Here is a 115,343-nt window from a genome sequence, read left to right as displayed (position 1 = left end):
GTAAAGATACAACAGAACCAATCACAAAACCAACAGCGGCGCAATTATACCAAAACTGAGTTGCCCTGTAATCCCATCAACCGCATTAAAATTATTTTCGGCGTAAGCAGAATAATTACATTTTTTAGCCACATAACCTACGTAAAACTTCATATTAAAATCTGTAAAAGGAGAATATTCGACCGTCGGGATAATACCGTAGGAAGTTAACAAATGACTGTCTTTATTGATATCTGAATTGCCATTCCAATAAGAATTGTCATTCATGAGCGTAAGCAATAAATTTACTTTTGGACGAATCTGATATTCTGCTCTTATCCAATTCTCGACATAGGAAACATCTTGCGCTGCATAAGGATTCTTACTTTTGATAATATTTGAGACCACTCCCTTTTGATCCAAATCCTCTTTACTGTATTGAAAATCATAATACAGTACCAGCTTATTATTTTTATATTTATTCCCTAGAGAAATAAAATTCCTGTTGGTATTTTCGGCATCGATAAAATAACTGTAACTATATGTAGTTTCCAATTTACCGTCAAAAAAACTGCCTTTCCAATTACCTACTGCAGCCAAAGGTGTTTTGGTAGCGGTAATCCCTGGAGGTACCGTTGTTCCAAATTGCTCTTGAAAGGTTTTAGTTCTAGAATTTAACAGCTGTAGATTGAACTTATTTTTATGATCGTTTAATGCATACGAAAGAGCAGCCCCAACCATAAAATTTTCTGCGGCATTGTTAATCGTATTATAGGATAAAATTTCAATTGGATTCGTCAAGAGTTCATAACCTCCCCAATCGCCAATCATTTTCCCGAAAGACAATTTCGTTTGCGGGGCCACATCAACAGTTAAATAAGCCATATCCACCGAACGACTTATATTGTCCACAGTGTTGAGGTCAGCTATTTTGGTGTATCGGTTTCTGAATCGAAAAAACACTTTATCATGAATTTTCCCTTTCACTTCAAATCGGAATTGATTGACCGAAAAAAGAGAATTTACATGATTACCATCAACAAAATAATTATCAAAAGCCATACGGGTATTAAAAATAACATCGACATCTTTTAACAGGGACAGCTTCGAAGTTGATATTAAAGGTATAGGAGCAACTTTTCCGTCGTTAGTCTGTTTTTGTCCAAAAGAAATAATAGGCAATAAAATAAATATCCAATAAATAAAGTACTTTTTCATTCTAATGTATTTTATTTTTTAAAAGTTACTATGCCGGTTTCGATATCATACAAAGCTCCGGTAATAGTAATTTTATTTTGGACAAAACGTTCTTTTAAAATTGGTTCTGCAGATTTTAAAAAATTTATGCCATGAGCAATATTGGCATCAATAGCTTTATCAACAGATAATTTATCGGTACTGGTTAGCTTTTTTTCTTCGTTCTCGCTTTCGATGTAATTAATTATATTTTTAATATGATCCGCATGGTTATATTGCCCTTTAGAATTGATAAATGCTTTAATAGCGCCGCAATCTTTGTGCCCCATGACAACGATCAGCTTACAGTCCAAATGCTCAACGGCGTATTCAATGCTTCCCAATTCGTAGTCCCCAATAACATTTCCTGCAGTTCTAATCGAGAATATATCCCCGAGGCCTTGGTCAAAAACAAGCTCGGCTGGCACTCTGGAATCCGAACAGCTTATAACAACTGCAAATGGGTGTTGTCCTTTTTTAAGTTCCCGCAATCTTTCGAGGGTTTCATCAGGATGTACTGGTTTTCCCGAAGCAAATCTTCTGTTCCCTTCTTCCAGTTTTTGTAGTGGAGATAAATTGGTGTTTTCAGTGTGGTTGCAAGCAGATAATGCGCTTATAAAAAGTAGATAAAGTAGTCCTCTTTTAATCATGATAGTTTCCCTAAATTGCAACAACCTAAGTCTATCCGAAAAATTTAGACAAACTTATACTTGTCAATGAGACAACAAATTTAGGAGTATAAAACCTCGTAAATATTGATATTTATCATGTTTGACGGATTAATTACATGAAAAACCACCTCGTTTTAAAACTTTTAAACGAGGTGGTTTTGTGTTTAGCAATTTCTTACTTAAAAAAAAATCTTATTTGATGGCTAATCAATCTTCTATCAATACATTTCCGGTGTCAATGTAACTATAAACAGATTTTTTCCGTTGATATCCATATAATGATAAATAACAGTAGAACCATTATCCCTGAAAGCTTCAAGGCTCGGATTCGTTTTGGAACTTACCAATATTTCTTTTTCCACAGACTTTTTTAAAGCTTCGACATCAATGTTTTCTTTTTGAACATGCACCAATACAAAGTCATACTGAATAGTATTATCTGGCAATGTATTTACACTCTCCATTCGAATATCATTACTAATCATCATCGGGCAAGCATTGTTATAATTAGTTACCAATGCCGTTAATTCTTTCCCCACCGACTTATTTCTCGAATAATAATACGGTATAACACTCACCAAAGCCACAATCATAATAATTTTGATCACTTTCCGAATGAGTAGTTTCTTTTTTGTTTGTTTTTCTTCCATTACGAATTGGGAGTTTATGTTTATTTACAAATTTTAGTATTAACCAAAATTCGTTTCGAATTTTTCACTTTTTCAAATATACCTAATATCTCTTACATTTTTTAAAAGAGCATTTATTTTCATATCATTAAGATCTTATGGAAAACAAAATCTCGCGTTTTCCTTAAAGCTGTCTCGCGTGAGGGATTACCTCACTATACATTTATTTTCATAGGAGTTCAGTGAATTTCATTTGAAGCAAGCTACCGAAGTAGCGTGGATAGCCCGACCCCGTTGAGCGAAGGGGGCTGCATAATCGATACTATAAGTAAGCCCCTTTGCTCAATGGGGTCACGCCCACACGAGCTTTTGCGAACTGACGAAGTAAAAGATTTTGAAAACTAATTTTGAATCCAAACTACCTCCCTCTTGAAAAAAAGAAAAAATAACACTAGAAAACAGTCTTTTGAATTGAAATTTTCTTTTTTATTACAAAAATAGATTGATTTGTTAAAAATTTGACTTTTACAAAAAATTTAGCATTTGGTTTGAAAAATATATGTACTTTTGCACCAATGAAAAATACAGAAACATATAAAACAATTATCTCTCGGATAATTACACCTACGACTTCTCCCGAAGTACGGATGCTATAACTATAGCCTCCATAGTGTAATCGTATTATATTATTCATTTCTTATTTTTATCGTTTTGAAATTATTTCCATTTTTATTTGGATTAATACATCCTAAAAAAATTACCAAACAAATTTTATCTATCTGTAATTCAATTATTTGGATTGTTCTTTGCTTCATTTATTCTATATTTGATAGTGCAAAATCAGAACATTTCAAACTTCATTACAGTACATTATTTAACCTAAAATATAACTCTTGAAATGAACATTTCTATTGTAGTAACTCAGGAAGAACATTATAAGTATGCGCAGGAAATATGCGATACGATAGAATCATCTGCCCTGTTGAGAGGTACTGGAATTGCCAAAAGAACACCGGAATACATCCAAAAAAAGATGGAGAAGGGAGATGCTGTGATTGCACTTAACAACGGAATTTTTGCCGGTTTTTGCTATATCGAAAGTTGGCAACATGGCCAGTTTGTAGCGCACTCGGGATTAATTGTACATCCTGATTATAGAAACTTGGGATTGGCCAAACAAATAAAATCGTTTGTTTTTGACTATTCTTTACAAAAATATCCGGAAGCCAAAGTATTTGGAATCACAACTGGTTTGGCTGTAATGAAAATCAATTCGGATTTGGGGTACAAACCTGTTCCTTTTTCGGAACTTACAAATGATCCTAGTTTTTGGAAAGGGTGTCAAACCTGTACCAATTTTGAAATCCTAAAAAGCAAAGATTATAAAATGTGTTTGTGTACCGGAATGCTTTTTGACCCGAAAGAGAAACCGAAAGACCCGCCAAAACATCCTTTTAATGTGAGAGTTCTCAATAGATTAATAGCCATTAAAAAATCTTTATTTTTAAAAAAGTAATTAACCAAGAAATATAATGCCCGAAGCAAATGGACTTGCCAATGCCTAAAGCAAAAAAAAAAAAAATTATGAAATCGGAGATTCACGACCTCCACAAAACAATAAAAAATGGGAAGTAAAAAAGTAGTATTAGCATACAGCGGAGGATTAGACACTTCATATTGTCTTAAATATTTGAAAAATGAAAAAGGGTATGAAGTTCATACAGTACTAATCAACACTGGTGGTTTTGACGATGCCGAACTAAAAGCAATCGAAGAAAGAGCTTATGAATTGGGAAGTGCCAAACACGCTAATCTTACCATTCTAGATAAATATTACGACAAAGCAATTAAATATTTAATTTACGGAAACGTATTGAAAAACAACACTTACCCTTTATCTGTAAGCGCTGAGCGTGTTTTTCAAGCTATCGAAGCGATAAAATACGCTAAATCTGTTGGTGCCGAAGCGATTGCTCACGGAAGTACCGGTGCTGGAAATGACCAAATTCGTTTTGATTTAATTTTCCAAACGATTGCTCCTGAAATCGAAATCATTACTCCTATCAGAGATTTAAAATTATCCCGTCAGGAAGAAGTAGCCTATTTGCAAGCAAATGGAGTTGAATATTCTTGGGAAAAAGCACAATATTCCATCAACAAAGGTTTATGGGGAACAAGTGTTGGAGGAAAAGAAACTTTGACTTCTGGACTTCCATTGCCTAGTGAAGCATATCCTTCGCAATTACAAAAAACAGGTGAAGAAAAAGTAACTTTAGAATTCAAAAAAGGAGAATTAGTTGCTGTAAATGGAAAAGCTGACAAACCTTCAAACAATATTGTAGTTTTAGAAAAACTGGCAAATGCTTATGCAATTGGTAGAGATATTCACGTAGGTGACACCATTATCGGAATCAAAGGAAGAGTTGGCTTTGAAGCCGCTGCTCCTTTAATCATTATAAAAGCGCACCATTTACTAGAGAAACACACTCTTGGAAAATGGCAGCAATATTGGAAAGAACAACTAGGAAACTGGTACGGGATGTTATTCCACGAGGGCCAATTCCTAGATCCAGTTATGCGTAACATCGAAACATTCTTGGAAGACACTCAAAAAACGGTAAACGGAACGGTAACTGTTTCTTTGAAACCATACCACTTCTCATTGGACGGAATTGAGTCTGCAAATGATTTGATGAATACTGGTTTTGGCCAATACGGAGAAATGAACAATGCTTGGACATCTGACGATGCGAAAGGATTTATTAAAATTTTAGGGAATGCCCAAAACATATTTTCATCTGTAAACAACGAAACTTACGAGTAATATTTTTTTAAAGGAGCAGAAATATTTTGCTTTTTCAGAAACATTGTTCCCGCTTTCCGTTACAATCTTTTGTGCCGAACACCGGCACAAAAGGATTTTCACTTCAATCGGGGCTAAACAGGAAATATAAGTGATTTTATCCTGCAAGGTTTTTTTTAAACCTTGTAGGTATTTAAAGTTCCTAAATCATACCTACAAGGTTTAAAAAAAACCTTGCAGGAAAGTAACACAACGTATAAAGTTTATAATACGTTTTAAAATTAAAAAATTATGATTAATGTTGGAATAATTGGAGGTTCAGGTTATACTGCCGGAGAACTCATCAGAATCCTGATGTTTCATCCTAATGCAAAATTAGATTTTGTATATAGTACAACCAACGCTGGCAAACCGCTTTCAGTAGCGCACCACGATTTGTTGGGCGATATCGAAATGAACTTTACCGATACTGTAAACCCTAATGTAAATGTGGTTTTCTTGTGTTTGGGACACGGAAAATCAAAAACATTTTTGACCGAAAATCAGTTTGCAAGTCATACCAAAATCATTGATTTAGGAAATGATTTCAGATTGCACAAAGACGAAGTTTTTGACGGTAAAAAGTTCGTTTATGGCTTACCTGAATTGAACAAATCGGCTATTAAAAACGCTCAATTCATTGCTAATCCAGGTTGTTTTGCCACTGCGATTCAATTGGCTTTATTGCCATTGGCGGAAGCCAAATTATTGAACAGCGATGTGCATATCAACGCCACTACTGGAAGCACCGGTGCTGGAGTTGGACTTGCAGAAACGTCGCATTTTAGTTGGAGAAACAACAATATGTCGCATTACAAAGCTTTTGATCACCAACATTTGGGCGAAATTTCAGAAAGTTTACACCAATTGCAGGATGATTACAAAAACGAATTGCTTTTCATTCCGAATAGAGGGGATTTTCCAAGAGGAATTTTTGCCACTTTATATACCAATTGTAACGAAAGTCTAGAGGATCTTGTAACAAAATACGAAGCGTTTTATAAAAACCAACCTTTTGTAAGTGTTACCACAACTGGTATCAATATGAAACAAGTGGTTCAGACAAATAAATGCATTATTAGTTTAATGAAAAAAGGAAACCGGATTTTGATTACTTCGGTAATCGATAATTTAGTCAAAGGCGCCTCGGGACAAGCCATCCAAAATATGAATTTGATGTTTGGATTGGAAGAAACCACAGGATTGCATTTGAAACCAAGCGGATTCTAGAAAAAATTTGTTTAAAGTTTAAAGTTTCAGGTTACTCACAGAACTTGAAACTTTAAACCTGAAACTTCAAACTAAAAAACAATAAAAATGAAGTTATTTGACGTTTACCCATTATATAACATCACTCCTGTAAAAGCACTAGACTGCACAATAACAGATGAAAATGGTGTGGAATATTTAGACTTATACAGTGGCCACGGAGTAATCTCCATTGGACACACACAACCGGATTATGTAGCCAAATTGAAAAATCAATTGGATAATCTTGGGTTTTATTCGAATGCCATCCAAAATCCATTGCAAGTGGAATTGGCAGAGAAATTAGGCAAACTTTCAGGATGCGAAGAATACAGCTTATTCTTGTGCAGTTCTGGAGCTGAAGCCAATGAAAATGCATTGAAACTGGCTTCTTTCCACAACGGAAAATCAAGAGTGATTGCTTTTGACAACTCTTTCCACGGAAGAACTTCGGCTGCAGTTGCAGTAACCGACAACAAAAAAATTGTCGCTCCAATTAATGCGCAGCAAGTGGTTACTTTCCTGCCTTTGAACAACCTTGATTTGGTGGAAACCGAATTGAAAAAAGGTGATGTTTGCTCAGTGATTATTGAGGGAATTCAAGGAGTTGGCGGATTGGACGAAGGAACAACCGAGTTTTTCCAAGGATTGGAGAAACTTTGCAATCAATACGAAGCGGTTTTAATTTTAGACGAAGTACAGTCGGGTTATGGAAGAAGCGGGAAGTTTTTCGCCTTTCAACACCACAATATCAAACCGGACATTATTACACTAGCCAAAGGAATGGGTAACGGTTTCCCGATTGGTGGTATTCTGATTTCACCAAAATTCACCGCTAGCCACGGATTGTTGGGAACTACCTTTGGAGGAAGTCACCTTTCCTGTGCTGCCGGAATCGCAGTTTTGGAAGTAATCGAAAATCAGAAACTAATAGACAACGTAAATGACGTTTACGCATATTTCCTTGAAGCTATCAAACAAGTTCCTGAAGTTGTTAAGGTAAAAGGAAAAGGATTGATGCTGGGAGTGGAATTTGATTTTGAAGTAGGACCATTACGCAAAAAACTGATTGTCGAAAAACTGATTTTCACAGGAAGTGCCAACAACAAAAAACTATTGAGAATCCTTCCTCCTTTGACAGTCAAAAAGGAAGCTATCGATACGTTTATAATTGCTTTGAAAGAAAGCTTGGCTGAATTGAAAGCATAATTTCCCAATAAACCTTTGTCAATGTTTTCAACTTTGACAAAGGTTACCAAACAAATAAGTAAAAGTTTATTCTTTTTTAAAAAGCATAAACTCTAACCAATAACCAAAAGACCAATGAACCATTTATTATCCATAGAAAAAAGAAACGCAGTTCTGAATCGAATGGCTGTACTTTTAGAACAAGAAAGAGACAGCATTAAAGCGATTAATCAACAGGATTTAAATAATTATTCTGGAGAGGATTTGGCTATGGAAAAACGTTTATTGGTTGATGATGCCAAAATTGACGGAATGATTTTGTCTATGAAGCAATTGGCTAGCCAAGAAGATCCTGTCGGGCAAATCCGTTTTGATTTTACTCATGAAAACGGAATGAAAGTAACCAATAAAACAGCTGCTTTCGGGACAATTATGATTATTTATGAATCCCGACCTGATGTAACCGTGGAAGCGGGAGGAATTGCATTCAAATCCGGAAATAAAATCTTATTGAAAGGCGGAAAAGAATCTTTGTTGTCTAATTTAAAAATTGTTTCGCTTTGGTACCAAGCCTTAGAGGAAAATGAAATTGATACGAATTGGGTAGAATACTTAAATTACAATCGCGCAGAAACTCAAGCATTTTTAGAAAAACCAACACAAAAAGTCGATTTAATTGTACCTCGTGGTGGAGAACAATTAATTGAATTTACTAAAAAACACGCTACTTGTCCAGTAATTGTAAGTGGACGCGGAAATAACTTTGTTTACGTAAATCAAGAAGCCGATTTGAAAAAGGCTCTTGACATTATCATCAACGGAAAAACAACCAATATCGGTGTTTGTAATGCTTTAGACAAGGTTTTGATTGATACTAAATTACCTAATTGGCAAGTTTTTGCAACAGAATTGGTAGCGGAACTAAAAAAATATAATGTTGAAATTTTAGGTGATACCGCTTTTGCAAATGCTACTCAGGTGCCTACAATTGAAAACGAGGAAATTTGGTACGAAGAATTTTTGAATTATAAAATTGTTATTGGAGTCGTAAATTCTGATGAAGAAGCAATTGAAAAAATAAACAAATATTGTGGAGGACATTCGGCTTCCATCATCACTCAAAATGATGTTGTGGCACAAGAATTTATGGAGAATGTGGATTCTGCAGCAGTATACCAAAACGCCTCTACCCGATTCACCGATGGCGGTCAATTTGGATTAGGCGGAGAATTAGCGATCAGCACAGACAAACTACACCAACGCGGCCCAATTGGATTACAGCATTTGGTGACCAATAAATGGTACGTTTATGGTGATGGACAGATAAGATAAAAGATTGCAGATTTAAGATTTCAGGTTTTAGAATAAATATTTCAATATTTAGAGACAAAGCTTTGTGAACTTTGCGTTTTTTGAGTATTTCAATTATAAAAAACTTTGTGCCCTTTGTGGTTAAATCCATAAGTGGTTAAAAAAATAAAAATGGCTAAAAAAAGAATATTACTAAAGTTAGGCAGCAACACCTTAACCAAAGAGACCAATCACATTTCGAGAGGAAAGATTGAGGATATTGGAATTCAAATTGCTGCTTTACAAGACAAATACGAGTTTATCATTGTTAGCTCAGGAGCAATTGCTGCGGCCAAACAATTTGTAAAACTGGAAAATCAGGATGAAGATGTTTTTGTAAAACAAGCTTTGGCATCAATTGGTCAGCCACATTTGATGCGGATTTACCACGAAAACTTCAGTGATTTGGGACTACTCACTTCGCAATGTTTGTTGTCCTATTCTGATTTTGAAAAGCAACAGTCCAAAGTCAACATCGTAAATACAATCAATGTATTGGTCAAAAACAATTATATCCCGATTATCAATGAAAATGACACTGTGGCTACAGATGAGATTAAATTTGGGGATAATGATAAATTAGCAGCATTGGCCGCTGTTTTATTAAACGTTGATATTCTGATAATTGCAACCAATACCAACGGTATTTATACCAAATCGTCAATACACGATGAAGTACCAGAAACGATAGAACTAGTAACTGATTTATCGCTTTTGCAAAAAGAAATTGGAGATAAAAAATCCTCTCACGGAACAGGTGGGATGCAATCCAAAATCGATTCGGCAGCCATTGCCAAAGCTGCGAATATTGAAACTTGGATTGTAAACGGACTCGAGGATAATTTTATGTTGAAGGCTTTAGCTAATGAAATTGCTTTCACAAAGATTGTGTAGTATGGTACGCCGATGATACAGATTTGCTGAAGCAAAAACGCTGATAAAGACTGATTTTTTTAATATTGAATTTCTTTAGATTGTAAAAAAAAAGAGAAAACAGATAAAACTGATTTTAAATATGGGTTTATTACATCAAGAGTTAACAGATGTTATTATCAAAACTTTTTATGAAGTCTATAATGAACTGGGTTATGGTTTTTTAGAAAAAGTGTATCAAAATTCCCTGTATTTAGAATTAAAAAATAAAGGTTATAAAGTTGAAGCTCAAAAGAAAATTAATGTTTACTATAAAGGAACCGAAGTTGGTGAATACTATGCTGACTTGATCATCGAAAATGCTGTCATCCTCGAATTAAAGGCTGCAGATGGTATTGTAAAAGATTTTGAAAATCAAATTTTAAACTATCTAAGAGCAACTGATTGTGAAGTAGGATTGCTTTTAAACTTTGGAAAGAAACCCGAATTTAAAAGGAAAATATATGAAAATAATCGAAAGAAAAGAAAAACCGTTTAATCGGCATCAATCATAAGTAAAATAAAAATCTGCTTTTATCCGAATCATCGCTTTAGCGAATCCGTTTAATCGACATGAAATTAATATAAGTAAATAAAAAATCCGCGCCTTATCCGTGTCTTCGCTTTAGCGAATCCGTTTCATCCGCGTCTAATCATAAGTATCTATACTAAACAAAAAAGCCATGAACTACATCTCAATAAAAGAAATAGATTCACTCCAAAAATGGGTAAAAGAAGCCATAAAAATTAAAAAAAATCCCCTTAAAAACAAGAAACTAGGAAAAAACAAAACCTTAGTAATGTTGTTTTTTAATTCTAGTTTGAGAACACGTTTAAGTACTCAAAAAGCAGCTATAAATTTAGGAATGAACGTTATGGTAATGAACTTCGGAAGCGAAGGCTGGACGCTTGAATATGAAGACGGAACTATCATGAACCAAGGCGCTTCGGAACACATTAAAGAAGCGGCTGAGGTAGTTTCCCAATATGCCGACATTATTGCCATCAGAGCATTTGCAGGTTTGGTTGACAAAGAAAAAGACAATGCCGAAACTGTAATGAATGGTTTCTTGAAATATGCAACTGTGCCAATTCTAAATATGGAAAGTGCAACAGGACATCCATTACAATCCCTTGCTGATGCTATCACAATGGCCGAGAACAAAACCAAACACAGACCAAAAGTGGTTCTGTCATGGGCACCACACCCAAGAGCATTGCCGCAAGCCGTTCCCAATTCATTTGTGGAAATGATGCAATTACAAACCGAAATGGATTTTGTCATTACGCACCCAGAAGGTTATGAACTTAACCCAGAAATCACAAAGGATTCCAAGATCGAATACGATCAAGACAAAGCTTTTGAAAATGCTGATTTTATCTATGCCAAAAACTGGAGCAACTATAAAGAATACGGAAAAATTACTAATTCTGACCCAAATTGGACAATTACAGCCGACAAAATGAAACTGACCAACAATGCCAAATTCATGCACTGTTTGCCTGTAAGACGTAACGTAATTGTGACGGACGAAGTAATCGACAGCGAAAATTCGATTGTGATACAGCAAGCCAATAACAGAACCTATTCGGCTCAATTGGTTTTACAGAAGATTTTGAAAAAATTAGACAAATAAAATGACTAAATTATCTATCATAAAAATTGGTGGCAACATCATCGACAATCCATCGGAATTAAAACAGTTCCTAGCTGATTTTTCAAAAATTGAAGGATACAAAGTACTCGTTCACGGTGGCGGAAAATCGGCAACCAAAATGGCGCAAAGTATTGGATTAGTACCTCAAATGATTGACGGACGTCGTATTACTGATGCTCCAATGCTAGATGTGGTAGTGATGATTTATGCAGGTGAAATCAACAAAAATGTAGTTGCTCAATTGCAGGCCAACAATACCAATGCTGTAGGATTTTCGGGTGCAGACGGTAATTTGATTTTGTCAACAAAAAGAAATCACCCAACAATTGATTATGGTTTTGTGGGGGATGTGCAAAAAGTGAATACCCCTTTATTGGAAACATTGCTAAAAAGTGGAATAACACCTGTTTTTTGTGCCATCACACACGATGGAAAAGGGCAATTATTAAATACCAATGCCGATACCATTGCCAGTGAACTGGCTATTGCATTATCCGAAGTATTTGAAGTTACTTTGACTTACTGTTTCGAAAAACCAGGTGTTTTGTACGATGCTGATGACGACAGTTCGGTAATCGAGCAAATCAATCACGAATTATACACTAAATTAAAGGCAGAAAAAGCGATACATTCCGGTATGATTCCTAAATTAGACAACTGTTTCAACAGCTTGTCCAAAGGTGTTCAAAAAATAAAAATTGGTCATCATCGAATGTTGCAAAACGAAAAAGCGATTTGCACAAGCATTGAATTATAAAAAATTGAAACACGAATTACACGAATTTTCACGAATTTAAAAGTAAAAATAAAAAAATTAGCGTCTTTGCGCCTTTGCGGTAAAAAACATGAAAAACATAGAAACCCTAACACAAGAAGCCATCGCTTTATTAAAATCGCTGATTGAAACTCCTTCCTTTTCGAGTGAAGAAGAGCAAACAGCGCTTTTAATCGAGAATTGGTTCAAGCAAAACAGCATTCCATTCAAACGGGAAAACAATAATATTTGGGCTTTCAATCAACATTTTGACAAATCCAAACCAACACTATTACTCAACTCCCATCACGATACCGTAAAACCGAATCAGGGTTACACCAACGACCCGTTCAAAGCCATCGAAAAAGACGGTAAATTGTACGGATTAGGAAGTAATGATGCGGGAGGTTGTTTGGTTTCCCTTATGGCGACTTTTGCTTATTTTTATGCCAAAGAAAACATATCTCACAATATTGTAATGGTAGCCTCTGCCGAAGAAGAAAGCAGTGGTAAAAAAGGATTAAACAGTGTTTTAAAACATTTACCGGAGTTGGATTGCGCTATCGTGGGCGAGCCTACCTTGATGCAATTGGCTGTGGCCGAAAAAGGCTTGTTGGTACTCGATGTTGTTGTAAAAGGAACTGCCAGTCATGCGGCTCACAATAATCCTGACAATCCAATTTACAATGCAATGCCTGTTATTCAATGGTTCAACAGCTATCAATTCGAGAAAGTATCGGAGGTTTTAGGGCCCGTAAAAATGACCGTGACCCAAATCAATGCTGGAAAACAACATAACGTAGTTCCTGCCGAATGCCATTTGGTAGTTGATATTCGTGTGAATGATTGTTACAGCAATGTCGAAATTTTAGAAACCGTCAACAAGAATCTAACTGCGCAAATAACACCGCGTTCGATGCACTTAAATGCCTCGTCCATTCCCGTTTCACACGGTTTGGTTCAAGCCGGAATCGCATTGGGAAGAACGACCTATGGTTCGCCAACCCTTTCGGATCAGTCGGTTTTGAGCTGTCAGTCCTTGAAACTTGGGCCTGGGGAATCCCTGCGGTCGCATTCAGCTGACGAATTTATATTTGTAAACGAAATCGAAGAAGGAATCCAATTGTATATCAAAATACTGGGAGACTTTTTAAATAAATAGATCATTAGATTTTTGGATTATTAGATAATCGAAGTAATCTAATAATCTAACAATCAGATAGAAAAAGACTTAAACATCTAAAAATCCAATTATGAAACTTTGGGAAAAAGGAATACCAACAGACAAACAAATCGAACATTTTACAGTTGGAAATGACAGGGAACTTGATTTGGTTTTGGCCAAATACGATGCTTTAGGATCGATTGCGCATGCCAAAATGTTGGGACAAATCGGACTGTTGACCAATGACGAAACCGAATCCTTGGTAGTAGCTTTAAACGAAATCATAAAAGACATAGCAAACGGAAATTTCGAAATCGAAGACAGCTTTGAAGACGTACATTCCAAAATAGAATATTTACTAACGGTAAAATTGGGCGATGCCGGAAAAAAAATCCACACCGCACGTTCCCGTAACGATCAGGTTTTGGTCGATGTGAACTTATACCTAAAAGATGTTGTCAAAGAATTAAAAGAGCAAGTAAAAACGCTTTTTGATTTAATGATGGAATCGGCAGAGAAACACCAAAATGTATTGTTACCGGGTTACACACATCTTCAAATTGCGATGCCTTCCTCTTTCGGAATGTGGTTTTCCGCCTATGCCGAAACCTTGATTGACGATATCACAATGCTGAATGCCGCTTTGAAAATTGTTGATCAAAATCCATTAGGCTCAGCTGCAGGATACGGAAGCTCCTTCCCTATCAACAGAACTTTTACCACCAAAGAGTTAGGTTTTGAAACTTTAAAATACAATTCGGTTGCAGCACAAATGAGCCGTGGAAAATCGGAAAAAACAGTTGCTTTTGCAATGAGTAGTGTTGCTGCTACGCTTTCAAAATTTTCTATGGACGTTTGTTTGTATATGAGCCAAAATTTTGATTTCATTGGTTTGCCTTCCCATTTAACGACGGGTTCCAGCATTATGCCACACAAGAAAAACCCTGATGTTTTTGAGTTAATTCGTGGTAAATGCAACAAGATTCAAGCTTTGCCTTATGAAATTACTTTAATCACAAATAATCTTCCAAGTGGTTACCACAGGGATTTTCAATTATTGAAAGAAGGATTGTTTCCTGCAATTCAAAACCTGAAAGCTTGTTTGGATATTGCTATTTTCTCTATCAAGGACATTAAGGTGAAAGATAATATTCTTGCAGATAAAAAATACGATTACCTATTTACTGTTGATACTTTAAACGAAATGGTTGTTACTGGAATGCCTTTTAGAGATGCTTACAAAGCTGTTGCCGAGCAATTGGAAGCAGGTGCTTATCAATCACCGAAAGAAACCAAGCATACACACGAAGGAAGCATCAATAACCTTTGTTTGGAAGAAATAAAAAATAAAATGAAAACTTCTTTTTAATTAAAGTATAGTTCTGCAATACAAAAAACCTCGTTTAATATCCTTAAACGAGGTTTTTTGCATATAAAATTAATCCTTACTAATTTTAAAACCTGCCAGTTGGTACTCTGGACATTTGTTGATTCATCCATTGCTGATTCATCATCATTTGCTGTTGGAACATCATATTGTGAAACTGCCAAAAATTATTATAATGCCCTTTATAGATTGAAAAACCATTTATTGAAAAATCAATTGGAATAATAATTTCTTGCTTCACATTTATGCCATCTACTTTTCCAGGTTTCCAAAAAGCTTGGGTTTTCAAACAAGATAAAAATTCTATTATACCATTATCACAAGCTACATCTACACCTTTAATAAGCTTAACTTCCGAAACCAATCCTGTTGGCTCAACAATACATTTAACGAAAGCATACCCATGATTATATTTTTCGATAGATTCGACAGGATATTTAAAATTATTATTGACTGATTTTTGCAAATCTTTTAAATCCGTCAATTTTGCATTTTTCTGACAAAACTGATAAATTTTATCGCCATTTTTCTCCAAATAATATATATTTTCTAAAAAATTATTTTTGTATTCATACGTAACTTCTCTGTCTTGAACTAAATCAAAAACAACCTCTTTACCATTGCCATTTTCATCAAGAATGCTCTTCCCTTGTTCATTGTTTACCTGATCATAAATCCTCCTATTTTCAGTAAACATTTGTTTACTTATTCTATGAATATTTTGATTCAAAAAATACTCAATTTCATTTTTAGGCTTATTATTAACATAATTAATCCTTTTTCTAATGCTTCCATTGGGATAATAAAAAACAAAAGTATCTCTTTTTTTATGAGGATAGAAAGAGGTAAAATCGCCTTCATATATTTTTACATCATTATTAAAAAAATAACTTAAATGAAAAACCGAATCTTTAACCGATTCAATTTTTGCATAATAACTGCTTTCTTTAGCGTTATCTGTTTCATCCCAAGAGGTATTATACAGAATCTTTTGATTATTTTCAAATAGTTTTCTGTACTTAAAAATCTTTATCAAAGAAGGGACATCTTTTACTTCATATTTACCTTTTTCAATATCAGATTTAAGAATAAAATCCGATCCGAAAATTTCAGCCGCCATCTTTTTAAATTTACCTTTACCATCTGGGAAAGTTAAAAATTCTGATGATCCACTAGCCTTCACCACATACTTTACATAACTGCCATTTGCTCCTAATGCAATAAATTTGTAAAAAGAGATACCATCAACTTTACTCATAAATTCAGCAAACTCCACTTTTTTTGAAGGAGAATCTCCAAACACTCCAACAATATCAACATTTTTCACTACTGCAAATGAATCCACCCCTATGACATAACCATTAGATTCATCTGCGACTATTGACTTCTCGGTATCGTCCTTATCAAGCTTAAACTTTAAATCCCTATCCTGTACAGAATATTTCAACAAACCTTTTATTTTTAATCCTTTATTATCAATATAGTAGCCATCCGTAAAATTTTCTCCAATCACATAGGATACATCAAGTGTTTTTTCTGGTTCATAATCAAAATCAGAATAACCTTTAATTAGTTGTCTGTTTATGTCAACAAAATGACCTATTTCATAATTAGGAATTGGATTTTGTCCAAATGAAAGGCAACTAAATGTCATTGCCAAGAGGTAGAATAAAAATTTCATATTGGTATTTGGGCTAATATTTATAAGAATGCCTGAAAAATTCAAGTCATGCGAAAATAACAATTTTAGATTAACATTCTTAAAAAAGAAAAAAAATTACAAAACAATTTCTTCCAAAATGATATTTTTAAATATCGCTATTTCATGATGAGATACAGTTTAAAAGATGTATGCTCTTCACCATTAATTAGTAATAAAAATTCTATATATTTGAGAGATATCTTAAATAAATAGCATGACAAATTTCGAAGAACGAGCTACTCAAACGCTTTTTGATAAAAATCACATTACAGAAGAACAATTCCAAGCCATTCGGGCGTATCGAGGACTGAATTTATTTTCAGTTCATAATGAACTTAAATTCTTACTATACCTTTCGATGCTGATGTTTACTTCGGGTATTGGAATTCTGATTTACCAAAACATAGACACTATAGGTCATACTGCAATTCTTGGTCTGTTGCTTTTGGTGACCGTGATCTGCTTCTATTTTTGCTTTAAAAACCATCCAGGTTTCAAAAAAGATGAAGCTCCATTCCCCAATCCGCTTTATGATTATTTGGTGCTTACTGCCGTCATATTGAGTTGTACGTTTGTGGGATATTTACAATTTCAATACCAAACTTTCGGAACCCATTACGGATTGGCCACTTTGGTACCGACAATCATCAGTCTTTTTTGCGCCTATTATTTTGACAACAAAAGTGTTCTATCAATCGGAATCACTGGAATGGCAGCATATTTAGGACTTTCAGTAGATCCAAAACACGTTTTTGAAAACGAGATGATTGACAATACTTACTTGAGTTATATTGGTTTGGCCTTTGGATTGACTTTATTGCTTTGGGTTTTATATGCGACCAAAATCAATTTGAAAAAACACTTCAATTTGGTTTATCTGACTTTCTCATTGCATTTGGTTAGTATTGCATGTATTGTCAATTTATTTCAGGATTTATGGTTGGCTTTTGGGGTAGTGTTGGGAATCGCAGCCTATTATTTTTATAATTTAAGTTTCCAAATAAGGTCCATTTCCCTGTTTATTTTCACGGTTTTATATGGATATATTGGAATGAACATATTAATGGTAAGGCTTTTAGATTCACTCCATCTGGAAGACATATTCTCTGTATTCATTTTCACAACGCCTTTTTATTTTATTGGCTCCATAATTGGATTTATAAAATTGATTAAACACTTCAACAAAAACACTAACGATGATAGTATATGATAAAACACTTTTAGACAACGTTTATATAGATGAAGAAGCCAATCGATTGAAAAAGTCAGGTTTCATTAGTTCTGAACAATACCAATCACTTGGACAACAATTACCTAGGCTCAAAAGTCAAAACAATATTTTTATCCGAATTGGCTTTTTTATTCTGGGTTGTATGTTGTATTCCTCAATTTGTGGAATGATATCGTTATTTGGACTGGCAATTATGGATGATGCTTATTTATTTTTCATCTACCTATTTGCCATAATTGGTTTTGGAGCCAAAGAATTTATGTCCAGAGAAATGAAATATTTTGGTTTTGGTTTAGATGACGCCTTTATTTTGGGAGCCATTTTAGCACTACAGATTGCAATTGGACTCACTTTTGAACAAAATTATAATCCAAACTATCTGCTTATTGCCATAGTAACAGCGATTGTTTCCAGTATTGCTTATTTACGATACCTCAATCTTTCTTTGACACTACTAGCCTGCTTAGGAATAACGGCAAGTGTCGCTTATCTAACATTTGATTATCTTATAATTGGCAAAGCCATATTGCCATTTGTGATGTTGTTGCTTTCAGGTATTGGTTATTTCATTTCTAAAAATAAGTTACAAAATCTAACCGTTCCCTATTATTCTAGCGGATTGAAACTAACCAAAGCCTTCTGCCTAATTCTATTCTATCTCGCAGGAAACTACTATGTGGTAAGAGAATTAAATTTCAGCTTGTCGGGAGAATATTATTATGGTGGTGTAAGTACCGAAATTCCTTTCGCCATTTTCTTTTGGGCTTTCACAATTTCAGTTCCTGTACTTTACTTGTTTTTTTCTTTGAAAAACAAAGACCGAATGATGCTTTGGATTGGTTTTCTGGCACTTTGTTTTGCCTTTTTTACCATCAGAATGTATCATCACGTTTTACCTCCTGAAGTGGCTTTAACCATTGGAGGTTTAGTAGTATTTGCTTTTACTTATTTTTCGATAAAAAAAACGAAATTCAACGAAACCGGAATCACGTTCAAAGAAGACCGATTTGCCAATCCTAATTCTTTTGCCAATTTGCAAACTCTTGTGGTTGCTTCGCAATTTGGACTTAAACCCGAGGCTAAAGTCGATGAATCACCAATGAAGTTTGGCGGCGGCGGATTTAGCGGTGGCGGTTCTGGAGGGGAATTTTAAGTTTACTACTAATATAAATTAGCACCGATTTTACAGTAATTTTAAAAATCTGCGTAAATCTGCTAAATCTGCGTGCTCAATTTTTCACGCAGATTTAGCAGATTTACGCAGATTTCAAATAATACAGCGTTTACAATCTCTCCACCAATTCCCCCGCATCAATAGCGTCATGCGAAGCATCATAAACTGATTGACCATTTTTGATTAGCAATAATTGTGGCGATTGGTGCACTACCTGAAAGCGGTTTGCAATTTCATTGGAAACGTCACGGTATTCGATCAAATCCAAAAAGTAAGCATCTACCTTATCTTCCAAAGCATATTCATTTTCAAATTGCTTAAGGGCGAATCTGCTTATACTGCAACGTGTGCTGTGTTTAAAAATCACCGCAGGCTTTTCGTCTGATAATGCTGCAATCTCATCCAACTGCCCTACAAATTGAAGCGGAATCCAATTGATTTTACTTCCTGTTACTTTCTTTTCTTCTGAACTACCGAATAGGGAATTGAATATGCTCATTTTGTCTTATTTTATGTCTTTTTGTCTTTTTAATATGATAAAAATCATCACGGAAACGTCAAATTGTCCGTAAATTTATAGTGGAATACCATTTGATGATTATTTTGCAAAGTTAGTTATTAAATAGTAAAATTCAGTAATCAACAATTGGTTATAACTGATTAGCCATAATTAAAACCTATTGCTAATCACAAGTAAAACAAAACATAAAAAACAAAAACCTTTAATCATGAACATTAATAAGTTTACCATTAAATCGCAGGAAGCTATACAGCTTTCGCAACAATTGGTTCAGAGTTTAGGTCAACAACAGATAGAAAACGAACACATTTTCAAATCAATTTTTGAAGTCGATGAAAATGTGGCTCCTTTTATTTTGAAAAAACTAAACGTCAATGTACCATTGTTTCTTCAAATTTTAGATGCAACAATTCAGAGTTTCCCAAAAGTTTCCGGAGGTGAAATTCAGCTTTCCAGAAGCGCCAATACTGCCCTGAACGAAGCAGAAATCATTGCAAAAAAAATGAACGACGAATACGTTTCCATTGAGCATTTGATTCTGGCCATATTTGATTCCAAAAGCAAAGTTTCCCAAATTCTAAAAGACCAGGGAGTAACCGGAAAAGGACTCAAAGCCGCTATCGAAGAATTGCGTAAAGGAGAACGTGTAACCTCAGCGTCGGCTGAAGAAAATTACAACTCTTTGAACAAATACGCCAAAAACCTCAACGAACTGGCACGAACCGGAAAACTGGATCCCGTGATTGGGCGTGACGAGGAAATTCGACGCGTGCTGCAAATCCTGACCCGAAGAACCAAAAACAACCCAATGCTTGTAGGAGAACCCGGTGTGGGTAAAACGGCTATTGCCGAAGGTCTCGCACATCGAATCGTAGATGGCGACGTACCCGACAACCTTAAAGACAAAATCGTATTCTCACTCGATATGGGAGCATTGATCGCGGGTGCCAAATACAAAGGGGAATTCGAGGAACGATTAAAATCGGTGGTTAAAGAGGTTATTGCAGCCGAAGGAGACATCGTGTTATTCATTGACGAAATTCACACGCTCGTAGGTGCAGGTGGTGGCGAAGGCGCTATGGACGCTGCCAACATTCTGAAACCGGCTTTAGCCCGTGGAGAATTGAGAGCCATCGGTGCGACGACTTTGGACGAATACCAAAAATATTTCGAAAAAGACAAAGCCCTCGAACGCCGTTTCCAAAAAATCATCATCGAAGAACCAGACACCGAAAGCGCGATTTCGATTCTGAGAGGAATCAAGGAGAAATACGAAACACACCATAAAGTACAAATCAAGGACGACGCTATTATTGCTGCCGTAACGCTTTCGCAACGCTACATCACCAATCGTTTTCTTCCGGACAAAGCCATCGACTTAATGGATGAAGCGGCCTCCAAACTGCGAATGGAAATCAACTCCAAACCTGAGGAATTGGATGTTTTGGATCGAAAAATTATGCAGTTGGAAATCGAAATCGAAGCCATCAAACGCGAGAAAGACGAAAGCAAACTCAAAACGTTAGGTTTGGATTTGGCGAATCTAAAAGAAGATCGAAACGTGATTTACGCCAAATGGAAAGCCGAAAAAGAAGTGGCTGATAACATTCAGGAAGTAAAAACCGAAATCGAAGATTTTAAACACGATGCTGAACGCGCCGAACGCGATGGTGATTACGGTAAAGTAGCCGAAATTCGTTACGGAAAAATCAAGGAAGCCCAAGATCGATTGGCTGTTTTCCAAAAACAATTGGCCGAAAACCAATCGGGAACATCCTTGATTAAAGAAGAAGTAACCCGCGAAGACATTGCCGAAGTGGTAGCCAAATGGACCGGAATTCCAGTGATGAAAATGCTGCAGGGAGAGCGCGAAAAACTATTACATCTTGAAGGAGAGTTGCAAAAACGTGTTGTTGGCCAAGAGGAAGCCATAGAAGCCGTGAGTGATGCTGTGCGTCGAAGCCGTGCTGGATTACAGGATATGAAAAAACCGGTGGGAACTTTCCTTTTCCTTGGAACAACAGGAGTTGGTAAAACAGAGCTTGCCAAAGCGCTTGCCGAATATCTATTCGACGATGAAAACGCGATGACCCGAATCGATATGAGCGAATACCAGGAACGCCACAGCGTGAGCCGATTGGTCGGTGCGCCTCCGGGATATGTGGGCTATGACGAGGGCGGACAATTGACCGAAGCCGTGCGACGCAAACCGTATTCCGTGATACTGTTGGACGAAATCGAAAAAGCCCACCCCGACACCTTCAACATCTTGTTGCAGGTACTCGACGAAGGCCGTTTAACCGACAACAAAGGGCGCTTGGCCGATTTCAAAAACACCATTATCATCATGACTTCCAATATGGGAAGCCAAATCATACAGGAAAAATTTGAGAATCTAAAAGGAAGCGTTGAAGCTGCCACCGAAATTGCCAAAATCGAAGTGCTCGCATTATTGAAACAAACCGTGCGCCCCGAGTTCATCAACCGTATCGACGAAATCGTAATGTTCACACCATTGACCAGTGCCAACATTGCCCAAATCGTAGGATTGCAATTGAAAAGTGTAACCAAAATGCTTGCCCAACAAGGCATCACAATGGACGCCACACCCGAAGCGATACAGTATCTGTCCGAGAAAGGTTATGACCCGCAATTTGGTGCCAGACCCGTAAAACGAGTAATTCAAAGGGAAGTCCTCAACCAACTCTCCAAAGAAATCCTCGCTGGTCGCGTAAAACCCGACAGCATCATCCTACTCGATGCCTTCGACAACGAACTCGTTTTTAGAAATCAAACCGAGTTAGTACACGAATAAATAAACATAATTCAATCTTTAAAACTGCAAGGTCACAACACTTTGCAGTTTTTTGTTTTTAGAAGCAGAAAGATTTGTGGTTTTATCAACTTCACTCCCGCTGTCCACAATATCTTTTATGCCGAAACCCGGCATAAAAGGATATTTGCTTCCATCGGGGCTAGGTGAGATGTTTAGTTTTTCAGTAAATATGATTTTGTTTATGTAAACTGCTATCTAAAGAAATATAGTTGAACATTAAAAAAATATTCCTAAGACAGGACAGAAATCATATAAAAAAGAGGAGTAAGCAAGTTTATCTACAAAAATTTAATACGATGATTCATGCTTTTAATTCAAGTTTTTATTTATTTTTGGTTGTAATTCTTAATAAAAAAAATTACACAATAATATTTACAACAACTCAACTCAATAAAATTAAGTTCATTTCAAAAACATAACCAAAGCCTACTAAAGATGATTCTACTATTACCCAAAAAAAGAATAGCTCCTAAATTTTTATTAATAGCTCTTTTTCTTTGTTGTATCTCGAATATATATTCTCAAAATACTTGGGAATTGTTAAACCCCAAACCCACTTACAAGACTGGAAAAGAAATTCATTTTACAACAGGTACAACTGGTTATATTATAAATGATAATGAGTTACTAGAAACAACGAATTCTGGTGTCACATGGCAAAAAAAACAAGATATTACAAATGGAAATGATTTAAAATTCAATCAAAACATTGGTTATATAGTTGGTAATAGTGGATATGTGCTAAAATCTATTGACAACGGTGTAACTTGGTCACAAGTAACAACTGGTTTTGATTTCAATTATAATACTGTAAACATAATTGATGAAAACGATATAATAATTTCAAGTCCTAATGCATTAATCAAATCTACAGATGGAGGTATTACTTGGATCAGCAAAACCATTCCTAATGTAAGTGTTAACAAAACTTTTTTCTTGACAGCATTGACTGGACACGCAGCTTGTGATAATGGAACTATGATTAAAACGATTGATGGTGGCGAAAATTGGTATGTAACTCAAAGTACAAATACTTTTCCATCAAATTTATTTACCGTTTATTTTATCAATCAAAACATTGGCTTTTATACCCGTGAACACGGATATATGTATAAAACCATTGACGGTGGAGAAACATGGACACAAGTAAATGGAATATCTGATGCTATTTATAATTTTTCTTTTATAAATGAAACTATTGGATATGCAATAGGTGAATATGGAGTCATTTTTAAAACAATAGATGGTGGAAATACATGGAATTGGGTGAGCAATCAAACTAGTAGAATCTATAATACTACTCTTTTTGGAATTCATTTTATTGATACCAATATCGGTTACGCAACAGGAGCTCGCGGTAGAATACTCAAAACCACCGATGGTGGAAATACATGGATTCAAAACTCTCCAACTTATAATGATGTTAATCAATTACAATTTCTTGATAAAAACATTGGATATGCCCGGGTTGGTAATCAACTCTATAAAACAACTGATAGCGGAACTAATTGGATCGACATTGGTTTCTTAAATCTTGGTCAATCCGTTTTTGCAGGTGTATTTAAATTTATAAATGAAAACTTAGGTTATTGGACAACAGCTGGTACTTATGGTGGTCAAGTATATAAAACCACAGATGGCGGGATTACTTGGGTTGTTCTAAATAACGGATGGAATCTTATAGAGGAAGGAATTACTGCTATTTCGTTTCTTGATGAAAATACTGGTTTTATTTCGGGAGGTTTTAATACAAGAAAAACATTAAAAACTATTGATGGAGGTGGTACATGGCAACAAGTGTTGAATGAAAAATTTGGGCAGATACAATTTACAAATTCTCTAGTAGGTTATGCAAACCGTATTGGTTATTCGGGCGGTAGAATGTACAAGACTATTGATGGAGGAAATACTTGGAATATAAATGTTGACGTAGATGAAAATATTAATCGTTTTGACTTTTTAGATGATAACAATGGTTATTTTGTTGGAGAAAATGGTTTAATGTATAAAACTAAAAACGGAGGAGTTACCTGGGAAAAACTAACAATTCCAGGGGATGACTATACAGAAGTGAAATTCTATTCCAAAAATGTGGGCTACATTTTTGATGATTATGGCAATATGTACAAAACAATAAATGGAGGTGTTCGTTGGAAAAATCTAACTAGAATAGACTCTTATGGTTCGCCGTCGAATTCTATATCTATTATTGAAAAAAACATATATGTAGGAAGCAGTAACGGTAAAATATTAAAAAGCACTATTTCATTCGATCCAATTTCAATTATTGCAAACCCAGTTTTAAACGCTTCGAATAATAGTGCTACTCTAACAGGAAATGTCGCGTCAAATGAAGGCTTAATAGAAAATATAAAATTTGAATATAGTACTTATTTTGTTTTTGAAAATAACATTAATACAAATCCGAATACAGTACCTTTTGATACTTCATTAGATTTTTCGACTACTATAGATAATCTAAATCCAAATACTACCTACTACTACAGACTTAAAGGAACTTATAATAATATTGAATATACAAGTGAAGAAATGAGTTTCACAACACTTCCTGACTACGTAATAACAATGAATGATGTATATAATTATTCTTCAAATACTGCGGAACTAACAGGAAGCATAACTTCTAATAAAAATGAGATTTCAAATATAGAATTTCAATACGGAGAGAATGGAGATTTTTCAAAGTTTAGTATTTTATCAAATAGTACGATAATTGCTCCAAAAGCAACGAGTAATGTTGTAAGTAATTTAATAAATTTAAAACCAGAAACTAAATATTATGTAAGAATGAAAGCAGTACATAATGGAATAGAAATATTTAGTTCTGTCAAATCATTTACAACAAAATCAGAATACTCCATTTCTTTATACAATCCTAGTATTAATGGAAACAATGCTACTTTAAGTGCTTATATTTATGCAAATAGTAAAGACATTAGTAATATAGTTTTTGAATATGGCTCAATAAATTATGAAAACAATATCATAACTAGTCCAAATATAATTCCATACAACACATCTACTTATGTAACTTCTACTATTCAAAATTTAGATCCCAATGCAATCTATTATTATAGACTAAAAGCTCTAAACGGCAGTGACATTATTTATAGTAAAGAAGGGGTATTTAATACTTCTGGAAAAATAATTTTAACCTCAGGATTAGTAAATAGTAATAATACTTCTTCTGCAAACCTTACGGGACTAATTAATGCAAATGGAAAGTACCTAACAAATATACAGTTTGAATATGGAATTACAGAAAATTATGGTTTTACAATAGATGGTTCACCTAATTATACCTATGATTATGGAACAAATACCACAACAGCAACTATAGATAATCTTTTACCTAATCAAATTTATTATTATAGACTAAAAGCAATATATAACGGAACTATCGTGTATTCAGACAAATTTGAATTTAATTCTGGTATTTTGAATACAATCGAGTCGAATATAAATGATTCAAAAATCTATTTATATCCAAATCCAGCTGAAAGTGAGGTAACTATTACCTTATCAAACGAATTTGAAGTTGTAAGTAGAATAATGATAGTTGATATTGGAGGAAAAGTTATATTCTCCCAAAATAATCCAGATATAAAAAACAATTTCAAAATCAGTCTTTCAAATCGTTCAAAAGGGGTTTATTTAGTTAAAATTATTTTTGAAGACAAAAATGTAATAACTAAAAAAATAATTCTAAATTAAAAATAGAATCCCGATGGCGCGGATAAAAGTAGTAAGGCTGATACTTTCACGCAACACATACGCCCAATATTGTCATCCCGACGGAGGAGGGATCTCCACAATACTATTCGACAAAGTAATTCATTTTTTCACTTTGAATGCGGAGCTACTTGCGGAGATCCCTCCTCCGTCGGGATTGACAAGTTTGCGGACTGTTAGGATGTTTTAAAAAAAACCTCTAGTATGATGCCTGCCACTAGTGACCACGTGCCAATTATTTGCAATCCAAAAAACAGAAAAGCAACTCCATAAAGGGTTGCTTTTTGTGTTTATACACTAATGACTATTTCCTTACTTATATTCAAACCCCTATCAAAACTATGGTTATTAAATATAAATTATTAAATACACCAATTTAATTCATAAATAAACTAATTAAATTGTTCTTTAGAACACTTTAATTGATATATAAAACAATTTAATTAATATAAACAACAATTTTATTATTCTAAATAACAATAAAATTGATTTAAAGAACAATTTAATTGATGTTTATAACAATTGAATACTATTTCAAACAACTTTACGATTCCGAAAGCCTTTGGAACCAGCTCAGCGAAGTGTCCCGACTTAAGTACGCAGAGCAAACAATACATCTTACGCAACATCAACGCCCCATATTGTCATCCCGACGGAGGAGACTCGAGCGATAGCGAACAGGCGAAGCAAATCTTCGTAAGTAGCTCCGCATTCAAAGTAAAAAAATGAATTCCTTTGTCGAATAGTATTGTGGAGATCCCTCCTCTGTCGGGATGACAAGTTTGTGGATAATTGGGATGCTGTTAAAAAAGCTATATACCTCTCTTTAGCCCCGATTATAGCGGAAATCCTTGTGAGCCGGGGTTCGGCTTACAAGATTGAAACGGAAAGCGGGACCAATGCCGATAAAAGAGCCAAAAATTTCAGCTCCAAAAAATTTATAATCGAATCCTTGGTCATCGAATGTTTCAGAATCTTGATTAATAAAACACACATTTAAACCAGTTCATTTTAAATATTTTCTTAACTTTATAAGGCATTTATATCCAACGAATTACTCTTATATATTCGTGTTTTTCTTCCCTATTTCTACAAACCGTTTGCCTAACAAATTTTGGTGGGTTTTATTTTTTTGATTTTACGTAATTCATTCGCAAATCGAATAAATACTTGGGTTTTACTACACAAACCGAAGACAATATTTTACTCTTTTGAGTCCTTTGGTCAACATATTATTTGAAAGTAACTGAATAATAATTTTAAAACTTAATCAAAATGGAAAATAGTGCAAACGAAAAAAGTCTTTACGAACGTCTAGGTGGTACTGAGGGAATAACTACCATTGCCACCGAAGTTATAGAAGCCCATATGGTGAACCCTGACATTAAAGCAAGATTTCTTCCTCTAAAAGATAACCCAGAACATTTAGCGGAAGTTAGAAAGCATGTGATTGATTTTTTTGTAATGGGTAGTGGAGGTCCTCAACAGTACTCTGGCAAAGATATGCACGCAGCCCATGTTGGAATGAATATTAGTCAAGGAGAATACTTGTGTGTGATGGACGATATCATGTCTGCTCTTGACAAAAATAACATTGACGAGCAATCCAAAAAAGATGTTCTAGCTATCATTTATTCATTAAAAGACCAAATGATTGGGGTGTAATAATGGGATATTTAAAACTGAAAACTATCGGAATCCGACTTCGTTCTTATCACAAAATACCTTTCATTACTAGTGCAATCAAATTGCAGAAACCTATTATTGGATTAACTTTGTATCTATAATTAATACTATAAAAACATTAAAAAATAGAATTATGGATATTTTAGAATTAATACAAAAAAGATATACTGCAAAGAAATACAACTCTGATAAAGCAATACCCCAGGAAAAAATTGAAGCTTTGAAAGAGATTTTACGCCTCACTCCATCTTCCATAAACATTCAGCCGTGGAAATTTACATTTGTGCAAGATCCAGAAATGAAGACAAAATTAGCTTCGGTTTCAAAACATAATACCGAAAAAGTAAATCAAGCCGGACTATTGGTTGTATTTAGTGTGGCGGATGATTTGGATGCTTTTCAAAAAGTGGTGGAGAATGAATTACCGAAAGCCAGAAGGGATTGGTACAATCAAATAAGAGCTAGTACGCCAGAAGCCGATTTGAAAGTATGGTTAGCCAAACAAGTTTATATAGCCTTGGGAGTAGGTTTGACGGCCAGTATTTCATTAGGTCTGGATTCGTCACCTATGGAGGGTATTGAAGCGGATAAATATGCGGCTATCCTTAATATGACGGCTTACAAGCCGCTGTTTGCAATGGCTGTAGGTTACGCTTCGGAAGATGATTTCAACCGAATTGAAGTTATGCCAAAATCAAGAAGATTGCTGGAGAGCGTCATAGAAACTATATAGCAATAGCTGAATATTTACGATCCGATAAACAAAAAGCAACTCTATTACGAGTTGCTTTTTTAGTTTATGTAATCTAATGAATAACCCGTAAATAATATAACTTTTCCAAAAAGTATTATAATACAAACTTCAACCAATACTCTGACCTTTAAAAAGTTGAAATTAATTTAAAAACTAAACATTATGAACAATATTTTCAGAGGCCTATTAGCCGGTTATGGAGCAAAAAAACTAGGAGTTGGATGCTTTGGAACAATTTTAGTCTTTATCATTATCTGGGTGCTTTTGGGGCAGTGCAGTTAAAAATTTAAATTCTATTCAACAAAAAAATTAATAATCTAAAAACAAAATAGTTATGAGTACAGGTAAAGTAATACTAGGAACAACAGCGGGTCTTGCGATAGGCGGAATTTTAGGAATTCTATTTGCTCCCGAAAAAGGTTCGGTAACCCGAAAACAAATCTTGGATAAAGGAAGTGATTATGCAGATGGCTTAAAATCAAAACTCAACGAGTTTTCTGATTCCATCACAGATAAACTTCAAAATGCAAAAGAATTTACGCAGGGGCTAACAGAGGATATGAAAGCAGAATTTGATGAAGCAAAAAATTATGACAATCAGTCTCCTTCAAAATATTAATCCTAATTAAAATATATTATGACTGAGGATACAACCCCCATAGCAATGCTTTTTGAGCGGGCAGAAGATTACAGTAAAACAACTTTAAAGTTGATTAAACTAAATGCCATAGACAAATCCGCCGATGTAGCTTCATCTCTCGTTTCACGACTTGCAGTGATTATGACCGTTGTATTCTCAGTTTTAATTATAAGCATAGGAGTGTCAATATGGTTAGGAAAACTACTTGGCGACGCCTCTTACGGTTTTTTTATAGTTGGTGCTTTATACGTGTTTATGGCAATTCTTCTTCACCTATTTCGTGAACAATGGCTAAAATATCCTGTTAGCAATTCTATTATTAAACAAATGCTAAAAGAGAAAATGCTATGAAGATGAGAAACGAAACAGATTCATTAAATGAATTGATTCTTCTACAGGAGAAGAAACACGATACTGAATTGGCCTTATTGAGAAACCAGTTTGATGTTGCCTATGAAAGTCTAAAACCTGTCAACCTGATCAAAAGTCTATTTCACGAAGTAACCGCTTCACCCGAAATAAAAAATGATTTGGTTGGGAATACCATTGGCTTAGGTGCAGGATTTCTTTCCAAAAGACTTTTTGGAGCCCATTCACAAAGTCCTGTAAAAAAAATTATTGGAACGGTAGTCCAATTTGCAATAGCAAATCTGGTTTCAAAACATTCAGACACTTTTAAAACAATCGGTGGCAATCTCGTTAAGCATTTTTTCAACAAAGCCAAAAATTAAAAATAAGGCGTTTCAGTACAGCCCTACCAATATCGAAAGAGTCCTGACAATTCATACAAGGCGCAAGTATTTAAAAACTAAAAAGCAACTCCATTTCGTGTTGCTTTTTTAGCTTATATAAGCTAACGTTTAGCTTCCTATTGAGATTATTCAGATTAAATTATTTATTGAAATTATGTTTTTTCTTATTTTTATTTATAAAAATTGCATTTTACCGATATTTTTCTTAAGTTTAACTAATATTATTACTGTTTAAGAAAGATCAAACCAAGCTAAAAAGCAGTAACCGTTTGTTTTTCAAAGAATTTAAAACAACTGAACGTCTTGGCCCTTATTATTAACCAAAAGAATTAATAAAACTATACTATTATGAAAACAACACTGAACATCTTAATTGATTTTTTTGCAACTGTTTATGATTTAGTAATTGAGTTTTTTGCATTGCAATATGATTTGGTCATTGGCTTTCTAATTTTTTTAGGGGAGTATTTAAAATGGGTAACTACTAGTTCTACCAAGTCTCCTGATTTTACCAAACATGCTGAGGAACCAATAAAAGTCCTCAATCAAAATCCTTTCGACGTGCGATAATTACTCTTATTTAACCCTATAAAAAAGCTGCAACTTTTAGATTGCAGCTTTTTATTTTTATTCCCAGAGGAATTCTAAATTTGAAGTTATATGGTTTTTAATTTTCTTTGAGATAATTTTCAAAAACATATTTCCCAACTTTATTCCCCTGTTCCACTCCTTTTGTACAGGCATTTCTAAAATGATACCCAACATAAACTCGGGATAACGCATTTTCCGTAGCTGCTTGTGTAAAACTACTGAGGTGGCGGGTTACATTTGGTAACGTAACACTGGTTTGTTCAAAACTGATATTATCACTTCCAAAAAAGTTACGCAGTATTTCTGCCCCTGCCCCACCATCGGTTGAATGGTTGGATGGGTAATCTGGTACTGGTGGAGTTGGAGGAGCCAAAACATTCCATGATGCATCACCTACAGTATTATCATTACCATCTGTATCACCCAATCGAATAGCAGTAATTGGTCTCCAGTATTTATAATAAAATTTGGCATCAAAACAGGCAATGTTTGCATCGGCTTCAGCTAATTGAAGTAAAGCCAACAATCTTGCGCTTTCCCATGGATTAAGCTTAAATTTAGCAATCATTGTTCGAGCAATTCTATTAAAAGAGGAAGGTGCAGTATCCAGCCAGAATATAGCAATCTGTGTTTGATCCGCAGTTCTTGTACTTCCAACAGCAGCGCCTAGACTTTTTACATCATTATAATCAGCGGTGTATTCTGCACTATTAATTGGATAAGGAGGGACTGGCCGAAACTGCCAACCACTGGTTAAACAAAACGGGGTTATATTTCCCCATTCTGGTACAGCTACAAATCCATTAAACGGTGGCCCATCAAAAGGAGGCGTTGATCTGTACTCACCTGGTAAAGTTCCCTGCACATAAGCAGTTTGTGCAGTAGCTGCACCATCATTGGCACGCAAATCCAAAATTGCTTTTGCAGCAGCTTTACCTAATGCAATGCCCTTTGTTTTTGGAATTCCATCAGCAATGGAGGCCAATGATACATTTAGTAAATTATCCGCAAATACCTGCTGTGGTGGTAATTGAGCGACAATGACATCATGTGCTGCTTGAGCGACCGCTGCATTGGCATCTGCATCTTTATCTCTTGCATTTTTCAATGCATAGGTTTGATACCTCGGGACTATATTATTCAGTGCATCATGCATAGCCACATTAAGCATGGCATAAATTCTTGATTCAGGCATTGGCGGCATATTCCCAACATTAGCAACAGCCTGCGTTCCTGCTTCATTCCATCTTAATACCATCTCTGAGGTAATCGTTCCATAGGCATGCCCATGCATGTCCGCTTTTTTTGCTGTTTCTCCATTAACTGAAGCGTCTGTGGATAATTCCTCTTGCTGACAGGAAAAAAACATCATAAATCCCACAAACAACACTGTTTTTAAGGGAAATAATTTTCTTTTCATTTTAATGAGTTTTAACGTGAAATTTTTTAAATAACCTTTTTGAAGTAACAATGAATTTTTTAATTCAAAATTTAAAGTCGAAAAATTAGCTGAAATACTAATTCTTTCAGGGATGAAAGATTTCAGTTTTTAGGGGAGTAAGAGAATCTTTTCCTCGTAAGGCTATTGTTCTTCTAAATAACTGAAAAACAATTAATTAAGATGATTAAAATGCGCCGCAAAATTATGCGAATAATTAACATCATTATTTTTTTATCCATCAATTACATAAATACCCGTTGAATAGCGTTTTTCTGTTATAAAAACTCAACATCAGCCCATTAACTTTGTTTATGAATTTTCAAAATCTAATAAATATTGACAAAAGCCACGAGCATGAAAAAACAATATCCTTATCTTTGGCACAATACCAAAACAACAATCGAAAAGCACATCCTTTCGGTTGATTAAAAAACAAAAAATGAAGTTCAAAGGAGTTATTTTTGATTTAGACGGAACACTGGTTAATTCACTTGAAGACATTGCAGATGCTATGAATACTGTTCTTCAAAACCTCAACTACCCTACTCATAATTATGAAGCTTATCAATATTTCATTGGTAGTGGCCTTAGAAATTTGGTGAGCAAATCGCTACCTGAGACACATAATGATGAAAAAAATATCGATCGTTGTTACCAACTGATGATTGAGGAATATAGCTATAATTGCACCCGTAAAACAAAACCTTATGATGGGATTATCGAATTATTGGATCACTTAATTTCAAACAACATAAAACTAAGTGTGTTTTCGAATAAGTCGGATGAGCTTACCAAGATAATCACGACTACTTTGTTCCCTAACTATTTTGACCCTATAGTCGGTTTGAGTATTGAAGCATTAAAAAAACCAAATCCATCTGAAGCCATAGCAATAAGCAAAAGCTTAGGACTAAAAACCGAAGAAATAATTTTCGTTGGAGATTCCGGTATCGATATGCAAACGGCCACCAATGCCAATATGCTTGCAGTGGGGGTGTCTTGGGGATATCGAGCTGAAGAAGAATTGATTGCAGAAGGAGCAAAATATGTGTTAAACAGTCCTTTGGATTTGATTCCCATTTTACAACCCGATGAAGTAAATATATTGTCGTAACTATTTGCTGAATGTCATAGATTAATTACTTGTAATCTTGTATCAGCAAGATATCTGCTATTTTACTGTACTGAAGCATTTTTCTCGAAAGTCAAATAATCAATAGCGGTTTCACCCTTGCTGTCATCTTTTAGTTTCACAGAAGTACCTGTGTTTTCAATTACTTTCCAATCCCCATTCAAATCTTGAAAGATGTCTTTGGGACCTATTGAAACCTTAAAAATTGTACTATAAAGATCAGCATCACTCGTGCTTTTGACTACCGACCACATTCCTGTATAGGAATTTGTTTCTTTGGCAGCAGTCAATACATTATTTCCCCCAAAAGTAAAATCATACCCCGCATAATTTGCAGTTTCATCCTTGCCGGAATCGTAAAAATAACCAACCTTCCACGTTCCGTCTTTTACGGCATCGCTTACGTCGTCGACCGTATTTTTACTATCATCATTACTACAGGAAACAAAAGTTGCAACAACAACAGTTATCAATAAAACAAATCGGTATATATTTCTAAATTTCATAATTACTTACAAGTCTTAAGTTATCATTGTTATAAATTCTGCCTTTTGTAAAATTAAGAATTAAAATCTGACTACAAATCAATTATTGAAAAGTAATACTTATCAATAAAAATCCTTAAATATTTAACTCCTATTTATGGCTATTTTTTCATTAAATCGATACATTTGTTAGGTAACCATATTTTAAAATCATGAGAATAGAAACCGAACTTAAATTAGGATTTAAAGATGTAATGATCAGACCCAAACGCTCTACGTTAAAAAGTCGATCAGAGGTTTCATTGGAAAGGGAATACAGGTTTTTGCACAGTTCCATCGCATGGTCAGGAGTTCCTATTATGGGTGCCAATATGGATACGGTAGGAACCTTTGAAATGGCATTGGCATTGGCCAAAGAAAAACTTTTTACGGCCATTCACAAACATTATTCTCTTGAAGAATGGGATGAATTTATGAGGAATGCACCCGAGAACATTTCCGATTATATAGCGGTGAGCTCAGGCACCGGAAAAAATGATTTCAAGAAAATAGGTGAAATATTTGAACAAAGTCCACAATTAAAATTCATTTGCATTGATGTTGCCAACGGCTATTCGGAGCATTTTGTGAGCTTTCTAAAAAAAGCGCGCAATCAATATCCAGACAAAGTAATTATTGCAGGAAATGTAGTTACTGGCGAAATGGTCGAGGAATTATTATTGGCTGGTGCCGATATCGTAAAAGTGGGAATCGGTCCAGGATCGGTCTGCACCACTAGAGTAAAAACGGGTGTGGGTTATCCTCAACTTTCGGCCATTATTGAATGTGCCGATGCCGCTCACGGTTTGGGAGGTCACATCATAAGCGATGGTGGTTGCGCAACTCCTGGTGATGTCGCAAAAGCCTTTGGTGCCGGTGCCGATTTTGTAATGCTTGGTGGAATGCTTGCAGGACATAACGAAAGTGGTGGCGAAATGGTGGAAATTGGCGGAGAAAAATATAAAAAGTTCTACGGAATGAGTTCGGAGACGGCAATGAACAAACACGTTGGCGGTGTCGCCGAATACCGAGCCAGCGAAGGAAAAACGGTTCAAGTTCCTTTCAAAGGGAATGTTATTGATACCCTAAAAGATATCCTTGGCGGAATCAGAAGCACTTGTACGTATGTAGGCGCTTCCAAATTGAAAGAATTGACAAAAAGAACCACCTTTATTCGAGTGCTGGAACAAGAGAATGTTATTTTCAATAAATGATTTTAAACTAAAACATCGGTCGAAAGGCTGGTGTTTTTTTTAGGAGCACAACAATAGTTTTTCATAACAGCTTCACTCCCGCTGTCCACAGTATCTTTTATGCCGAACCACGGCATAAAAGGATACTTGCTTCCATCGGGGCTAAACGAGAGATTTAGTATTTCAAAACATTGATTCCATAAATAAATCCAAACAAAAAAGCATTAATTTCGCATAAGCAATCAAAATGTGTTGATTGAATTTGGCAAAGCATTACCAAAATCAATACACTCCTTAAAAACAAATTATAATGGCATCAGGTTTTTTCGCACTATTGGATGATATCGCAGCACTTATGGATGATGTTGCCGTAATGAGTAAAATTGCGGCAAAAAAAACAGCCGGTATTTTGGGCGATGATTTAGCCGTTAATGCCGAAAAAGCTTCCGGATTTGTTTCCTCAAGAGAACTTCCCGTATTGTGGGCAATTGCAAAAGGTTCTTTCATCAATAAATTAATTATTTTACCTATTGCTTTTCTCCTAAGTGCTTTTTTTCCTTTGGCAATTATAATAATTTTAGTGCTTGGGGGTCTTTTTTTAGCCTATGAAGGTGCAGAAAAAATATACGAATACCTGTTCCCGCATAAACATTCAACTACAGAAACCAAAATTCAAGAGTTCACCGAAACCGAAATTTTGGCATTCGAGAAAGAAAAAATAAAATCAGCAATAGTAACCGATTTTATTTTGTCGGTAGAGATCGTAATTATTGCGCTTGGAACCGTGATTAAGGAAACTCTAATGTCCCAGATTGTTGTAGTTTCTTTTATTGCCATATTGGCCACCGTTGGTGTTTACGGAATCGTAGCCATTATTGTAAGAATGGATGAACTGGGTTTCAAACTTATCGGAATGAGTACCAAAGAAAATAGTCCATCAAAAGTTATCGGTAATATATTGGTGCAAGCACTTCCAAAAGTCATTAAAAGTTTAGCCGTTATTGGCACGATAGCCTTGATTTTAGTGGCTGGCGGTATATTTGTACATAATATTGATTTCTTGCATCATATATTGCCTCAATTGCCTTCCTTTTTAAAGGAATTTAGCATCGGGCTTACAATTGGGATGATTGTTTTGGGAATTGTAATCTTATTCAAAAAGATTTTTGGGAAAAGTAAACATCTTAATACATAAAGCCATGAAAATAAATAGAGAATGGCATTTGGAAAACAGAATGCCTAAAAACCCAAGTTTCGAGCAAAGAGTCCAATGGCATTTGGAACACCAAAAGAATTGTAAATGCAGACCAATTCCCGAGAAACTTCTGGAGGAAATGGCAAATAAAAAAGCCAAACCCAATAACGACTAATTATTGGGTTTGGCTTTTATTTTTATACTTCCACTATTTTTCTCTCTCCTATCTGTTGTCTCCACATCGCATAATACAAGCCTTTTTCATTTAATAAATCTTGGTGCTTTCCTTGTTCGATAATAGTTCCCTGCTCCAATACATAGATTCTGTCAGCGTGCATAATCGTAGACAAACGATGCGCTATCAATACCGTAATCTGGTCCTGCTTGGATGAGATGCTTCGAATGGTTTTCGTAATCTCCTCTTCGGTGATAGAATCCAGAGCCGATGTCGCTTCGTCAAACAATAGTAATCTAGGGTTTCTCAATAACGCCCTTGCAATCGATAATCGCTGTTTCTCTCCACCTGACACTTTAATACCGCCTTCACCGATAGTCGTGTCCAAGCCTTTTTCGGCGCGAGACAATAAATTTTGACAAGCCGATTTTTGCAGAACATCATTTATTTCTTCATCTGTTGCATTAGGTTTCACGAACAGTAAATTATCTTTTATGGTTCCAGAGAACAATTGTGCATCTTGGGTCACAAACCCCAACTGTTGTCTTAACTCGGTTAGGTCAATGTCTTTGGCGTTTATTCCATTGTAAAAAATTGCGCCTTCCTCTGGAGTGTATAATCCAACCAACATTTTAACCAAAGTCGTTTTTCCGCTTCCCGAAGGCCCGACAAAAGCAATTGTTTCTCCGGCTTTGGCCTCAAAAGAAATATCTTTTACAGCATAGGAAGTGGCGGTTTGGTGTTTGAACGAAATGTTTGAGAATCTCAAATTATGAATAAACCCAATTGTTTTTGGGAACAACGGTTTCTCTTCGCTTTTCGCATTCATCAAAGCACCAAAATTATCCATCGAAGCTTTTGTTTCGTTAAAAGTTGCTATAACATTTCCAAGTTCCTGTAACGGATTGAATAAAAAGAAGGAGAAAAACATTAACGTGATCATATCTCCCGGCTTGATGATTCCTTGAAAAATAAATAGGTACAACGCAAAAACCAAACCGGTTCTCATAAAATGCACCGTTGTTCCTTGAATGAAACTCAACGAACGGATAAAACGAACTTTCTTCAGCTCCAATCCTAATATTTTTATTGTTGTGCTGTTGAGACGATTCACTTCCTGCTCCGTTAAACCCAAACTTTTCACTAGTTCGATATTACGAAGTGATTCGGTGGTTGCTCCTGCCAAAGCGGTTGTTTCTCCTAGAATTTCCTTTGATACTTTTTTGATTTTTGTGCCCAAAAAAGAACTGATAAAAGCAACAACGGGAACAGTTGCCAAAAAAATAGGCCCCAACAGCCAATGGATATTAATCGCATAACCCATTACAAATACGATTCCGATAATCGTTTGAAAAACTAATGAAATGGATAAAGTGATGAACTTTTCGCAATCAATTTTCACTTTCTGAAGCTTTCCAAGTGTTTCTCCACTTCGTTGATCCTCGAAATCTTGGAAAGGCAATTCAAGCGCTTTTTGAATACCGTCGGTGTACATTTTTGCACCCGTACGCTGAATGATGATATTTGTGAAATAATCCTGAAAATTTTTGGCGATTCTTGACATCATCGCGGCTCCTAATGATAAAGCCAACCAACCCAAAACTGCTTTGGTGAAATTTGCATAATTATGATTGAAAGTGGCCACTCCAACTCCGCATTGATTCAATAATTTACCAATTATAATGGAGTCGCATAAGGAAAAACATTGGTTGATTGCTGCTAGAAACAAGGCTAAAAATAATAAAGGCTTGTGATCTTTGATGTAGGTATATAATATCTTCATTGTTCTTTCTAAAAATTGAAATACAAAACTACAAATATTGGATTCAAAAAATTGAAATTAACCCAATAATAACATAACAAATTGCCGTTATTATATAACACTCTCCTTTGTTTAAATTTTCATTTTTACAAAAAGAAATTAGTTATGCAAAAGACTCTCCTCATAGTAATACTCTTTATGATTTTCTGTTCGTGCAAAAATCACAATCAGGATTCTAATGCAGTCAAAAAAACAATAGTTCGGAAACAGCCCAAAAGTATTTCGTTTCATTTCGAAAAAACCAAACAATGGCTTGCAAAGACCTCAGACATTAAAGAACTTCGAATCGTTCTTGCCGTTAATAGAACTGACAAAACTAATATTGCTAAAATGGATTCTATCCTTATTCCTGGTGATTTAACTGGAGATATAGAGTTTTATCTTCCGTTTCCAATAGCTGTTCCCTACTTGAAAGACATCAATAAAGTCATTTTCTTTTCTTATCCTACGCAAACTTTTGCCGCTTATGAAAATGGAGATTTGATTTATTCTGGTCCTACCAATATGGGGCGAAAAAATGACCCCACACCTATCGGACTTTTTTACACCAACTGGAAAGCCGAAAAAACAACAAGCACTTTCAATGATGAGTGGGATTTACGTTGGAACTTTAATATTGCAAATAAATTAGGCGTTGGCTGGCATCAGTATGAATTGCCCGGCTATCCTGCCTCACATTCCTGTTTAAGGCTTCAAGAAAAAGATGCCAAATACCTTTACACTTGGGCAGACCAATGGATATTAAAGGATGATGAAAACGTACTCGTGAAAGGAACTCCCGTCATTGTTTTTGGCAAATACGATTTTGATGCGCCAAAACCCTGGCTGCAATTGGTTCAAAATCCTAAAGCTTTGAACATCTCGGCAGCCGAAATAGAAAACACAACGAAACCATACTTAAACGGTATTTTATCGGAACAGAAGAAAAGGGAAAAACTGCCTTGAAAAAGTCACACCCAATATTGTCATTCCGAGAAACGAGGAATCTTCACAAGAAGCTCCGCATTGTATAGACTTAGTTTGTCGATATAGCAACGGAGATCCCTCGTTCCTCGGGATGACAAGTTTATGGATTATTGGAGTTTAAAATAAAAAAATGCACTTGGTATAGAATCATTCACAATTCACAATTTACAATTCAAATCCCATCAACAACTTCCTTTGTTATTTTCAAACTCTTCTGTTTATCCTGATGATTAAAGATTGGAGCAGTAATCATCAACTCATCCACACGGGAATAGTTGATAAACTCTTTTAATTCTTTGGTTAATGTTTCCTTACTGCCTATAAATGAACCAGCCGTCATTTGGTTGACGTGAAAACGAGCTTCTTCGCTCATATCATTCATAAGATCAGACAAGGAAGCCACAGGAGGCTGCAACGGTTTTCTAGTATTTTGAACTAAATTCTGAAACATTTGATACAAACTCGTCGATAAAACTTCGGCTTCATTATCCGTATCGGCGGCAATTACATTCACGCAAGCCATTGTTTTTGGCTTATCCAAATATATTGACGGTTTAAAATTTTCTCTATAATATTCAAAAGCTTGAATCATTTGCCTTGGCGCAAAATGCCCCGCAAAAGCATACGGCAATCCATAAGCCGCAGCCAACGAAGCACTATCCATACTCGATCCCAAAATCCAAATAGGAACATTCGTCCCTTCAGCCGGAAAAGCACGAACTTTTGACGTGGCATTCGCTTCCGAAAAATAGTCCTGCAACGCTTTTACATTCTGCGGAAACCGTTGCGATTCGGTAATAAAATCAGGCCGAATGGCTTGTGCCGTCTGCGAATCGGTTCCGGGAGCTCTTCCCAAACCAAGGTCAATCCGCTCAGGATACAAAATTCCCAATGTCCCAAACTGCTCGGCAATAATTAACGGCGAATGATTGGGCAACATAATCCCACCCGATCCTACCCGAATATTCTGGGTCTGACTTGCAATAAAACCAATCAAAACAACCGTTGCTGTACTCGCTACGTGGGCCATATTATGGTGTTCGGCTAACCAAAAACGTTTAAAACCCAAACCATCGGCAAGTTGCGCCAGTTCTTTCGTTTTTTGCATCGTTTCGCTGGCATCGCTGTTTTGCGTAATTATCGCTAACTCTAATAAGGAAATCGGAATCGGGGTTTTCATATTCATCATAAGTTTGCACAAATTTAATCATTACCGCTTAGGGTATTTATGCCGAAACGTTAATTCAATTATAATATTTAAACCGAGTTCCTTTACAATTAATTTGGAGCAGAAGTATTTGTCATTTCATCAACAGTAGTCCCGCTATCCGCTTCAATCTTGTGAACCGAACCCCGGTTCACAAGGATTTTTGCTTCTATCGGGGCTAGGCGACATATTTAGTTTTTCAGGAGGAATGATGTCGACTTAAGATTAGTAAGATTTTGTTTCTTAAATTATAAATAAATATATATATATATATATTTACTATAACAATAATTCAAAAACCGACTAATTAGATACGATGTGCTGCATTGTTGGCACAAATAAATAAGATGGAGGCTATTTTGACAAAGTAAGTTAGTAACTACCAAAAATGACAACAAAAAACATGAAAAATTTTCTTTTTGCACTATTAGCGACTGGACTTTTAGTCCAAACCGGATTCGCTCAAAACCTTGACAAAACCAAATTGGAACAATATTTCAATATCCTTGAAACTAATAACAAGTTTATGGGAAGTGTGGCAATTTCTCAAAATGGAAAAATCATTTACACAAAGCAAACTGGATTTTCCGATATCGAAAATAAAGTAAAACCTAATGAAAATACTAAATACAGAATTGGCTCAATTTCAAAAACCTTTACTACTGTTTTGGTTTTTAAAGCGATCGAAGCTAATAAACTAAAATTGACCGACAAGCTAGATCAATATATCCCCGAAGTCCCAAATGCCAATGAAATAACCATCAGCAATTTGCTCAACCATCGAAGTGGCATCCATAATTTTACCGATGATGTAGAGTATTCAAAATGGGATACAAAAAAGACATCTGAAAAGGAATTACTTGCCACTATCATAAAGGGTGGAAGCGATTTTAAACCTGACGCCAAAGCTTCTTATAGTAATTCCAATTATGTGCTTTTAACATGGATAATGCAAAAGATTTATAAAAAGGATTACGCCCTTTTATTGAATGAACAAATTGTCCAGCCATTACATCTAAAGAATACCTATTTTGGAAAACCTACCAGTATAAAAGACAATGAAAGTTTTTCCTATTCACTCCAAAACGGCATTTGGGTAAAACATACCGAAACCGATATGTCAATTCCCTTGGGAGCTGGTGCAATCGTTTCCACGCCAAGCGATTTAACCCTATTTTCAGACGCATTATTTAATGGAAAATTAGTTTCAAGCCAAAATCTTGAACTAATGAAAACATTAAAAGACGGCTTCGGAATTGGGTTATTTCAAGTTCCATTTAATGAAAAAAAAGGCTATGGACATACTGGAGGAATAGATGATTTTACTTCAGCTTTTGCTCATTTCGACGACCAAAATGTAACAATTACACTTACAAGTAATGGCTCGGTTTTCAATAATAACAATATCTCAATTGCTTTAGTAAGTGCAGTATATAATCAGCCATATGAAATGCCATCATTTAAAACGATATCGGTTACCACTGAGGAATTAGACAAATACTTAGGAGTTTATGCAAGCAAAGACATCCCCCTAAAAATTACATTCACTAAAAACAATAACACCTTGATAGCACAAGCTACAGGACAAGCTTCTGCTGAACTCGTTGCAACTGATAAAGACAAGTTTTCATTCGAACTAGCAGGCGCTATTATGGAATTTAATCCCGCAGAAAAAACAATGAATTTAAAACAAGGAGGACAACAATTCGTATTCACAAAAGAATAAAACAGCAGACAACATTTGTGTTGTGCCACTTGCTGTCTGTAATATCCTTTTGGGCTGAAATTCCAGCCCAAAAGGATTTTTTGCTTCCATCGGTGCTAGGGAACCTATTTAGCTTTTCATCGTAAATAACTGTCTTTATATCTGTTAAGTATTTATATTTTAAAAAAACCACATATATTTACTAGTAAAACAATACAAAAATGCAAAGTCACCCAAAATTAAATGAGGGTATTCTGTAATACAAATAAATAAGTTGCATGCCATTTGAAAACTGAGAAATTGGCATAATTTTTTTTGACAATAGTAACCAAAACTGATTTACTTATGTGCAAAATTACTTTAATAGCAACAGTTCATAAAGAATATGGTAGTTGCAACTCGAAAGAGTTGTATAAACTTATTGAATCAATTGCTGCTGATGCAATTTTCGAGGAACTTTCTCCTAACGGATTTACTGCAATTTATGGAGGATTAAATTCAGGTACATTAGAAACAAATACAATCAAGTCCTACATACAAAAATATCCTATTTCTCATCTCCCTGTAGATTTAGAGAAAAATGAACTAATTAACAAAGATCTTAAGAATGATATTCTCGAAATGTTTGAAATATTTAGACAAAGTTACGAATACAACATATTGTTAGCTCAACACAACATTTTATCGCAACTAGTTGGTTTTCCATATCTAAACAGCAACCAATACAGCGAATTATCTGAGCGGAGAATTTCTTTGGAGAAAATTATATTAAAAAATATAAATCAAGAGAAATGGCTTTTAACATACAAACGATGGTTGGATATTATTGAACTGCGCGAAAACGAAATGGTTAAGAACATTTATAACTATTGTGACAAAAATAAATATACTAAAGCAGTATTTCTTATCGGAGCTGAACATAAAAAACCTATAATGGATAAAATCATAAAATTCGAAACGCAAAATAAAAAAGAACTAAACTGGAATTTCAATTATTTCATTTAATCCCCGAGAGCGTCTGTCTAGTGAATACCAATATATTCAGATAATTATAAATTTGTAATAGGCACGAGAATACAATTTTGATCCCGATTAAAAATATAAATAGTATAATTCCTTTTACTTTGTTAAAAAAGAAGCAGATAAAATCGCCATGATTCCAAATGACAAACAGGAATGAAGAATGGCGATACCATATTCCGCTAAAAAACAAATATTATCTTCATATGAAAATTATAAAATACAATGAGGGAATAGAAGTCCATTTTAAACAGGAAGGAAAAGATTCGAACAATGAACTTTCAATATTCAACTGCATTATTCCTTCAAAATCAAGGACACCCATGCCGCATTATCACTCCGATTTTGATGAAACCGTTTTTGGGGTAAAAGGAAAAATTAGTTGGACTGTTAATGGAAAAACTACCGAAATTGGCCCCGGTGATTCTGTTTTTATTCCTAGAGGCGTTACCCACAGCTTTTCAAACAATACAGCCGAAACTGTGGAATTCCTTTGCCATGTGAGTCCAGGAATTTTGAATTCTGACTATTTTGAAGATATCGCCGAAGTGATTAATGTTGATGGTATTCCTGATTTCGATAAACTACAACTAGTCATGAAAAATCATGGATTGATTCCTGTATTGGACGCTAAGCGCAAATTGATATTTTTTATTTTAGGAATTATCAGGAAATTAAAAAAATAGAGATTTGTATAAATTCTTCCGTAAATGCTCAGCAATGTTCCCGCCCTTCCGTCTTCGATTAAAACCAACAACTTTTGATTCTTTGTATAGAGTTTCATAACTTTAACTACTTTTTTTTAAAACAATAAAAGTCATGGAACCAAAATTTATATGGGCAAACTTAGCCTCAAGTGACCTAGAAAGAACAACCCAATTTTATACAGCATTAGGCTTTGAGCCAAATGGAAAAATGGATGAAGGAACCAGTTTTTTCTTTGGACAAAACAAATTTGTTATCAATTTTTTCGTTGAACAAAGATTAAAAAAGGATGTAAACGGCAATATTGCTATTCCTAAAGAAAACGAAATAATATTTTCCCTTTCTGCCGAAAGCAAAGAAGAAGTAAATAATTGGGTAGAAAAAGTTAAATCGGCAGGAGGAACAATCTTCGCAGCCCCTCAAGATTATGGAAAAGGTTATACTTTTGGCTTTGCTGATCCGGATGGTCACAAATTCAATATTTTGTATTGGCCTGGAATGTAAAACTTGTCGGCAACCTACACTAGCCCTAAGCTTAAAAATAGAATTATGAAGAACAATTGGATTAATCATCCTATAGTGTTAAAAGGAGTTGAGATAGAACTACTCCCTTTAGAAAAAGAACATTTAGAAGATTTATTTCTTGCAGCAGCCAATAAAGAAATATGGGAACTAACCTCCGTAAACTATTCAGTTGAAGAAATATTTTATCCTAATTTCAACAATGCAATGAATGATAGAGAAAAAGGAACAGCCTATCCTTTCGTAATTGTTCACAAAAACTCCAATAAAATAATTGGAACAACACGATTCCTTGAAATATTCCCTAATGACAAAAAATTAGAAATAGGCGTTACTTGGATAATGAAAGAATATTGGGGAACAACCGTAAACCTGGAATGTAAATTATTATTACTCGACTATTGTTTCGAAATTTTAAAAGCCAACAGAGTTCAATTTAGAGCAAAAGACAATAATTTACGTTCTAGAAAAGCAATTGAAAAAATTGGCGGACAATTTGAAGGGATTTTGAGAAAAGATAAAATAGAACCAAATGGAGTGCCTAGAAATACTGCTTTTTACAGCATTCTGGATGACGATTGGAAAAATGTAAAAGAAAGTATTAAAAGCCAAATTAAGTCAAGAATTAAGATATGAACGACACGAGCCATCACGATGAGCGAATGGCCAAAATGACATTCGCTACAGTATATCCGCTTTATATCACAAAAGTTGAGAAGAAAGGCAGAACAAAAGAAGAATTGGATCAGGTAATCGAGTGGCTAACCGGTTACGACGAAAAAAAACTGCAGGAACTCATTGCAGAAAAAGTCACTTTTGAAACCTTCTTTCAGAATGCTTCCATAAATCCTAATGCGCACCTCATTACTGGCGTAATTTGTGGCTATCGAGTGGAAGAAATAGAAAACAAGTTGACACAACAGGTGAGATATTTAGACAAATTGGTAGATGAATTGGCAAAAGGCCGTAAGATGGAGAAGATTTTACGAGTTATTTAGGACAACAATAATAATTTAAAACCAGCTCATATAAAAGCAGAGTATTTACAATCTAAAAAACAAAAAGCAATTCCATAACGGGTTGCTTTTTTGAATTTATTAATCAAATGATTATCCTTTTTTTTAAATCATAATCATTCCCGAATGCTCGTCTTGTCATTCAATGTCATTTCGGCAATTTCATCTTTTCTTTTAAAGGCAACTCCTTTGTGCTTTTGCATATATTCGATAAGGTCTTTGGTTTCTTTAACCATTTGGGGAGTTCCTCCAATACGGTCGTGAAAACTAATTGACAATTGTCTTCTTTTAAATTCGCTTTCGGCATACAGTTGTTCAAACTCCAGTTTCACCTGATTAAAAAATTGATCAGCCGAGAAATTTTTCCCCTCAATCAACACAATGTCATTATTGCGTATGGTATAAGGAACCACTGCAAAATCTTTATTATTCACTTGAACAATAAAGGGTTCATCCCTACTCAAATCATCAATATGGTACTTAAAACCAAGTTCCTGTAATATTTTCAAAGTATTTTCTCCTCTGCGCAACCAATTGGCATTGTAACCAATAGCCTTTGCTCCGGTAACACTTTTGATGGCATCAACTCCGTCCTGAATGAACTTTTTTTCATCTTCATAAGAAAGATTGTATTGTGAACTCCAATTCATTCCGTGTGCAGCGGCTTCGTGTCCCCTTTCCACAATTTCCTTTGCCAATTGCGGATTTTTCAGCACAGCTGAACCGACCATATGCGAAGTTACTTTGATACCTAGGGTATCCCAATTGTCCAACATTCGCGGAATGCCTTCTTTATAACCATATTGGTACCAGGTTGCAGCGGGCAAATCCAGATAACCTTTATCTAAATTTTTCGGAAAAGGACTTTCTGCATTATCAGGCTGACCACCAGCTTCAAATTGCATTGAAACGGAAACAACCAAACGTGATCCGTCTGCCCATTTTGATTTTCTATCCATAATAGTGTTTGTTTTATCGTTTATTAAAAAATTATCAAGTGATAACATACTTGCCACTCCAGCCATACCGGCTTGTTTTATAAAAGTTCTACGAGAATTCATCTTGATTTATTTTAAAAATACAGTATCCAAAGCATAACTGTTGTTGGTTATAAATTGCAGTAGAACCGCAAATAAAATAAGATGCAACAACTGAGAAGGAATGGCATCCCAGTTTTCAATCATTGCTGTACCAAAAAGTAGTATTAGCATTACTATCGCTCCCGCAAATGCGGCAGGTTTTGTAAACAATCCTGTAAGCAACAGTAATCCTATGGTAAATTCGGCTATTGGCAAAACATAACTAAATGGTAAAATCAATGCTTTGGGTAACATCGTTTTCTCAAAATTTCCAACCATCCATTGACTAAAGGTACTTAATCTAGGTAAACGGACAAGTCCGTGTCCAAACATACTGACTGCAATTGTGAGACGTAAAATCAAAAAAGTGTAAGTGTTCATAGCTATTTATTTTAATTGTTATTGATAAGACAAAGTTCCTATCAAAAATTTCAATAAATTTGTACATATACATTGAAAAATTGTACATATAAAAGATGCTGATCAAAAATCTTTACCTACCGTTCGAAATCGGAATATTAGAAACCGATTCATATACTGCCAATGAGCATCGAAACACTTATTTTGAAATGTTTTTCATCCTTGAAGGAAAAGGAATCCAAATCATAAACCAACATCAATTGGAATATGTTCCCAATAAACTTTTTTTAATGTTTCCCCAAGACACACACGGGTTTGAAGTAATAGAGAAAACTACATTTTTCTTTCTTAGATTCAATGAAAGTTATCTAAAAACACAAGACAGAGAATGGCTAAAAAAACTGGAATATATTTTCTACAATCATAATCATTTGCCGGGTTGTATCCTTAAAAACACAGAAGACAAACCCTTGATAAGAGCATTGGCAGAAGCTTTAATAAAAGAACAGAACGGGCAAAATGGCTATAAACAGGAGGTAATGCAACAACTAATAAATACTGTCATAACAATAGCAGCACGAAATATTGCCCTGTTGGAAACAGCAAACCAATACCATCCAACCCAACCATTGTCTGTATTGGGTTATGTACACCAAAATATTTATTTTCCAAATGCCTTAAAAATTGAAAAATTAGCCGAACATTTTAATTTATCACCCAATTATATGAGTGAGTATTTTAAAAAACAAACAGGGGAAAGTTTTCAGCACTACATCAATTCCTATAGGATGAAACTGATTGAAACACGTCTGCTTCATACAGCTTTTCGATTGAATGAAATTGCAGATGAATTTGGTTTGACGGATGTGAGCCATCTCAACAAACTATTCAAAAACCACAAAGGAATGAACCCCAGTGAATTTAGAAAATTGGCTAATATTGATAGAAAAGCAAACGAAACAAAAACATAAATTGAAGTCAATAATCTTCAGTCCTTAGAATCTAAGCGTATTCCTGTAAACTCATCGACACTTTAAGTCATAATAAACTACTAAACTTACCATTTCCGTTGCCTATTTCCATTATTTTTATAACTTTATGATTCAATAACCCAAAATAGAGTATAATGAAAATAGCAATTTTAGGAACTGGAGCCGTTGGCACAACAATAGCCACCAAATTGATTGAATTAGGTCATCAAGTAATGATTGGCTCCCGTAGCAAAACCAATGAAAAAGCCATCGAATTTGTTAATAAATTTGAAAAAAATGCGAGTAATGGTACTTTTGAAGAAGCAGCAACTTTTGGAGAAATCGTCTTCAATTGCGTCAAAGGACAATTTACAATTGAAGCTTTAAAGCAAGCTGGAAACGGAATCTTCAATAAAATTATCATTGACATTTCTAACCCTATCGATACTAGCAAAGGAATGACATTTAGTTTAATTCCGGGACTTTGCAACACCAATTCATTGGGAGAAGAAATTCAAAAAACATTTCCTAATACAAAAGTGGTAAAAACCCTAAACACCATGTGGAGCACCCTGATGATGATTCCGTCCATGCTCAATGATGGAGATCATACCAATTTTATATGTGGCAATGATGAGGAAGCCAAAAACATAGTGAGAAATTTACTAAAAGAAATTGGATGGAAAGACGAAGCTACCATAGATTTAGGAGATATTACAGCCTCTAGAGGCACTGAAGCAATGCTCCAATTGTGGTGGAAAATTTGGGGAGCCACTATGGGAACTTTCAGCATTAAAGTTGTCAATTAATAAAAAATACCTTTGATCATCTTATATTAAATGCCTCCAAAAAGCTAAGACCTTTTTGGAGGCATTTTTCTTTGCTATTTATGTAAAACTACAACCGATTGAACTTTCAAAAAAATCTAAAAACCATTACCGCTACTCTTTTAAAAAATAACTATTTTTGCAGTCTAATTTTTTTACCATGTCAAAGAAGAAATACAAAATAGCGGTGATTCAATTGAATCTAAACGATGTTGCCGAAAACAACCTTAAAAAATGTTTGAGTTGGGTACGCGATGCCGCCAATCAAGGGGCTGAGGTGATTTCGTTACCTGAATTATACAGCAGTCATTATTTTTGTCAAAGTGAAGATGTTGACAATTTTGCTTTAGCAGAACCATTGTACAGCACTTCATTTATTGCTTTTAGTGCTTTGGCAAAAGAATTGGGAGTGGTAATCATTGTTCCTTTCTTCGAAAAAAGAATGGCAGGAATCTATCATAACAGCGCCTATATTATTAATACTGATGGATCCGAAGCAGGATTGTACCGCAAAATGCACATTCCGGACGATCCCCATTTCTATGAAAAATTCTATTTTACGCCAGGTGATTTAGGTTTCAAGGCCTTCCCTACCGAAAAAGGAAAAATAGGTACTCTAATTTGTTGGGATCAATGGTACCCGGAAGCGGCTCGTTTAACAGCCTTACAAGGTGCCGATGTGTTGTTTTACCCAACGGCAATTGGATGGCATCCGCTTGAAAAAGAACAGTACGGTGAAAACCAACACGGTGCTTGGATGAATGTAATGAAAGGTCACGCCGTTGCCAATGGTGTGTATGTAGCAGCTGCCAACAGAATTGGTTTGGAACAATATATTGAAGGAACTGCAGGAATTCAATTTTGGGGATCGTCATTTATTGCAGGACCACAAGGTGAGATTTTGGCGCAAGCCTCACATGATAAAGAAGAAATCCTGATTGCCGAAGTAGACTTGGATTTACAGGAAAATGTGCGTCAGAACTGGCCTTTCTTTAGAGACAGAAGAATTGATGCATTCGGAGATATTACCAAAAGAGCAATCGACTAACATTCTCTTTTTAGAATAAATAAAAAACTACCAACCGTAAGTAATTACAATTGGTAGTTTTTTTTTTAGATTATATGTTTTAAAAAAAACTCAGCAACTTCCCCCTAATTCAAATCCGGTTGGTAAATTTTAACTGAACCATCTCCTTCACTGCTTACTACAACTAAGCTTCTTTTGTTTGGACTTTTGGAAGCTGGAATAAACAATAAACCTTCTGGAGCATCGCCTGTTTTTAATGTTTGTAGATATTTTGGTGCCATTGGATTACTCACATCATATACCATAAAGGCATCGGCTCTTTCTAATCCAACAAAAAGAATTTGCTTATCTCCCATTTTAGTGACATAAACGGCTTCTGGTTCCACACCTTTATCATCACTCCTTCCGTCATCATAAACTCCAAATTCGTATGCTTTTTTGTCCAATTCATTTTTACTGTCAAAAACCAATTGACCTGTAGCTCCATTCCATATTGAAAAAGAACGAGCACCAAATCCAACTAGTTCATCAAAATCTCCATCTCCATCAGTATCACCCATTTTGGTATTGATATTCAATCTTCCCATACTTGCATCAGCTTTTAATGCCGCTGCATTTGGAAAAATAGTTGGATCCAATATAACAGAAGAACTACCAATTCTTTTTACATCTACAAAAGCAGAGTATTCTCTTGCATCACCTTCATTTGCGGTAACAATATATTGCACTTTATTTACCTCAAAATTACTAATCGCATCCGGTTGGAACATTCCTTTTAGTTTCCAAGGATTAAAAGCAATAGCGCCATCTTTATCACTAATATCTATCGCGTTTTCGGCTAAACTGTAATCTTTATAACCTAAAGGAAAAAGCTGTGTGATTGTTTTGGTTGTCAAATCAATTTTGGCAATACCATTGTTCTCCTGTAAAGTTACCCAAGCTGTTTTAGAATCAGCAGAAACGGTAATATATTCTGGCTCGATATCGGCAGAAAAATTATTTGTTGGACTTGCAATTCTAAATCCTTTCGTTTTTAAATTCGATAATTGATCACTAAAACTGGCGAAATTTAAAGTTGTAACAGTATAGCCGGAAGCAACATCAATAATTGAAACAGATCCATCTGGGTCTTGCGAATAATTATCATTTGGTTCTCCTTCGTTAGCCGTTAATATGAATTTTCCATCATGTGAATAAGTAATCATATCCGGCAAGGCACCAACTGCAACTTCTTTTACAAAAGCATAATTTGAAGTATCAAAAATAACCACTTTACCTGGATCTTGCTTGTTTAATGTTGATTCCATAGCAACTGCCAATTTCCCATTAAAAGTTGCCACACTATTGGCCGCTCCATTATAAGGAACCAAATCAATACTGGTCACTAAAGTCGGTTTCGATGGATCCGAAATATCAATTACATCAATTTTATTGGCACTGCTGTTATTTACTGTAAATAATTTTTTAGTGGGTTCATCATAAGCACTTATTTCTGCTGCTCCAGTACCACCAATAGTCAAGGAACCTATTTCTTTGAAAGTAGAAGGATCTTCGTTTACTGTTTCTTCAGGCGTATCATTGGAATCACTACTATTTTCACAACTCACAATTAAAAATAACGCTGCAAGGACAGCCACACTTTTCTTTATCATCTTATTAATTTTTAGTTTTTCCAAAATTACTCCCGATAACCAAAGCACTTATTACGTGAATATTATAAAATCTTTAATATAACTATTCATATGAATTTGATTTACATCCAAAAGAATAAAATGTAAGCATCAGAATTATTTATTAATTGTACTGTTTGCTTATCTTTGCACGCATTACAATTAGCTTTTACTATGACTACACTTACAAGAAGATTCCCTGCAGAATGGGAAAAACAACAAGGAATTTTATTGTGTTTTCCACATAACGGAAAAGATTGGCCAGGAAAATACGAAGCCGTTCAATGGGCTTTTGTTGAATTCATAAAGAAAGTTGCAACTTACGAGCAAGTGTTTTTGGTTGTTGCCGATGAAAATCAAAAAAACAAAGTAGCCGAAATGCTGGAAACTGCTCATGTAAAAATGAGTAATATTTCTTTCATTATACATAAAACCAATCGCAGTTGGATGCGTGATTCTGGACCGATCATTGTCAAAAATGGTACAAAAAGAGAAGCTTTAAATTTCAATTTTAACGGTTGGGCAAAATATAAAAATATTAATTTAGACAAACACGTTCCTGCAAAAGTGGGGGAATTTCTAAATATGCCCGTAACCCAGGTAATGTACAAAGGGAGGCCAGTAATTGTTGAAGGAGGCGCTATTGACGTAAACGGAAAAGGAACACTGTTAACTTCTGAAGAATGTTTGATGCATCCCGATATTCAAGTTAGAAACGCAGGATTTACCAAAGAAGATTACGAAGCAGTTTTCAAAGAATATCTAGGAATTACCAATGTAATTTGGTTGGGAGATGGAATTGAAGGTGATGATACGCATGGACATATCGATGATTTATGCCGATTTGTAAACGAAGACACAATTGTAACAATAGTCGAATTGGATCCAAATGACAACAACTACAAACCGTTACAAGATAATCTGAAAAGACTGCAAAATGCCAAACTAGAAAACGGAAAAGCTCCAATTGTGGTAGCATTACCAATGCCAAAAAGAATTGATTTTGAGGATTTGCGTCTACCAGCCAGTTATGCCAATTTCTTGATTTTGAACAATTGTGTTTTGGTTCCAACCTTTAATGATGCTAATGATAGAGCTGCGCTAAATATTTTGGCAGAATGTTTCCCTGATAGAGAAATCATCGGAATCAGTGCTATTGACTTCATTTGGGGATTTGGAACGTTGCATTGCTTGAGCCAACAAATTCCGGAATAGATTTATCACAACAAAACTTAAACTCATTTGAGTTGTATTAATAAAAAAAGACTTGTAGAAATCTACAAGTCTTTTTTTATTATTGGATAAAACCCTTTTAGTCTCTCGTAAAAGGTAATTTTTGATTTGAACTAATAATCATGTCAAATGCGTTTTTAGCTTCGTTAAATTCAAATGTAACCCCAGCATCTTTGGATTCAAATTTATCTTTACCAATAGATGTAAGAGGGAATTTTGGATAATCGGTGATTTCAGCATAAAGCACACCATTTTTCTCTGTAATCTCAATTTTCAAAGGTGCAGCTTTAGTAGAAAATTTACCTAAGTAACCGTCCAAAACGATGTCTTTTTCAACAGTTCCACTACCTGATTTCCAAGTGTTATTGCTTTCATTCACATCTGGAAATGCATGATCCGGATCAATCACCACACTCTCTATTTCTTCGGTAGTATTCACCTTGAAAGACCAATCTGTATTGCGTTGCCAAATTTCCACAGGCAATTTAACACGAGTTACTTTTCCACTTTTTGTTTTTACATCCAAAACAACTGGCATAGCCATTTTTTCAAAATTTTCGATTGTGATTACAGATCCTTTGCTAGCATCATTTTTTACATATTTAACAGAATTCACACCTTGATCCAAACGCCAATTATTTACAAACCAACCTCTCCAAAACCAGCTTAAATCTTCACCCGCGACATTCTCAATGGTTCTAAAAAAATCGTCTGGTGCTGGATGCTTGAATGCCCAACGTTCTACGTAAGTTCTAAAAGCTAAATCAAAACGTTCTGGCCCCAATATTTGTTCTCTTAAAGTAACCAATCCAGCACTTGGTTTAAAGTAACATAAAAGACCAATGTTTTTTTCCTTCATATTATCAGGAGAACTCATGATTGGTTCATTCTTTGGATCTGTAAAGTATTCGGCATTTTGATGAAAATCAGTTGGCTTACTTTTATATTCTCCATTATTGAAATCAACTGAACTAATTGAATTAATAAAAGTATTGAATCCTTCGTCCATCCAACCAAATAAACGCTCATTCGAACCTACAATCATTGGGAACCAACCATGACCAAATTCATGATCCGTAACTCCCCATAAATCCTCTCCTTTGGATTCCCATCCGCAAAATACAATTCCTGGATATTCCATTCCGCCTTCATTTCCGGCAACGTTGGTTGCAACTGGGTAAGGATATTCAAACCATCTTTTTGAATAATTCTCAATAGAAGTTTTAGTATATTCTGTAGCACGTCCCCAAGCTTCATTTCCAGCACTTTCGACAGGATAAGCAGATAATGCAAAGGATTTTGCACCACTAGGTAAATTAATTCTTGCTCCATCCAATATAAATGCAGGTGAAGATGCCCATGAAAGATCACGTGCATTTTTAATTTTAAAATGCCATGTTTTTTCAGAAGTAGTTCCTGCTTTTGAAGCATTGGCTGCCACTTCCTCTGCAGTACGAATCATCACAGTTTTTTCACTTTGTTTGGCTTTGGCAATTCTTTTTTGTTCTTCAGCAGAATAAACCGCAGTTGGATTTAACAACTCTCCAGAACAAACTACAACGTGGTTGGAAGGCACTGTAATATTAACATCAAAATCACCATACTCTAAATAAAACTCAGAAGCACCCAAATATGGATTGGTATTCCAACCTCTCAAATCATCATACACACACATACGAGGATACCATTGGGCTATAGTGAAAATTTTACCGTTTTTAGTATCTAAAACTCCCATTCTATCTGAACCTTCTTTTGGAGAAATGAATGAAAAATCAATTTTTATTTTCACAACTCCACCTCTCGCTTTCAAATCATCTGGTAGAAAAACTTGCATTCTAGTATCCGTGATAATATATTTTGCCTCTTTTTCAACAGATTTACCTTTGGAAGTACTAACAATCTTAACTGATTTAATTTTATGACCTCCGTCAAAAGCCTCACCTTGGGCACCATTGCGACTACCTGTTAATGGAACAAGAGCGTTTCCTCTAGAATCAGATTTAAATAAATTTTGGTCCAAGTGCATCCATACAAAGGACATTTTATCATAACTATTGTTAGTATAGGTAACTATATCAGTCCCTATAATCTCATTTGTTTTTTCATTCAGTTTAGCAGTCAATTTATAGTCTGCTCTGTTTTGCCAGTATTCATGACCTGGCTCACCGCTAGCAGACCTAGTAGATGTACCATTATTTACATAAAAAAATGGCCCAAAGGCATCATGATAATCATACTTTGAAACTGGATTGGTAGTAGATGTGCTAGTTGCAGGAGCATCTTGACTCCATGAAGTACTAAACACTGTTAATAAAGTCAGTTGAAACAAGACTTTAATACAATTGTTTTTCATAAGGTAAATTTTTATTAATTTTTATTGGAAGTATTACATAATTAATATTTCAGCAATCTATATTTGAAACTACTTTCATTATGCTTATTTCATAAAATTTGTGTTTCTAAAGCAAATTAATGGAAAAAAAATCAAATTTCCGCTTAAAATTAAGAATTTGATTGATTCCATGTTCCAAATATAATCTCAATTTTCTTTCTTAAAACAAGAATTATAAAATATCTTTACAACGCTAATTTAACAACCAAAAACAACTATTATTGTGACCACAACTATATCCAACCCCTATTTAACTGCTCAAATAAAACATACTGGAGCCGAATTATGTTCCTTAAAAGACAATTATAACAAAGAATACATTTGGAGTGGAAACCCAGCATTTTGGGGAAAACATTCTCCTGTTTTATTCCCGATTGTAGGTACCCTAAAAGACAATTCATACCAACATAACAATGTTCAATATCAATTGTCTCGACACGGTTTTGCACGTGAAATGGAATTTGAATTGATTGACAAACAAGAAAATAGCGCAACTTTTTCATTAGTAGCATCTTCAGAAACCAAAGAAAAATACCCATTTGATTTTGATTTGCACTTAGTTTATACTTTGGAAAACAAATCTTTAAAAATAGAGTACAAAGTATTCAATAATGGGGAAACAAAAATGCCTTTTTCGATTGGAGCACACCCAGCTTTTGATTTGCCTGGGGATTTTGAAAATTATAGTTTGGCTTTCGATAAAAAAGAAACCTTAAACTATTATTTATTGAAGGATGGTTTGATTTCGGATACAACCGATGAATTACATTTGAACAACAATGAATTGCATTTGAATTATGGCCTTTTTGCAAATGATGCTTTGGTTTTCAAAAAAATAGTTTCCAAATCAATAACCATTTTGGAGAAATCCAAACCATTTTTAAAAGTAAGCTATTCTGATTTCCCGGATTTAGGGATTTGGACTCCGTCAAATGCTCCTTTTATATGCATTGAACCTTGGTTTGGGTATTCTGACACTGTAACTAAATTTGGTAATCTTTTTGAAAAAGAAGGTATTCAAATATTGGAAGCGAACGCTACTTTCCATTCTGCTTTCAGTATTGAAATTCTCTAAACTAATAATAATTGAACGTTATGCTAGAAATTAATTTTTTACCATTTCCAATATTAGAATCCCAACGTTTACTATTACGACAAGTAAGTGCAAATGATGCGGACGATATTTTGTCTTTGCGTTCGAATGATGAAGTCATGAAATACATTCCGAGACCTTATCTCAAGAGCAAAGAAGATGCCTTGGAACTTATCGCTATGTTTGATGATAAAATAGAAAACGGTATTGGCATCAATTGGGGCATTTATTTTCTTGAGGAACCTGAAAAACTCATAGGAATTATTGGTTACTACCGAATGAAACCGGAACATTACAGAGCCGAAGTGGGCTACATGATATTTCCAAAGCACAATGGAAAAGGAATCGTATCAGAAGCATTACAAAAGGTGATAGAATATGGATTTAAAGAGATGAAACTACATTCTATAGAAGCTGTTTTGGATCCTGAAAATAAAGGTTCAGAAAAGGTTTTACTAAAAAATGGCTTTGTAAAAGAGGCTCATTTACTAGAACATGAATACTACGAAGGTCGTTTTCTTGATTCGATGATCTATTCGCTTTTGAATAAATAATTTTGAATATCGGTTAATGTATAATTGCTTCAATTTAAAAAAATGAAAATCAAAAAAGCAAGCATAAATGACAATGAAATTTTGACAGAAATAACAAAAAAGTCAAAAGCCTATTGGGGATATTCTGAAGAACAAATTTTAAGATGGAATAACAACCTAACCGTTTCCTCAGCCTATATTGAAACCAATTGTGTCTTCACATTAATAAATGACAATGAAATAATTGGTTATTATTCTTATATCATAAAAGAGAAAAAGAATGTAATACTTGACAACCTGTTTATTTTACCAGAATATATTGGAAAAGGATTTGGAAAATATTTAATGACTGATTTTTTAAATCGAATGAAAAATGAAAAGTTTGAAAAAATAACTTTAGATTCTGAACCAAATGCTGAAAATTTTTATCTGAAAATTGGATTCAAAAAAATTGGAGAATTCGAAACTTCTATAAAAAATAGGTTTATGCCAATTATGGAAATGAGTCTTTAAATGGAGATGAAAAATAACCACTTGTCATAATACACTAATCTTTCATATGAAAACCAATGCCCTAGCCCTGATAATAGTGGAAATCCTTGTTGGCCGGGGTTCGGCCGACAAGATTGTAGCGGATAGCAGGATTAGCTCCTAATTATTTGGAATACATTTTTGGAATGGTTTTTATGTACAACTCTTCGACTTGTTTTCGGGCCCAATCGGTTTTTCGTAAAAAGGTGAGACTTGATTTTACGCTTGGGTTTTCATTGAACGATTTTATTTTTATCAACTCTCCCAAGGTGTCAAATCCATAATATTCCACTAATGCTTCTACAATTTTTTGAAGTGTGACTCCGTGAAGCGGATCTTTTGACTGTTGTTTTTCCATGATGCAAATTTATAGCATTTTCCTAAAAACAATTGGTCTTTCATTAATTAGTTCCTAAATTTGCCCAACTATGCAAAAAACTGTCAACATACTCAATAAAAGAGCTCGTTTCGATTATGAAATCCTTGAAACCTATACCGCTGGAATTGTTTTGGCTGGAACCGAGATAAAATCCATTCGATTAGGAAAAGCAAATATCACCGAAAGCTTCTGCGAATTTAGCAACAATGAACTTTTTGCCATCAATACTTACATTGAAGAATATAGTTTTGGAAATCAATTCAATCATGCAGCTCGAAGTGAGCGTAAACTACTTTTAAACAAAAGAGAATTAAAAGGACTGGCTCGAAGTGTACAAGCCAAAGGACTTACCATAGTTCCGTTGAAACTTTTTACTAACGAAAAAGGGTTAGCCAAACTACAAATTGGACTTTGTAGGGGTAAAAAAACATACGATAAAAGAGAATCACTTAAAGAACAAGATACAAAAAGAGATTTAGATAGGATAAAAAAGGCTTATTAAAGCAAATCCTGTCAAATTTTTATTTCATTTCATAGTTTTTATTTTCAAATTATAATTACTTTTACTTACATTAAAACAAAACAAACAAAATTATGAAAAACGTATTTATCGCATTAATCTGTGTATGCTTTGCTAGTTGTGGAAGTAATACATCCATAGTATCTAGTTGGAGAGATCCAAATGCAACGCTTGCCAAAGAACAATTCAAGAAAGTATTAATTGTTGCATTAGCAAAAGATGAAAGTACCAGAAGATCAACTGAAAACAGGATTGCTTCCATAAACCCGAAAGTTCTAAATCCTTCCTACAATTATTTGAACCAACAAAATTTAAATCTTACCCAGGAACAAAAAATAAGTATTGTACAATCAGAAGGTTTTGATGGAGCTATTACTATGCGTTTCATTAGAGCAGATAAAGAAACACAATATGTTCCCGGAACAACAAACTACTATAGTGGTATGGGATATCCTGGTATGGGATATGGCTATGTAGGTGGTTACGGTATGGGTTACGGTGCTGGATTTGGTGGATGGTACGGTGCTTACGCTCCAGCTTATTACTCTCCTGGATACTATCAGGAAAACACCTATTATTATATCGAAACCAATATTTTCGACCTAAAAAACAATAAATTAGTTTGGAGTGCCACTACAAAATCACTTGATGTATCTGATGTAAACACTACTGTTGATGAAATCATGGAAGCTTGTGTACAACAAATGAAAGCGGACGGCTATATGGCTCCAAAATCAAAATAAGATATATTTATTTCCCTAAAAGGATTTAAACTAAAAAAGCAACACTAAAAATTTAGTGTTGCTTTTTTTATATGGTGTAGTTATTTAATTTTTATCTTCTAATAAAGGAACAAAACGAAACTCTCCAAATTCATGTTTTTCAAATTGCGTTTCATTGATTCGAATTAACAGTGTCATAATTTGAATATCCTCCCCCAATGGAATCACTAGCCTTCCTCCTATCTTGAGCTGAGCCATTAGAGGTTGCGGAATAATTGGAGCACCTGCTGTAACAATAATACTATCAAACGGAGCGTGATTAGGCAATCCTTTATAACCATCTCCAAAAGAAAGATGCTTAGGACGTATTCCAAGTTTAGGCAATAAAGCTGATGTTTGTTTGAACAACTCATTCTGTCTTTCTATACTAAAAACTTGTGCGCCCATCAAACATAAAACAGCCGTTTGATACCCAGAACCAGTACCAATTTCCAAAACTTTATGCCCCTTTTTTATTTCTAATAACTGCGATTGAAAAGCAACAGTATATGGTTGGGAAATAGTCTGACCTGCAGCAATAGGAAAAGCCTTATCTTGATAAGCATAATCTTCAAAACTAGAATTCAAAAATAAATGACGGGGGATTTTTTTAATAGCTTCCAAGACATTCTTATCAGTAATTCCCTTTTGTTGCAAAACGGTTACTAATTGATTTCGAAGTCCTTGATGCTTGGCTGTATCTTTCAAAATTTAAGGTTTTATTACAGAACAAAAATAGAAAACTAAATCAATTTCCAATCCAAAATAAAATCTAATTCTTATTCAAAATAATAATTGATATGACTAGAATTTAGTATTTTTATAAATTGGAATTTCTTATTTTATTACTATTTTTGTGGAAACAACATTATTATGCTGAAAATTGGAGTATTGGGTGCCGGGCATCTAGGTAAAATACATTTGCGTTTATTACAACAATCTGAGAAGTATGAATTAGTCGGTTTTTATGACCCAAATCAAGAAAACGCTGAAAAAATAAGTAAAGAATTTGGATACAAAAATTTCAGCACTATAGCAACATTGATTCATGCAGTTGATGTTATTGATATTGTCACCCCTACTCTTTCCCACTATAAATGTGCCAAAGTAGCCATCAAGTCAGGCAAACATGTTTTTATAGAAAAACCTATTTCCAATACGGTTGAAGAAGCTGAAGAAATTATTGCACTTGCCAAAGAATACAATGTAAAAGGACAAGTTGGACATGTTGAGAGGTTCAATCCTGCATTTATTGCAACCAAAAACATGATTGAAAACCCAATGTTCATTGAAACCCATAGATTGGCCGAATTCAATCCTCGTGGTACCGATGTTCCTGTCGTTTTGGATTTAATGATACACGATATTGACGCCATCTTGAGTGTAGTTCAATCAAAAGTAAAAAATATCAATGCCAGCGGAGTTTCTGTAATAAGTGATACTCCAGATATTGCTAATGCCAGAATCGAATTCGAAAATGGCTGTGTTGCAAATTTAACCGCTAGCCGAATTTCAATGAAAAATATGCGTAAATCTCGCTTTTTTCAAAAAGACGCTTATATCTCTGTTGATTTTCTGGAAAAAAGATGTGAAGTGGTAAAAATGAAAGATGCTCCAGAAGTACCAGGTGATTTTGACATGATTTTACAAAATGCCGAGGGAGTAAAAAAACAAATTTATTTCTCAAATCCTGATGTAGAACAAAATAATGCTATCCTTGACGAATTGGAATCATTTGCTGATGCCATCAACAACGATACTACACCAATAGTTACATTAGAACAAGCAACAGAGGCATTGAGAGTAGCCTATCAAATTATTGATTGTTTTAAAAAATAAAAAATAAAAATATACATTGAAAGTTTAAAGTTTAAAGTCAATCATTTGGTCTTTAAATTTTAAACTTTTTTAACTTTAAATACAAAAAAATGAAAATTATAGCTGTAATCGGAGCAGGAACTATGGGTAACGGAATAGCTCATACTTTTGCACAAAGTGGTTTTACTGTAAAACTAATCGATGTTTCCGAAAAATCATTGGATAAAGGAATGGCAACAATAGCGGCCAACCTAGACCGAATGGTTTCAAAAGGAACTATAACAGAAGATGACAAAGCCAAAACAATTACCAATATTATTACTTATACCGACATTAAAGATGGTGTTGTTGGAGTTGATTTGGTCGTTGAAGCCGCAACCGAAAATGTAGAATTAAAACTGAACATTTTCAAGCAATTAAACGAAGCTTGTTCACATAATACAATTTTAGCGACTAATACTTCATCTATTTCGATTACTCAGATTGGAGCTGTAGTAGCACATCCGGAGCGTGTAATAGGAATGCACTTTATGAATCCAGTACCAATTATGAAACTGGTTGAAATCATTCGTGGTTATAACACAAGTGATGAAGTGACCAACATTATCATGAAGTTATCAGAAAAACTGGGTAAAGTTCCGGTAGAAGTAAACGATTACCCAGGTTTTGTTGCCAATAGAATTCTGATGCCAATGATTAATGAAGCAATCGAAACTTTATACAACAAAGTTGCGGGTGTTTATGAAATTGATACCGTTATGAAACTAGGAATGGGACACCCAATGGGACCTTTACAACTAGCTGATTTTATTGGTCTTGATGTATGCCTTGCCATCCTAAATGTAATGTACGACGGTTTCAAAAACCCTAAATATGCTCCTTGTCCATTATTGGTAAATATGGTGAGAGCAGGAAAATTGGGAGTAAAATCAGGTGAAGGTTTTTATGATTATAGCGAAAGTAAAAAGGCAGAAAAGATTTCAAAACAGTTTGTTTAATCTTTAATTCATCAGCGTTATGTCCATTCAACAAAACCTTCTTCATATAAAATCAACTCTTCCTGAGCACGTTACTTTGGTAGCAGTTTCCAAAACCAAACCTGTTCCTGATTTGATGGAAGCTTACAATGCCGGTCAACGCATTTTTGGTGAAAACAAAATTCAGGAAATGGTAGATAAATGGGAGCAAATGCCAAAAGATATCGAATGGCATATGATTGGACATGTACAAACCAATAAGGTCAAATACATGGCTTCTTTTGTGAGCTTAATTCATGGGGTGGACAGTTTGAAATTATTGGAAGAAATCAACAAGCAAGCTTTAAAAAATAATCGCATTATTGATTGTTTACTTCAAATACACATCGCCGAAGAAGAATCAAAATTCGGACTTGACGAAGAAGAACTATCTACACTCCTAGCCTCATCCACTTTCAAAGAGATGAAAAACATCCGAATTATCGGTTTGATGGGAATGGCGACTTTTACGGATAATCAAAACCAAATCAAAAAAGAATTCACACATTTGAAATCGATTTTTGATAATTATAAAAATATGAAATCTATTTCCATGGGAATGTCAGGCGATTATCAATTAGCAATTGAGTGTGGCAGTACAATGGTTCGGATTGGAAGTAGTATCTTTGGAGGAAGATAAATATTTTTTAATCTCAGATGATAAACTGATTACTAAAAACTGAATACTGAATTTTGTACGCAATACTCGACATAGAAACCACTGGAGGACAATTCAACGAAGAAGGGATTACGGAGATTGCTATCTATAAATTTGATGGACATGAAATCGTAGATCAGTTTATCAGTTTAATCAATCCAGAAATCCCCATTCAACCGTTTGTGGTCAAACTTACCGGCATAAACAATGAAATGCTCCGTGGAGCTCCAAAGTTTTTTGAAGTTGCCAAACGCATTATCGAAATGACAAATGACTGTGTTCTTGTGGCGCACAATGCCTCTTTCGACTATCGAATTCTACGTACCGAATTTCGTCGTCTCGGATATGATTTCAATATAAAAACCCTTTGTACTGTAGAATTATCCCAACGTCTGTTACCAGAACAACCTTCACATAGTTTAGGAAAACTAGTCAGAGCACTTGGGATTCCAATGGCCGACCGACATAGAGCTAGTGGTGATGCCATGGCGACAGTCAAACTTTTCAAGATGCTTTTGGACAAAGACCTTGAAAAAACCATCACAAAAGAATTAATCAAATTTGAAGTTATAAAAGGCGTTTCACCAAAATTATTGGATATTATAGAAAGCCTACCTTCCAAAACCGGAATTTATTACATCCATAAGGAAGACGGCACTATCATATTTATTGGGCAAAGCAAAAACATCAAAAAAAGGGTTAATCAGCATTTTACAGGCATAACCAGAAGTTCTAAAAAAATCCAAGCCGAAGTATTCACAGTTACTTTTGAGGAAACAGGAAGTGAATTGATTGCATTATTGAAAGAATCCGAGGAAATAAAGAAAAATAGTCCCATATATAACCGAATGGCACGTAAGAATACTTTCTCTTGGGCTATCTATGCAGAAAAAGATCCAAATGGATATTTGAATTTAAAGCTTCAAAAAGCCGATGGCCGTAAAAAAGAAATAACGGCATTTACCAACCAACAGGAAGGAAAAGGTGCTCTCAATCGCATTACAGAAAGCTATCAACTATGCCCAAAATTTACCGGTCTTTCCAATTCAAAAACTCCTTGTGCCCAAAATGAAAACAATCAATGTGATGGTGCTTGTATTGGAAATATAACTTCCGAGGAATACAATTCAAGGGTTCAGGTTTTTATCGACAAAAACCTTTTCGACAACAAAAACATGATTATCATTGACAGAGGAAGAAAAACCGGGGAACACAGCGCAATATTAATCGAAAAAGGAATATGTAAAGGATATGCATTTTATGATTTAAATTATCAAATTATAAACCCCGAAATACTAAAAAACATCCTAGTCCCAATACCAAATAATAGAAATACCAGAACTTACATTCAAGGTTATTTAAGAAAACACAGGGTAATGAAAATTATTAATTTCTAATCCCAAAATGAATTTCAACAGTAAAATAATTAGGAGCTAATCCAGCTTTACACTACAACTCCTCATTATTCCAGCAGTTTTTCTAAGGCATAAAAGGAGCTTCTTTCAGTCGCTCTTTTATACCAAGAAAAACAAACCAGAATAACTCCGGGGTTTTCATTACCATCTGGGCTAACAAAAAAATATGAAGTACTTAATTACCATAGTCGGACCAACGGCCATAGGAAAAACAGCCTTGAGCATTGACCTGGCCAATCACTATAATTGTGAAATAGTTTCCTGCGACAGCCGACAGTTTTTCAAAGAAATGACTATTGGAACAGCGGTACCTAATCTAGAAGAATTGGCATCGGCAACACATCATTTTATTCAAAACAAATCCATTTTTGATAATTACACCGTAGGTGATTTTGAAAAAGAAGCACTTTTAAAAATAGAAGAATTATTCCAAAACAATGATTACGTAGTACTTGTTGGCGGTTCTGGATTATATGTCGATGCCATTTTAAAAGGTTTTGACGAATTTCCAGCAATAGATTCCTCTATTCGTGAAAACGTAAATTTAAATTATGAAAATCTAGGTATTGAATATTTACAACAACAGCTAGAAACACTTGATCCAATATATTTCCAAAAAATAACCTCGGAGAATTCACAAACCTTACAAAATCCACAACGTATGATGCGTTTTGTAGAAGTTTGTCTTGGAACCGAGAAACCTTATTCCTCGTTTTTAAATCAAAAGAAAAACAATCGAAATTTCATGCCTATCATCATTGGCCTTGAAGCCGACAGAAACGTGATTTACGAAAGAATAAACCAAAGGGTAGACATAATGCTTAATCAAGGACTTTTGGTCGAAGCTCAAGCTTTATACGAGCACAAAGAATTAAACGCCTTGCAAACGGTAGGATATCGAGAATTATTCAGCTATTTTGATGGAGAATTTACTTTGCCTTTTGCTATTGAAGAGATCAAAAAAAACACCCGTCGATTTTCAAAACGCCAACTCACTTGGTTCAAACGAAAAGAAAATACCAAATGGTTTGATTATTTAACTGATAGAACGAAAATTATTAGTTATATAAATGACCAAATTCATAATTCATAATTCATAATTCATAATTCATAATTCATAATTCATAATTCATTTATATGCCAATAGATCCAAATTTCACTTCCATATTGAGTAAAGACTGGGAAATCAATTTTACCCAATGCACCCCGAATGGCTATTTAAAATACACTGATTTATGCAATTTATTGCAATTAACTGCTGCAGCCCATTCCGAAGTGGGTGGAATCAGTTTTACTGATATGCAGGAATTCAACCAAGCTTGGGTTTTGAGCAGAATGCGAGTTGAAATTACCGAGTTACCTAAATGGAGAGATGTTGTAACCGTAAAAACCTGGATTAATTCATTAGAAAATTCCCGTTCTGTACGTGCGCTCGAAATGCATGTCAACGGCAAAAAAATAGTAGGATCCGAAACCTTTTGGGCTGTTTTCAATACTGAAGCCCGCAGACCGGAACCTTTGGCACTTCCCTACCAGCATTTTGAATTGTATCCTGAAAAGAGAGCAACTGAGATGGGTTTCTCAAAAATAAATTTACCCCAAGAAAAAGAAGAAATTTTTGAAAGAACTGTTTCCTTATCTGATTTGGATATTGTCAATCATGCCAATAACGTAAAATATTTGGAATGGTGTTTGGATTTAGTAGATGAAAACAAAATACTTTCCCAACAAGTAAAAAGCTTTGAGATGAACTTTTTAAAAGAACTCTCACTAAAAGATAAAGTCATCATTCATGAATGCATCAATGATACGGATATTGTTTTTAGTATCACCAAAGAGGACAAAACATGCTTTGCTTTCCAACTCAATTGGAAATAAAAAAAGCTTCGATTAATTTCGAAGCTTTTTTTTATGAATTAACAAGACCCAATTATTTGCCTTTCACAACTAATCTAAATCCTTCACCGTGAATGTTTAAAATTTCAACATCCTCGTCTTGTTTTAAATACTTTCTTAGTTTGGCGATGTAAACATCCATACTTCTAGAAGTAAAATAGTTATCATCTCTCCATATTTTTGTTAAAGCCAATTCTCTTGGCATCAAATCATTTTCATGCAAAATCAACATTTTAAGAAGTTCATTCTCTTTTGGAGACAACTTAATAGGTTCTTCGTTATTAAAAGTCAAGAAACGAAGTTTTGAATTAAGATGAAACTTACCAACATTAAATTCGAATTGAACTGCTTCTGTTTTCACATCAGATGCTTTTCTTTGAATGATAGCTTTAATTTTCATCAATAAAACCTCAGAATCAAAAGGTTTGTTCAAATAATCATCTGCACCAGCTTTATATCCTTTCAACACATCCTCTTTCATAGACTTTGCAGTAAGGAAAATGATAGGTACATCGTTATTTTTTTCTCTAATTTCTTTAGCTAAAGTATACCCATCTTTATATGGCATCATTACATCAAGGATGCATAAATCATAGGAATCCTTTTTGAATTTTTCAAAACCTTCCATACCATTCTTAGCCAAAACAACATCAAAATCATTTAGCATTAAATAGTCTTTTAGAACTGCACCAAAATTAAGGTCATCTTCTACTAATAGTATTTTTTTATTTGTGTTTTCCATACTCTAATTTATTAAAGGTAATTTTATAATGAAGGTACTTCCTTTTCCCTTTTCACTTTCTACATATACTTGACCATTATGGTCGTCTACAATTCTTTTCACATAAGCAAGACCTAAACCATGGCCTTTCACATTATGTATGTCACCGGTATGTTCTCTATAAAATTTTTCAAAAATCTTTTTTTGAGCAATTTTACTCATACCCACGCCATTATCTTTTATTTTAATAAGAACCATGTCCTTGATATTTTCGGTGTAAATGTCAATTTTAGGAATACCTGGTGTGTATTTTATGGCATTTTCCAAAATATTGACTATTACATTCGTAAAGTGAACATCATTCAGTAAAACTGTTTTTCTTACAGCACCAAAATGAATACCAATAGTTCCCTCCCTATCTTCTAAAATCAAGTTAACATGCTCAATAGCATCATTTATAACTTCTTCGATATCACTCGATTCCTTTATGATATTTAATTCTTTCTTTTCTAATTTAGATATCCTTAATACATTTTCAACCTGAGCATGCATTCGTTTATTTTCATCCCGAATCATATTGAGGTACTTAAACACTTTTTCTTTATCTTCAATAATCTTCGGATTTCGGATAGCATCCAAAGCTAGATTTATTGTAGCAATCGGTGTTTTGAACTCATGCGTCATATTATTTATAAAATCGGTTTTTATCTCCGAAATTTGTCTCTGACGAATCAACTGATTTAAAGCACTGGTATAAGCAATTATAATAATTAACGTAAATATGATAGACAATATCGTAATACTCACTAATTCGGACAATAAAAACTTCTTTTTATGCGGAAAAGTAACTAGCAGTTTATACTTTTCGTTTCCTTCATTATCTGTAAAAATCGGAATGGAATAAGTAGCATCTTTATCATATTGAAAATTATCCGATTTAACCTTAGTTTGTATTCCATTACTTAAAATCCCGAACTCAAACTTGGTCTTAACGCCATATTCTTCTAATTCCTTTTTAATAATTTCTCTTAAAACTTCCTTTGAAATTCTTTCTTGAAGAGGCATTGCAGAGGCAATATCTTTAAAGAAAATTTCAAATTGAGCATTATCTAAAATATCTAAATTCCCGGATTTTTCAATTTTTACATCCGGAATCAAGCTCTGTTGTATACCAGAATTATCGAGGTTACTCTTGTTGTAAACTTCAGTAACCCTTTTAGAATTAAAATTTTTAAAACTTTCAGTATCAAATTTTTTATCAAAAAGTCCAGATGAAATTTTAAAATCTTCGGATATTATACTATTCGAATAAATGATAGTTTGATTCGTCTTTGGATTTTTTTGAACATAATAAAATTCTAATAAGTCATCCCTCCTAGGAATTTTACCTGTACTATCTTTATAATGATTGTATTTATCATAAAAACTATAAGCTTCTCTATTCTGCAGTTTCTCAGCGACATTGCCTATTACCTGTTTAACATGAAACTTAAATTGCTCATCATTATTCTTAAATGAAGTATTAAACCAATATACCTGCACAAGAATTATCCCTATCAAGGATAAACTCATTAACAATACAAGCAATCTAAAAAATAATTTGTTCATTCAAGCAAAATTAGTATTTTAACAATATAGTAAATAAAGCATTAACCAAAGATTAACATTTAAGAGTTCATTTGTTTAATTCTTAAAAAATTAAGAATTTTAACAATTTCTAGCTTTATCGCCTCCATACTAGTGTTTTTAACAATAAAATCACTTTTTGATGATTTTTCCTCATCATTCCACTGATTTTTTATTCTTTCCAAAACTTTTTCTCGTGTTGTTTTATCTCTATTTATAACTCTTTGAATCCTAATTTCAAGAGGGGCTACGACGTTTACAACATAATCACACTCTTTATAACTACCACTTTCAAATAAAATTGCACTTTCGTAAATAACAAACGGATTATTTTGATGTTCTAAAAGCCATTCTCTGAAATGTTGTTTCACTGCGGGATGCACAATACTATTAAGCTTTGCTAATCTTTTATCATTATTAAAAACAATTTCGGATAATTTATCCCTAAGCAAAACACCATTATCAAAAACGGTATCTCCAAATTCTTCTCTAATCTGATTCAAAACAGAATCAGATTGCATCAATTTTTTAGCCTCCAGATCAGTAATATAAACTGGAATCCCAAGAGATGAAAATTCATTAGCAACAGTAGTTTTACCGCTCCCAATTCCTCCAGTTAAACCAATTATTTTAGTCATATTATATTTTAAAAAACAATTCAGGAAAAGCTTCCTTTGGGTCTTGTTTTAAAATTATTACTTTAACATAAGATTTTAAAAATCCAATCCCATATCCATAAAACTGTTTCCAAACTGCAATAACTGATAAATAGCCAATTTTAACACTTTTATTCTGAATAGAAGATAGCAAAAATAATGCCAAAAAGTAGCAAAAATAAAATTTAAGCAGAATATCTTGATTAAAAATCAACAATACTAAAGATACAAAAAATCCTATTATAAAAAACGTTGGGAAGAAAAAAGTTAATTTATTATATTCTGGATACCAACTATTTAGTATTGGTCTCGCTTTACCAAATTTATTTACTTGAATAGTAAATTTTCCCCAATCGATTCTTCTTTTATGATAAACAAATGCTTTTGAAAAAAGACGGGTTTCAAAACCTAAGTTCCATAAACGGATTGACAAATCCGGATCTTCTCCTGGATGAATATTACCAAAGCCTTTAGAAACCTCGAATGCCTTACGAGAAATTCCCATATTAAAACTTCTGGGTTGAAATTTCCCTATTTTTTCTGATCCTCCTCTAATACCTCCTGTAGTAAGGAAAGAGGTCATAGCAAAATTAATAGCCTTCTGAATATCCGAAAAACTATCCAAAGCTTTATCGGGACCTCCAAAACAATCCACATAATTTTCCTTTAAGGCTTTTTCAACTTCAGTCAAATAATTACTTGGTATAATGCAATCTGAGTCAAAAATTATATAATAATCCCCTCTAGCTTTATTCATTCCGTAGTTTCTGGAATCACCTGGGCCTGAATTTTCTTTGTAGTAGTACGAAATATCTAGTCTATCACCATATTTTTTAGCAACATCTTGACATCGAATTGTAGAACCATCCTCTATCAATACAATTTCAAAAATTTCTTCATAGGTTGATTTTGCTAAACTTTCTAATAATTCATCTACTTCATCAGGGCGATTATAAACGGGAATGATCAATGAAAACAACATAATAGTAATTGGGTTATTATTTTTTTATTCGTTTAATTTAAATTTCGGGCAAAGGTACTCTTTATCAATAAAAAAACCATCAAATAAATAATGATGGTTTTTTTATTACGAGCGTCTTTATATTCCTATTCAAACATTTCCATTACTTCTTGACTAACTCCCATATTGGAGAATCCACCATCATGCAGTAAGTTTTGCAAAGTCACTTTTCTAGTCAAATCCGAAAACATAACGACTATGTAATCTGCGCATTCAGCAGCTGTTGCATTACCTAGAGGAGACATTTTATCTGCGAAGGCAATAAAACCTCCAAATCCTTTAACTCCCTGGCCTGCTCTAGTCGCAGTTGGAGATTGCGAAATGGTATTGACTCTCACTTTTTTATCTCTTCCAAAGAAATACCCAAAACTACGTGCAACAGATTCCAAAAAAGCCTTATTATCTGCCATATCGTTATAATCTGGAAAAACACGCTGCGCTGCCATATAAGACAAAGCAATGATACTACCCCATTCATTCATAGCATCTTTTTTATACAATACTTGCATCAGTTTATGAAAAGAAACCGCAGAAACATTCCAGCCTTTTTCAGTAAACTCATAATTTTGGTTCGTATAATGATTTCCTTTTCGAACATTAACTGACATTCCGATAGAATGCAAAACAAAATCAATTTTACCTCCTAAAATCTCAACCGCTTTATCAACCAGTACTTCTAAATCTGCAACCGAAGTCGCGTCAGCTGGAATTATTTGGCATCCAATTTTTTCTGCTAATGCATCAATATTTCCTAATCGCATTGCTGCAGGAGCATTAGTCAAAACAAAGACTCCTCCTTCTTCATTAATACGTTCCGCTGTTTTCCAAGCTATTGAATTTTCATCCAAAGCACCAAAAATAATTCCTCTTTTTCCTTTTAATAAATTATACATAAAATGACATTTAAAATTATACTATAACTCTGAGATTGCATCTTTTCTTTTTTAGATGATGACAAAAAAGCAATATTTCTCCCTTTAGCCCCGATTGCTTCGCCAGTTCGCTTCGCTCGTGTGAAGTGGAAATCCTTTTGTGCCGGGGTTCAGCACAAAAGATTGCAACGGAAAGCGGGACGATATTTCCTAAAATGCAAAAACTTTCTGCTCCAAAATTAACTAATTAAACTAAGTCCATAAAAAAACACCTTATTCTCTTGATCTAAATCATCAAGTAATAAGGTGTTTTTAAAAATTATAAATATTGTTTGCTAATTACCCAATACTTGGAATAGCAACCATTTCGTTGGTATCAGCTTTATAATCTACACCATCAAATCCAAACCCGAACAAATTGTAGAAATCACTTCTGTATCCTTCTAAATCCCCCAATTCAGCTAGATTTTCAGTTGTAGCTTCTAACCATAATTTAGCAACTTGAGCCTGAACATCCTCACGCATTTCCCAATCGTCAATACGGATTCTTCCTTTTTCATCAGTAATCATAGGTTCTCCCGTATATAATCTTTGTTGGTATAAACGCTGAATTTGTTCGATACATCCTTCGTGAATTCCTTTTTCTTTCATTATTTTATACAATAAAGAAATATATAATGGAATAACCGGGATAGCAGAACTAGCCTGTGTTACCAAAGCCTTGTTTACAGAAACATAAGCTTTACCATTAATATCTTCCAAACTATCTGAAATCGTGAATGCAGTAGCTTCAAGGTGATCTTTGGCACGACCAATTGTTCCTTTTCTATAAACAGCCTCAGTTAATGATGGCCCGATGTATGAATAAGCAACAGTTGTAGCACCTGGAGCCAATAAATTTTCAGCTTTCAAAGCATCTATCCACATAGACCAATCCTCACCACCCATTACAGCAACCGTATTGGCAATATCTTCATCGGTACAAGGTTCAATAGAAATTTCAGAAACTTTTCCAGTGTGAAAATCAACTGTTTTATTAGTGAATGTTTGTCCAATTGGTTTTAAAGTTGAACGGTGCAAAACTCCTGTATTTGGGTTCAATCTTACCGGTGAAGCAAGACTGTATATAATTAAGTCAACTTGACCTAAATCAGCTTTAATAAGATCTAAAGTCTGTCTTTTTACTTCATTTGAAAAAGCATCTCCGTTAATACTTTTTGCGTACAAACCTGCTTTTTGAGCTTCTTTTTCAAAAGCAGCTGAATTGTACCAACCTGGAGAAGCAGTTTTCCCTTCAGCAGGTTCTTTTTCAAAAAACACACCAATTGTAGCGGCATCAGAACCAAAAGCACTTGTAATTCTTGAAGCCAAACCAAAACCAGTTGAAGCTCCGATAACCAATACTTTCTTAGCTCCAGCTATAGTTCCTTTTGATTTTACATATTCAATTTGATTTTTAACACTTTGTTCGCTCCCTTTTGGTTGGGCTGTCAAACAAATAAATCCTCTCATTCTTGGTTCTATAATCATATTATCAGTACGTTAATTTATATTATATATTTTCAATTAATTGAATCTTTTAAAGCTTTTAAAATTGAATGGGCAAATATAGTCCAATTATTTAGTTCAACAAGGCTTTTGCGTGATTTAAGGCCGAATCTGAAATAACAGTTCCTGACAACATTTGTGCAATTTCCACAACTCGTTCATCGACTGTCAGTAATTTTAATTCTGATTGGGTGTCGTCACCGATAGTAGATTTAAACACTTTAAAATGCTCATTACCCTTAGCTGCAATTTGAGGTAAATGGGTAATCGCAAATATTTGCATCTGAGTACTCATTTCTTTCATAATTTCTCCCATTCTATTGGCAATTTCCCCGGAAACACCAGTGTCAATCTCATCGAAAATCAATGTTGGCAATTTTGAATACTGTGCTAAAATCGCTTTCACTGCCAACATAATTCGGGACATCTCTCCTCCAGAAGCCACTTTTTTCAACAACCCAAAATCAGTTCCTTTATTGGCCGAAATTAAAAATTGCAACTCGTCTTTTCCATTTTCAAAATACGTTGAAGTACTTTTTAATTCCATATTAAAACGCACATTAGGCATTCCCAAAGTCTCTAAAATAGATATTAATTTTTGTGACAAAAGAGGAATCGCTTCCAACCTATTCTTATGTATAGTGTCGCAAATTTGGTCTAGCTCCTTAATATTGTCATCAACCAGCTCGGTTAGTTTTGCAATCTCTTCATCAATATTTCCCAATTCTAATACTGAGTTTTCCAATTTGGTTTGAATGTCCAATAACTCATCTACAGTTTTTACTTGATGTTTTTTTTGTAAATTGTATATCAATTGCAGTTTCTGATTAATCAAGTTCAACTGTTCTGGATCATTGATTAATTTTTCGGAACAGCGATTAAGTTCAGTTGTAATGTCTTCAAACTCGATTTTTAAGCTTGTTATTCTTTCAAACAGCAAATTATAATCAGCTGAGAAAAGAGCAATTTTCTGAATGGCATTTTTTATTTCGTTCAAATTGTGAAAAACCCCAATTTGCTCTTCATTGGCGATAGCCAACGATTTATCAAGTGCTTCTTTGATAATTTCTACATTATTAAGCTGCTCATAATTTTCCTCAAGAAATTCTTGCTCACCAGATTTTAGTTTGGCAGACACTAATTCTTCCAAAAGAAAAGTATTATATTCTTGTTCTTTAGAAGCTTCAGATTTTCTTTTGGTTAAAGCATTTAATTTGGACTTATTCGATTTATAATTTTTTAAAACCGATTGATAAGTCACAATTGTATCTAAATTACCCCCAATAGCATCAATAATTTTGAATTGCACGTCCTCATCGGATAATTCTTGAGTTTGTTGTTGCGAATGAATATCTATTAAATACAAACTTAACTCTTGTAACTCCTGTAAATTAACAGGGCTGTCATTTATAAAAGCTCTTGATTTTCCTGAAGGCAAAATTTCTCTTCGAATAATTGTTTCCGGTTCGTAGTCCAAATCATTGGAATCAAAAAAGGACATCAAATTGTATTTGGATATATCAAAATGGGCCTCAATTACACATTTTTCTTCTTTATTTTTAAGTGAAGTCAAGTCGGCTCTTTTCCCCAAAGCTAAACCTAAAGCTCCTAATATTATAGATTTCCCAGCTCCTGTTTCCCCAGTAATTATTGAAAACCCTTTCGAAAAATCGATTGTCAATTTTTCGATTAAGGCATAGTTTTTTATAGCTAATGAAGTTATCATTTTTGAAATTTTATGAGTAGATTGGATTAAATAAAAGAAATTATTAAAAGGCTAATATTTTAACAATTGCCATTTACCGGAGTTTGATGAAGATGTTTTGTTTAAACTATCTACCATGTCATTTATAGCAATACTAGGCCCTCCAGTAAAAATAGATACAATTTCATCTGATTTTGAATCCATAAAAACACGCAATAAATAACAATTAGGCTTAGTGTTATTCAATTTGGACAAATTTATCAAAGAGCTTTTAATAATTTCTTTGGCTTTTTTAAGATCCTGATGCATAGTATCTAATCCTAAATAATACTGAAAGCTCGATTGTCTAATTTCATTATAAGTAGGCGACATTAAATCATTGATTAAAACAAATCTACTCAGTGTACCATCAGACTGATTCCATCCTTTGTAACCGCCTTGCTGTGCCAAATTAGAAATATTCAATGCTTCTTTATAATAACGATCACCAAACAATGGAATAAAAGTGTCAGCATCCATTCCTAAAATAATATAGCTATAAAATGCCAGTACAGAAACAAGGTTTGAGTCATAACTTGTTGGAATGTAGGTCAAATTCTCGAATTCAGTATAATTAAACGTAAAATCTTTATCATTTACATTCAGAACTGGAGAGGAATAAGTCGAATTGTAAATATTTCTTGAAGATTGCACTTGGATATTTGCTACAAATTGATCAGAACTGTAACTAGAAATGGTAATATACATCGAACAATTAACCTTTTCCTTTTGTGAAAGTGATTGTCCAGTCCAGTCTGTTTTATTGACAAACTCATTTATCGCAGTTTCCAGCGTTTTGAAAACCTGTTGATTGGCATTGCTTAATTTTTGTGTATTTATAGTCACTGTACAATTCAGCTGCTGGGCTTGAATTAAGCCACAACTAAAAAATAAAAACAAAACAAATCTAACCATAAAAATGTGCTATTACTTTGTTTAAAATATCATCGGCCACAGCCTCTTTAGATTTCAAATCCATCGGTTCAATTTGAAATGCGCTATCTATAAAGGTAACTTTATTGGTGCTTTTTCCAAATCCAGCTCCTTGATCTTGTAACGAATTAAGAACTATCAAATCTAAGTTTTTTTTCTGAATTTTAGCTTTAGCATTTTCAATTTCATTTTCAGTTTCTAAAGCAAATCCAATTAAAAACTGATTTTTCTTAATTTCCCCGAGCGAAGCCAAAATATCTTTGGTTTTCTCAAGTTCAATCGTAAAATCATCAGTCGATTTTTTTATCTTTTGCGGAGCGACATTCTTTGGCCTATAATCGGCTACAGCAGCAGCAGCAATAGCCACATCCACCTCTGGATAATACTGATGGCAAGCATCATACATTTCTTGGGCAGAAACCACTGGGATTACTTGAACCAAAGAATGATTAATTTTAAAATGAGTTGGTCCTGAAATCAATATTACCGACGCACCAAGATTCGCAGCACTTTGAGCAATATCAAATCCCATTTTACCAGAAGAATGATTTCCAATAAAACGAACTGGATCAATTGCTTCATAGGTCGGCCCAGCTGTAATTAGCATTTTTTTACCTTTTAAAGGTAATTTGCTTTCGAGATCAGCTTCTAAGAAAGTAACAATATTTTCAGGTTCTGCCATTCTCCCTTCACCAGATAAACCACTGGCCAATTCCCCATTTTCGGCAGGAATCATTGTATTTCCAAATTCTTTTAAAGTTTTGAAGCTCTCAAGAGTAGAAGGATGAATATACATATCTAAATCCATTGCTGGCGCAAAATAGACAGGACATTTAGCAGAAAGATAACAGGCAATTAAAAGATTATCACATAATCCATTTGCCATTTTAGATAAAGTATTGGCAGTTGCAGGCGCAACAACCATTAAATCAGCCCAAAGACCCAGTTCCACATGACTATTCCATTCCTCATTTTTTTCATCTTTATTATAAAATTCTGAAAAAACGGGATTCTTAGAAAGAGTAGATAAGGTAAGTGGAGTTATAAAATCCTTAGAAGCAGGTGTCATTATCACTTGGACATGTGCACCTGCTTTTATGAAGAGTCTAACTAATGAAGCCGTTTTATATGCAGCAATTCCGCCAGAAATTCCCAGCAAAATCTTTTTTCCGCTTAAAACTGACATTAGATTGATTATTTATTTGCTTCTCTATGGTAAATTTTACCATCTAACCATTCTTGAACCGCTAAAGCGTGTGGTTTTGGAAGTTTTTCGTAGAATTTTGAAACTTCGATTTGCTCTTTATTTTCAAAAACTTCTTCTAAACTATCATTATAAGTAGCAAATTCTTCTAATTTCTCAGTTAATTCTTTTTTAATTTCAGAATTAATTTGATTTGCTCTTTTAGCCATAATTGTTATCGCCTCATACACATTTCCAGTTGGTGCCTCAATAACTGTTTTATTGTAAGTTATTGTATTTACTGGAGCATTTGTCTTTTTTAAATCCATGACTTTATTTATTTATTATATTTTTGCAATTCAATATCAATTTGAGCCAACATTTCGTCAGCTTTCTTTTTGTATTCTGTATTTGGTTTAAATTTAACCAAATTATTATAACTTGCTTTAGCTGTATTTAATCGTTCTTCCATTTTTGAAGGAATACTATTTATTGCCAATGAATAAGCAGAATCCAATTTATAATACAACGCTTTTTCTTTATATGCAGTTCCTGGGTAATCTGCAACAAAGTTATCTAAAGCGATAATAGCAGATTTATAGTTCGAAATCCTATTGTATTCTAATGCGTTTTCATAAACTTTACGTTCAATCTTATCATTTAATTTTCTAGAAGTTGCGTTAGCTTCAGCAATATACTGGGAATTTGGATAACGATCTATAAAGCCTTGAATCTTTTCTATAGCCTTAAAAGTATCCGTTTGATCAATACTGTAAACCGGAGACAACATTGAATAACTTTGAGCGCCTAAATAAGCACACTCCTCTAATTTTTCACTTTTAGGATAACCCGAAACAAAACTATCAAATTGATAACCTGCCAAATAATATTGTTTGGTTTTGTAACATGATTGAGCATACATGTAAAACAATTTTTCTCCTTGAGGTTTCCCTCTATATGCTGGTGCCAACTGTTCAAAAAGACGAATTGCTTTTGAATATTTTCCAGCTTCGTACATTTTAGTAGCCACATCAAACTTTACTGCGACATCTTCATTCTTCAATGCTGCCTGATAATCACTACATGAGTACAAAAAGAGAACAACAAGTAATGCAGATATTATTTTTTTCATCTTATTCACTGATTTTATTTTTATTGCACAATACTATATGCTATAAAAGCCACCAAAGTTAGGTGGCAAATTTAGTTATTAATTTAGCTATTACAAAATATTTCTTGATTTAAAAAAAACTGCAGCTTTTTAAGTGTTTTTAACCATTTTCTTTACAAAAGAATCCAATCGCTTTGCCAAAAATTCATCTACAGAAACCAATGGCAAACGAACAACATTCTCTGTAATACCTAGAATACTGAACACTTCTTTTATACCCGCTGGGTTACCTTGTTCAAAAATCATATCGATACAATCGGCTAATAAATAATGTAATTTATAAGCATCATCTACCTTTCTATTCAATCCCAATCGAATCATTTCTGAAAACTCTTTTGGAAAACCTTGCCCAATAACAGAAATTACTCCCGCTCCTCCAGCCAAAACAACTGGCAAAGCTATCATATCATCACCTGATATAACTAAGAAATCTTTAGGTTTATTTTTTATTAACTGCATTGCTTGAACCAAATCTCCAGCTGCTTCTTTTATTGCTACAATATTTTCAAAATCATTTGCCAATCTAAGAACCGTTGCTGGCAACATATTGCTAGATGTTCTTCCTGGAACATTATATAAAATCACAGGAATTGGCGATGCTTCAGAAACTGCCTTAAAATGCTGATATATTCCTTCTTGACTAGGCTTATTATAATATGGAGAAACAGATAAAATGGCAACAAACGCTGACAAGTCTCTTGTGCGCAATTCTTCAACAACATTCAAAGTATTATTACCTCCCACACCAAGAACTAATGGCAATCTACCTGCATTCACTTCAATTACTGTTGCAATTACCAGTTCTTTCTCTTCTTCTGACAAGGTAGCATTTTCGGCAGTTGTACCTAAAACAACAAGATACTCGATTCCGCCGTCTATAGAAAAATTCACAACTCTTCTTAAAGCATCAATATCAATTGTAAAATCGTCTTTAAACGGTGTGATTAGGGCAACACCTGTTCCTATTAATGATTGCATAATTTAAATTATATTTTGTTTAATATTTTTAAGTATCTAAATAACTCACTTGTAAAACCCTTGTAATTCTCAGGATCAATGTTTATCAGAAAATGATTTAATCTTTTATCAATATTTGAAAAACCAACTTTAAATTTCGCCTTGGAACTATTCGTTAAAAGCAACAAAAAAGGTTTTTCTTCATTGTAATAATTAATCAGTAAATCAAATTCTTCTGAAATAAACTCATTTATCGACTCTTGCTTAAATCCTCCTTTTAAATTCAAATTCTTTAATCCAAATGTTGGCTCTAAATAAACTTCTTTGCTCTTTAAAACATCTCGAAAAACAATAACTTTAATATTGTTTTCTAAAATTCCATTGGAAATAATTTCCTGCTTTAAAGCTGCTGTTCCTAAATTGTTACTTTCATCAACAATCAAGCCAACCCTAACAATAGGTGAATTTAATGACTCGTCTTTGACATTACGCAGTCTCTTTTTTAAAGTTTTATTTAAGACAAAGCTCTTTATATAATTTAAAAACATACACTTTTAAAAGATTACAAATTTAATTATTTAAGTCACATTTGAGTTGGTAAATCTAAAAAACTATAACGGCCTTTTAAAACTTTTTGTTATATTCTTAACATTTATTTTTATTATTTCTTTAAACAATAAAAGTAAAAAAGCTATAAAAAACAGACCTAAACACCTGATAATTAATAAAAATTGGAGATAGAATTATTGAAATTAAAAAAACTATAAAGTCAATAAAGAATAATCAAAAACACCTCAAGGAAAATTAATTTTCGATTAAATCTTCAATTCCTTTTTCTTTATCTTTCTCTAAAAAATAAGTGACCATAAAGAAATAAGATGAAAATTGAGTGACAATACTAATTAAAGTAAAAACATAATTATAAAAATAAAACTTATACAAAACAAAAAAGATGTCAGTAATTATAAAACAAATACACATTAACATGGCACTAAAAAAAGCATAACTTCCGTTTTTTATATAGTTTATTATAGAAACTATACCCAAAACACTCAAAATCATACCAAAAATAACATACAATGAAAAATCTAATTCTAAGTTTTCCAGCTTTAAATTTAAAACAGAATAACAAATAGTGCCAATCCCAAGAATTAAAATAAAAATTGACATACTATCTCTATAACTAAATATTAGACGTTTAAAATCTTTTTGAGCCAAATATAAAAGCAAAATATAAACCGTCAACACACATAAAAAAGACCCCATTGCAGATTCACTAATATTCAATGTATTAAAAATATCCCGTACAAAAAACAAAAAGAAAATTACCGCTTTCAACCCTGTTAATTTATAATTGTTGGATACCAAATAATAAATAAACAATGAGGGAATTATAATTGACTTAGTACAAAGTACCAAGTCATTATATCCCATTAATTTGAATATAATTGCCAATACCGAAGTAATAAAAAACAATATAAGTGATGGAGTACTAGCTTTCATTCAGCATTATTATAAATTGATCCTCAGAAATTATTGCCACATTTAGTTTATTCGCTTTTTCAAGTTTAGCAGGCCCCATATTATCTCCAGCAATAACAAAATCTGTCTTAGCCGATATAGAACTTCCAACTTTCCCTCCGTTATCTTCAATGGCTTTTTTTAATTCATCTCTAGAAAAAGTAGAGAAAACACCCGAAACGACAAATGTTTTTCCCAAGAATTTCTCCGTTGCATTTGGGTTTACTTTTTCAATAATTTCAAATTGTACTCCATAAATTTTTAATCTTTCGATAATGGATTTATTTTCATTATTTTCAAAAAAGTCAATCACACTTTGAGCGATTCTTTCTCCAATTTCATCCACTAAGATCAAATCCATAAGAGTTGCCTGTTGTAACGCATCAATGTTTTTATAATGTTTAGCTAACTTTTTAGCAACTGTTTCTCCCACAAACCGAATTCCTAAAGCAAACAAAACACTTTCGAATGGTATACTTTTTGAATTTTCAACACCCTTAACTAAATTTTCTGCTGATTTTTGAGCCATTCTCTCCAAAGGCAAAATTTGCTCGACTGTCAATTGATACAAATCGGCATAGTTCTGCACCAATCCGTTATTAAAAAGCAAGGCAACAGTTTCTCCACCAAGTCCTTCAATATCCATTGCTTTTCTCGAAATATAATGCTGAATTCTTCCAATAATTTGGGGAGGACAGCCATAAAAATTCGGGCAATAATGATTGGCTTCTCCATCACCGCGTATTAATTCGGTATGGCACTCAGGACAATTCGTAATATATTTTGTAGGCTCTGAATTATCGGGACGCTTACTTAAATCAACGGCTATAATTTTAGGAATGATCTCCCCTCCTTTTTCTACAAAAACAGTATCATTAATTCGGATATCCAACTTTTCAATTTGGTCGGCATTATGCAGAGAGGCCCTTTTAACAATAGTTCCTGCCAATTGCACTGGTTCAAGATTGGCAACTGGCGTAATTGAACCAGTTCTTCCAACCTGATACGAAATCGAATTTAATTTAGTAAAAACCTGTTCAGCCTTAAATTTATAAGCTATTGCCCAGCGAGGTGATTTTGCTGTATAGCCTAATTCGTCTTGATAGTGTAAATTATTAACTTTCACTACAACACCATCTGTTTCATAAGGTAAATCACGACGATGTATATCCCAATATTCAATAAACTCAAAAACTTCATCCAGATTCTTTGCTAATTTGGCTTCGGTCGGAGCTTTAAACCCCCAGTTTCTTGCAGTTTGAAGTCCTTCAAATTGCGAATCAAATGGCAAATTGGGTCCTATCAAAAAATAAAGCAAACAATCCAACGGTCGTTTAGCTACTTCGGTACTATCTTGCAGTTTTAAACTTCCAGAAGCTGTATTTCTAGGATTGGAATAAGGAGTTTCTCCAATTTCAATTAATTCCTGATTCATTTTTTCGAATCCGGCAAAAGGTAAAATAATCTCACCTCGAACAGCAAACTGTTCTGGATAGTTTCCTTTCAACTGCAAAGGAATAGACTTGATTGTCTTTATATTATTAGTCACATCATCACCTTGAAAACCGTCCCCACGAGTCACAGCTCGTTTTAATTTTCCATTTTCATAGGTAATACTTATAGATGCTCCATCATATTTTAATTCACAGGTATATTCTAATGGCACATCACCTAAGACTTTCTGAATTCGATTTTCCCAATCAATTAAATCTTCTTTTGAATACGAATTATCTAAAGAATACATACGATACTCATGAGGAATCGTTTCAAAATTTTTAGTTATTGTCCCTCCAACTCTCTGTGTTGGAGAATTGGCATCAAAAAATTCAGGATGTTTATTTTCTAAATCCTGAAGTTCCTTTAATTTCATATCAAACTCATAATCAGATAATGTTGGCTTATCCAACACATAATAATTATGATTGTGAAGATTAAGTTTTTCCCTAAGTGTTTGAATGGTTTGCTGTATATCCATAAAACAAAAAATTGGCTATTTTAGTGTATTAAATAATCTACTAAAATAACCAATTTAAACTTTATAAATCAAATTTATCCTTCGATAATCGAATTAATTTGATTGTACAATTGACCGTCACTCAAGAAAGATCCCTGTTGAATCAATTGAAAAATGGAAAGATTACGTTCTTCCGTAAATTCTTTTTTACCAGTCTTCATTTCAATTGTTTCTGTAAACATATTATCACTAAGCCATTCTAAACCTTCTTTTGATAAAAAATCAACTTCCGGAACCAATGATTTTAAAACAATCGATTTTATATGTGTATCAAAACAATGAAAAAGAAAAATATGGTTTTTGGAGAAAAACTCTAGATAGGTTGCTTTAGTAAGCACTCCTTCCCAAATCAAATCTGAAAAAACATCTAATTCTTGTTCTGCAACTTCTGGTTTCTCGGCTTTGATTTGATCCCATTCCGCTTTATCAATTGCCTGAGTAGCTAAAAAATTAGTAAATTCTTGTGTTAACTCTTCAAATTGTTCTTTTGTAAGTCTGGCATATTTCATTTTTAATTTCAGATTTATGAATATAGATTTTAGATTGCAGATTTTAGAAATTATATTTTGCTTTTCAAAGATATTTGCAAAAAAGCAAAATTTTTCTCTTAGCCCCGATAGCAGTAAAAATCCTCCTTTTCCGGTGTTCGGCTAAGGAGATTGCAACGGATAGCGGGAACTATCTTTCCAAAAGATCCAATCTTTCTGCTCCAAAAAAATTCTAGATTCAGATTTAAACAAAAAAAATCCCGATTTGCATCGGGATTTTAATATATAGATTTTAGAAATTATGCTTTTTCAGCAACAATTTCATAAGCTAATTCAATGATCACATCTCTGTGCAATCTAACTGAAGCAGCATATTTACCAGTACGTTTAACGATACCAGAAGTGATAAATTTTCTATCAATTACTTGACCTCCTTTAGCTAAAGCTTCAGCGATATCAATGTTTGTAACTGAACCGAATAATTTTTCACCACCTGCTTTTGCAGAAATTTTAATTTCAATAGCTTTTAAAGTTTCAGCTAATGCTTTAGCATCTGCTACAACTTTAGCTTCTTTGTGAGCTCTTTGTTTTAGGTTTTCAGCCAATACTTTCTTTGCAGAAGAAGTAGCCAAATGAGCGTATCCTTGAGGAATCAAGAAGTTACGTCCGTATCCGTTTTTCACAGTTACTACATCATCTTTAAATCCTAAATTTTGAACATCTTTTCTTAAAATAAGTTCCATGTTGTTGTCCTTTATTTGAGAAGTTAGGTTTCATATTTCAGAAAACCAACAACTGTTAATTTTTAATTATTTTAATAAATCGGCCACGTATGGCATTAAAGCTAAGTGACGAGCTCTTTTTACAGCTACAGACACTTTTCTTTGGTATTTTAATGAAGTACCTGTTAAACGACGAGGAAGAATTTTTCCTTGTTCGTTAACGAATTTCAATAAGAAATCAGCATCTTTATAATCGATATATTTGATACCTGATTTTTTGAAACGACAATACTTTTTAGTTTTGTTAGTTTCTATGTTCAAAGGCGTAAGATATCTGATATCCCCGTCTTTTTTTCCTGAAGCAGATTGTTGTAATGTTGCCATGATAATTAAGCTTTTTGAGATTTAAGTTTTGCTCTTCTTCTTTCAGCCCAAGAGATAGCATGTTTGTCAAGACTTACAGTTAAGAAACGCATAACTCTTTCGTCACGTCTAAATTCAGTTTCAAAAGCGATAAGAACTTCTCCTGATACTTTAAATTCGAACAAATGGTAAAAACCACTTTTCTTGTTTTGGATTTCGTAAGCCATCTTTTTAAGACCCCAGTCTTCTTTAGATACCATTTCTGCTCCTCTACTAGTAAGAAAATCTTCAAATTTGCTTACTGTTTCCTTTACCTGAACTTCAGATAAAACGGGATTTAAAATGAAAACAGTTTCATAATGATTCATAAAAAATTTATTTATTTGTTAAATTGGGTGCAAAAGTAATCTTTTTTTCTGAACATGCAAGTACAAAAGAACTATAATCGATGAATGACTAAAAAAGATTTGATTTTTTTAGATTTATTAAAAAAAAAAACTATTTTTACTTAACCAAATCAAAAAATTGAAATTATGAAACTAAACTGTGTAGTCGTAGATGATAGTTCAATACAAAGAATGATTATTGCAAAGTTAGTTAATAATCACACTAACTTAAATTTAATTGGTGATTTTTCTAATGCAATAGAAGCCAAAAGTTGTATGACTGTTCATACGGTAGACTTAATATTTCTTGATATTGAGATGCCCGTTATTAGTGGTTTTGATTTCCTTGACGGTTTAAAAACCAAACCCCAAATTATTTTCATCACCTCAAAAGCAGAATACGCCATGAAAGCTTTTGATTATGATGCTACAGATTATTTACAAAAGCCTATTTCTATTGAGCGTTTTAACGCATCAGTTCGTAGGGCTATTGATCACTACCTCCTTAAGAAAGAAAACAAAGAAGATGAAGGTGAACATATATTTATCAAAAGTAATCTGAAGAAATTAAAAGTTTTTACTTCTAAGATCAAATGGATTGAAGCTTTTGGTGATTATGTAAAAGTAGTTACAGAAGACGACAGTAATCTTGTGCTTTCGACAATGAAATCATTTGAGAATGATTTGTCAAAAGATAAATTTATAAGGGTTCACAAATCTTACATTGTAAATATTGACAAGATTGATCGCTTCAATAGTAAGTTTGCCGAAATTGGAGTGACAAAAATTCCTTTAAGTAGAAATAAAAAAGAAGATTTAGTAAAAGCACTAGCTTATTCATAAAAATTTACCTTAATAAAAATCAACATTTACAGTAACTTTTATAGCTCTGTATTGTGAAACAGCCTCAAAACTATTCAGTATCTTCTGAATAGTTTTTTTTGTGCTTACAATTGATGTATTTTGAGGTATCTTAACAATTATAGTTCTAATATATTCATTTCGAATTCTACTAATCGCAGGTTCTTCCGGACCTAAAACCGGCATAGCTAAATTTTGACTCAGTACCTGATACAACCACATAGCGCCGTCCTTAAGCTTATCAAAATCACGTTGCTTCAAGGTTAATTTTACAATCCTAAAATATGGCGGATATTTATAAATTTGCCTGTCATACAATTGCTCTTTATACATTCCTCCAAAATCATTATTAGTAACTTGCTGGATAGTATTGTGATTTGGATTATAAGTCTGAATAATTACTTTTCCTTTTTTCTCAGATCTACCTGCACGTCCTGCCACTTGGGTCATCATTTGAAAACTTCTTTCAAAAGCCCTAAAATCGGGATGGCACAACATTGTGTCGGCATTCATAATACCAACCAAATTGACATTGTCAAAATCCAATCCTTTGGCAAGCATCTGAGTTCCTACCAAAATATCAAATTCCCTATTCTTAAAACTATCAATAATTTTTTCAAAACCAAATTTCCCTCGTGTTGTGTCCTGATCCATCCTACCAATTTTTGCACTAGGAAAAATAGTCAATAATTCTTGCTCAATTTGCTCTGTTCCCAAACCTTTGGTAGTCAAATCAACACTATGGCAAGCATGACAATGAGTAGGATTTGCAATAGAGTAACCGCAATAATGACAACGCAATTGATTCTTGTGTTTATGATACGTCAAACTTACATCACATGACTGACAATGCGGAACGTGACCACAGGTAATACATTCGATAATAGGCGAATATCCTCTTCTATTTTGAAACAAAATCACTTGTTCCTCCAAAGACAAAGCAGTCGTAATTTCATCTATTAAAACATCGCTAAAATGACCATTCATTTTTTTTCGAAAGTATTTGTCTTTCAAATCTACCAATTCAACTTCCGGCAAACTTACATTCCCAAAACGTTTCAAAATTTCAACAAAACCAAATTTACCAGATACTGCATTATAATAGGTTTCGATACTGGGAGTAGCAGAACCTAAAAGCACTTTTGCCTGATGTGCATTTGCTAAAACAATAGCTGCATCACGCGCATGATAGCGAGGCGCAGGATCAGATTGCTTAAAAGTTTGTTCATGCTCTTCATCAATAACCACAAACCCCAAATCATGAAAAGGCAAAAACAATGCCGATCTGGCTCCAATTACAATTTGAGCTTTTTCTGCATTTAACAAAACCTGGTTCCAAACTTCGACTCTTTCATTATTACTGTACTTCGAATGAAAAACAGCTACTTTATTTCCGAAATGAGCCCGTAATCTGGAAACCAACTGAGCTGTCAGAGCAATTTCAGGCAACAAATACAATACTTGTTTCCCAACAGCTAAATATTCTTCTATAAGCTTGATGTAAATTTCAGTTTTACCGCTTGAAGTGATTCCATGCAAAAGACATACTGGTTTTTGCTTTAAATTTTCCTTTATGGATTCAAAGGCTGCATATTGGCCGGCACTTAACTTAAGCTCCCCATCCCTTCCATTTCCGGAAAAATTAATTCGGTCTTCCTGCAAAAAATACTCTTCAAAAACTTCTTTTTCCACCAATGCTTTAACAACAGTTGAAGAAGACTGAGCCGTTTCGATAAGTTTCTTAACTGTAATAGGCTTTTTTTCGGAAGCGCTTAATTGGAAATAATTTAAAACTATTTCCTTTTGTTTGTTGGCATTTTTTAGAATTTCAAGTAATTCTTTTAAACCATCGTTCGTATTGTATTTTTCATGCAATCGAACATATCGCACTAATTTAGGCTTGTAGCTTTCCTGAATCTCTTCTTGCAGTACTAAAATATTTTTATCAATCAATTTTTGAATAACAGGAAAAATATTCTTCTTATTCAGAATTGAAATAATATCCTGTACTTTCAAAGAACTCTGTTTTTGCAAAGCCTCGTAAACTAAATATTCATCATCCGAAAGCAAACTTTCATCAACAAAGACATCATTTTTTCTCGTTATAACCGTTTCGCTTTCCAACAACAAAGCACTTGGCATAGCACCTCGATACACATCACCTAGCGCACACATATAATAATCGGCAATCCAAATCCAATGATTGATTTGAAACTCGGTAACAATAGGAGTATTGTCTAAAATTTGATGAATTTCTTTGGCTTCGTATAATGTAGGCTTGTTATTATGAATTTCAATCACCAAAGCCGTGTAGATTTTACTTTTTCCAAAAGGCACTGTCACCCTCATTCCTTTTTTTATAAAAAGAAACTCAGCTTCCGAAACTCTATATGTAAAAGTTTTGGCAAGGGAAAGTGGTAAAATAACTTCTACAAAATGCATTGAATAATTTTAGATTTGAATCGTTAGGGTCTTAAGTCATCCCTACTTCACTCTATACCAGTATTGCGTTCTTCCAAACAAAGAAACGCCAACAAAACCTCTTACTTTTAGTTTATCTTTACCGTCAAGAGCTATTAAGCATTTATATTCTTCACCTTTTAAAGGATCTAAAATTTTACCTCCATTGTATTCATCTCCATCCTTTTCAAGACCTTTAATGATTATTAATCCCAAAATTGGTGCATTTTTATCTTCCCCAGAACATTTTGTACAAAGAGATTTTCTTTTTTCTGGATTTAATACATCTGTAATTTTTCCATAGATTTTTCCTGATTTCTCATAAATTTCCACGATAGATTTGGCTTGTCCAGTCTCATCATCAATGGTTTTCCATTTCCCAAAAACAGTTTGGCTTTGGGCATTGAAAATCATTGCAAAAAACACAACTAAACTAAATACGATACTTTTTTTCATTTTTCTTAAATTATTGTCTCACTTTTTTTATTATTCCAAATCACCATAAAAAAGGCCTTGGATTTCTTTTGACAAGAATACAAAATTCCATTTAAACAATTTCATTATATTACTAAACTTTAATACTGTCTTTTGTCTTTTTTAGCTTATGAATTGTAGCATTCAATTCGAATCCCAACAACAAAATCATACAGTTAATCCAAATGTAAAACATCATGATTAACAATGTTCCAATCGAACCGTATAATTCGTTGTATTTGGAAAATCGAATCACCCAAATTCCAAAAAAATAGGAGGAAATAATTATAAGTACCGTTGTAAAAACAGAACCCACACTAATAAATGGAGGTTTATGTGATTGTTTTGTCCCATATCGTAATAAGATAGCAGTTGTTATTAATATCATCAAAATCACAAAAAGATATCTTCCCATAATAATCAACGGAATTTGATCACTCAATACGTCCTGTATTGTTGTGCTTTGAATCACGACCTCAAAAACAACGATAATTGCAACGGTCAAAAGCAGAATAATGGAAAGCAACAATGAAATTCCTAAAGCAACAAAATACTGGTTTAAAAAACCTCTTTTTTCCAAAACATGTCGGGAAGATTCAAATCCGCCAAGAATTCCGTTTATACCATTTGCCATCAAGAAGATTGAAAGTAAAAATCCTGAAGAAACCAATCCAGAATGACTATTATTAAGAATATCGTTTATGATATTAGCAATTGCATCATAAGTATTTGGCGGTACACCTTCCTTTACAAATTGAAGAAAATCATCTTGAAATCCTTCTATGGGTATGTAGGGAATCAAGTTTAGAATAAATAACGCAAAAGGAAACAATGCCATAAAAAAGCTAAATGCAACAGCGCTGGCATGATAGGAAAATGCTCCATCGATGATTCCTTCAAAATACAATTCCAATAAATCATAGAAAGAAAATCCTCCTAAACCAGGAACTTTAATCTTTTTCAAGACATGCATCAGGTTTCTTATAACTGGGATTTTTTCAATTTTAGCCTCAATCTTTAATGTCATAATTCTAAATTGCTTTTAGACTTAAATCCATATTGTAAACAGAATGAGTTAACGCTCCCGATGAAATATAATTGACACCGCATTCAGCATAAAACCTCATAGTATCTTCGTTGATATTACCCGAAGATTCTGTTTGGCATTTGTCACCTATTAAGGCCACTGCTGTACGAGTATCTTCATAATTAAAATTGTCAATTAAAATCCTGTGTACTCCTTCACTTTTTAAAATTTCCTCGATTTCAGCAAGGTCTCTGGCTTCAACAATTATTTTGAGGTCTAAATTATTTTCTTTTAAATAGGCTTGTGTTTTGGCTATCGCCAATGTAATACCCCCCGCAAAATCAATATGATTGTCTTTTAACATTACCATATCATACAACGCAAACCGGTGATTTTCTCCTCCTCCAATTTTAACTGCCCATTTTTCGGCCACACGAAATCCAGGTGTTGTTTTTCGTGTATCCAATATTTTTGTATTAGTACCTTTCAGTAGTTGTACAAAACTATTCGTTTTGGTTGCAATAGCACTCATGCGCTGCATTGTATTTAATACTACTCTTTCGGATTTTAAAATTGATTGAGAACTACCTGAAACATGAAAAACAACATCCCCTTTTTTGACAGCAGCTCCGTCTTTAATAAAGGTTTCTATTTGCATTTTTGGGTCTACATATTCAAATATCATTTTGGCAAATGCAACTCCTGCAATTATACCATCTTCTTTTACCAATAACTTTGCTTTTCCTTGGGCATCAGCAGGAATACAGGCCAATGAGCTATAATCTCCAGATCCTACATCTTCTCTAATAGCATTTGCTATTAAGCTATTTAATTCGTTTTGAAACTGCGCTTCACTAATCATTTTTTTCATTCTTTTAATAGAATGCTAAAGTAGGATTTATTTTGTGTATTAAAAAGTAAGTCCGTTTTAAAAATTTGGAATTTCACATTTATTTATCACTATTCATTCTTCCAATTACTAAATCATCAAAAGAACTATAAATAAGACTATTTTTCAAAAGAAAACCTGCAAGTATCAATATTACTTACAGGTTTTATATTTCCTTTATTATGGTTTTAGTACCTAATTATTCAATCGTATTTTGGTCCATCATATAAATCAAAGCGGCCATAGTTCCTGCTCCAAGTTCTAATTCTCTTTTGTTAATAGCATCAAATTTATCATTTGCAGCGTGATGGTAATCAAAATAACGTTGTGAATCTGGTTTTAACCCTGCTTTCACAATTCCTTTCCCTGTTAATGGACCAATATCCGATCCTGAATGCCCTTTTACAAAACTATGAATTAGATAAGGTTCGAATAATGTTTTCCAATTTGTAATCTTATTAAAATTAGAATCGTCACATTCTAATGAAAAACCTCTTGGAGTAAAACCTCCTTCATCACTTTCTAAAGCAAAAATGTGTTTTTCTTTATTTGCCAATGACAGTTCTTCGTATTTCTTTCCGCCTCTTAATCCGTTTTCTTCATTCATAAAAAGAACTACGCGAAGTGTATTTTTAGGCTTGTAATTTAAATTTTTAAAAACATTCATCACCTCCATGCTTTGCACTACCCCTGCTCCATCGTCATGCGAACCATCAGCCAAGTCCCAAGAATCAAGATGACCTCCTACTACCATGATATTGTCTGGATGTTCCGTTCCTTTGATTTCGCCAACAACATTGTAAGAAAGTGCATCCTCCAATTGCTGACAGGATTGCTTGAAATAAAATTTCAAATTAGGGTTGTTTTTTAAAGTCTTACTTAATAATTCGGCGCCATTGGTACTGATAGCAGCTGTTGGAATGTATTTTTCTTTTGAAATATCACCATAGCTTTGTCCTCCTGCATGCGGATAATCGTCCAATCGCAAATTCATTGAACGCACGATTGTTCCAACTGCTCCTAAATTCGCAGCTTCTTTTGCACCCGCATATCGTTGATCAACCGCTCCAGAATATGCATCAAAGGCTTCAATAGCCCCATTATCCATAGGTCTATTATAGAACACAATTTTCCCTTTTATTTTATCCGCTCCCAAAGCTTTCATTTCATCAAAACTATGAATTTCGATTACTTCGGCAATCAACCCATTTTTTGGAGTTGCAATTGACCCACCCAAAGCACAAATTGGCACTTTGATTTTGGTTTTATTATCTTGAATATAAGCTGTTTCTTTTTCTCCACGGACCCAATGAGGCACCATTACTTCTTGCAAATACACTTTATCGAAACCCAATTTTTCCATTTGGCTTTTGGTATATTGAACTGCTTTTGCAGCTCCCTCTGAGCCCGATAAACGAGATCCTACATTATTAGATAAATGATCCAACCAAGAATAACATTGTGATTTTGTTAATGCAGAATTGTAAATTTCCTTAAAAAACTGTTCGTCTTTGTTTTGGGCAAACAAAGCAACACTATTTACAAAAAGTAAAGAAAGAAGTAGGTTTTTTTTCATTTTGGGTTATTCTTAATTTTATAGTTTTAATTAATTGTTGTGCAATTTCGAAATTCTAAAATAAAATTGATGTTAAAATCAAAAAAAAATCCTGCTCACTTTAAAAGCTTACAGGATTTAATGAAATCAAAAAAAAAATTATTATTTAATTGGCTCAAAACTAACAGCTGTTCCTCCACCAGGAGCCAAAGTCAAGTTTAGTTTTGACTTGTTAGTAACCTCAACAGTTCTAATTTTGTAAGCCATTGGATTGTTTTTCCAATCGGCATCTTTGGCATCTTCATAAATAATAGCTTTATACTTTTGTCCTTTGGTTAAAAAGTCTAATGCAATTTCAGATTTTCTGGCATTTTCATCTGTGATAGCTCCCAAAAACCATGTTTCTTTTCCTTTTGTTTTTCTGGCTATGGTCAAATAATCTCCAGGTTCTGCTTCCAAAATTTTGGTATCATCCCAATCCAAAGCAACATCTTTGATAAATTGAAAAGCATCCATACGTTTTTCATAGCTCTGAGGTAAATCAGCTGCCATTTGCAAAGGCGAATACATTGTTACATACAATGCAAGTTGTTTAGCCAAAGTAGTATGAACCTGTTCTTTTTTATTTTTATCATAGAAACTCATTTTAATTTCGAAGATACCCGGCGTATAATCCATTGGTCCTCCAAGCAATCTTGTAAAAGGTAAAATAGTTTCGTGACTTGGTGCATTACCAACACTCCAAGCATTAAATTCATTACCACGAGCAGCTTCGGCATCAATGTAATTTGGATACGTTCGACTGTAACCTGTTGGTCGAGACGATTCATGAGAATTCAGCATTAGTTTATAATCGGCGGCACGTCTTGCAACAAAGTTGAAGTGGTTCACCATCGTTTGTCCGTCATGAAATTCGCCACGCGGAATAATTTTGCCAACATAACCTGTTTTTACAGCTGGATAATCGTATTTCTTCATCAAATCGAAAGCACGATCTAAATGTCGCTCATAATTTGCAACAGATCCTGAAGTTTCATGGTGCATAATCATTTTTACGTTTTTTTCTTTGGCGTAAGCCGTAACTTCTGCCAGATTGAAATCAGGATAAGGCGTCGTAAAATCAAAAACTTCTTCTTTCCAATTACCTGCCCAGTCTTCCCAACCTACATTCCAACCTTCAACCAATACCCCATCAAATCCATTTTTAGCAGCAAAATCAATATATCTTTTAGTGTTTTCAGTCGTTGCACCATGTTTACCTGTTGGTATTAAATCCTGAGACGATAAATTTTGTGCGTTTTGTGAACCTGCATAATCCCAAGTTGATATTCCAACATGCATTTCCCACCAAATCCCAACGTATTTCATTGGTTTTATATATGAAACATCGTCTAGTTTACAAGGCTCATTTAAATTCAAAATCATTTGAGAACTCACAATATCTCTTGCATCTTTGCTTATCATAATTGTTCTCCATGGAGATACACAAGCTGCTTGCAAATACGCTTTATCGCCAATTGCATTCGGTACCAAATGTGAAGTAAGTTTATAATTGGTAACATCAACATCCAAATGCATAACTGGATAATTCACAACAGCAGCTTCAAATATATTGACATACAAACCTGAAGGAGATTTCATCATTAAAGGCACTTGAACTCTGCTTTTACCAAGATCCGTTGTCATCCCAATTCCTGTATTTTTATCCAATTTGGCATTATCAATTTCAGAAAGTTTGGTTTCACTATAAGGATATTCATTGGTGTCAAAATCACCAGGAATCCAAAAAGCTTTATAATCTTCGGTTAAATTAAAATGGGTTTCCTCATCAGAAATAACAAAGTAATTCAGCTTCTCTTGTTTTGGAAATTCATATCTAAAAGCTACGCCTTCATCATACACTTTGAAAATAATATTCATCTTTACATTGGTTTCTTTTTGAACCAAAGCAATGGTAAGTTCATTATAATGATTTACAATTGATGCTTTTTGACCTAAAACAGGTTTCCAAGATTCATTAAAAGTATCTGCTTTTGAAGATTGAATCTCAAAATTAGCATTAAGAGCGGTTTTATCTTTGAGTTTTATCCCTAAAGTACTTTCTACAATTACGGGCTTGCCATTGTAATTTACAGTATAAGATGGTTGCCCATTATTTACTAATTTAAAATTTACCTCAAGGGCGCTGGATGGAGATTTTACGCTTTGTGCATGAAGTAAACTCAAAGCAAAAACGAGAATAATAGAAAATATTTTCTTCATTTGGTTATGTATTAATATAGATAGTAAAAATACTTCTTTAGATTATAAAATTCTAAATAAAACCAAACTACCACCTTGTAGTAAAGACGAAAACGTTTTCGATTTTAATAATAAAAAATTCAATTCTTTAAAATTTATAAAGAATTGAATTTTTAGTCATAGTTCTTTTAAACGAATGTTTCTCTTTTATTGCTAAATCTAAATTTAATTCGAAACAGTAAGATTGGTTTTAGGTCCAATTCCATTTTCATTAAAAGCTTCAATCGCAAAATAATAGCCCGTACCCTTATCAAGTCCTCTGAAATCATATGAACTCCCTTCGTAAACCATTATGCTGTTGTATAATTTATCAGGGGCAATTCCATAGTAAATGTTATAACCGACAGCATCAGGCTGCGCATCCCAATTAATCATTGCATTGCGGGAATCCGTAGCACTACTGTTTACTTTAAATCCAGTAACCGATTTTGGTTTATCGGACAATCCATTACCAAAAATACGGAAATCAGAAACAGCAAATAATCCTGAAGCGTTGTGGATATTTACCATTTTTACATAACGGGCTTCAATAGGTTTTGTTAATTCCAAATAATCGTGGGGGGCGTCTTTATCGCTTTTGGATTTATCAACTACCAAAGTCCAATTTTGATTATCATCTGACATAAAAATTTGATATTGATAATAAATATCCATCGCCTTGTTATGCTGCGTGGCTTTATGATCGGCATAATTAATCTGTAAAGCATTAATTCTCATTTTTCTGCCCAAATCAATTTGTAACCATTCGTCTGGCTTATCTGTTTTTGCCGACCAATAAGATTGGATATCCTCATCGGTTAAATTCTGGGCATTGTAACAGATTTTTTCAAACACTTTTTTTCCTCCTGTATCCACTCTGTGGGTTTGCACATCCATACATTCTTCTGACGAAGACACGGTCGCTGCTTTTTTATACGAAAGTAACATCCATCCTGAGAAAGCTCCTTTGGTTTGGTCACGTTTGTTGTTTGGCAACAAAGTTGGGAAATCTCCATAAGAAGTAATCGAATACATGACATCGTCTTTGTCGAACCCCGCAGGGAACATATCGATGCGGCGTTCAAAACGATCTTTCACTGAAATTTTGCAGGTTCCGGTATTCCAATAATTACCGTAGTTATCGGCAAAAGTGTTACCATGCCCAGCACCAATTACAAATCCTCCAGGCTTATACGACATAGGGTTGTGTTTTTGATACGTAAACGGGCCTAATGGGCTATTACCAACATGTACACCATTGGCATAACCTTTAAATTCGGTAGCAGGAGCTCCATATTGCATATAATATTTACCGTTGTGCTTCGTCATCCATGCTCCTTCAATAAAATTTCCCCAAGGCGCTGGTTCCATGTCATTATTAGGCCCGAAACGCTCCCAACCATGAGCAGAAGGATCCAAACCTACAACTGCTTTTATTTCGCCATAAGGACGTTGAATATCCTCAACTTCGGTGGCTGCATATAGCTTTTCGTAATCTGCTTGATTCCCTTTTGGCAACCAAGTTTTGTAATCTACTTCTACTCCACAAAGCGGTAATTTTCCACTAGAACCATAATACATATAAACTTTTTTGTCGTCATCCTGAAAAATTGCGGGATCCCAAGTAGGCAACATCGCAGTATTGACGTGACGAGTCCATCGACCCGATTTTGGGTCGGCAGTTTTCCAGACTGGATGGTCCTTTTTCCAGGTTGAGCCTACATAAAACAAAGTATCGTTTACCACCCAAGCGGCAGGAGCACATTGATCATCATCACCGGGATTACGTTGAAAACTGCCGTAAACAAATTTCCAATCCGACAAATCTTTGCTCCAAAAGAATCCAGCTTGGTTGGTTGCAAACAGATAATAATCTCCTTTATAAGTAATAATTAATGGATCGGCACTCGAACGACGAGAATCCGGAATTCCGTTATGGTTTGCTGTAGTATAATTGTAACCGATATTGATTGGGTTACAATACGTAGAAGCTGATTTATTAGGATCAAACCATTTCGTTTTTCCAATACTATTAGTTTTAGATTGAGCCATACTGATTTGTTGGCCCAACAATAGTAATAACAGTGGCATTAAATATAGTTTTCGCATTTTTGAAACTTTTAAAGAATTATTGAATTTAGAACTACCCAACTTTGAAATGTCGAGTTGTATTAAATTTTAAAAAAAAAGCCCCCCGTCTAACCAAAACGGAGGGCAACCAAATAAACTAACCAAGCTTAATTTACTAAATTAAAACTTACTTTATTGTCTGCGTTTGAATTCGTTCCAACGAAAACTTCAAACTGTCCAGGCTCAGCAACAAATTGCAAATCAGAATTGTAAAATTTCAAATCTTCTTCACTAATTTCGAATGTCACTGTTTGTTTTTCTCCTTTTTTAAGGGCTATTTTTTGGAAACCTTTAAGTTCTCTAACCGGTCTTGTTACAGATCCAACAACGTCTCTTATGTACATTTGTACTGTTTCTTTTCCGTCATAATTTCCAGTATTTGCAACATCAATGCTTACCATTACTTTTCCTCCGAAATTCATTTTATCAGATGAAATTTTCAAGTTTGAATAAGCAAAATTCGTATAACTCAATCCATAACCAAAAGGGAATAATGGTTCGTTTCTTTCGTCTATATAATTTGATCTAAATTTTTCAAATTTTCCTTCTGTGTTAACAAGAGGTCTTCCTGTATTTTTATGAGAATAATAAATTGGCACTTGCCCCACGCTTCTTGGGAACGTAGTCGTTAATTTTCCTGAAGGATTTACATCTCCAAACAAAACATCGGCAATAGCGTAACCTGCTTCGCTACCAGCAAACCAAACGTTCAAAATTGCGGGAACTGTAGCATTTTCATCATTTATCACCAATGGACGACCATCAAATAAAACTAAGACTACTGGTTTTCCAGTTTTTAATAATGCATTCAATAAATCTTTTTGTGCCTGTGGAATTTCAAGTTTTGTACGACTACTGCTCTCTCCACTCATCTCGGCAGATTCTCCTAGTGCAGCTACAATAACATCTGCTTGATTGGCTACTTTTAAAGCCTCTGCAATCATATCCTCTTTTGAACGACTATCTCTGTTTAAAGTTTTACCAAACATAGTTGCATTGGTCTCAAAAGTTTCATCATAATCAAGGTTACTACCTTTAGCGTAAAGCACTTTAGTAGATTTTCCAGCTACTTCTTGAATTCCCGCCAATAATGAAATACATTTTTCTCCATTTGTGGCAACACTCCAAGTTCCTGACATATTGTTTTTGGCATCTGCCAATGGCCCGATGAGCGCAATTGTTCCCGATTTTTTCAAAGGCAACAACTGATTATTATTTTTTAGCAAAACCAATGATTGAGCTGCCGTTTTTCTAGCTTCATCTCTACTACTTGCTGTAAAAATTTCAGTTTTGGCTCTTTTGTCATCACAATATTTATAAGGATCTTGAAACAATCCTAAATCATATTTGGCATTCAGAATAAGTGTTACTGCGTTGTTGATTTGCTCAATAGTAACTTTCTTTTCTTCTAATGATTTTTTCAAAGTGGTCAAAAATCCTTCACCAACCATATCCATTTCAACTCCAGCATTTAAAGCCAAAGCAGATACTTCTTGTAAGTCACCCATTCCGTGAGCGATCATTTCAGGGATTCCTGTAAAATCAGTAACTACAAAACCTTTAAAACCCCATTGTTTTCTCAAAACATCTGTCATCAACCATTTATTTCCAGTAGCAGGGACTCCATCCACTTCATTGAAAGATGCCATAACCGAACCTGCTCCAGCATCAACAGCCGCTTTGTAAGGAGGAAAATACTCATTATACATTCTGATGTGGCTCATATCAACCGTATTGTAATCACGACCAGCTTCGGGAGCTCCATATAAAGCAAAATGTTTAACACATGCCAAAATAGAATTGTTTTTGGAAAGATCGTGTTGCTGGTATCCATCTACCATAGCTTTGGCAATTTGACTTCCCAAAAAAGGATCTTCTCCAGAACCTTCGGAGATTCTTCCCCAACGTGGATCGCGAGAAATATCAACCATTGGAGAAAAAGTCCAATTGATTCCATCGGCACTTGCCTCCTGTGCAGCAATTTGAGCACTTCTTTCGATCAATTTCATATCCCAAGTACATGACAGTCCAAGAGGAATAGGAAAGGTTGTTTCGTACCCATGAATTACGTCCATTCCAAAAATCAAAGGAATTTTCAAACGGCTCTTTTCGACCGCAACTCGCTGTACTTCTTTTATTTTTAGAACTGATTTGATATTAAATAATCCACCGACCTTACCTTCTTCGATTTTCTTTGCAACATCAGAGCTATTGGCTTGACCGGTGGTTATATCTCCCGAAGTTGGTAAATTCAACTGACCCAATTTTTCATCCAAAGTCATTTTTGACAACAACTCGGCAACAAATTCAGCTTTAGGTTTAATTACAACGGCTTTTTTATTTTCTTTCTTTTGGCTGTAGCCCAAAAAAACGGAGCCTAAGAGTATTACAATTAATGTCTTTTTCATTTTTTATCTGTTTTTATTTGTTTCAACATCCAAGCATACGTTTCCGGATTGCCATAAACTTGGGTCCAACAATCATGACCCGCGTCATTAAAAAGAGTTAACTCAATATCTTTATTACATTTCTTTAGTTCTTTATATATCGTAATATCATTATCCACAGGAACTACATCATCGAGCAAACCATGAAAAATTCGAGTTGGGATTCCCGCCATTTTACAAATATCTTCCAATTGAATAATGTCAACAAAACCTGAAACTGGCATGACTGCTGCAAACATTTCAGGATGTTTTAAAGCAAGGCTATAGGTCCCCCATCCTCCAGAACTCAATCCTGTAAGATAAATTCTGTTGGCATCAATATTATTTTCTTTCTGAACTTTTAAAATCAACTCATATAGAATATCAGGATTCCATTGCTGTCCTTCCGGGCATTGTGGTGCAAGGACAAAAAAATCTAAATCGTGACTCTTCAAATATTTGAAAGGCCCATGAATTTTCACTTTCTCTACATCCGAACCATTTTCGCCAGAACCATGAAGAAAAATCAGTAAAGGCTTTTTTTCTTTAGTATTTAACGGAATATGCAACGCGTAACCCAATTCCTGTTTTTGGACTACCTCTATTTTCACTTTAGAAACAATATCTTTTTGTGCAAAAGATAGTAGCGAAAGCAAAAAAACAGGTAAGATTAGATTATATTTCATGCAACATCCTATTTTTAAAATCCATATTTACCAGAATGAAAACCAAGATTCAGTAAACCTTGTTTTACCTCTGGAGCATTCATAAACAATTTCCATATCAAACCGGTACGATAGTTTTCAATCATTGGAGCAATGGTTCCTTGATCTATTGCCAAATAGCGCGGTGTAACCCAATTATAATGTGGTGAAAAAGCATCGTAAGGCCCCGCAATTCCCACGTAAGTTCTTCTATTTTCATCATATAAATAATGTAAAAACTTCATGCTCTCTTTTGGGGTATAAGGAAACGAGGATAATGCAGCAGTTGGAGTGATAACCCCTGAATCATTATCAGTATCATGGGCAGAATAGCCTGTAGATCCATCTATATTTCTGGTATAACTAGCGGTAAGCCCCCAACATTTTTCTGAATACCCATTCCATTTTTTTGGATTATCGATACAATAGCTGTAAATGATTTTGGTATGATTTTGAGTTAATTCCCAATAGTTTGCATACTTATCTGTAAGTTGTGTGGGATCCAATCCTAAATACGAATATTGAGCCCAAAACAAAGAACCTACATTTCCAGAAGAAGTATCATGTTTTAATACCAAAGGAATTCCATACTGTGTCTTTGTTGTGGTGATAGTTCCATTTCGTGTCCAGCCTTCGTGATAAGCAGCAGCAGGAATGGGATGTGTTGGAGAGGCTGCCCCTAAAATGTAGGTAATCAAACACTCGTTGTACCCTGCCACTTTGTGTTTCATTTCCCACTGGTATGTTTGTGACCAATGCCAATATATCGCATTATCATCATTGGTATACCAACTCCATTCCACACCTTTCCATAGATTATCAGCTTTGGCAGATAATACTTTTTCCTGAGCATTTCCGTTTTTGAAATATTCTCGAACGGCAATCAATCCTTGACATAAGAAAGCAGTTTCAACGATATCACCACCGTCGTCTTTATTCCCAAAAGAAATAGCATGTCCTGTGTTTCCGTCCATCCAGTGCGCCCATGCTCCGTGAAAACGATCGGCTTTCCCCAAAAAGTCCATTGCTGTGGTCATTCGAGTAACGGCTTCGGCTCTTGGAATAAAACCTCTTTCTACTCCAACAATCAAAGACATTAGCCCAAAACCAGAACCTCCTGTGGTTACTTTGTTGGATTCGAAACTAGGATTATCTGTGAGATACCGTTCTCTGCCTAATTTTGAATTGGGTTCTGCATAGTCCCAAAAATACTTTATAGCGTCTTTTTGAACCTGATCCATTGCTTGTGAGTCTGTTAACTGTTCTTTTGATGGTTGTCCTCCACCATTAGATGAGGAACATGAATTGAAAATAATTAAACCAAGTAAGGCAATTAAAGTAGATTTCATTTTAATAGGTTGTTACAAATTATTAATAGTTAAAAAATACACTTGGATATAAAAAATATCCAAGTGTATACCTACTAATAGTTAAATTAATTCATCAAACTAGTTATTTCCTCCTGAGTAAGAACTTTATTAAAAACCTTTACTTCATCATATAAACTGTTATCCGATTTATGACCCCAATAAGAGAAAGTAGGACCTCCAGCTCCAAGAATAAGATTACTGCAACCTTCAAAATTTATTGGACTTGAATATGATGCTGTATTTTTAAGTACACCATTAAAATAAATTTTAGATTCTGTTGCAGAAATGGTCAGTGTAATAAATACCCAATTATTATCTACAGGTAAAGTTCCTCCATCATTCCAAGATTCACCAGTTCCAATCCCTGCATTTAATTTTATGGTTTGAGATGTTGCATTCCCTTCTCTAAATAAACGAAATCCAAATTTTCGGCTATCATCACTATTAATTTCAAAAGCACTGGGGTTACCTACTACAAATAACCCTGATCTATCAGGTGATGCATTAACCTTATACCAAAAGGCTATACTTAACTCAGTTGCACCAAACAAATCAGACGTAGGATAACTAATATATGAATCTGCAGCACCCATATAAGAATGTTCACTTGCCTTTGGGTCACCCAAACTAGGATTTCCGACTTTAGTAGCAGGTGCTCCATTTACAGAATTAAGCATATATTCATTGTTAAATTGAGCAAAAAGCATTTCACCATCTAGTGGCTTATAATCCCCGACATCAGAAGGATAGTCACCAAGTTCAGGTCTATCCATTTCCTGACATCCAATAAATACCATCAAAATAAACATTATTCCGAAAGTTTTCTTAATCATTGATATATTGATCTTCATCTTATTTATTTTTTTAAACTAATAGTTATTAATAATTAGGGTTTTGTATTAAAACTCCACCAGATTGATCAATGGCAGTTTGAGGAATAGGATAGTACTTATTTTTGTCTTGGTATCCTAAAGGCCCCAATACTGCTGTAGCATCTCCCCAACGCACTAAGTCGTAGAATCTTTCACCTTCCATTGCCAACTCAATTCTTCTTTCTCGTTTTATTGCATTTCCTAAATTTGCATCTACAGGAACATCTGGCAATACTCCTGCATTATTACCTCTAGCTCTTGCGCGAATTTGATTGACATAATCTGCGGCTTTACTACTATTTCCTAATCTGTACGCGGCCTCAGCGGCCATTAAAATAACATCGCCATAGCGAATGATTTTTACGTTAAACCATTGGTTTTTCCCTGTTCCCTGCTGTGCTCTGTAACTTGGCGTTGAATAAGCTTTTTTGTTCCAATACGGCTGAGCCAATCCAGTAGGGATAGTGGTACCATACCCATCATCTTGCCCTTCGAAAAGAATTGTAGAATTTTTACGAGGATCACCAGCCTCATAAGCATTAACTAAGTTTTGCGTAGGAACATTGAATCCCCATCCTAAATCCCAAATTCCAGAACCACGAATACCTTGAGATTCGAAATAATTATTGGAATAATTTACAGCATCTTGTCTAAGAAATTGAACCTCAAAAATAGCTTCACTACAATTATCTCCTTGTTCTTTGAACAAAGTCTCATACGAATTGAAAAGAGTATATTGTCCCGAATTGATAACTAATTCAGATTTTTCCAATGCCTTTGCCCAATTTCCTTGATACAGATATAATTTAGCTAATATCGAATTAGCAAAACCGTTAGTAGCTCTTCCAGGATAAGCAGGCCAGTTAAGTGGTAAATTTGTTGCCGCAAATTCTAAGTCCTTTATAATTTGAGCGTCTACTTCCGCAATAGGAGATTTTGCCTTAATGGCATCATTTGGAGCAACTATTTTATTCAAAACTATTGGCACCTCTCCATAATCTCTGCGCAATTCAAAAAAACACAATCCTCTAATAGCCATAGCTTCAGCTTTATTTATCAAAGTACCTGAATCTGTTTTTCCAGAATTATCAACATCATAAATTAAATCATTACATGCATAAATCAAGCTATAATGACCATTCCAATTTGTTGCAAATTCAGTTGGAGAATATACAAATCCGTCCATTATGTTACCCAAGTTTGCTGCATCTCCTGATGTACTCCCTTTCATGGCATCATCAGAACGAATACTTTGAAACCAATATCTGTCCCAATCGGCAACTCCTGCCTGTGTTCTCATTTTTCCGTATAAACCAAAGGCTTTTTCTTCAAAACCTCCTGCCGGTAAATCCCCTTCTGCTGCTGTCCCTAATGGTTTTCTGTCCAAAAACTCGTCATCATTACATGAATTTAAGACAGATAATGAAAATACGGTCAGTAGCGATATATATAGTATAGATTTAAAATTTCTCATTTTTATTCAAGTTTTTAATATTAAAAAGTTGCGTTCAAACCAATAGATGTAATCGCTGGCAGAGGATAACCCCCAGTGTCTTTTCCAAATGAAATTGGTGTACCACCTGCCTCTGGAGTAAATCCTGAATTATTAGCCCAAGTACAAAGATTCTGGATGTTTATATATAATCTAAAACTTTGAAGAAAAGTTTTAGCCAAAAAATCTTTGTTGAAATCATAAGCCAATTGAATATTTCTAAGTCTAAGGTAGCTACCGTCTTCTATCATGTAAGTTGAAGGCAATTTATTATAACCTGAAGCATCATTGAGCCTTGGCTCCCAGTTTGAAGTCCCTGGACCTGTCCATCTGTCTAATCTTTCAGTTCTGTAATTAAATGGTGCAAATGTTGAACCATTCCCCCAATCTCTGTAAATCTCATTTCCATAAACTCCTTGGAAATCAATTGACAACGAAATTTGTTTATAGGTTGTGTTCAAAGAAAAACCATACGAAACATCCGGAGTAGGATTACCAATTATCGTTCTGTCGTCAGTAGTGATTTTCCCGTCACCATTTACATCTTTATATTTAAAATCTCCAGGACCATAATCTCCTAATGAACTCGGAGGTGAGGCTACTATATCAGCATACGATTGGTAAAGTCCATCTACAACATATCCGTAGAATGACCCAATTGGGGAGCCTGCAGTAAGTATTGAAGGACCTTCAAAAACCTCATAACCTGGCTCAAAAACAGATATTACTTCATTTTTCAATGTAGTAGCATTCCCGCTGATGGAATAACTAAAATTTTCATTTATTTCATCATCCCATGATGCTGAAAGTTCAAATCCTTTATTTTCAATTTCTCCCGCATTAGTATAAAATTTTTCACTCCCCTGTTCAACAAAAGTTAATAAATCTTTAGTTGTTTTATTAAAATAAGTGGCCTCAAAACTCAACCTTCTTTCCAAAAGCTTCATTTCAATTCCAGCTTCATAAGAAGTCACTGTCTCCCATTGCAAATCTGGATTATTTCGGTATGCCAATACATAAGCAGGAACAATCGATTCACCAAAAACAGCTGAACTTCCTGTGGTATAGGCTGGATAAGCTGGGTAATGTATTGATGAATATTGATTTCCTAAAACACCATAAGAACCTTTTATTTTCAGTAAATCAAAAAGCTTTTGATCTTGCATGAACCCTTCTTTGGTAACTTCCCAGGCAGCACCTACCGACCAAAAGTTTTGCCAACGGTTGGACTCGCTAAGCTCAGATGAACCATCACGACGGAAAGAACCATTGATTATGTATTTGCCATCATAATTATATAAAAGACGTGCTAAATAAGAAACTGTAGCTCTGTCCCATTGGTCTGAATTTGCAAAACGTGTTCTAGGATCTCCATATGGATATACGTTTAAATACCACCATCTTTTATCATAAGGGATTTGGTCACCACCAACATACTGATTAACAGTACCGCTTTCTCCTTCAAAGTTTTCTTCCAAACGGGTATAACCTGCCAAAAGCGTAAAATCATGCTTTCCAAAATCTTTGTTATAAGTGAAATTATAATCCTGTTGGTTTTTATTGAAATCATTTTTAAATTGATTGACATTTGTCAATGTATTTCCTCCGTATGGAGTTATTTCATCCGTTTCACTTACATAAACATCAAAAACAGGAAGATACCCCCTTCCTTTACTGTAACTTGATTCGGACTGGTATGAGCCTCTAAATTTTAATCCTTCAACAAGTTTTATTTCCGCAAAAGCATTTATAATATATTTCGTCTCTTCATTCAGTTGCGTGAATTTTTTACCCTCAATAGCAGCGAGCGGATTCCCAATTTGCGCAGCACCAATTTCCTGAGGTAATTGATTGTACATTCCATTTGCATTTCTAGGAGAAACAATTGGAGTGGCATTCAATGAACTTATAAAATCATGCAATTGTGGAAGCGAGGAGTTGTAACCATTCATGGATACCCCTATTTTAATGGACTCTGTTATTTGTGTTTCGTTGTTGACATTGAAAGTGAATTTTTTGTATTTCTCATTATCAATCAATCCATCATCCTCAACATGTCCTAAGCCAAAATAAAACTTATTCTTTTCTGTACCATTAGAGAAACTCAAATTATTAGTTATGACTAAAGCATTATCATTGTCGATTTGGTCAATCCAATTGGTATCGGCATTAAATACATCATAATGAGAATATGGAGCGATTCCTTGGTTTTGTCTTTGTTCGTCGTATAAGGTTCTGAATTCTTGTCCATTAGTAATAGAGGGAGTATCGACTAGAGTCTTGAGACCAACAGAAGTGTTGAAATTAATTGTTGTTTTACCTTCTTTTGCCTTTTTGGAAGTAACAATAATTACACCATTTGCCCCACGAACACCAAAGATAGCCAACGAAGATGCGTCTTTCAACACTTCCATAGACTCAATATCGGAAGCATTCATAAACTTTATATCATCAACAAAAATTCCATCAACAACATACAAAGGTTTTGTTTGGTATCTACTTACTGTTCCTCGAATTCTAACATCCGGATCCTCACCTGGTTTTCCTGAATTTACAATTGACAAACCAGCTACTTTTCCCTGTACCGAAGCAATCGGATTTGGATTTGGTTTATCTATTATTTCTTTGGCCTGTACCTTTGCGATTGAACCTGTTAAGTCTCTTTTCTTTGCTGTACCATAACCTATAACTACCACTTCTTTCAGCGCGGTATCTGCAGATTCTTTCAACGTTATTGTCATCGGCGTCAAAGTTGCTGCAACAGAAACAGCTTCAAAACCGACTAAGCTAATTTTTAATATCTCGCCTTCTTTGGCATTAATACTAAAGTTTCCATCAAAATCGGTATCAGCGGAAACATTTCCTGCAACAACAAATGCTCCAGGGATTCCAAGTCCAGTCTGATCCAATACTTTTCCTTTAATTACTTGACCAGACATATAGGCTGGAAGTAGAATGAGCGCTAAAAAGCTAAAAATAAAATTTCTCATAGGTTCGTTACTCGTTTAAGTTAGTCTAGCTAAATTAAACAAATACAACGTTGTAGTAGTAAAATCGCCACTACTACACGAATACATCAAACCTTGATAATCAGACACGAACCCCTTGTTTAACAGTTATTTAGTAAGAGCATGAAGTACTCTATTGAAGGGTCATGATGTAGTGATGATGTATTATAATTCCATAAAAAAAGTATAAAAAAAACATAATATTAACAAAAAAATACTCTTTTTTATACAGATAATAGAAATTTAGAAAGTGTTTCTTCTTGCTCAAGTCCCAATTTTTTCCTTAAACGATAGCGATGTAATTCCACTCCCCTAAAAGAAATATTCATCATTGGAGCTATTTCCTTAGATGAAAGATTCATTTTTAGGTACACACACAACTTAATATCCTTTGAAGTCAAATGCGGATATTTTTTCGAAAGGGCAATAATGAATTCATTATTAATTTGATTGAGATTAGTTTCAAAAACTTCCCATTCATGCTTATTGACTGCATTAATTTTTATTGCTTTTTTAATCTCACTTTTTAATTTATTGAAATCTAATTCTGTATCCAAGATATTTTCAATCATTTCAATCATTTCACTTTGCTTAGCAATAGAGAGTGACTTCCCTGCAACTTCTGAAGATTTTGATTGTAATTCCAATTCCAGAATATGTTTCTCATATTCCTGGCTATTTAATTCATTTTCGGCTTTCAATTCCATTTCCAAAATTTCCTTCTGATGCTTTAATTCTTCTTTCTGTAATTTAAGCTTCTGAATGTATTTCATCTTATTCCATTTATAATAAAGATATAGAATGAGCCCTATTAAAATCATATATACAAAAATCATCCAAGCTGAAAAATACCATGCTTTGGCCACAACAAATTCAAAATTGGCTATTTTATTATAATTTAATCCATCGTTGCTATATATAGTGACATCATGGGAACCACTACTTAGGTTATTCAAAAGAATCAATCCTTCTTTGATTGGGAAAAAATCTTTTGTTCCATTAATTTTATAAAACAAATCTGGTTTTGTCACACCATAAATTCCAGAAATTACATTTATCCTTAGCTCCGAATTATGGTTTATTTTTGAATTGTTTTCAACCAAAATATCATCATTGAAAGCTTCGATTTTTACAGTGGTCTTTTTCTTTTCATCATATTTTAATTCCAATGAAATAAAACCATCATCCAGATTCAGTAGATAATTATTTTTATCTCTAAATACTTTCAAATTTCCATTGATAATTTTCCCTTTATAATATTTCTCCTGAATGCTGTTCTTGATAAACTTATTACCCTGTGCATTTATATGATACAAAAGCCCTTCCTGAAGTATCATAAAATGATTTTCATCAATAGCCACAATATCAGAAACATTTTTAAAACTACTATTAAACAACTCATTGGATTCTAATTGATTGGTTATAGAATTATAAGTATACCAAGAATTATTTATCAAAAAAAGAATTTCATTTCGGAATTCAAATATCTTAACCCCGAAGTCATTATTTATTTTACTACGTTGGGTTACATTATCAACTTTAATAGTTTCATATGCATCATTAAATAAAATACGATATAAACCTCTATTATTATCTGCGGCCCAAATTTCATTTTTTCTGTTTTGCGCAAGATATTTTATAGGCTTCAATATTCCTTTTATTGTTATCTTTTGATTTAAATCATTAGGATCGTTGTAGATAATTACTCCACTGTAAGTCGCTTGTAAATACGAATTGTTAATACTGCTTTTGGTCAAATTCCAACCTCCGTCAATGTTACTCAGTTTACTGAACAATCCATTTTTGTAGATATAAGTTCCTTCGTTGTGACCAACGAGATACTGATCGCCAATTTTACTAATATTCCAAGCTTGTCCTTGCGTATTAGGAATTAAAGAAAGCTGTTTGTCTTCATATTTAAAAACGCCATGATTGGTAGCCATCAAATAGCCTTTTGGAATACTTGCCACTGAATACACAGAGCCTAAAATCCCTGAACTGTCATAGAAAATTGAAATTGGAGAATTTACTTCAATATGCGCAAGTCCATTATCGAGTCCTAACCATAAATCATTTTCTTTATCCTGACCAATACTCAAAATTGAATTGTTCATCAAGACATTATTCCTATTGATATTTTTATAGGAACCGTCATTCAAATCTAAAATATAAACACCTTTATTAGCTGTACCAATAATCAATTTATTCTTTTTGATGAATTGAGCAATGTTTATATTGGCCGTTTTCAATATGTCGTTTAAAACATTCTTCCAAGGACTCAAAACATTATTCTCAAACACATAAACCCCACTTTTTTTTGTAAAAAAATAAATTTTATTTTGGTGTTTTTGAATAGCATGAATTACTTTATTTTCAAGAAGGGACAATCCATTCAATTTTTCAATTTTCCCATTAGTCAATCGGAAGATTCCTTTTTCAACTGAAGCTATCAATATTTGATTATCAATAACAAAACAATAGGAAATCAAAAAGGGAAATGTTTTTGCTTTTATCTCTTTACCATCATAAACAAAAATACCATTAAAAGACTGGAAGTAAATTTTGTCGTTGAACTTAAATATTTTCCATATTTCTTCATTATCATTTACATCAAAAACCTTTTTCTCTTTCGTAATAGAAACATAATACATCTTGGCATCTTTACGGTACCAATAACCAAATTCTTGATATGAACCTGAATAAATTCGGTCACCGTCTACCATTATTGAACGAATAATTGTTTTATTAGGCAGTGTATATTTTTCCCATTTTACACCATCATATCGCAACAAATAATAATTATTGGCAAAATACATGGCGTTATCATTTCCTTGCACAATATTCCAAATCTGATTATCGCCTTGATAATTTGATTTATTATAGTTTTCAACAAAAGGAAGCAACTCCTGGGCAAATAGTTGCGATGATATAAAACCCAAAAAGAATATGTAGAGTAGTTTAGCTTTCAAAACGTGAAGATTTTTTATCAAATATAATTACATTTCTTCAATAAAATTTACAAAAAAAGCCTCTGAATACAGAAGCTTTTTGATAAAGTCATTTTATTTTAACTTAATAACAATTCATAAACCTGATTTGCTATTTCTATTTCTTCATTAGTAGGAATGACTAAAATTTTTGTTTTTGAATCTGGTGTATTGATTTCTCGAATTTCTTTGGAACGAATTTCGTTTGTGACAGAATCTAATTCTAAACCAAAATAATCCATATCGGTACACACCAATTTTCTAATGTATGATGAATTCTCACCAATACCGGCAGTAAAAATAATAGCATCCAAACCATTTAAAACGGCTGCATAAGAACCTATAAATTTCTTAATTCTATAGGCATTCATATCTAAAGCCAGTTGACAATCCAAATTCCCTTTTGCGGCATTGCTTTCAATATCTCTCAAGTCACTAAATCCGGTAAGCCCTAGCATTCCACTTTGTTTTTGCAACAAATTATTTACGGCATCCAATGAATAACCTAACGAATTAACCATATGAAAAATTATTGACGGATCTACATCACCGCTTCGTGTCCCCATAATCAAACCGTTCATAGGTGCAAAACCTAGAGTAGTATCTATACTTTTTCCATCTTTTATGGCCGTCATACTACATCCGTTTCCTAGATGTATGGTAATAATTTTAGATGATTTTCCAGAATTATTTTCATTCAAATAACGAATTGCCTTTTCGGAAACATATTTATGGCTTGTTCCATGAAAACCATAGACGCGTATTTTGTTTTCTGTCAAAAGATAATTAGGCACCGCATATTTATGTGCCAAAACTGGTATGGTTTGATGAAAAGCGGTATCAAAAACAGCCACTTGTGTTGCATCACTGAAAATTTCTTCGGCCACAGTTATCCCTTCTAAATTTGCGGGATTATGCAAAGGCGCTAAATCAGAAAGCTGTCTTATTTTGTCCTTAACCTTTTTGGTAATCGTTACTGTATTCGAAAAATTACTTCCACCATGTACCACACGATGACCAACAGCTTCAATCTCCGAAGTACTTTTGATAACCCCAACTTTATCATCCATTAACAATTGGGAAATCTTCTGCAATCCTATTTTATGATTGGCAATTGGTAACGTTTCCTCTACTTTGACAGTATTGGTCACATAACTGAAATTTGAAGATTCTAAGCCTATTCTGTCGATCATTCCACTACAAATAACTGTATTGGCAGGCATATCTATTAATTGATATTTAATAGAAGAACTTCCTGAGTTTATAATTATTATTTTCATTTAAAATTTTATTTAATTAAAAAGCTATAAATCCTGTGCTTGTATAGCTGTAATTACTACTGTATTTATGATATCGTCGACGGTACAACCACGGCTCAAGTCGTTTACTGGTTTGTTTAAACCTTGCAACATTGGACCAATTGCCAATGCTCCCGTTTCCCTTTGAACTGCTTTGTATGTATTATTTCCTGTGTTCAAATCAGGAAAAATCAATACACTCGCACGACCGGCAACTTCAGAATTTGGCATTTTGCTTTGCCCGACTTCTAAGTCAACGGCGGCGTCATATTGAATTGGCCCTTCAATTTTAAGATCTGGACGTTTTTGCTTCACTATTTCGGTTGCAAGTCTCACTTTTTCCACTTCATCTCCTTTTCCAGATGTACCTGATGAATAGGATAACATAGCTATTTTTGGTTCAATTCCGAAAGAAATACTCGAATCCGCAGATGAAATTGCTATTTCAGCCAATTGTTCAGCAGTCGGATTCGGATTGATAGCGCAATCTCCAAAAACAGAAACTCGGTCTTCCAAACACATGAAAAATACTGATGACACTACTGATGAATTTGGTTTTGTTTTAATGAATTGTAATGCTGGTAAAATGGTATGTTGAGTGGTATGTGCAGCACCCGAAACCATTCCGTCTGCATGTCCTTTGTACACCATCATTGTTCCAAAATAGGAAACATCTTCCATTAAATCCCTAGCCATTCCAAGAGTTACATTTTTGGCTTTTCGCAACTCATAATAGGTATTTACATAATCCTCATAATTTTCAGATTCTATTGGATTAATGATAGGCACCTTAGAGAAATCAAAATCCAAACCTAATTCTGCTACTTTACTTTCTATTTGTTTTTTATTTCCAATAATAGAAATATCAACTACATCCATCGCTAGTAAACGAGCAGCAGCTATAATAATCCTTTCATCATTACCTTCAGGCAAAACGATATGCTTTCTATGGGCTTTAGCTCTTTTTACCATATTGTATTGAAACATTTTAGGAGTCATTCCTTCTGCTTTAAAAGCATTAAACTTGTCAATTAACACATCTAAATCAACATATTTATCGAAGGTATTTATCGAAGTCTCAATTTTTTGAATATTACTGGCATATATTTTGGGCTTAATATTCCCTATCTGATTGGCAATATGATAAGTACCTCCTTCCACAGTAATAATTGGCACCACTGATGACAAACCTTCAATTAATTTCAAAATACTATTTTCTGGAATAATATTCCCAGTTAAAACAATACCTGAAACTGTTGGATAATTGGCCGACTCATTTGCTTGTAATGCCCCTAGAATAATATCGGCCCTGTCGCCTGGAGTGATAATAAGGTTATTCTCTTTAAGATGTAATAAATAATTACACAGTTGCATCGCACCAATGCTATAACTATTTACTTGATTGTTCAAATATTCCTGACCAAACAAAATTTTAGCATCCAATACTTCTACAATTTCTTGCATTGTTGGATTATTCAAACTACCAATTAATGGAATTGAATTAATAAGAACAGATTCGGGTAAGTTTTTCTGTAATCCAGTAGTTACCAATTCTAAATTTTCTGGTTGTACTTTATTGGCAATAACAGCCAAGACTTCGACTTCTTTTATCTTAAATGAATTATGAGCTAATTTTAAATTGTCAATTAGTTCCTCCAATGTTTTTCCTTCTCCAGAGCCAACAATGATGGTAGGTATCCCAAGATTTTTGGCAATAAGAACATTCATATCCAATTCAATGACAGTTCCTTCTCCCGTAAAACTAGTTCCTTCAACCAAAACAAAATCAAAACGGTCTTCCAGTTTTTTGTATTTTTCAATAATCAAATCAACAACTTCCCCTAATTTTCCATTGTTTTTTTTCTTGATTAACTTACTTTTTGTAATAGCATAAGCATCTTCATATTGAATATCTAAGTCAAAATATGAAATAACCATCTCGATATGAGTATCCTTCTTCCCCTCTTCATAATCTTCAATCACAGGCCTGAAATAACCCACTTTTGCAGTCTTTCCCAACAGCATTCTCAATAACCCCAAGGTAATTATCGTCTTACCGCAATTCTCCTCAATCGTTGCGATATATATAGCTTTTTTCATATTCTTACTTTTAAAATTTAATCTCTTTAAACGCTTTCTACAAAATTACACCTTTAATTTCCTCCTAAATATGACCAAAATCAGCTTTAAATTACAAACTGTTACTTAATCCGAAAAATCAAAACCATCTTCGCCTTTTAAAATAAAAAACCATCCCAATTACCACCAAGAACATAAAAGTCACAACCAAATAATATCCATTGTGAAACCTCAATTCAGGCATATTGTCAAAATTCATTCCATAAACCCCAACAATAAAAGTAAGCGGAATGAATATCACCGAAATAACTGTCAGCGTTTTCATAATCTCATTCATCTTATGAGCTTGCGCCGCAAAAAAGAAATTGGATGCACTTTCCAATGAACCCATATCAGACTCTATTTGTTCCAAAAGTTCCAAGCATTTTTGGTGCAAACGGGTAAAAAAACTAAAATTATCTGAATCTATTTCATTAAATACATTATCCTCCTGTATGCTTTTTATATCATACAAAGAATCACGAAGCGGAATAATAGAACGTTTCAAAAAATTAAAATTATCCCTGTGTTTTTCAATTTTTTCTAAAATGATTGGATCGGCACTATTTTTGGTCATATCAATCAGGTCTTCTATTTTATCCTCTTCATTTTCAAGGGTAATATAAAAGTTGCCTATAATGGCATCCAACAGAATATACAATAAATAGTCTGCATTCTTGGTGCGTACAATTCCAGAATTGGTTCGAATACGTTCTCGAATATGGGTGAAAAAATCACTTCTTTTTTCTTGAAAAGAAATTAATATTCCTTTTTTTAGCAAAAAACTTATCTGCTCCACTCGTATATCATCAGTGGTTTCTGAAGGCAGCATTGATTTTATATTAAAAAACAGAACATCTTTTTCCTCTTCAAGTTTAGTTCTTTTGGTGGTATTCAAAATATCAGCCAACATAAAATCGTCTATATTGAAATGGTCTGCTATTTCTTTAAGCAAATTAATATCCGTTAATCCATGGATATTTAACCAATTTATTTTAGTTAAATCAATATGCTTTTCCAAGTTAGCAATAGTACCATTCTCATATTCATCAACCGTACAATCATCATACACAAACAATTGCATCTCAATCTCTTTATTTCTGTGCAAACCAGTATACTCGAGTGTGTAAGGCTGTAATCGTTTACCTTTCTTGTATTTAATCTTTCTCATAAAATAATTTGTATAGTAATATTACAAAAAAAACTGTATATTTTTGACTTTAAAACATAAAAAAACCGAGCTATCACTAGCTCGGTTTTTCATTTATTATGTAATGGAGACGAGATTAACCACGTCTCTACAAGAAAAAATTATTTTACTTCTTCGAATTCAACGTCTTCAACATTGTCTCCTTGTGCTTGAGCTTGTGGCTCAGCAGCTTGTTGACTTTGTTCTCCTTGAGCGTACATTGCTTCAGTAGCTGTTTTCCAAGCTGCATTGATGTTGTCAAGAGCAGTTTGAATTGCAGGAACGTCTTGAGATTGGTGAGCCATTCTCAATTCAGTTAATGCATATTCTACAGCAACTTTATGGTCATCAGCTAATTTAGCTCCAAGTTCTTTCAATTGAGTTTCCGTTTGGAAAATCATAGAGTCAGCCTCATTAATTTTCTCAGCTTTAGCTCTTAAAACTTTATCAGATTCAGCGTTAGCTTCAGCATCTTGTTTCATTCTTTCGATTTCTTCAGATGTTAATCCAGAAGAAGCTTCGATACGAATGTCATGAGATTTACCTGTTCCTTTGTCAGTAGCAGTTACTTTGATAATACCATTAGCATCGATATCAAAAGCAACTTCGATTTGAGGAACTCCTCTTGGTGCTGGTGGAATACCATCTAAGTGGAAACGACCGATAGTTTTGTTATCAACAGCCATTGCTCTAGCTCCTTGCAATACGTGAAGCTCAACAGATGGCTGAGAATCAGAAGCAGTAGAGAATACTTGAGCTTTTTTAGTTGGAATAGTTGTGTTAGCCTCAATTAATATAGTCATAACACCACCCATAGTTTCGATACCTAAAGATAAAGGTGTAACGTCAAGTAACAATACATCTTTTACATCTCCAGAAAGAACTCCACCTTGAATAGCTGCTCCAATTGCAACAACTTCATCAGGGTTAACTCCTTTAGACGCTTTTTTACCGAAGAATTTTTCAACTTCCTCAACGATTCTTGGGATACGAGTAGAACCTCCAACCAAGATAACTTCGTCGATATCATTTACTGTTAAATTAGCATTTTTCAACGCTTTAGCAACTGGTGCCATAGAACGTTTTACTAAAGAGTCAGTCAATTTTTCAAATTGAGCTCTAGTTAATTTTTTAACTAAGTGTTTTGGTCCTGAAGCTGTAGCAGTTACGTAAGGCAAGTTGATTTCAGTTTCAGCAGAAGATGACAATTCAATTTTAGCTTTCTCAGCAGCTTCTTTGATACGTTGCAATGACATTGGGTCAAGACGCAAATCGATACCTTCTTCAGCTTTAAATTCGTCAGCTAACCAGTCAATAATTGTATGGTCAAAATCATCTCCTCCTAAGTGAGTGTCTCCATCTGTAGACAATACTTCGAATACACCATCTCCTAATTCAAGAACAGAGATATCAAAAGTACCTCCACCTAAATCGTAAACAGCAATTTTTTGATCAGTTCCTTTTTTATCTAATCCGTAAGCAAGTGCAGCTGCAGTTGGCTCGTTGATGATACGCATAACTTTAAGACCTGCAATCTCACCAGCTTCTTTTGTAGCTTGACGTTGAGCATCATTAAAGTAAGCAGGAACAGTAATAACTGCTTCAGTAACTGTTTGACCTAAATAGTCTTCAGCAGTTTTTTTCATTTTTTGAAGTGTCATAGCTGACAATTCTTGTGCAGTGTACAAACGACCGTCAATATCCACACGTGGAGTATTGTTGTCACCTTTAACTACAGAATAAGGAACTCTTTTTGCTTCTTCAGTGATTTCAGCAAAAGAATGTCCCATAAAACGTTTGATAGAAGCAATAGTCTTAGTTGGGTTAGTTACTGCTTGTCTTTTCGCAGGATCTCCCACTTTAATTTCTCCACCTTCAACAAAAGCGATGATAGATGGTGTTGTTCTTTTTCCTTCAGCATTAGGGATTACTACTGCTTCATTACCTTCCATTACAGAAACACAAGAGTTTGTTGTACCTAAATCAATTCCGATTATTTTACCCATTTTTAATATATTTAATTTTTATTGTATACTTATTTTAACGGCTCGAAGACTCTAAGGCAATCTTTATGCCAATATAAAAAACCGAGTAATTTGTCAGTTTTCATTACAATTGGCATAAAACAATATGACAAACTGACATTTTACAAATTATTTACTGCGTCAGTTCGCCAAAGCTCGTGTGGGCAAGACCACATTAAGAAAAGGGGCTAAATTCAGAACACGCATACTCGGCCTCTTTCCCCAATACGGTCGAGCTATCCGTGCTACTTCGGTAGCTTGCTTCAAACGAAGTTCACTGAACTCCTATAAAAATAAATGTATAGTGAAGTAATCCCTCTTGCGATCCTAACATCATTAATCTGTGCCAGAAATTCAAATTTGACATACCTTTATATCTCAATATTATCAAACAATTAATCAAACAGTCAAATTAGAAAAATCAACATGAATCTTAAGGAACATTACAACCGTCTTTATGTCGATTCTATAGAAAAGATAAAAAACAATCATTATTCAATAGACAATCTTATTGATTCTTCTTCTGATAATCGATTTGGAATTACGGTATTAATCAGACCTTCACTTGAGGTAAAAAACAAGATTCAAGGTTTCCTGACCGAACTTAAAAAAAGCAATCCCAATCAATATTATTATCCAAATTTGGATATCCACATTACCGTTTTATCCATCATATCATGTCACAATGGATATGATTTAAAGACTATATCAATTCCTGAGTATAGCAAAATCATTCAAAAAAGTATCGAAGACATTAAAGATTTGGAAATCCATTTTCAAGGAGTCACGGCAT

General features: G+C 34.1%; 102 protein-coding genes (1 of these 102 only partly in view). 49 read left to right on the top strand and 53 right to left on the bottom strand.

Annotated features, from left to right (window positions below; all coding sequences use genetic code 11):
- Nucleotides 1–21 precede the first annotated feature (21 nt).
- From AC1DY0_RS10250 to AC1DY0_RS10235, 4 genes are all read right to left on the bottom strand, one after another.
- Entirely contained in the window at nt 22–1,197 is a 1,176-nt protein-coding gene (locus AC1DY0_RS10250) for a porin (protein ID WP_477188503.1), read from the bottom strand.
- Nucleotides 1,198–1,208: 11 nt separating this feature from the next.
- A complete protein-coding gene (locus tag AC1DY0_RS10245) occupies nt 1,209–1,865 on the bottom strand; it encodes a carbonic anhydrase (RefSeq protein ID WP_477188502.1) in 657 nt (218 codons plus the stop codon).
- 239 nt (nt 1,866–2,104) lie between these two features.
- On the bottom strand, nt 2,105–2,536 hold the full coding sequence (locus AC1DY0_RS10240; RefSeq protein WP_477188501.1) for a hypothetical protein: 432 nt from the start codon (nt 2,534–2,536) through the stop codon (nt 2,105–2,107).
- Between the two features lie 430 nt (nt 2,537–2,966).
- Nucleotides 2,967–3,209: a hypothetical protein gene (locus AC1DY0_RS10235; protein ID WP_477188500.1), complete on the bottom strand. Its 243-nt coding sequence runs from the start codon at nt 3,207–3,209 to the stop codon at nt 2,967–2,969.
- A 204-nt stretch (nt 3,210–3,413) separates the two neighbouring features.
- On the opposite strand from AC1DY0_RS10235, the gene AC1DY0_RS10230 reads away from it, so the two are divergent.
- From AC1DY0_RS10230 to argH, 11 genes are all read left to right on the top strand, one after another.
- Nucleotides 3,414–4,031, top strand: a complete 618-nt coding sequence (locus AC1DY0_RS10230) for a GNAT family N-acetyltransferase (RefSeq protein WP_477188499.1) — start codon at nt 3,414–3,416, stop codon at nt 4,029–4,031.
- Between the two features lie 108 nt (nt 4,032–4,139).
- The gene (locus AC1DY0_RS10225) at nt 4,140–5,339 is read left to right on the top strand and encodes an argininosuccinate synthase (RefSeq protein ID WP_477188498.1); all 1,200 of its coding nucleotides are present in this window, start codon (nt 4,140–4,142) and stop codon (nt 5,337–5,339) included.
- 270 nt (nt 5,340–5,609) lie between these two features.
- Nucleotides 5,610–6,587 (top strand): N-acetyl-gamma-glutamyl-phosphate reductase, encoded by a 978-nt coding sequence (gene argC, locus AC1DY0_RS10220; RefSeq protein WP_477188497.1) that lies wholly within the window; start codon nt 5,610–5,612, stop codon nt 6,585–6,587.
- Nucleotides 6,588–6,674: 87 nt separating this feature from the next.
- Nucleotides 6,675–7,814, top strand: coding sequence for an aspartate aminotransferase family protein (locus AC1DY0_RS10215; protein ID WP_477188496.1), 1,140 nt, complete (start codon nt 6,675–6,677; stop codon nt 7,812–7,814).
- Between the two features lie 114 nt (nt 7,815–7,928).
- A complete protein-coding gene (locus tag AC1DY0_RS10210; RefSeq protein WP_477188495.1) occupies nt 7,929–9,125 on the top strand; it encodes a glutamate-5-semialdehyde dehydrogenase in 1,197 nt (398 codons plus the stop codon).
- Between the two features lie 150 nt (nt 9,126–9,275).
- Nucleotides 9,276–10,037, top strand: coding sequence for a glutamate 5-kinase (gene proB, locus AC1DY0_RS10205; RefSeq protein WP_477188494.1), 762 nt, complete (start codon nt 9,276–9,278; stop codon nt 10,035–10,037).
- Between the two features lie 121 nt (nt 10,038–10,158).
- Nucleotides 10,159–10,554: a GxxExxY protein gene (locus tag AC1DY0_RS10200; RefSeq protein WP_477188493.1), complete on the top strand. Its 396-nt coding sequence runs from the start codon at nt 10,159–10,161 to the stop codon at nt 10,552–10,554.
- Nucleotides 10,555–10,738: 184 nt separating this feature from the next.
- A complete protein-coding gene (locus AC1DY0_RS10195) occupies nt 10,739–11,692 on the top strand; it encodes an N-acetylornithine carbamoyltransferase (protein ID WP_477188492.1) in 954 nt (317 codons plus the stop codon).
- A gap of 1 nt (nt 11,693) precedes the next feature.
- On the top strand, nt 11,694–12,470 hold the full coding sequence (argB, locus tag AC1DY0_RS10190) for an acetylglutamate kinase (protein WP_477188491.1): 777 nt from the start codon (nt 11,694–11,696) through the stop codon (nt 12,468–12,470).
- A gap of 88 nt (nt 12,471–12,558) precedes the next feature.
- Complete coding sequence (locus AC1DY0_RS10185; RefSeq protein WP_477188490.1) at nt 12,559–13,629, top strand: M20 family metallo-hydrolase; 1,071 nt, start codon at nt 12,559–12,561, stop codon at nt 13,627–13,629.
- 91 nt (nt 13,630–13,720) lie between these two features.
- The gene (gene argH / locus AC1DY0_RS10180; RefSeq protein ID WP_477188489.1) at nt 13,721–15,001 is read left to right on the top strand and encodes an argininosuccinate lyase; all 1,281 of its coding nucleotides are present in this window, start codon (nt 13,721–13,723) and stop codon (nt 14,999–15,001) included.
- An 85-nt stretch (nt 15,002–15,086) separates the two neighbouring features.
- Here the strand turns inward: argH and AC1DY0_RS10175 are convergent, their stop codons facing one another.
- The gene (locus AC1DY0_RS10175; RefSeq protein ID WP_477188488.1) at nt 15,087–16,532 is read right to left on the bottom strand and encodes an energy transducer TonB; all 1,446 of its coding nucleotides are present in this window, start codon (nt 16,530–16,532) and stop codon (nt 15,087–15,089) included.
- Nucleotides 16,533–16,935: 403 nt separating this feature from the next.
- On the opposite strand from AC1DY0_RS10175, the gene AC1DY0_RS10170 reads away from it, so the two are divergent.
- Both AC1DY0_RS10170 and AC1DY0_RS10165 read left to right on the top strand, forming a co-directional pair.
- Nucleotides 16,936–17,931: a DUF2157 domain-containing protein gene (locus AC1DY0_RS10170; RefSeq protein ID WP_477188487.1), complete on the top strand. Its 996-nt coding sequence runs from the start codon at nt 16,936–16,938 to the stop codon at nt 17,929–17,931.
- Nucleotides 17,918–19,105 (top strand): hypothetical protein, encoded by a 1,188-nt coding sequence (locus AC1DY0_RS10165; RefSeq protein WP_477188486.1) that lies wholly within the window; start codon nt 17,918–17,920, stop codon nt 19,103–19,105. Before AC1DY0_RS10170 ends, AC1DY0_RS10165 begins: the two co-directional genes overlap by 14 nt.
- Nucleotides 19,106–19,235: 130 nt before the next feature.
- On the opposite strand, the gene ytxJ is transcribed toward AC1DY0_RS10165, so the two are convergent.
- Nucleotides 19,236–19,625 (bottom strand): bacillithiol system redox-active protein YtxJ, encoded by a 390-nt coding sequence (gene ytxJ / locus AC1DY0_RS10160; protein ID WP_477188485.1) that lies wholly within the window; start codon nt 19,623–19,625, stop codon nt 19,236–19,238.
- 229 nt (nt 19,626–19,854) lie between these two features.
- On the opposite strand from ytxJ, the gene clpB reads away from it, so the two are divergent.
- The 8 genes from clpB (at nt 19,855) to AC1DY0_RS10120 (ending at nt 30,637) form a co-directional block, all read left to right on the top strand.
- Nucleotides 19,855–22,461: an ATP-dependent chaperone ClpB gene (gene clpB, locus AC1DY0_RS10155; RefSeq protein WP_477188484.1), complete on the top strand. Its 2,607-nt coding sequence runs from the start codon at nt 19,855–19,857 to the stop codon at nt 22,459–22,461.
- Nucleotides 22,462–22,917: 456 nt separating this feature from the next.
- Nucleotides 22,918–26,217: a T9SS type A sorting domain-containing protein gene (locus AC1DY0_RS10150; RefSeq protein ID WP_477188483.1), complete on the top strand. Its 3,300-nt coding sequence runs from the start codon at nt 22,918–22,920 to the stop codon at nt 26,215–26,217.
- A 1,293-nt stretch (nt 26,218–27,510) separates the two neighbouring features.
- A complete protein-coding gene (locus AC1DY0_RS10145; protein ID WP_477188482.1) occupies nt 27,511–27,900 on the top strand; it encodes a group I truncated hemoglobin in 390 nt (129 codons plus the stop codon).
- Between the two features lie 154 nt (nt 27,901–28,054).
- The gene (locus AC1DY0_RS10140; RefSeq protein WP_477188481.1) at nt 28,055–28,654 is read left to right on the top strand and encodes a nitroreductase family protein; all 600 of its coding nucleotides are present in this window, start codon (nt 28,055–28,057) and stop codon (nt 28,652–28,654) included.
- A gap of 355 nt (nt 28,655–29,009) precedes the next feature.
- Nucleotides 29,010–29,294, top strand: a complete 285-nt coding sequence (locus tag AC1DY0_RS10135) for a YtxH domain-containing protein (protein WP_477188480.1) — start codon at nt 29,010–29,012, stop codon at nt 29,292–29,294.
- 18 nt (nt 29,295–29,312) lie between these two features.
- Nucleotides 29,313–29,666 carry a hypothetical protein gene (locus AC1DY0_RS10130; protein ID WP_477188479.1) on the top strand — a complete coding sequence of 118 codons (354 nt, stop codon included), beginning with the start codon at nt 29,313–29,315 and terminating at the stop codon, nt 29,664–29,666.
- The gene (locus AC1DY0_RS10125; RefSeq protein ID WP_477188478.1) at nt 29,663–30,046 is read left to right on the top strand and encodes a hypothetical protein; all 384 of its coding nucleotides are present in this window, start codon (nt 29,663–29,665) and stop codon (nt 30,044–30,046) included. Before AC1DY0_RS10130 ends, AC1DY0_RS10125 begins: the two co-directional genes overlap by 4 nt.
- A 369-nt stretch (nt 30,047–30,415) precedes the next feature.
- Entirely contained in the window at nt 30,416–30,637 is a 222-nt protein-coding gene (locus tag AC1DY0_RS10120) for a hypothetical protein (RefSeq protein WP_477188477.1), read from the top strand.
- 97 nt (nt 30,638–30,734) lie between these two features.
- Here the strand turns inward: AC1DY0_RS10120 and AC1DY0_RS10115 are convergent, their stop codons facing one another.
- Nucleotides 30,735–32,078: a vanadium-dependent haloperoxidase gene (locus AC1DY0_RS10115; RefSeq protein WP_477188476.1), complete on the bottom strand. Its 1,344-nt coding sequence runs from the start codon at nt 32,076–32,078 to the stop codon at nt 30,735–30,737.
- Between the two features lie 460 nt (nt 32,079–32,538).
- Here AC1DY0_RS10115 and AC1DY0_RS10110 point away from each other — a divergent pair, with 460 nt between their 5' ends.
- Complete coding sequence (locus AC1DY0_RS10110; RefSeq protein ID WP_477188475.1) at nt 32,539–33,213, top strand: HAD family hydrolase; 675 nt, start codon at nt 32,539–32,541, stop codon at nt 33,211–33,213.
- Nucleotides 33,214–33,275: 62 nt separating this feature from the next.
- On the opposite strand, the gene AC1DY0_RS10105 is transcribed toward AC1DY0_RS10110, so the two are convergent.
- Nucleotides 33,276–33,737 carry a hypothetical protein gene (locus AC1DY0_RS10105; protein ID WP_477188474.1) on the bottom strand — a complete coding sequence of 154 codons (462 nt, stop codon included), beginning with the start codon at nt 33,735–33,737 and terminating at the stop codon, nt 33,276–33,278.
- A 191-nt stretch (nt 33,738–33,928) separates the two neighbouring features.
- Between AC1DY0_RS10105 and AC1DY0_RS10100 the strand changes: the two genes are divergently transcribed.
- The 3 genes from AC1DY0_RS10100 (at nt 33,929) to AC1DY0_RS10090 (ending at nt 36,318) form a co-directional block, all read left to right on the top strand.
- Nucleotides 33,929–34,969 (top strand): GMP reductase, encoded by a 1,041-nt coding sequence (locus tag AC1DY0_RS10100; RefSeq protein WP_477188473.1) that lies wholly within the window; start codon nt 33,929–33,931, stop codon nt 34,967–34,969.
- Nucleotides 34,970–35,258: 289 nt separating this feature from the next.
- Nucleotides 35,259–36,143 carry a DUF808 domain-containing protein gene (locus tag AC1DY0_RS10095; protein WP_477188472.1) on the top strand — a complete coding sequence of 295 codons (885 nt, stop codon included), beginning with the start codon at nt 35,259–35,261 and terminating at the stop codon, nt 36,141–36,143.
- Nucleotides 36,144–36,147: 4 nt separating this feature from the next.
- Nucleotides 36,148–36,318, top strand: coding sequence for a hypothetical protein (locus tag AC1DY0_RS10090; protein ID WP_477188471.1), 171 nt, complete (start codon nt 36,148–36,150; stop codon nt 36,316–36,318).
- Between the two features lie 22 nt (nt 36,319–36,340).
- Here the strand turns inward: AC1DY0_RS10090 and AC1DY0_RS10085 are convergent, their stop codons facing one another.
- Nucleotides 36,341–38,101, bottom strand: a complete 1,761-nt coding sequence (locus AC1DY0_RS10085; protein WP_477188470.1) for an ABC transporter ATP-binding protein — start codon at nt 38,099–38,101, stop codon at nt 36,341–36,343.
- A 144-nt stretch (nt 38,102–38,245) separates the two neighbouring features.
- Here AC1DY0_RS10085 and AC1DY0_RS10080 point away from each other — a divergent pair, with 144 nt between their 5' ends.
- Nucleotides 38,246–39,085: a L,D-transpeptidase gene (locus AC1DY0_RS10080; protein WP_477188469.1), complete on the top strand. Its 840-nt coding sequence runs from the start codon at nt 38,246–38,248 to the stop codon at nt 39,083–39,085.
- Between the two features lie 193 nt (nt 39,086–39,278).
- Here the strand turns inward: AC1DY0_RS10080 and AC1DY0_RS10075 are convergent, their stop codons facing one another.
- The gene (locus AC1DY0_RS10075) at nt 39,279–40,286 is read right to left on the bottom strand and encodes an LLM class flavin-dependent oxidoreductase (protein ID WP_477188525.1); all 1,008 of its coding nucleotides are present in this window, start codon (nt 40,284–40,286) and stop codon (nt 39,279–39,281) included.
- A gap of 430 nt (nt 40,287–40,716) precedes the next feature.
- On the opposite strand from AC1DY0_RS10075, the gene AC1DY0_RS10070 reads away from it, so the two are divergent.
- From AC1DY0_RS10070 to AC1DY0_RS10045, 6 genes are all read left to right on the top strand, one after another.
- A complete protein-coding gene (locus AC1DY0_RS10070) occupies nt 40,717–42,039 on the top strand; it encodes a serine hydrolase domain-containing protein (protein WP_477188468.1) in 1,323 nt (440 codons plus the stop codon).
- Nucleotides 42,040–42,363: 324 nt separating this feature from the next.
- The gene (locus AC1DY0_RS10065; protein WP_477188467.1) at nt 42,364–43,023 is read left to right on the top strand and encodes a hypothetical protein; all 660 of its coding nucleotides are present in this window, start codon (nt 42,364–42,366) and stop codon (nt 43,021–43,023) included.
- A gap of 221 nt (nt 43,024–43,244) precedes the next feature.
- A complete protein-coding gene (locus tag AC1DY0_RS10060) occupies nt 43,245–43,724 on the top strand; it encodes a cupin domain-containing protein (protein WP_477188466.1) in 480 nt (159 codons plus the stop codon).
- A gap of 133 nt (nt 43,725–43,857) precedes the next feature.
- Nucleotides 43,858–44,247 (top strand): VOC family protein, encoded by a 390-nt coding sequence (locus tag AC1DY0_RS10055; protein WP_477188465.1) that lies wholly within the window; start codon nt 43,858–43,860, stop codon nt 44,245–44,247.
- A 45-nt stretch (nt 44,248–44,292) separates the two neighbouring features.
- Nucleotides 44,293–44,901 (top strand): GNAT family N-acetyltransferase, encoded by a 609-nt coding sequence (locus AC1DY0_RS10050; protein WP_477188464.1) that lies wholly within the window; start codon nt 44,293–44,295, stop codon nt 44,899–44,901.
- Nucleotides 44,898–45,263 (top strand): DUF2200 domain-containing protein, encoded by a 366-nt coding sequence (locus AC1DY0_RS10045; RefSeq protein ID WP_477188463.1) that lies wholly within the window; start codon nt 44,898–44,900, stop codon nt 45,261–45,263. Before AC1DY0_RS10050 ends, AC1DY0_RS10045 begins: the two co-directional genes overlap by 4 nt.
- 134 nt (nt 45,264–45,397) lie before the next feature.
- Here AC1DY0_RS10045 and AC1DY0_RS10040 read toward each other — a convergent pair whose 3' ends face one another.
- On the bottom strand, nt 45,398–46,342 hold the full coding sequence (locus tag AC1DY0_RS10040; RefSeq protein WP_477188462.1) for a polysaccharide deacetylase family protein: 945 nt from the start codon (nt 46,340–46,342) through the stop codon (nt 45,398–45,400).
- A 6-nt stretch (nt 46,343–46,348) separates the two neighbouring features.
- Nucleotides 46,349–46,741, bottom strand: a complete 393-nt coding sequence (locus tag AC1DY0_RS10035) for a DoxX family membrane protein (RefSeq protein ID WP_477188461.1) — start codon at nt 46,739–46,741, stop codon at nt 46,349–46,351.
- A 95-nt stretch (nt 46,742–46,836) separates the two neighbouring features.
- Here AC1DY0_RS10035 and AC1DY0_RS10030 point away from each other — a divergent pair, with 95 nt between their 5' ends.
- The 3 genes from AC1DY0_RS10030 to AC1DY0_RS10020 all read left to right on the top strand — a co-directional run bounded on the left by AC1DY0_RS10030 (nt 46,837) and on the right by AC1DY0_RS10020 (nt 49,566).
- Nucleotides 46,837–47,691 carry an AraC family transcriptional regulator gene (locus AC1DY0_RS10030; protein WP_477188460.1) on the top strand — a complete coding sequence of 285 codons (855 nt, stop codon included), beginning with the start codon at nt 46,837–46,839 and terminating at the stop codon, nt 47,689–47,691.
- 155 nt (nt 47,692–47,846) lie between these two features.
- Nucleotides 47,847–48,500, top strand: a complete 654-nt coding sequence (locus AC1DY0_RS10025; protein WP_477188459.1) for an NADPH-dependent F420 reductase — start codon at nt 47,847–47,849, stop codon at nt 48,498–48,500.
- A 178-nt stretch (nt 48,501–48,678) separates the two neighbouring features.
- Nucleotides 48,679–49,566, top strand: a complete 888-nt coding sequence (locus tag AC1DY0_RS10020) for a carbon-nitrogen hydrolase (protein ID WP_111408688.1) — start codon at nt 48,679–48,681, stop codon at nt 49,564–49,566.
- Between the two features lie 104 nt (nt 49,567–49,670).
- Here the strand turns inward: AC1DY0_RS10020 and AC1DY0_RS10015 are convergent, their stop codons facing one another.
- A complete protein-coding gene (locus AC1DY0_RS10015) occupies nt 49,671–51,197 on the bottom strand; it encodes a choice-of-anchor I family protein (protein ID WP_477188458.1) in 1,527 nt (508 codons plus the stop codon).
- 192 nt (nt 51,198–51,389) lie between these two features.
- On the opposite strand from AC1DY0_RS10015, the gene AC1DY0_RS10010 reads away from it, so the two are divergent.
- Nucleotides 51,390–52,430 carry an agmatine deiminase family protein gene (locus AC1DY0_RS10010; protein ID WP_477188457.1) on the top strand — a complete coding sequence of 347 codons (1,041 nt, stop codon included), beginning with the start codon at nt 51,390–51,392 and terminating at the stop codon, nt 52,428–52,430.
- A 97-nt stretch (nt 52,431–52,527) separates the two neighbouring features.
- Here the strand turns inward: AC1DY0_RS10010 and AC1DY0_RS10005 are convergent, their stop codons facing one another.
- Entirely contained in the window at nt 52,528–54,801 is a 2,274-nt protein-coding gene (locus tag AC1DY0_RS10005; RefSeq protein WP_477188456.1) for a M1 family metallopeptidase, read from the bottom strand.
- Nucleotides 54,802–55,063: 262 nt separating this feature from the next.
- On the opposite strand from AC1DY0_RS10005, the gene AC1DY0_RS10000 reads away from it, so the two are divergent.
- Genes AC1DY0_RS10000 through AC1DY0_RS09990 form a run of 3 tightly spaced genes read left to right on the top strand, consistent with a single transcriptional unit; the run spans nt 55,064 to nt 56,979 of the window.
- Nucleotides 55,064–55,915, top strand: coding sequence for an aldose 1-epimerase family protein (locus tag AC1DY0_RS10000; protein WP_477188455.1), 852 nt, complete (start codon nt 55,064–55,066; stop codon nt 55,913–55,915).
- Between the two features lie 20 nt (nt 55,916–55,935).
- Nucleotides 55,936–56,487 carry a GNAT family N-acetyltransferase gene (locus AC1DY0_RS09995; protein WP_477188454.1) on the top strand — a complete coding sequence of 184 codons (552 nt, stop codon included), beginning with the start codon at nt 55,936–55,938 and terminating at the stop codon, nt 56,485–56,487.
- A gap of 42 nt (nt 56,488–56,529) precedes the next feature.
- Complete coding sequence (locus tag AC1DY0_RS09990; RefSeq protein WP_477188453.1) at nt 56,530–56,979, top strand: GNAT family N-acetyltransferase; 450 nt, start codon at nt 56,530–56,532, stop codon at nt 56,977–56,979.
- 142 nt (nt 56,980–57,121) lie between these two features.
- Here the strand turns inward: AC1DY0_RS09990 and AC1DY0_RS09985 are convergent, their stop codons facing one another.
- Nucleotides 57,122–57,355 (bottom strand): VF530 family protein, encoded by a 234-nt coding sequence (locus AC1DY0_RS09985; protein ID WP_477188452.1) that lies wholly within the window; start codon nt 57,353–57,355, stop codon nt 57,122–57,124.
- Nucleotides 57,356–57,425: 70 nt separating this feature from the next.
- On the opposite strand from AC1DY0_RS09985, the gene smpB reads away from it, so the two are divergent.
- Together smpB and AC1DY0_RS09975 are read left to right on the top strand one after the other, a co-directional pair.
- Nucleotides 57,426–57,878, top strand: a complete 453-nt coding sequence (gene smpB, locus AC1DY0_RS09980) for an SsrA-binding protein SmpB (protein ID WP_116797872.1) — start codon at nt 57,426–57,428, stop codon at nt 57,876–57,878.
- A 92-nt stretch (nt 57,879–57,970) separates the two neighbouring features.
- Nucleotides 57,971–58,639 (top strand): DUF4136 domain-containing protein, encoded by a 669-nt coding sequence (locus tag AC1DY0_RS09975; RefSeq protein ID WP_477188451.1) that lies wholly within the window; start codon nt 57,971–57,973, stop codon nt 58,637–58,639.
- An 84-nt stretch (nt 58,640–58,723) separates the two neighbouring features.
- On the opposite strand, the gene AC1DY0_RS09970 is transcribed toward AC1DY0_RS09975, so the two are convergent.
- A complete protein-coding gene (locus tag AC1DY0_RS09970) occupies nt 58,724–59,365 on the bottom strand; it encodes a protein-L-isoaspartate(D-aspartate) O-methyltransferase (RefSeq protein ID WP_477188450.1) in 642 nt (213 codons plus the stop codon).
- A gap of 165 nt (nt 59,366–59,530) precedes the next feature.
- Between AC1DY0_RS09970 and AC1DY0_RS09965 the strand changes: the two genes are divergently transcribed.
- From AC1DY0_RS09965 to AC1DY0_RS09940, 6 genes are all read left to right on the top strand, one after another.
- A complete protein-coding gene (locus AC1DY0_RS09965; RefSeq protein ID WP_477188449.1) occupies nt 59,531–60,496 on the top strand; it encodes a Gfo/Idh/MocA family protein in 966 nt (321 codons plus the stop codon).
- Between the two features lie 89 nt (nt 60,497–60,585).
- Nucleotides 60,586–61,473 carry a 3-hydroxyacyl-CoA dehydrogenase family protein gene (locus AC1DY0_RS09960; RefSeq protein WP_116797868.1) on the top strand — a complete coding sequence of 296 codons (888 nt, stop codon included), beginning with the start codon at nt 60,586–60,588 and terminating at the stop codon, nt 61,471–61,473.
- A gap of 19 nt (nt 61,474–61,492) precedes the next feature.
- Nucleotides 61,493–62,131 (top strand): YggS family pyridoxal phosphate-dependent enzyme, encoded by a 639-nt coding sequence (locus tag AC1DY0_RS09955; protein WP_477188448.1) that lies wholly within the window; start codon nt 61,493–61,495, stop codon nt 62,129–62,131.
- A 53-nt stretch (nt 62,132–62,184) separates the two neighbouring features.
- The gene (locus tag AC1DY0_RS09950) at nt 62,185–63,546 is read left to right on the top strand and encodes an exonuclease domain-containing protein (RefSeq protein ID WP_477188447.1); all 1,362 of its coding nucleotides are present in this window, start codon (nt 62,185–62,187) and stop codon (nt 63,544–63,546) included.
- A gap of 184 nt (nt 63,547–63,730) precedes the next feature.
- Complete coding sequence (miaA, locus tag AC1DY0_RS09945) at nt 63,731–64,657, top strand: tRNA (adenosine(37)-N6)-dimethylallyltransferase MiaA (protein ID WP_477188446.1); 927 nt, start codon at nt 63,731–63,733, stop codon at nt 64,655–64,657.
- Nucleotides 64,658–64,701: 44 nt separating this feature from the next.
- Complete coding sequence (locus tag AC1DY0_RS09940) at nt 64,702–65,442, top strand: acyl-[acyl-carrier-protein] thioesterase (RefSeq protein WP_477188445.1); 741 nt, start codon at nt 64,702–64,704, stop codon at nt 65,440–65,442.
- A gap of 52 nt (nt 65,443–65,494) precedes the next feature.
- On the opposite strand, the gene AC1DY0_RS09935 is transcribed toward AC1DY0_RS09940, so the two are convergent.
- From AC1DY0_RS09935 to rpsF, 19 genes are all read right to left on the bottom strand, one after another.
- A complete protein-coding gene (locus AC1DY0_RS09935; RefSeq protein WP_077373802.1) occupies nt 65,495–66,202 on the bottom strand; it encodes a response regulator transcription factor in 708 nt (235 codons plus the stop codon).
- A 3-nt stretch (nt 66,203–66,205) separates the two neighbouring features.
- Nucleotides 66,206–67,789, bottom strand: a complete 1,584-nt coding sequence (locus AC1DY0_RS09930) for a sensor histidine kinase (protein ID WP_477188444.1) — start codon at nt 67,787–67,789, stop codon at nt 66,206–66,208.
- A 59-nt stretch (nt 67,790–67,848) separates the two neighbouring features.
- Nucleotides 67,849–68,445 (bottom strand): dephospho-CoA kinase, encoded by a 597-nt coding sequence (gene coaE / locus AC1DY0_RS09925; RefSeq protein WP_477188443.1) that lies wholly within the window; start codon nt 68,443–68,445, stop codon nt 67,849–67,851.
- Between the two features lies 1 nt (nt 68,446).
- The gene (locus AC1DY0_RS09920; RefSeq protein WP_477188442.1) at nt 68,447–69,445 is read right to left on the bottom strand and encodes a glycosyltransferase family 2 protein; all 999 of its coding nucleotides are present in this window, start codon (nt 69,443–69,445) and stop codon (nt 68,447–68,449) included.
- A gap of 125 nt (nt 69,446–69,570) precedes the next feature.
- Nucleotides 69,571–70,377: an enoyl-ACP reductase FabI gene (locus AC1DY0_RS09915; protein ID WP_477188441.1), complete on the bottom strand. Its 807-nt coding sequence runs from the start codon at nt 70,375–70,377 to the stop codon at nt 69,571–69,573.
- Between the two features lie 318 nt (nt 70,378–70,695).
- Nucleotides 70,696–71,886: an enoyl-ACP reductase FabV gene (fabV, locus tag AC1DY0_RS09910; protein ID WP_477188440.1), complete on the bottom strand. Its 1,191-nt coding sequence runs from the start codon at nt 71,884–71,886 to the stop codon at nt 70,696–70,698.
- Nucleotides 71,887–71,977: 91 nt separating this feature from the next.
- Nucleotides 71,978–73,630, bottom strand: a complete 1,653-nt coding sequence (gene recN / locus AC1DY0_RS09905; RefSeq protein WP_477188439.1) for a DNA repair protein RecN — start codon at nt 73,628–73,630, stop codon at nt 71,978–71,980.
- Between the two features lie 51 nt (nt 73,631–73,681).
- Nucleotides 73,682–74,563: a type IX secretion system protein PorD gene (gene porD, locus AC1DY0_RS09900; protein ID WP_477188438.1), complete on the bottom strand. Its 882-nt coding sequence runs from the start codon at nt 74,561–74,563 to the stop codon at nt 73,682–73,684.
- On the bottom strand, nt 74,556–75,767 hold the full coding sequence (gene coaBC / locus AC1DY0_RS09895) for a bifunctional phosphopantothenoylcysteine decarboxylase/phosphopantothenate--cysteine ligase CoaBC (RefSeq protein ID WP_477188437.1): 1,212 nt from the start codon (nt 75,765–75,767) through the stop codon (nt 74,556–74,558). The genes porD and coaBC overlap by 8 nt, the downstream gene beginning before the upstream one ends.
- An 8-nt stretch (nt 75,768–75,775) precedes the next feature.
- Nucleotides 75,776–76,093 (bottom strand): DNA-directed RNA polymerase subunit omega, encoded by a 318-nt coding sequence (locus tag AC1DY0_RS09890; RefSeq protein ID WP_111408714.1) that lies wholly within the window; start codon nt 76,091–76,093, stop codon nt 75,776–75,778.
- Nucleotides 76,094–76,101: 8 nt separating this feature from the next.
- Nucleotides 76,102–76,896 (bottom strand): outer membrane protein assembly factor BamD, encoded by a 795-nt coding sequence (locus tag AC1DY0_RS09885; protein WP_477188436.1) that lies wholly within the window; start codon nt 76,894–76,896, stop codon nt 76,102–76,104.
- A gap of 129 nt (nt 76,897–77,025) precedes the next feature.
- On the bottom strand, nt 77,026–77,913 hold the full coding sequence (gene dapA / locus AC1DY0_RS09880; RefSeq protein WP_477188435.1) for a 4-hydroxy-tetrahydrodipicolinate synthase: 888 nt from the start codon (nt 77,911–77,913) through the stop codon (nt 77,026–77,028).
- Nucleotides 77,914–77,921: 8 nt separating this feature from the next.
- Entirely contained in the window at nt 77,922–78,440 is a 519-nt protein-coding gene (locus AC1DY0_RS09875; RefSeq protein WP_477188434.1) for a DUF6913 domain-containing protein, read from the bottom strand.
- A 256-nt stretch (nt 78,441–78,696) separates the two neighbouring features.
- The gene (locus tag AC1DY0_RS09870; protein ID WP_477188433.1) at nt 78,697–79,395 is read right to left on the bottom strand and encodes a hypothetical protein; all 699 of its coding nucleotides are present in this window, start codon (nt 79,393–79,395) and stop codon (nt 78,697–78,699) included.
- Entirely contained in the window at nt 79,385–81,388 is a 2,004-nt protein-coding gene (ligA, locus tag AC1DY0_RS09865) for an NAD-dependent DNA ligase LigA (protein WP_477188432.1), read from the bottom strand. Before ligA ends, AC1DY0_RS09870 begins: the two co-directional genes overlap by 11 nt.
- Nucleotides 81,389–81,462: 74 nt before the next feature.
- Nucleotides 81,463–81,936 (bottom strand): DUF6495 family protein, encoded by a 474-nt coding sequence (locus tag AC1DY0_RS09860; RefSeq protein ID WP_477188431.1) that lies wholly within the window; start codon nt 81,934–81,936, stop codon nt 81,463–81,465.
- Nucleotides 81,937–82,214: 278 nt separating this feature from the next.
- Nucleotides 82,215–82,658 (bottom strand): 50S ribosomal protein L9, encoded by a 444-nt coding sequence (rplI, locus tag AC1DY0_RS09855; RefSeq protein ID WP_477188430.1) that lies wholly within the window; start codon nt 82,656–82,658, stop codon nt 82,215–82,217.
- 66 nt (nt 82,659–82,724) lie between these two features.
- Nucleotides 82,725–83,021, bottom strand: coding sequence for a 30S ribosomal protein S18 (gene rpsR, locus AC1DY0_RS09850; protein WP_007138295.1), 297 nt, complete (start codon nt 83,019–83,021; stop codon nt 82,725–82,727).
- A gap of 5 nt (nt 83,022–83,026) precedes the next feature.
- Entirely contained in the window at nt 83,027–83,368 is a 342-nt protein-coding gene (rpsF, locus tag AC1DY0_RS09845) for a 30S ribosomal protein S6 (protein WP_077370382.1), read from the bottom strand.
- A gap of 165 nt (nt 83,369–83,533) precedes the next feature.
- On the opposite strand from rpsF, the gene AC1DY0_RS09840 reads away from it, so the two are divergent.
- Entirely contained in the window at nt 83,534–84,229 is a 696-nt protein-coding gene (locus AC1DY0_RS09840) for a LytR/AlgR family response regulator transcription factor (protein ID WP_111408723.1), read from the top strand.
- 9 nt (nt 84,230–84,238) lie between these two features.
- Here AC1DY0_RS09840 and priA read toward each other — a convergent pair whose 3' ends face one another.
- The 18 genes from priA to dnaK all read right to left on the bottom strand — a co-directional run bounded on the left by priA (nt 84,239) and on the right by dnaK (nt 114,532).
- Nucleotides 84,239–86,689, bottom strand: coding sequence for a replication restart helicase PriA (gene priA / locus AC1DY0_RS09835; protein ID WP_477188429.1), 2,451 nt, complete (start codon nt 86,687–86,689; stop codon nt 84,239–84,241).
- 42 nt (nt 86,690–86,731) lie between these two features.
- Nucleotides 86,732–87,163, bottom strand: coding sequence for a DUF2147 domain-containing protein (locus tag AC1DY0_RS09830; protein WP_477188428.1), 432 nt, complete (start codon nt 87,161–87,163; stop codon nt 86,732–86,734).
- Between the two features lie 112 nt (nt 87,164–87,275).
- Nucleotides 87,276–88,208, bottom strand: a complete 933-nt coding sequence (locus tag AC1DY0_RS09825) for a YihY/virulence factor BrkB family protein (protein WP_477188427.1) — start codon at nt 88,206–88,208, stop codon at nt 87,276–87,278.
- A 4-nt stretch (nt 88,209–88,212) separates the two neighbouring features.
- Nucleotides 88,213–89,070 carry a carboxylating nicotinate-nucleotide diphosphorylase gene (gene nadC, locus AC1DY0_RS09820; RefSeq protein WP_477188524.1) on the bottom strand — a complete coding sequence of 286 codons (858 nt, stop codon included), beginning with the start codon at nt 89,068–89,070 and terminating at the stop codon, nt 88,213–88,215.
- Between the two features lie 226 nt (nt 89,071–89,296).
- A complete protein-coding gene (locus AC1DY0_RS09815; protein ID WP_477188426.1) occupies nt 89,297–90,673 on the bottom strand; it encodes a M28 family peptidase in 1,377 nt (458 codons plus the stop codon).
- 141 nt (nt 90,674–90,814) lie between these two features.
- A complete protein-coding gene (locus tag AC1DY0_RS09810) occupies nt 90,815–92,914 on the bottom strand; it encodes a glycoside hydrolase family 97 protein (protein WP_477188425.1) in 2,100 nt (699 codons plus the stop codon).
- 204 nt (nt 92,915–93,118) lie between these two features.
- Nucleotides 93,119–95,041, bottom strand: a complete 1,923-nt coding sequence (locus AC1DY0_RS09805) for a discoidin domain-containing protein (protein ID WP_477188424.1) — start codon at nt 95,039–95,041, stop codon at nt 93,119–93,121.
- Between the two features lie 128 nt (nt 95,042–95,169).
- A complete protein-coding gene (gene bglX / locus AC1DY0_RS09800) occupies nt 95,170–97,470 on the bottom strand; it encodes a beta-glucosidase BglX (RefSeq protein ID WP_477188423.1) in 2,301 nt (766 codons plus the stop codon).
- Entirely contained in the window at nt 97,467–98,174 is a 708-nt protein-coding gene (locus AC1DY0_RS09795; RefSeq protein WP_477188422.1) for a carboxylesterase family protein, read from the bottom strand. Before AC1DY0_RS09795 ends, bglX begins: the two co-directional genes overlap by 4 nt.
- A gap of 14 nt (nt 98,175–98,188) precedes the next feature.
- On the bottom strand, nt 98,189–99,541 hold the full coding sequence (locus AC1DY0_RS09790) for a glucoamylase family protein (RefSeq protein ID WP_477188421.1): 1,353 nt from the start codon (nt 99,539–99,541) through the stop codon (nt 98,189–98,191).
- Between the two features lie 86 nt (nt 99,542–99,627).
- Nucleotides 99,628–100,413, bottom strand: coding sequence for a LamG domain-containing protein (locus AC1DY0_RS09785; RefSeq protein ID WP_477188420.1), 786 nt, complete (start codon nt 100,411–100,413; stop codon nt 99,628–99,630).
- A 28-nt stretch (nt 100,414–100,441) separates the two neighbouring features.
- Nucleotides 100,442–101,908, bottom strand: coding sequence for a RagB/SusD family nutrient uptake outer membrane protein (locus AC1DY0_RS09780; RefSeq protein ID WP_477188419.1), 1,467 nt, complete (start codon nt 101,906–101,908; stop codon nt 100,442–100,444).
- Between the two features lie 20 nt (nt 101,909–101,928).
- Nucleotides 101,929–104,916: a SusC/RagA family TonB-linked outer membrane protein gene (locus tag AC1DY0_RS09775; RefSeq protein ID WP_477188418.1), complete on the bottom strand. Its 2,988-nt coding sequence runs from the start codon at nt 104,914–104,916 to the stop codon at nt 101,929–101,931.
- A 242-nt stretch (nt 104,917–105,158) separates the two neighbouring features.
- The gene (locus AC1DY0_RS09770; protein ID WP_477188417.1) at nt 105,159–107,903 is read right to left on the bottom strand and encodes a helix-turn-helix and ligand-binding sensor domain-containing protein; all 2,745 of its coding nucleotides are present in this window, start codon (nt 107,901–107,903) and stop codon (nt 105,159–105,161) included.
- 98 nt (nt 107,904–108,001) lie between these two features.
- Entirely contained in the window at nt 108,002–109,201 is a 1,200-nt protein-coding gene (locus tag AC1DY0_RS09765) for an acetate/propionate family kinase (protein WP_477188416.1), read from the bottom strand.
- Between the two features lie 24 nt (nt 109,202–109,225).
- On the bottom strand, nt 109,226–111,319 hold the full coding sequence (gene pta, locus AC1DY0_RS09760) for a phosphate acetyltransferase (protein ID WP_477188415.1): 2,094 nt from the start codon (nt 111,317–111,319) through the stop codon (nt 109,226–109,228).
- Nucleotides 111,320–111,437: 118 nt separating this feature from the next.
- Nucleotides 111,438–112,508, bottom strand: coding sequence for a magnesium/cobalt transporter CorA (gene corA / locus AC1DY0_RS09755; RefSeq protein ID WP_477188414.1), 1,071 nt, complete (start codon nt 112,506–112,508; stop codon nt 111,438–111,440).
- 140 nt (nt 112,509–112,648) lie between these two features.
- Complete coding sequence (dnaK, locus tag AC1DY0_RS09750) at nt 112,649–114,532, bottom strand: molecular chaperone DnaK (protein ID WP_477188413.1); 1,884 nt, start codon at nt 114,530–114,532, stop codon at nt 112,649–112,651.
- A 444-nt stretch (nt 114,533–114,976) separates the two neighbouring features.
- Here dnaK and AC1DY0_RS09745 point away from each other — a divergent pair, with 444 nt between their 5' ends.
- Nucleotides 114,977–115,343, top strand: partial view of a 2'-5' RNA ligase family protein gene (locus AC1DY0_RS09745; RefSeq protein WP_477188412.1) — the 5' portion only. 317 nt of this gene lie beyond the right edge of the window; the window shows 367 of its 684 coding nt (coding positions 1–367); it begins with the start codon at nt 114,977–114,979; its stop codon lies off the right edge, out of view.

It is taken from the genome of Flavobacterium sp. P1_E4 (genome assembly GCF_056405915.1).
This window is presented reverse-complemented; position numbering and strand designations above follow the sequence as displayed.

Excerpts from the sequence above, each read along its gene's own strand:
- AC1DY0_RS10120 (WP_477188477.1), top strand. The coding sequence starts at position 30,416 with ATGAAAACAACACTGAACATCTTAATTGATTTTTTTGCAACTGTTTAT.
- AC1DY0_RS09785 (WP_477188420.1), bottom strand. The coding sequence starts at position 100,413 with ATGAAGATCAATATATCAATGATTAAGAAAACTTTCGGAATAATGTTT.
- nadC (WP_477188524.1), bottom strand. The coding sequence starts at position 89,070 with ATGATTAGTGAAGCGCAGTTTCAAAACGAATTAAATAGCTTAATAGCA.
- rpsR (WP_007138295.1), bottom strand. The coding sequence starts at position 83,021 with ATGGCAACATTACAACAATCTGCTTCAGGAAAAAAAGACGGGGATATC.
- AC1DY0_RS10090 (WP_477188471.1), top strand. The coding sequence starts at position 36,148 with ATGAAAATAAATAGAGAATGGCATTTGGAAAACAGAATGCCTAAAAAC.
- AC1DY0_RS10065 (WP_477188467.1), top strand. The coding sequence starts at position 42,364 with ATGTGCAAAATTACTTTAATAGCAACAGTTCATAAAGAATATGGTAGT.
- AC1DY0_RS10005 (WP_477188456.1), bottom strand. The coding sequence starts at position 54,801 with ATGAAAAACAATTGTATTAAAGTCTTGTTTCAACTGACTTTATTAACA.
- bglX (WP_477188423.1), bottom strand. The coding sequence starts at position 97,470 with ATGAAAAAGACATTAATTGTAATACTCTTAGGCTCCGTTTTTTTGGGC.
- fabV (WP_477188440.1), bottom strand. The coding sequence starts at position 71,886 with ATGATTATAGAACCAAGAATGAGAGGATTTATTTGTTTGACAGCCCAA.
- AC1DY0_RS10070 (WP_477188468.1), top strand. The coding sequence starts at position 40,717 with ATGAAAAATTTTCTTTTTGCACTATTAGCGACTGGACTTTTAGTCCAA.
- AC1DY0_RS10045 (WP_477188463.1), top strand. The coding sequence starts at position 44,898 with ATGAACGACACGAGCCATCACGATGAGCGAATGGCCAAAATGACATTC.
- AC1DY0_RS10170 (WP_477188487.1), top strand. The coding sequence starts at position 16,936 with ATGACAAATTTCGAAGAACGAGCTACTCAAACGCTTTTTGATAAAAAT.
- AC1DY0_RS10105 (WP_477188474.1), bottom strand. The coding sequence starts at position 33,737 with ATGAAATTTAGAAATATATACCGATTTGTTTTATTGATAACTGTTGTT.
- AC1DY0_RS10230 (WP_477188499.1), top strand. The coding sequence starts at position 3,414 with ATGAACATTTCTATTGTAGTAACTCAGGAAGAACATTATAAGTATGCG.
- corA (WP_477188414.1), bottom strand. The coding sequence starts at position 112,508 with ATGAGAAAGATTAAATACAAGAAAGGTAAACGATTACAGCCTTACACA.
- AC1DY0_RS09870 (WP_477188433.1), bottom strand. The coding sequence starts at position 79,395 with ATGAAAGCTAGTACTCCATCACTTATATTGTTTTTTATTACTTCGGTA.
- AC1DY0_RS10145 (WP_477188482.1), top strand. The coding sequence starts at position 27,511 with ATGGAAAATAGTGCAAACGAAAAAAGTCTTTACGAACGTCTAGGTGGT.
- AC1DY0_RS10250 (WP_477188503.1), bottom strand. The coding sequence starts at position 1,197 with ATGAAAAAGTACTTTATTTATTGGATATTTATTTTATTGCCTATTATT.
- AC1DY0_RS10020 (WP_111408688.1), top strand. The coding sequence starts at position 48,679 with ATGTCAAAGAAGAAATACAAAATAGCGGTGATTCAATTGAATCTAAAC.
- AC1DY0_RS10115 (WP_477188476.1), bottom strand. The coding sequence starts at position 32,078 with ATGAAAAGAAAATTATTTCCCTTAAAAACAGTGTTGTTTGTGGGATTT.
- AC1DY0_RS10200 (WP_477188493.1), top strand. The coding sequence starts at position 10,159 with ATGGGTTTATTACATCAAGAGTTAACAGATGTTATTATCAAAACTTTT.
- priA (WP_477188429.1), bottom strand. The coding sequence starts at position 86,689 with ATGCATTTTGTAGAAGTTATTTTACCACTTTCCCTTGCCAAAACTTTT.
- AC1DY0_RS10050 (WP_477188464.1), top strand. The coding sequence starts at position 44,293 with ATGAAGAACAATTGGATTAATCATCCTATAGTGTTAAAAGGAGTTGAG.
- AC1DY0_RS10140 (WP_477188481.1), top strand. The coding sequence starts at position 28,055 with ATGGATATTTTAGAATTAATACAAAAAAGATATACTGCAAAGAAATAC.
- AC1DY0_RS09885 (WP_477188436.1), bottom strand. The coding sequence starts at position 76,896 with ATGAAAAAAATAATATCTGCATTACTTGTTGTTCTCTTTTTGTACTCA.
- AC1DY0_RS09960 (WP_116797868.1), top strand. The coding sequence starts at position 60,586 with ATGAAAATTATAGCTGTAATCGGAGCAGGAACTATGGGTAACGGAATA.
- AC1DY0_RS09790 (WP_477188421.1), bottom strand. The coding sequence starts at position 99,541 with ATGAAATCTACTTTAATTGCCTTACTTGGTTTAATTATTTTCAATTCA.
- AC1DY0_RS10085 (WP_477188470.1), bottom strand. The coding sequence starts at position 38,101 with ATGAAGATATTATATACCTACATCAAAGATCACAAGCCTTTATTATTT.
- AC1DY0_RS10125 (WP_477188478.1), top strand. The coding sequence starts at position 29,663 with ATGAAGATGAGAAACGAAACAGATTCATTAAATGAATTGATTCTTCTA.
- AC1DY0_RS10130 (WP_477188479.1), top strand. The coding sequence starts at position 29,313 with ATGACTGAGGATACAACCCCCATAGCAATGCTTTTTGAGCGGGCAGAA.
- coaE (WP_477188443.1), bottom strand. The coding sequence starts at position 68,445 with ATGACTAAAATAATTGGTTTAACTGGAGGAATTGGGAGCGGTAAAACT.
- AC1DY0_RS10240 (WP_477188501.1), bottom strand. The coding sequence starts at position 2,536 with ATGGAAGAAAAACAAACAAAAAAGAAACTACTCATTCGGAAAGTGATC.
- AC1DY0_RS09780 (WP_477188419.1), bottom strand. The coding sequence starts at position 101,908 with ATGAGAAATTTTAAATCTATACTATATATATCGCTACTGACCGTATTT.
- AC1DY0_RS09775 (WP_477188418.1), bottom strand. The coding sequence starts at position 104,916 with ATGAGAAATTTTATTTTTAGCTTTTTAGCGCTCATTCTACTTCCAGCC.
- AC1DY0_RS09940 (WP_477188445.1), top strand. The coding sequence starts at position 64,702 with ATGCCAATAGATCCAAATTTCACTTCCATATTGAGTAAAGACTGGGAA.
- AC1DY0_RS09810 (WP_477188425.1), bottom strand. The coding sequence starts at position 92,914 with ATGAAGAAAATATTTTCTATTATTCTCGTTTTTGCTTTGAGTTTACTT.
- dnaK (WP_477188413.1), bottom strand. The coding sequence starts at position 114,532 with ATGGGTAAAATAATCGGAATTGATTTAGGTACAACAAACTCTTGTGTT.
- miaA (WP_477188446.1), top strand. The coding sequence starts at position 63,731 with ATGAAGTACTTAATTACCATAGTCGGACCAACGGCCATAGGAAAAACA.
- AC1DY0_RS09985 (WP_477188452.1), bottom strand. The coding sequence starts at position 57,355 with ATGGAAAAACAACAGTCAAAAGATCCGCTTCACGGAGTCACACTTCAA.
- AC1DY0_RS10025 (WP_477188459.1), top strand. The coding sequence starts at position 47,847 with ATGAAAATAGCAATTTTAGGAACTGGAGCCGTTGGCACAACAATAGCC.
- AC1DY0_RS09975 (WP_477188451.1), top strand. The coding sequence starts at position 57,971 with ATGAAAAACGTATTTATCGCATTAATCTGTGTATGCTTTGCTAGTTGT.
- smpB (WP_116797872.1), top strand. The coding sequence starts at position 57,426 with ATGCAAAAAACTGTCAACATACTCAATAAAAGAGCTCGTTTCGATTAT.
- AC1DY0_RS10150 (WP_477188483.1), top strand. The coding sequence starts at position 22,918 with ATGATTCTACTATTACCCAAAAAAAGAATAGCTCCTAAATTTTTATTA.
- AC1DY0_RS10245 (WP_477188502.1), bottom strand. The coding sequence starts at position 1,865 with ATGATTAAAAGAGGACTACTTTATCTACTTTTTATAAGCGCATTATCT.
- AC1DY0_RS10165 (WP_477188486.1), top strand. The coding sequence starts at position 17,918 with ATGATAGTATATGATAAAACACTTTTAGACAACGTTTATATAGATGAA.
- AC1DY0_RS10185 (WP_477188490.1), top strand. The coding sequence starts at position 12,559 with ATGAAAAACATAGAAACCCTAACACAAGAAGCCATCGCTTTATTAAAA.
- AC1DY0_RS10215 (WP_477188496.1), top strand. The coding sequence starts at position 6,675 with ATGAAGTTATTTGACGTTTACCCATTATATAACATCACTCCTGTAAAA.
- recN (WP_477188439.1), bottom strand. The coding sequence starts at position 73,630 with ATGATAACTTCATTAGCTATAAAAAACTATGCCTTAATCGAAAAATTG.
- AC1DY0_RS10060 (WP_477188466.1), top strand. The coding sequence starts at position 43,245 with ATGAAAATTATAAAATACAATGAGGGAATAGAAGTCCATTTTAAACAG.
- AC1DY0_RS10040 (WP_477188462.1), bottom strand. The coding sequence starts at position 46,342 with ATGAATTCTCGTAGAACTTTTATAAAACAAGCCGGTATGGCTGGAGTG.
- AC1DY0_RS10135 (WP_477188480.1), top strand. The coding sequence starts at position 29,010 with ATGAGTACAGGTAAAGTAATACTAGGAACAACAGCGGGTCTTGCGATA.
- AC1DY0_RS10010 (WP_477188457.1), top strand. The coding sequence starts at position 51,390 with ATGACTACACTTACAAGAAGATTCCCTGCAGAATGGGAAAAACAACAA.
- AC1DY0_RS09840 (WP_111408723.1), top strand. The coding sequence starts at position 83,534 with ATGAAACTAAACTGTGTAGTCGTAGATGATAGTTCAATACAAAGAATG.
- AC1DY0_RS09935 (WP_077373802.1), bottom strand. The coding sequence starts at position 66,202 with ATGGAAAACACAAATAAAAAAATACTATTAGTAGAAGATGACCTTAAT.
- proB (WP_477188494.1), top strand. The coding sequence starts at position 9,276 with ATGGCTAAAAAAAGAATATTACTAAAGTTAGGCAGCAACACCTTAACC.
- AC1DY0_RS09990 (WP_477188453.1), top strand. The coding sequence starts at position 56,530 with ATGAAAATCAAAAAAGCAAGCATAAATGACAATGAAATTTTGACAGAA.
- AC1DY0_RS10110 (WP_477188475.1), top strand. The coding sequence starts at position 32,539 with ATGAAGTTCAAAGGAGTTATTTTTGATTTAGACGGAACACTGGTTAAT.
- argB (WP_477188491.1), top strand. The coding sequence starts at position 11,694 with ATGACTAAATTATCTATCATAAAAATTGGTGGCAACATCATCGACAAT.
- clpB (WP_477188484.1), top strand. The coding sequence starts at position 19,855 with ATGAACATTAATAAGTTTACCATTAAATCGCAGGAAGCTATACAGCTT.
- AC1DY0_RS10195 (WP_477188492.1), top strand. The coding sequence starts at position 10,739 with ATGAACTACATCTCAATAAAAGAAATAGATTCACTCCAAAAATGGGTA.
- AC1DY0_RS09805 (WP_477188424.1), bottom strand. The coding sequence starts at position 95,041 with ATGCGAAAACTATATTTAATGCCACTGTTATTACTATTGTTGGGCCAA.
- AC1DY0_RS09965 (WP_477188449.1), top strand. The coding sequence starts at position 59,531 with ATGCTGAAAATTGGAGTATTGGGTGCCGGGCATCTAGGTAAAATACAT.
- AC1DY0_RS10235 (WP_477188500.1), bottom strand. The coding sequence starts at position 3,209 with ATGAATAATATAATACGATTACACTATGGAGGCTATAGTTATAGCATC.
- AC1DY0_RS09955 (WP_477188448.1), top strand. The coding sequence starts at position 61,493 with ATGTCCATTCAACAAAACCTTCTTCATATAAAATCAACTCTTCCTGAG.
- porD (WP_477188438.1), bottom strand. The coding sequence starts at position 74,563 with ATGGTTAGATTTGTTTTGTTTTTATTTTTTAGTTGTGGCTTAATTCAA.
- argC (WP_477188497.1), top strand. The coding sequence starts at position 5,610 with ATGATTAATGTTGGAATAATTGGAGGTTCAGGTTATACTGCCGGAGAA.
- ytxJ (WP_477188485.1), bottom strand. The coding sequence starts at position 19,625 with ATGAGCATATTCAATTCCCTATTCGGTAGTTCAGAAGAAAAGAAAGTA.
- AC1DY0_RS10225 (WP_477188498.1), top strand. The coding sequence starts at position 4,140 with ATGGGAAGTAAAAAAGTAGTATTAGCATACAGCGGAGGATTAGACACT.
- dapA (WP_477188435.1), bottom strand. The coding sequence starts at position 77,913 with ATGCAATCATTAATAGGAACAGGTGTTGCCCTAATCACACCGTTTAAA.
- AC1DY0_RS09765 (WP_477188416.1), bottom strand. The coding sequence starts at position 109,201 with ATGAAAATAATAATTATAAACTCAGGAAGTTCTTCTATTAAATATCAA.
- AC1DY0_RS09995 (WP_477188454.1), top strand. The coding sequence starts at position 55,936 with ATGCTAGAAATTAATTTTTTACCATTTCCAATATTAGAATCCCAACGT.
- AC1DY0_RS09930 (WP_477188444.1), bottom strand. The coding sequence starts at position 67,789 with ATGAACAAATTATTTTTTAGATTGCTTGTATTGTTAATGAGTTTATCC.
- AC1DY0_RS10015 (WP_477188458.1), bottom strand. The coding sequence starts at position 51,197 with ATGATAAAGAAAAGTGTGGCTGTCCTTGCAGCGTTATTTTTAATTGTG.
- AC1DY0_RS10080 (WP_477188469.1), top strand. The coding sequence starts at position 38,246 with ATGCAAAAGACTCTCCTCATAGTAATACTCTTTATGATTTTCTGTTCG.
- rplI (WP_477188430.1), bottom strand. The coding sequence starts at position 82,658 with ATGGAACTTATTTTAAGAAAAGATGTTCAAAATTTAGGATTTAAAGAT.
- AC1DY0_RS09860 (WP_477188431.1), bottom strand. The coding sequence starts at position 81,936 with ATGAAATATGCCAGACTTACAAAAGAACAATTTGAAGAGTTAACACAA.
- AC1DY0_RS09915 (WP_477188441.1), bottom strand. The coding sequence starts at position 70,377 with ATGTATAATTTATTAAAAGGAAAAAGAGGAATTATTTTTGGTGCTTTG.
- AC1DY0_RS10075 (WP_477188525.1), bottom strand. The coding sequence starts at position 40,286 with ATGAAAACCCCGATTCCGATTTCCTTATTAGAGTTAGCGATAATTACG.
- AC1DY0_RS10210 (WP_477188495.1), top strand. The coding sequence starts at position 7,929 with ATGAACCATTTATTATCCATAGAAAAAAGAAACGCAGTTCTGAATCGA.
- pta (WP_477188415.1), bottom strand. The coding sequence starts at position 111,319 with ATGAAAAAAGCTATATATATCGCAACGATTGAGGAGAATTGCGGTAAG.
- AC1DY0_RS10100 (WP_477188473.1), top strand. The coding sequence starts at position 33,929 with ATGAGAATAGAAACCGAACTTAAATTAGGATTTAAAGATGTAATGATC.
- ligA (WP_477188432.1), bottom strand. The coding sequence starts at position 81,388 with ATGGATATACAGCAAACCATTCAAACACTTAGGGAAAAACTTAATCTT.
- AC1DY0_RS10055 (WP_477188465.1), top strand. The coding sequence starts at position 43,858 with ATGGAACCAAAATTTATATGGGCAAACTTAGCCTCAAGTGACCTAGAA.
- AC1DY0_RS10030 (WP_477188460.1), top strand. The coding sequence starts at position 46,837 with ATGCTGATCAAAAATCTTTACCTACCGTTCGAAATCGGAATATTAGAA.
- AC1DY0_RS09795 (WP_477188422.1), bottom strand. The coding sequence starts at position 98,174 with ATGAAATATAATCTAATCTTACCTGTTTTTTTGCTTTCGCTACTATCT.
- AC1DY0_RS09875 (WP_477188434.1), bottom strand. The coding sequence starts at position 78,440 with ATGTTTTTAAATTATATAAAGAGCTTTGTCTTAAATAAAACTTTAAAA.
- AC1DY0_RS09890 (WP_111408714.1), bottom strand. The coding sequence starts at position 76,093 with ATGGATTTAAAAAAGACAAATGCTCCAGTAAATACAATAACTTACAAT.
- AC1DY0_RS10035 (WP_477188461.1), bottom strand. The coding sequence starts at position 46,741 with ATGAACACTTACACTTTTTTGATTTTACGTCTCACAATTGCAGTCAGT.
- AC1DY0_RS09830 (WP_477188428.1), bottom strand. The coding sequence starts at position 87,163 with ATGAAAAAAAGTATCGTATTTAGTTTAGTTGTGTTTTTTGCAATGATT.
- argH (WP_477188489.1), top strand. The coding sequence starts at position 13,721 with ATGAAACTTTGGGAAAAAGGAATACCAACAGACAAACAAATCGAACAT.
- rpsF (WP_077370382.1), bottom strand. The coding sequence starts at position 83,368 with ATGAATCATTATGAAACTGTTTTCATTTTAAATCCCGTTTTATCTGAA.
- AC1DY0_RS10095 (WP_477188472.1), top strand. The coding sequence starts at position 35,259 with ATGGCATCAGGTTTTTTCGCACTATTGGATGATATCGCAGCACTTATG.
- AC1DY0_RS09825 (WP_477188427.1), bottom strand. The coding sequence starts at position 88,208 with ATGACATTAAAGATTGAGGCTAAAATTGAAAAAATCCCAGTTATAAGA.
- coaBC (WP_477188437.1), bottom strand. The coding sequence starts at position 75,767 with ATGTCAGTTTTAAGCGGAAAAAAGATTTTGCTGGGAATTTCTGGCGGA.
- AC1DY0_RS09920 (WP_477188442.1), bottom strand. The coding sequence starts at position 69,445 with ATGTTGTTTTCATTGATCATTCCCGTTTATAATCGCCCTGATGAAGTA.
- AC1DY0_RS09815 (WP_477188426.1), bottom strand. The coding sequence starts at position 90,673 with ATGAAAAAAAACCTACTTCTTTCTTTACTTTTTGTAAATAGTGTTGCT.